111 protein-coding genes and 2 tRNA genes (2 of these 113 only partly in view) are annotated in these 114,300 nt (G+C 57.1%); 67 read left to right on the plus strand and 46 right to left on the minus strand.

The genetic code is table 11. From position 1 onward, the window contains the following. The 3 genes in view from hflK to L0664_RS03645 are tightly spaced (each overlapping or abutting the next) and all read left to right on the plus strand, a layout consistent with a single transcriptional unit that may run on beyond the window. On the plus strand, positions 1-560 hold the 3' portion of the coding sequence (hflK, locus tag L0664_RS03635; protein WP_235224261.1) for an FtsH protease activity modulator HflK. 649 nt of this gene lie to the left of the window's left edge; only the last 560 of its 1,209 coding nucleotides appear in the window; the start codon falls outside the window, past its left edge; the stop codon is at positions 558-560. Beyond that, the gene (hflC, locus tag L0664_RS03640) at positions 560-1,444 is read left to right on the plus strand and encodes a protease modulator HflC (protein WP_235224262.1); all 885 of its coding nucleotides are present in this window, start codon (positions 560-562) and stop codon (positions 1,442-1,444) included. Before hflK ends, hflC begins: the two co-directional genes overlap by 1 nt. Further along, positions 1,445-1,651: a DUF2065 domain-containing protein gene (locus L0664_RS03645; RefSeq protein WP_235224263.1), complete on the plus strand. Its 207-nt coding sequence runs from the start codon at positions 1,445-1,447 to the stop codon at positions 1,649-1,651. A 16-nt stretch (positions 1,652-1,667) separates the two neighbouring features. Here L0664_RS03645 and L0664_RS03650 read toward each other — a convergent pair whose 3' ends face one another. Continuing rightward, positions 1,668-2,348, minus strand: coding sequence for a Crp/Fnr family transcriptional regulator (locus L0664_RS03650; protein ID WP_235224264.1), 681 nt, complete (start codon positions 2,346-2,348; stop codon positions 1,668-1,670). Between the two features lie 241 nt (positions 2,349-2,589). Between L0664_RS03650 and L0664_RS03655 the strand changes: the two genes are divergently transcribed. Then, positions 2,590-4,041 (plus strand): Do family serine endopeptidase, encoded by a 1,452-nt coding sequence (locus tag L0664_RS03655; RefSeq protein WP_418888016.1) that lies wholly within the window; start codon positions 2,590-2,592, stop codon positions 4,039-4,041. A 138-nt stretch (positions 4,042-4,179) separates the two neighbouring features. After that, the gene (locus L0664_RS03660) at positions 4,180-4,731 is read left to right on the plus strand and encodes a pyridoxamine 5'-phosphate oxidase family protein (protein WP_235224265.1); all 552 of its coding nucleotides are present in this window, start codon (positions 4,180-4,182) and stop codon (positions 4,729-4,731) included. Here the strand turns inward: L0664_RS03660 and L0664_RS03665 are convergent. After that, positions 4,728-5,288 (minus strand): peptidoglycan-binding domain-containing protein, encoded by a 561-nt coding sequence (locus tag L0664_RS03665; RefSeq protein WP_235224266.1) that lies wholly within the window; start codon positions 5,286-5,288, stop codon positions 4,728-4,730. The genes L0664_RS03660 and L0664_RS03665 overlap by 4 nt on opposite strands. A 205-nt stretch (positions 5,289-5,493) precedes the next feature. Between L0664_RS03665 and L0664_RS03670 the strand changes: the two genes are divergently transcribed. Together L0664_RS03670 and L0664_RS03675 are read left to right on the plus strand one after the other, a co-directional pair. Beyond that, positions 5,494-5,817, plus strand: a complete 324-nt coding sequence (locus L0664_RS03670; protein ID WP_235224267.1) for a 2Fe-2S iron-sulfur cluster-binding protein — start codon at positions 5,494-5,496, stop codon at positions 5,815-5,817. Between the two features lie 19 nt (positions 5,818-5,836). Then, positions 5,837-6,559 (plus strand): FG-GAP repeat domain-containing protein, encoded by a 723-nt coding sequence (locus L0664_RS03675; protein WP_235224268.1) that lies wholly within the window; start codon positions 5,837-5,839, stop codon positions 6,557-6,559. A 37-nt stretch (positions 6,560-6,596) separates the two neighbouring features. Here L0664_RS03675 and L0664_RS03680 read toward each other — a convergent pair whose 3' ends face one another. Beyond that, positions 6,597-7,373, minus strand: coding sequence for an adenosylcobinamide-GDP ribazoletransferase (locus L0664_RS03680; RefSeq protein ID WP_235224269.1), 777 nt, complete (start codon positions 7,371-7,373; stop codon positions 6,597-6,599). 75 nt (positions 7,374-7,448) lie between these two features. Between L0664_RS03680 and cobT (L0664_RS03685) the strand changes: the two genes are divergently transcribed. Then, positions 7,449-8,459, plus strand: a complete 1,011-nt coding sequence (gene cobT / locus L0664_RS03685) for a nicotinate-nucleotide--dimethylbenzimidazole phosphoribosyltransferase (RefSeq protein ID WP_235224270.1) — start codon at positions 7,449-7,451, stop codon at positions 8,457-8,459. Positions 8,460-8,461: 2 nt separating this feature from the next. Here cobT (L0664_RS03685) and L0664_RS03690 read toward each other — a convergent pair whose 3' ends face one another. Further along, positions 8,462-10,372: a cation:proton antiporter domain-containing protein gene (locus tag L0664_RS03690; protein WP_235224271.1), complete on the minus strand. Its 1,911-nt coding sequence runs from the start codon at positions 10,370-10,372 to the stop codon at positions 8,462-8,464. Positions 10,373-10,411: 39 nt separating this feature from the next. Continuing rightward, a complete protein-coding gene (locus L0664_RS03695) occupies positions 10,412-13,540 on the minus strand; it encodes a hypothetical protein (RefSeq protein WP_235224272.1) in 3,129 nt (1,042 codons plus the stop codon). A gap of 207 nt (positions 13,541-13,747) precedes the next feature. Here L0664_RS03695 and L0664_RS03700 point away from each other — a divergent pair, with 207 nt between their 5' ends. Continuing rightward, on the plus strand, positions 13,748-14,464 hold the full coding sequence (locus L0664_RS03700; RefSeq protein ID WP_235224273.1) for an SIMPL domain-containing protein: 717 nt from the start codon (positions 13,748-13,750) through the stop codon (positions 14,462-14,464). Positions 14,465-14,521: 57 nt separating this feature from the next. Here the strand turns inward: L0664_RS03700 and L0664_RS03705 are convergent, their stop codons facing one another. Continuing rightward, on the minus strand, positions 14,522-15,814 hold the full coding sequence (locus L0664_RS03705; RefSeq protein WP_235224274.1) for an O-acetylhomoserine aminocarboxypropyltransferase/cysteine synthase family protein: 1,293 nt from the start codon (positions 15,812-15,814) through the stop codon (positions 14,522-14,524). A gap of 445 nt (positions 15,815-16,259) precedes the next feature. Further along, positions 16,260-17,288: a hypothetical protein gene (locus L0664_RS03710; RefSeq protein WP_235224275.1), complete on the minus strand. Its 1,029-nt coding sequence runs from the start codon at positions 17,286-17,288 to the stop codon at positions 16,260-16,262. A gap of 85 nt (positions 17,289-17,373) precedes the next feature. Here L0664_RS03710 and L0664_RS03715 point away from each other — a divergent pair, with 85 nt between their 5' ends. After that, entirely contained in the window at positions 17,374-17,907 is a 534-nt protein-coding gene (locus L0664_RS03715) for a hypothetical protein (RefSeq protein ID WP_235224276.1), read from the plus strand. A gap of 406 nt (positions 17,908-18,313) precedes the next feature. Here the strand turns inward: L0664_RS03715 and L0664_RS03720 are convergent. Beyond that, positions 18,314-18,397, minus strand: a tRNA-Tyr gene (locus tag L0664_RS03720). Positions 18,398-18,529: 132 nt separating this feature from the next. Here L0664_RS03720 and rlmB point away from each other — a divergent pair. The 4 genes from rlmB to L0664_RS03740 all read left to right on the plus strand — a co-directional run bounded on the left by rlmB (position 18,530) and on the right by L0664_RS03740 (position 20,826). Further along, positions 18,530-19,306 carry a 23S rRNA (guanosine(2251)-2'-O)-methyltransferase RlmB gene (rlmB, locus tag L0664_RS03725; RefSeq protein WP_235224277.1) on the plus strand — a complete coding sequence of 259 codons (777 nt, stop codon included), beginning with the start codon at positions 18,530-18,532 and terminating at the stop codon, positions 19,304-19,306. 12 nt (positions 19,307-19,318) lie between these two features. After that, positions 19,319-19,630, plus strand: a complete 312-nt coding sequence (locus L0664_RS18665; RefSeq protein WP_235224278.1) for a hypothetical protein — start codon at positions 19,319-19,321, stop codon at positions 19,628-19,630. A 105-nt stretch (positions 19,631-19,735) separates the two neighbouring features. Continuing rightward, complete coding sequence (locus L0664_RS03735) at positions 19,736-20,191, plus strand: YHS domain-containing (seleno)protein (protein ID WP_235224279.1); 456 nt, start codon at positions 19,736-19,738, stop codon at positions 20,189-20,191. Positions 20,192-20,361: 170 nt separating this feature from the next. Then, positions 20,362-20,826, plus strand: coding sequence for a CoA-binding protein (locus L0664_RS03740; RefSeq protein WP_235224280.1), 465 nt, complete (start codon positions 20,362-20,364; stop codon positions 20,824-20,826). A gap of 9 nt (positions 20,827-20,835) precedes the next feature. Here the strand turns inward: L0664_RS03740 and L0664_RS03745 are convergent, their stop codons facing one another. Genes L0664_RS03745 through hisA form a run of 4 tightly spaced genes read right to left on the minus strand, consistent with a single transcriptional unit; the run spans position 20,836 to position 22,935 of the window. Continuing rightward, positions 20,836-21,132 carry a Dabb family protein gene (locus L0664_RS03745; RefSeq protein ID WP_235224281.1) on the minus strand — a complete coding sequence of 99 codons (297 nt, stop codon included), beginning with the start codon at positions 21,130-21,132 and terminating at the stop codon, positions 20,836-20,838. Continuing rightward, on the minus strand, positions 21,129-21,431 hold the full coding sequence (locus L0664_RS03750; protein WP_235224282.1) for a phosphoribosyl-ATP diphosphatase: 303 nt from the start codon (positions 21,429-21,431) through the stop codon (positions 21,129-21,131). The genes L0664_RS03745 and L0664_RS03750 overlap by 4 nt, the downstream gene beginning before the upstream one ends. 1 nt (position 21,432) lies before the next feature. After that, positions 21,433-22,191: an imidazole glycerol phosphate synthase subunit HisF gene (hisF, locus tag L0664_RS03755; protein ID WP_235224283.1), complete on the minus strand. Its 759-nt coding sequence runs from the start codon at positions 22,189-22,191 to the stop codon at positions 21,433-21,435. A 27-nt stretch (positions 22,192-22,218) separates the two neighbouring features. Continuing rightward, positions 22,219-22,935, minus strand: coding sequence for a 1-(5-phosphoribosyl)-5-[(5-phosphoribosylamino)methylideneamino]imidazole-4-carboxamide isomerase (gene hisA, locus L0664_RS03760; protein WP_235224284.1), 717 nt, complete (start codon positions 22,933-22,935; stop codon positions 22,219-22,221). 135 nt (positions 22,936-23,070) lie between these two features. On the opposite strand from hisA, the gene L0664_RS03765 reads away from it, so the two are divergent. Then, a complete protein-coding gene (locus L0664_RS03765; RefSeq protein WP_235224285.1) occupies positions 23,071-23,457 on the plus strand; it encodes a DUF2147 domain-containing protein in 387 nt (128 codons plus the stop codon). 81 nt (positions 23,458-23,538) lie between these two features. Here the strand turns inward: L0664_RS03765 and hisH are convergent, their stop codons facing one another. From hisH to L0664_RS03780, 3 genes are all read right to left on the minus strand, one after another. Next, complete coding sequence (gene hisH / locus L0664_RS03770; protein ID WP_235224286.1) at positions 23,539-24,177, minus strand: imidazole glycerol phosphate synthase subunit HisH; 639 nt, start codon at positions 24,175-24,177, stop codon at positions 23,539-23,541. Continuing rightward, positions 24,174-24,761, minus strand: coding sequence for an imidazoleglycerol-phosphate dehydratase HisB (gene hisB / locus L0664_RS03775; RefSeq protein WP_235224287.1), 588 nt, complete (start codon positions 24,759-24,761; stop codon positions 24,174-24,176). The genes hisH and hisB overlap by 4 nt, the downstream gene beginning before the upstream one ends. Before the next feature lie 107 nt (positions 24,762-24,868). Then, positions 24,869-25,435 (minus strand): hypothetical protein, encoded by a 567-nt coding sequence (locus L0664_RS03780; protein ID WP_235224288.1) that lies wholly within the window; start codon positions 25,433-25,435, stop codon positions 24,869-24,871. 125 nt (positions 25,436-25,560) lie between these two features. Here L0664_RS03780 and L0664_RS03785 point away from each other — a divergent pair, with 125 nt between their 5' ends. After that, positions 25,561-26,148, plus strand: coding sequence for a GNAT family N-acetyltransferase (locus L0664_RS03785; protein WP_235224289.1), 588 nt, complete (start codon positions 25,561-25,563; stop codon positions 26,146-26,148). Here the strand turns inward: L0664_RS03785 and L0664_RS03790 are convergent. The 8 genes from L0664_RS03790 to L0664_RS03825 form a co-directional block, all read right to left on the minus strand. After that, entirely contained in the window at positions 26,145-26,465 is a 321-nt protein-coding gene (locus L0664_RS03790; protein WP_235224290.1) for a DUF1801 domain-containing protein, read from the minus strand. The genes L0664_RS03785 and L0664_RS03790 overlap by 4 nt on opposite strands. A gap of 103 nt (positions 26,466-26,568) precedes the next feature. After that, positions 26,569-26,643 (minus strand) — tRNA-Gly (locus L0664_RS03795). Positions 26,644-26,728: 85 nt separating this feature from the next. Beyond that, the gene (locus L0664_RS03800) at positions 26,729-27,115 is read right to left on the minus strand and encodes an MAPEG family protein (protein ID WP_235224291.1); all 387 of its coding nucleotides are present in this window, start codon (positions 27,113-27,115) and stop codon (positions 26,729-26,731) included. Next, positions 27,112-27,930, minus strand: coding sequence for a phosphodiesterase (locus L0664_RS03805; protein WP_235224292.1), 819 nt, complete (start codon positions 27,928-27,930; stop codon positions 27,112-27,114). Before L0664_RS03805 ends, L0664_RS03800 begins: the two co-directional genes overlap by 4 nt. Before the next feature lie 4 nt (positions 27,931-27,934). Continuing rightward, positions 27,935-28,465, minus strand: a complete 531-nt coding sequence (locus L0664_RS03810; RefSeq protein ID WP_235224293.1) for a DUF2314 domain-containing protein — start codon at positions 28,463-28,465, stop codon at positions 27,935-27,937. A 61-nt stretch (positions 28,466-28,526) separates the two neighbouring features. Then, on the minus strand, positions 28,527-28,913 hold the full coding sequence (locus L0664_RS03815) for a VOC family protein (protein ID WP_235224294.1): 387 nt from the start codon (positions 28,911-28,913) through the stop codon (positions 28,527-28,529). Continuing rightward, positions 28,910-29,977 carry a zinc-binding dehydrogenase gene (locus L0664_RS03820; RefSeq protein WP_235224295.1) on the minus strand — a complete coding sequence of 356 codons (1,068 nt, stop codon included), beginning with the start codon at positions 29,975-29,977 and terminating at the stop codon, positions 28,910-28,912. Before L0664_RS03820 ends, L0664_RS03815 begins: the two co-directional genes overlap by 4 nt. A gap of 84 nt (positions 29,978-30,061) precedes the next feature. Next, a complete protein-coding gene (locus L0664_RS03825; RefSeq protein WP_235224296.1) occupies positions 30,062-33,505 on the minus strand; it encodes a pyruvate carboxylase in 3,444 nt (1,147 codons plus the stop codon). 276 nt (positions 33,506-33,781) lie between these two features. Between L0664_RS03825 and L0664_RS03830 the strand changes: the two genes are divergently transcribed. Continuing rightward, complete coding sequence (locus L0664_RS03830; RefSeq protein ID WP_235224297.1) at positions 33,782-36,181, plus strand: ATP-dependent helicase; 2,400 nt, start codon at positions 33,782-33,784, stop codon at positions 36,179-36,181. A 12-nt stretch (positions 36,182-36,193) separates the two neighbouring features. Here the strand turns inward: L0664_RS03830 and L0664_RS03835 are convergent, their stop codons facing one another. Both L0664_RS03835 and L0664_RS03840 read right to left on the minus strand, forming a co-directional pair. Then, positions 36,194-36,580, minus strand: a complete 387-nt coding sequence (locus L0664_RS03835) for a hypothetical protein (RefSeq protein WP_235224298.1) — start codon at positions 36,578-36,580, stop codon at positions 36,194-36,196. 42 nt (positions 36,581-36,622) lie between these two features. After that, a complete protein-coding gene (locus tag L0664_RS03840; RefSeq protein ID WP_235224299.1) occupies positions 36,623-37,255 on the minus strand; it encodes a LysE family translocator in 633 nt (210 codons plus the stop codon). Positions 37,256-37,328: 73 nt separating this feature from the next. On the opposite strand from L0664_RS03840, the gene L0664_RS03845 reads away from it, so the two are divergent. Continuing rightward, positions 37,329-37,781 (plus strand): Lrp/AsnC family transcriptional regulator, encoded by a 453-nt coding sequence (locus L0664_RS03845; RefSeq protein WP_235224300.1) that lies wholly within the window; start codon positions 37,329-37,331, stop codon positions 37,779-37,781. On the opposite strand, the gene L0664_RS03850 is transcribed toward L0664_RS03845, so the two are convergent. Both L0664_RS03850 and L0664_RS03855 read right to left on the minus strand, forming a co-directional pair. Then, complete coding sequence (locus tag L0664_RS03850; protein ID WP_235224301.1) at positions 37,778-39,010, minus strand: MFS transporter; 1,233 nt, start codon at positions 39,008-39,010, stop codon at positions 37,778-37,780. The genes L0664_RS03845 and L0664_RS03850 overlap by 4 nt on opposite strands. Positions 39,011-39,320: 310 nt before the next feature. Next, a complete protein-coding gene (locus tag L0664_RS03855) occupies positions 39,321-39,536 on the minus strand; it encodes a DUF1127 domain-containing protein (protein WP_235224302.1) in 216 nt (71 codons plus the stop codon). A 279-nt stretch (positions 39,537-39,815) separates the two neighbouring features. On the opposite strand from L0664_RS03855, the gene L0664_RS03860 reads away from it, so the two are divergent. The 9 genes from L0664_RS03860 (at position 39,816) to mraY (ending at position 49,696) form a co-directional block, all read left to right on the plus strand. After that, a complete protein-coding gene (locus L0664_RS03860; RefSeq protein ID WP_235224303.1) occupies positions 39,816-40,913 on the plus strand; it encodes an Mrp/NBP35 family ATP-binding protein in 1,098 nt (365 codons plus the stop codon). Further along, positions 40,910-41,395 carry a GNAT family N-acetyltransferase gene (locus L0664_RS03865; protein ID WP_235224304.1) on the plus strand — a complete coding sequence of 162 codons (486 nt, stop codon included), beginning with the start codon at positions 40,910-40,912 and terminating at the stop codon, positions 41,393-41,395. The genes L0664_RS03860 and L0664_RS03865 overlap by 4 nt, the downstream gene beginning before the upstream one ends. Before the next feature lie 656 nt (positions 41,396-42,051). Continuing rightward, positions 42,052-42,501 carry a division/cell wall cluster transcriptional repressor MraZ gene (locus L0664_RS03870; protein ID WP_235224305.1) on the plus strand — a complete coding sequence of 150 codons (450 nt, stop codon included), beginning with the start codon at positions 42,052-42,054 and terminating at the stop codon, positions 42,499-42,501. A gap of 1 nt (position 42,502) precedes the next feature. Continuing rightward, positions 42,503-43,480 carry a 16S rRNA (cytosine(1402)-N(4))-methyltransferase RsmH gene (rsmH, locus tag L0664_RS03875; protein ID WP_235224306.1) on the plus strand — a complete coding sequence of 326 codons (978 nt, stop codon included), beginning with the start codon at positions 42,503-42,505 and terminating at the stop codon, positions 43,478-43,480. Continuing rightward, complete coding sequence (ftsL, locus tag L0664_RS03880) at positions 43,480-43,833, plus strand: cell division protein FtsL (RefSeq protein WP_235224307.1); 354 nt, start codon at positions 43,480-43,482, stop codon at positions 43,831-43,833. Before rsmH ends, ftsL begins: the two co-directional genes overlap by 1 nt. Beyond that, entirely contained in the window at positions 43,830-45,611 is a 1,782-nt protein-coding gene (locus L0664_RS03885; protein ID WP_235224308.1) for a peptidoglycan D,D-transpeptidase FtsI family protein, read from the plus strand. The genes ftsL and L0664_RS03885 overlap by 4 nt, the downstream gene beginning before the upstream one ends. A 29-nt stretch (positions 45,612-45,640) precedes the next feature. After that, complete coding sequence (locus L0664_RS03890; protein WP_235224309.1) at positions 45,641-47,134, plus strand: UDP-N-acetylmuramoyl-L-alanyl-D-glutamate--2,6-diaminopimelate ligase; 1,494 nt, start codon at positions 45,641-45,643, stop codon at positions 47,132-47,134. 1 nt (position 47,135) lies between these two features. Next, positions 47,136-48,560: a UDP-N-acetylmuramoyl-tripeptide--D-alanyl-D-alanine ligase gene (locus L0664_RS03895; RefSeq protein WP_235224310.1), complete on the plus strand. Its 1,425-nt coding sequence runs from the start codon at positions 47,136-47,138 to the stop codon at positions 48,558-48,560. Positions 48,561-48,613: 53 nt separating this feature from the next. Further along, positions 48,614-49,696, plus strand: coding sequence for a phospho-N-acetylmuramoyl-pentapeptide-transferase (mraY, locus tag L0664_RS03900; protein WP_235224311.1), 1,083 nt, complete (start codon positions 48,614-48,616; stop codon positions 49,694-49,696). Positions 49,697-49,713: 17 nt separating this feature from the next. On the opposite strand, the gene L0664_RS03905 is transcribed toward mraY, so the two are convergent. Continuing rightward, positions 49,714-50,412, minus strand: a complete 699-nt coding sequence (locus L0664_RS03905) for a hypothetical protein (RefSeq protein ID WP_235224312.1) — start codon at positions 50,410-50,412, stop codon at positions 49,714-49,716. 234 nt (positions 50,413-50,646) lie between these two features. Here L0664_RS03905 and murD point away from each other — a divergent pair, with 234 nt between their 5' ends. Next, positions 50,647-52,041, plus strand: a complete 1,395-nt coding sequence (gene murD / locus L0664_RS03910) for a UDP-N-acetylmuramoyl-L-alanine--D-glutamate ligase (RefSeq protein WP_235224313.1) — start codon at positions 50,647-50,649, stop codon at positions 52,039-52,041. 143 nt (positions 52,042-52,184) lie between these two features. On the opposite strand, the gene L0664_RS03915 is transcribed toward murD, so the two are convergent. Further along, positions 52,185-52,580 (minus strand): MerR family transcriptional regulator, encoded by a 396-nt coding sequence (locus L0664_RS03915; RefSeq protein WP_235224314.1) that lies wholly within the window; start codon positions 52,578-52,580, stop codon positions 52,185-52,187. Positions 52,581-52,663: 83 nt separating this feature from the next. Between L0664_RS03915 and L0664_RS03920 the strand changes: the two genes are divergently transcribed. Both L0664_RS03920 and L0664_RS03925 read left to right on the plus strand, forming a co-directional pair. Next, positions 52,664-53,320, plus strand: coding sequence for a CHRD domain-containing protein (locus tag L0664_RS03920; protein ID WP_235224315.1), 657 nt, complete (start codon positions 52,664-52,666; stop codon positions 53,318-53,320). Positions 53,321-53,469: 149 nt separating this feature from the next. After that, on the plus strand, positions 53,470-53,769 hold the full coding sequence (locus L0664_RS03925) for a hypothetical protein (RefSeq protein ID WP_235224316.1): 300 nt from the start codon (positions 53,470-53,472) through the stop codon (positions 53,767-53,769). 374 nt (positions 53,770-54,143) lie between these two features. Here the strand turns inward: L0664_RS03925 and L0664_RS03930 are convergent, their stop codons facing one another. Then, complete coding sequence (locus tag L0664_RS03930; protein WP_235224317.1) at positions 54,144-54,824, minus strand: GntR family transcriptional regulator; 681 nt, start codon at positions 54,822-54,824, stop codon at positions 54,144-54,146. A 251-nt stretch (positions 54,825-55,075) separates the two neighbouring features. Here L0664_RS03930 and L0664_RS03935 point away from each other — a divergent pair, with 251 nt between their 5' ends. The 4 genes from L0664_RS03935 to L0664_RS03950 all read left to right on the plus strand — a co-directional run bounded on the left by L0664_RS03935 (position 55,076) and on the right by L0664_RS03950 (position 58,784). Continuing rightward, positions 55,076-56,068, plus strand: coding sequence for a TRAP transporter substrate-binding protein (locus tag L0664_RS03935; RefSeq protein ID WP_235224318.1), 993 nt, complete (start codon positions 55,076-55,078; stop codon positions 56,066-56,068). Positions 56,069-56,162: 94 nt separating this feature from the next. Further along, positions 56,163-56,657, plus strand: a complete 495-nt coding sequence (locus L0664_RS03940; RefSeq protein WP_235224319.1) for a TRAP transporter small permease — start codon at positions 56,163-56,165, stop codon at positions 56,655-56,657. Beyond that, positions 56,654-57,964: a TRAP transporter large permease gene (locus L0664_RS03945; protein ID WP_235224320.1), complete on the plus strand. Its 1,311-nt coding sequence runs from the start codon at positions 56,654-56,656 to the stop codon at positions 57,962-57,964. Before L0664_RS03940 ends, L0664_RS03945 begins: the two co-directional genes overlap by 4 nt. 76 nt (positions 57,965-58,040) lie before the next feature. Further along, positions 58,041-58,784 carry an SDR family NAD(P)-dependent oxidoreductase gene (locus tag L0664_RS03950; protein ID WP_235224321.1) on the plus strand — a complete coding sequence of 248 codons (744 nt, stop codon included), beginning with the start codon at positions 58,041-58,043 and terminating at the stop codon, positions 58,782-58,784. 570 nt (positions 58,785-59,354) lie between these two features. On the opposite strand, the gene L0664_RS03955 is transcribed toward L0664_RS03950, so the two are convergent. Further along, a complete protein-coding gene (locus L0664_RS03955) occupies positions 59,355-60,584 on the minus strand; it encodes an MFS transporter (RefSeq protein WP_235224322.1) in 1,230 nt (409 codons plus the stop codon). Between the two features lie 92 nt (positions 60,585-60,676). Here L0664_RS03955 and L0664_RS03960 point away from each other — a divergent pair, with 92 nt between their 5' ends. Further along, a complete protein-coding gene (locus L0664_RS03960) occupies positions 60,677-61,546 on the plus strand; it encodes a LysR substrate-binding domain-containing protein (protein ID WP_235224323.1) in 870 nt (289 codons plus the stop codon). A gap of 195 nt (positions 61,547-61,741) precedes the next feature. Here L0664_RS03960 and L0664_RS03965 read toward each other — a convergent pair whose 3' ends face one another. Beyond that, positions 61,742-62,923: a BaiN/RdsA family NAD(P)/FAD-dependent oxidoreductase gene (locus L0664_RS03965; RefSeq protein ID WP_235224324.1), complete on the minus strand. Its 1,182-nt coding sequence runs from the start codon at positions 62,921-62,923 to the stop codon at positions 61,742-61,744. Positions 62,924-63,065: 142 nt separating this feature from the next. Here L0664_RS03965 and ftsW point away from each other — a divergent pair, with 142 nt between their 5' ends. The 14 genes from ftsW (at position 63,066) to recN (ending at position 77,424) form a co-directional block, all read left to right on the plus strand. Continuing rightward, positions 63,066-64,232 (plus strand): putative lipid II flippase FtsW, encoded by a 1,167-nt coding sequence (gene ftsW / locus L0664_RS03970; RefSeq protein ID WP_235224325.1) that lies wholly within the window; start codon positions 63,066-63,068, stop codon positions 64,230-64,232. Beyond that, the gene (gene murG / locus L0664_RS03975; protein ID WP_235224326.1) at positions 64,232-65,320 is read left to right on the plus strand and encodes an undecaprenyldiphospho-muramoylpentapeptide beta-N-acetylglucosaminyltransferase; all 1,089 of its coding nucleotides are present in this window, start codon (positions 64,232-64,234) and stop codon (positions 65,318-65,320) included. Before ftsW ends, murG begins: the two co-directional genes overlap by 1 nt. A 50-nt stretch (positions 65,321-65,370) precedes the next feature. Continuing rightward, entirely contained in the window at positions 65,371-66,768 is a 1,398-nt protein-coding gene (gene murC / locus L0664_RS03980; protein WP_235224327.1) for a UDP-N-acetylmuramate--L-alanine ligase, read from the plus strand. After that, complete coding sequence (locus tag L0664_RS03985) at positions 66,765-66,992, plus strand: hypothetical protein (RefSeq protein WP_235224328.1); 228 nt, start codon at positions 66,765-66,767, stop codon at positions 66,990-66,992. The genes murC and L0664_RS03985 overlap by 4 nt, the downstream gene beginning before the upstream one ends. 130 nt (positions 66,993-67,122) lie before the next feature. Continuing rightward, on the plus strand, positions 67,123-67,377 hold the full coding sequence (locus L0664_RS03990; protein WP_235224329.1) for a DUF2484 family protein: 255 nt from the start codon (positions 67,123-67,125) through the stop codon (positions 67,375-67,377). Continuing rightward, a complete protein-coding gene (locus L0664_RS03995; protein ID WP_235224330.1) occupies positions 67,374-67,625 on the plus strand; it encodes a DUF2484 family protein in 252 nt (83 codons plus the stop codon). The genes L0664_RS03990 and L0664_RS03995 overlap by 4 nt, the downstream gene beginning before the upstream one ends. A gap of 91 nt (positions 67,626-67,716) precedes the next feature. Then, positions 67,717-68,652 carry a UDP-N-acetylmuramate dehydrogenase gene (gene murB, locus L0664_RS04000; RefSeq protein ID WP_235224331.1) on the plus strand — a complete coding sequence of 312 codons (936 nt, stop codon included), beginning with the start codon at positions 67,717-67,719 and terminating at the stop codon, positions 68,650-68,652. 135 nt (positions 68,653-68,787) lie between these two features. Continuing rightward, positions 68,788-69,663, plus strand: coding sequence for a D-alanine--D-alanine ligase (locus L0664_RS04005; RefSeq protein ID WP_235224892.1), 876 nt, complete (start codon positions 68,788-68,790; stop codon positions 69,661-69,663). Next, the gene (locus tag L0664_RS04010) at positions 69,651-70,529 is read left to right on the plus strand and encodes a cell division protein FtsQ/DivIB (protein ID WP_235224332.1); all 879 of its coding nucleotides are present in this window, start codon (positions 69,651-69,653) and stop codon (positions 70,527-70,529) included. The genes L0664_RS04005 and L0664_RS04010 overlap by 13 nt, the downstream gene beginning before the upstream one ends. A gap of 14 nt (positions 70,530-70,543) precedes the next feature. Further along, positions 70,544-71,878 (plus strand): cell division protein FtsA, encoded by a 1,335-nt coding sequence (gene ftsA, locus L0664_RS04015; protein WP_235224333.1) that lies wholly within the window; start codon positions 70,544-70,546, stop codon positions 71,876-71,878. A gap of 200 nt (positions 71,879-72,078) precedes the next feature. Further along, a complete protein-coding gene (gene ftsZ / locus L0664_RS04020) occupies positions 72,079-73,644 on the plus strand; it encodes a cell division protein FtsZ (RefSeq protein ID WP_235224334.1) in 1,566 nt (521 codons plus the stop codon). Between the two features lie 224 nt (positions 73,645-73,868). Beyond that, positions 73,869-74,789, plus strand: coding sequence for a UDP-3-O-acyl-N-acetylglucosamine deacetylase (lpxC, locus tag L0664_RS04025; RefSeq protein WP_235224335.1), 921 nt, complete (start codon positions 73,869-73,871; stop codon positions 74,787-74,789). 123 nt (positions 74,790-74,912) lie between these two features. Next, the gene (locus L0664_RS04030) at positions 74,913-75,767 is read left to right on the plus strand and encodes an outer membrane protein assembly factor BamD (protein WP_235224336.1); all 855 of its coding nucleotides are present in this window, start codon (positions 74,913-74,915) and stop codon (positions 75,765-75,767) included. Positions 75,768-75,774: 7 nt separating this feature from the next. Then, positions 75,775-77,424: a DNA repair protein RecN gene (gene recN / locus L0664_RS04035; RefSeq protein WP_235224337.1), complete on the plus strand. Its 1,650-nt coding sequence runs from the start codon at positions 75,775-75,777 to the stop codon at positions 77,422-77,424. Positions 77,425-77,566: 142 nt separating this feature from the next. Here the strand turns inward: recN and L0664_RS04040 are convergent, their stop codons facing one another. Next, positions 77,567-78,943 carry an FAD-binding oxidoreductase gene (locus L0664_RS04040; protein WP_235224338.1) on the minus strand — a complete coding sequence of 459 codons (1,377 nt, stop codon included), beginning with the start codon at positions 78,941-78,943 and terminating at the stop codon, positions 77,567-77,569. Positions 78,944-79,001: 58 nt separating this feature from the next. Between L0664_RS04040 and L0664_RS04045 the strand changes: the two genes are divergently transcribed. Continuing rightward, complete coding sequence (locus L0664_RS04045; RefSeq protein ID WP_235224339.1) at positions 79,002-80,690, plus strand: chloride channel protein; 1,689 nt, start codon at positions 79,002-79,004, stop codon at positions 80,688-80,690. Between the two features lie 23 nt (positions 80,691-80,713). Here the strand turns inward: L0664_RS04045 and L0664_RS04050 are convergent, their stop codons facing one another. The 4 genes from L0664_RS04050 to cobS form a co-directional block, all read right to left on the minus strand. After that, entirely contained in the window at positions 80,714-81,055 is a 342-nt protein-coding gene (locus tag L0664_RS04050; protein ID WP_235224340.1) for a DUF427 domain-containing protein, read from the minus strand. A gap of 96 nt (positions 81,056-81,151) precedes the next feature. Then, positions 81,152-82,969 (minus strand): aminopeptidase P family protein, encoded by a 1,818-nt coding sequence (locus L0664_RS04055; protein ID WP_235224341.1) that lies wholly within the window; start codon positions 82,967-82,969, stop codon positions 81,152-81,154. Positions 82,970-83,029: 60 nt separating this feature from the next. Further along, positions 83,030-84,904, minus strand: a complete 1,875-nt coding sequence (gene cobT, locus L0664_RS04060) for a cobaltochelatase subunit CobT (RefSeq protein ID WP_235224342.1) — start codon at positions 84,902-84,904, stop codon at positions 83,030-83,032. Between the two features lie 413 nt (positions 84,905-85,317). Next, on the minus strand, positions 85,318-86,307 hold the full coding sequence (gene cobS, locus L0664_RS04065; protein WP_235224343.1) for a cobaltochelatase subunit CobS: 990 nt from the start codon (positions 86,305-86,307) through the stop codon (positions 85,318-85,320). A gap of 158 nt (positions 86,308-86,465) precedes the next feature. Between cobS and L0664_RS04070 the strand changes: the two genes are divergently transcribed. From L0664_RS04070 to L0664_RS04090, 5 genes are all read left to right on the plus strand, one after another. After that, a complete protein-coding gene (locus L0664_RS04070; RefSeq protein ID WP_235224344.1) occupies positions 86,466-87,008 on the plus strand; it encodes a sigma-70 family RNA polymerase sigma factor in 543 nt (180 codons plus the stop codon). Next, positions 87,005-87,706: an anti-sigma factor gene (locus L0664_RS04075; protein WP_235224345.1), complete on the plus strand. Its 702-nt coding sequence runs from the start codon at positions 87,005-87,007 to the stop codon at positions 87,704-87,706. Before L0664_RS04070 ends, L0664_RS04075 begins: the two co-directional genes overlap by 4 nt. Positions 87,707-87,819: 113 nt before the next feature. Next, positions 87,820-88,296 (plus strand): peptide-methionine (R)-S-oxide reductase MsrB, encoded by a 477-nt coding sequence (gene msrB, locus L0664_RS04080; RefSeq protein WP_235224346.1) that lies wholly within the window; start codon positions 87,820-87,822, stop codon positions 88,294-88,296. A gap of 83 nt (positions 88,297-88,379) precedes the next feature. Further along, positions 88,380-88,805, plus strand: a complete 426-nt coding sequence (locus L0664_RS04085; protein WP_235224347.1) for a hypothetical protein — start codon at positions 88,380-88,382, stop codon at positions 88,803-88,805. A gap of 102 nt (positions 88,806-88,907) precedes the next feature. Next, positions 88,908-89,441, plus strand: coding sequence for a hypothetical protein (locus tag L0664_RS04090; protein WP_235224348.1), 534 nt, complete (start codon positions 88,908-88,910; stop codon positions 89,439-89,441). A gap of 1 nt (position 89,442) precedes the next feature. Here L0664_RS04090 and L0664_RS04095 read toward each other — a convergent pair whose 3' ends face one another. Continuing rightward, on the minus strand, positions 89,443-90,075 hold the full coding sequence (locus L0664_RS04095) for a DnaJ domain-containing protein (protein WP_235224349.1): 633 nt from the start codon (positions 90,073-90,075) through the stop codon (positions 89,443-89,445). Between the two features lie 74 nt (positions 90,076-90,149). On the opposite strand from L0664_RS04095, the gene L0664_RS04100 reads away from it, so the two are divergent. After that, entirely contained in the window at positions 90,150-90,404 is a 255-nt protein-coding gene (locus L0664_RS04100; RefSeq protein ID WP_235224350.1) for a BolA family protein, read from the plus strand. A gap of 3 nt (positions 90,405-90,407) precedes the next feature. On the opposite strand, the gene L0664_RS04105 is transcribed toward L0664_RS04100, so the two are convergent. Further along, positions 90,408-90,935 (minus strand): DUF4177 domain-containing protein, encoded by a 528-nt coding sequence (locus L0664_RS04105; RefSeq protein ID WP_235224351.1) that lies wholly within the window; start codon positions 90,933-90,935, stop codon positions 90,408-90,410. Between the two features lie 117 nt (positions 90,936-91,052). After that, positions 91,053-92,573, minus strand: coding sequence for an Asp-tRNA(Asn)/Glu-tRNA(Gln) amidotransferase subunit GatB (gene gatB / locus L0664_RS04110; protein ID WP_235224352.1), 1,521 nt, complete (start codon positions 92,571-92,573; stop codon positions 91,053-91,055). Between the two features lie 186 nt (positions 92,574-92,759). On the opposite strand from gatB, the gene L0664_RS04115 reads away from it, so the two are divergent. After that, positions 92,760-93,578 carry a transglycosylase SLT domain-containing protein gene (locus L0664_RS04115; RefSeq protein ID WP_235224353.1) on the plus strand — a complete coding sequence of 273 codons (819 nt, stop codon included), beginning with the start codon at positions 92,760-92,762 and terminating at the stop codon, positions 93,576-93,578. Here L0664_RS04115 and L0664_RS04120 read toward each other — a convergent pair. From L0664_RS04120 to pepN, 3 genes are read right to left on the minus strand one after another with little or no spacing between them, the layout of a single operon-like run. After that, positions 93,575-93,937 carry a hypothetical protein gene (locus L0664_RS04120; RefSeq protein WP_235224354.1) on the minus strand — a complete coding sequence of 121 codons (363 nt, stop codon included), beginning with the start codon at positions 93,935-93,937 and terminating at the stop codon, positions 93,575-93,577. The two genes, L0664_RS04115 and L0664_RS04120, sit on opposite strands and share 4 nt — an antisense overlap. A gap of 53 nt (positions 93,938-93,990) precedes the next feature. Next, entirely contained in the window at positions 93,991-94,455 is a 465-nt protein-coding gene (locus L0664_RS04125) for a hypothetical protein (protein ID WP_235224355.1), read from the minus strand. Positions 94,456-94,505: 50 nt separating this feature from the next. Then, positions 94,506-97,067: an aminopeptidase N gene (pepN, locus tag L0664_RS04130; protein ID WP_235224356.1), complete on the minus strand. Its 2,562-nt coding sequence runs from the start codon at positions 97,065-97,067 to the stop codon at positions 94,506-94,508. A gap of 83 nt (positions 97,068-97,150) precedes the next feature. Between pepN and L0664_RS04135 the strand changes: the two genes are divergently transcribed. From L0664_RS04135 to L0664_RS04155, 5 genes are all read left to right on the plus strand, one after another. Continuing rightward, positions 97,151-98,638: an FAD-binding domain-containing protein gene (locus tag L0664_RS04135; RefSeq protein ID WP_235224357.1), complete on the plus strand. Its 1,488-nt coding sequence runs from the start codon at positions 97,151-97,153 to the stop codon at positions 98,636-98,638. Position 98,639: 1 nt separating this feature from the next. Further along, positions 98,640-98,807: a DUF2256 domain-containing protein gene (locus tag L0664_RS04140; RefSeq protein WP_235224358.1), complete on the plus strand. Its 168-nt coding sequence runs from the start codon at positions 98,640-98,642 to the stop codon at positions 98,805-98,807. A gap of 105 nt (positions 98,808-98,912) precedes the next feature. Beyond that, positions 98,913-101,060, plus strand: a complete 2,148-nt coding sequence (locus L0664_RS04145; protein ID WP_235224359.1) for a malate synthase G — start codon at positions 98,913-98,915, stop codon at positions 101,058-101,060. 107 nt (positions 101,061-101,167) lie between these two features. Further along, positions 101,168-101,596: a GlcG/HbpS family heme-binding protein gene (locus L0664_RS04150; RefSeq protein ID WP_235224360.1), complete on the plus strand. Its 429-nt coding sequence runs from the start codon at positions 101,168-101,170 to the stop codon at positions 101,594-101,596. A gap of 88 nt (positions 101,597-101,684) precedes the next feature. Next, positions 101,685-102,458 (plus strand): gamma-glutamyl-gamma-aminobutyrate hydrolase family protein, encoded by a 774-nt coding sequence (locus L0664_RS04155; RefSeq protein WP_235224361.1) that lies wholly within the window; start codon positions 101,685-101,687, stop codon positions 102,456-102,458. On the opposite strand, the gene L0664_RS04160 is transcribed toward L0664_RS04155, so the two are convergent. Further along, the gene (locus tag L0664_RS04160) at positions 102,455-102,778 is read right to left on the minus strand and encodes a hypothetical protein (protein ID WP_235224362.1); all 324 of its coding nucleotides are present in this window, start codon (positions 102,776-102,778) and stop codon (positions 102,455-102,457) included. The genes L0664_RS04155 and L0664_RS04160 overlap by 4 nt on opposite strands. Positions 102,779-102,861: 83 nt before the next feature. After that, the gene (locus L0664_RS04165; RefSeq protein ID WP_235224363.1) at positions 102,862-108,714 is read right to left on the minus strand and encodes a Hint domain-containing protein; all 5,853 of its coding nucleotides are present in this window, start codon (positions 108,712-108,714) and stop codon (positions 102,862-102,864) included. Between the two features lie 170 nt (positions 108,715-108,884). Between L0664_RS04165 and L0664_RS04170 the strand changes: the two genes are divergently transcribed. The 4 genes from L0664_RS04170 to L0664_RS04185 all read left to right on the plus strand — a co-directional run bounded on the left by L0664_RS04170 (position 108,885) and on the right by L0664_RS04185 (position 113,096). Further along, positions 108,885-109,334, plus strand: a complete 450-nt coding sequence (locus L0664_RS04170; RefSeq protein ID WP_235224364.1) for a methyltransferase family protein — start codon at positions 108,885-108,887, stop codon at positions 109,332-109,334. Between the two features lie 120 nt (positions 109,335-109,454). Further along, positions 109,455-111,026 (plus strand): Re/Si-specific NAD(P)(+) transhydrogenase subunit alpha, encoded by a 1,572-nt coding sequence (locus L0664_RS04175; RefSeq protein WP_235224365.1) that lies wholly within the window; start codon positions 109,455-109,457, stop codon positions 111,024-111,026. Between the two features lie 13 nt (positions 111,027-111,039). After that, a complete protein-coding gene (locus L0664_RS04180) occupies positions 111,040-112,479 on the plus strand; it encodes an NAD(P)(+) transhydrogenase (Re/Si-specific) subunit beta (protein ID WP_235224366.1) in 1,440 nt (479 codons plus the stop codon). Between the two features lie 110 nt (positions 112,480-112,589). Continuing rightward, on the plus strand, positions 112,590-113,096 hold the full coding sequence (locus L0664_RS04185; protein WP_235224367.1) for an aggregation factor core protein MAFp3, isoform C: 507 nt from the start codon (positions 112,590-112,592) through the stop codon (positions 113,094-113,096). Here the strand turns inward: L0664_RS04185 and L0664_RS04190 are convergent. Then, positions 113,093-113,632, minus strand: coding sequence for a pseudouridine synthase (locus L0664_RS04190; protein WP_235224368.1), 540 nt, complete (start codon positions 113,630-113,632; stop codon positions 113,093-113,095). The genes L0664_RS04185 and L0664_RS04190 overlap by 4 nt on opposite strands. Before the next feature lie 370 nt (positions 113,633-114,002). Here L0664_RS04190 and L0664_RS04195 point away from each other — a divergent pair, with 370 nt between their 5' ends. Next, positions 114,003-114,300, plus strand: partial view of a DUF3422 family protein gene (locus L0664_RS04195; protein ID WP_235224893.1) — the start only. It continues 983 nt past the right edge of the window; only the first 298 of its 1,281 coding nucleotides appear in the window; its start codon is at positions 114,003-114,005; its stop codon lies beyond the right edge, outside the window.

Genomic DNA, 114,300 nt, shown 5'->3' on the forward strand with positions numbered 1-114,300 from the left:
CCCCGATCCTGAACCGGGACCGTGGTGCGATTGCGGATGGTGTGATGGATCAAGTCCAATCCACGTTGGACAGCTATGATGCGGGTGTGAATATCATTCGTGTGAACCTTCAGGCCGTGAACCCGCCAAGCCAGGTGATCGCGGTAGAAGACCTTGATGGCAACACAACGCAGACATCGCCGCTGGCAGCGTTCCGCGACGTGCAAGACGCCGAACAGGAACGGGATCGTTTGCAAAACCTCGCGGATGCTTATGCCAACCGCGTTCTGGCGCAAGCCCGTGGTGAAGCAGCGCGTTTGCTGGAAGAAGCCGAAGGATATCGTGCCCGCGTGGTGAACGAAGCCCAAGGTGAGGCGAGCCGTTTCTTGGCCGTTCTTGACGAATACCAAAAAGCACCGGAAGTGACGCGTCAGCGTTTGTATCTGGAAACCGTCGAGGCGGTTTTTGGATCAACCGACATCATCCTGCTGGATGACAACGGCCAGGGCGGGGGCGGCGTTGTGCCGTATCTGCCGCTTGACCAAGTGCGCCGACCTACGACTGATGGGGGATCAAACTGATGAACCGTTCCACTTATATCCTTCCGATTATCGTGATCGCGGTTGCGGCCGTCATGTCATCGATCTTCATCGTGGACGAACGCCAAAAGGCGCTTGTGCTGCAATTTGGCCAAATCGTTTCGGTTAAAGAAGACCCAGGTATCGGGTTCAAAATCCCGCTGGTTCAAGAGGTCGTGTTTTATGATGACCGTATCCTGAGCCGTGACGTTGACCCGCTTGAGGTCACGCCGCTGGATGATCGTCGTTTGATCGTTGACGCCTTTGCGCGTTACCGGATCACCAACGTCGAACGCTTCCGTCAGGCTGTTGGTACGGGCGGCGAAGACGCTGCGGCGCGTCGTCTGGATTCCATTCTGCGGGCAGAAATGCGCGAAGTTCTGGGTTCGGTTAGCTCCAACGATATCTTGTCCACGGACCGTGCGGCGCTGATGTTGCGTATTCGTAATGCGGCCATCGCTGAGGCAAATGCACTGGGGATCACAGTGATCGACGTGCGCCTGAAACGCACTGACCTTCCGGCGGAAAACCTGAATGCGACGTTCCAGCGTATGGTTGCAGAACGTGCCCGTGAAGCCGAAGACGAACGTGCCCGCGGTCGTGAAGCCGCACAGCGCATCGAAGCGCAGGCAGATCGTACGGTTGTTGAATTGGTGTCTGAAGCCAACCGCGAAGCCCGCGTTATTCAGGGTGAAGCGGACGCCGAACGCAACGGTATTTTTGCCGGCGCATATGGTCAGGATGCGGAATTCTTCCAGTTCTATCGCTCGCTTGAGGCGTATGGAATTGCGATCGGTCAAGGCAACGCACGTTTGGTGCTAAGCCCGGATCACGAGTTCTTTAACTACCTGCGCAACGAAAACGGCACCAGCACACCGGATCGCTAAATGGGTATCGCACTTCTTGCCCTCGGGCTGGTTTTGATTGTTGAGGGGCTGGTGTACGCACTGGCCCCTTCGCTTGTCGAAGACATGCTGTCCGCATTGCGCGCGCTGACGCTGGAACAACGCCGCCTGATCGGGTTGGGCGCACTGGCCTTGGGTGTCGCGCTTGTCTGGTTGGCCGCAGCGTTTGGTGCTGTGGGCGGAGTATAGACGCGGGTTTTGGTCACTAAGCCGGAACGACGGGGGATGCCGGATGGGCCACGGCATGGGTGACTTTTTGCGCCAGATCATGCCCCAGTATTGCGTCCATCGCCAATTTGAAACGCGGGTTGCGCGCTGAGGTGCGGCGCATGTCGTTCAAATCCCACCGCACGATTTCTGCACCGGCGAGAACAGTAGACGTCGCCGCACTTGGGCGATCCAGCAGATAGGCCACCTCACCAATGAACACACCGGCGGGCATCGTGAATTGCGCGCCTGTCTTTGTGACATTGATCGCGCCTTTGATGACATAAACAAGGTGGGTCACGGTGTCGCCTTCGTGGGTGACGACCGTGTCTTGATCCAGTGTTGTGCGGGTCGCGTGTTTCATCACTTGGCGAAAATCACCGGGGTTCACGATGTTAAAGCGGTCGTAGATATCTGCATGGGCACGGGGCAGGGCGATGCGAAAACGGCCCATGGTGAGGATAATCATGCCGATGAGGTTTGCTGTTGTCAGGCCGATTGTCGTGTAGATCGCACCGTACAGCGGTTCGGCGGCAGCGGTCGCGTAATAGGCGATATAAAAGGCGGACCCGATCAGCACGAACAGCCGCAACTGCATTTTGTTGATGATCAAATAGCCCAACGCGTAGCACCCCGACGCGAGAGAAACCAAAACGGCCGGTGTGAAAAAATCAAACATATGAAGCGCCCCAAATCGCTGAATTGATGCAGATTGGGCGGGAAACCTGTGATGTGGCAAGGAAATGTTGTCATTTACTGCATGAAGATGTGTTCACGCGTGGGTGACGACGCCGTGTTTGGCGTTGCGCTGGGCCGCATCAAGCCTACATTCAATACAAGCGGCGCATCTGCGCCAGTCATTGCGTAAGAGGAGATGCCACGTGAATTTGCCCCAGAAGTCCCGCGCACGTGCGGTAACCATGCAAGCCCCCCAGATCGATAGCCGTCAGAAATGGCTGGCTGCACTATTGATGGGTATGGCGATGGCCGTAGCGACGGTCGTGCCGGTGGATGCCCAAAATCGCCCTGCGACGTTTGCGGAATTGGCCGAACAGGTCAGCCCGTCGGTTGTGAACATCACCACAAGCACGGTGATTGCCGGGCGCACAGGTGATCAGGGCATCGTGCCCGAAGGATCGCCGTTCGAGGATTTCTTTAACAACGATCCCGGCGGGGAGCGCCGCTCAAGCGCGTTGGGGTCCGGTTTTGTGATTTCCGCGGACGGGTACATCGTCACGAACAACCACGTGATTGAGGGCGCCGACGAGATCGAGATCGAATTTTTCCCTGGCGATGGCCAACCAAGTGAGCTGTTGCCTGCTGAGTTGATTGGCACGGATCCGAACACCGATATCGCCGTGCTGAAGGTCGAATATGACGAGCCATTGCAGTTTGTTGAATTTGGCGACAGCGATGATGTGGGTGCACGTGTTGGCGATTGGGTCTTGGCGATGGGCAACCCGCTGGGGCAGGGGTTTTCCGTGTCCGCCGGTATCGTATCTGCGCGCAACCGATCCTTGCAGGGCACATATGACGACTACATCCAGACGGATGCGGCCATCAACCGTGGCAATTCGGGTGGACCGTTGTTCAACATGGAAGGTGATGTGATTGGCGTGAATACGGCCATTCTGTCGCCCAACGGCGGATCGATCGGCATCGGGTTCGCGATGAGTTCTGCAGTTGTGACGAATGTTGTCGACCAGTTGCAGGAATTTGGTGAAACACGCCGTGGCTGGCTTGGCGTACGCATTCAGGATGTCACGGTCGATATGATCGAAGCAATCGAAGGCCTTGCACAGGCGCGCGGTGCGATGGTGACGGATGTTCCTGCTGGCCCTGCCGAAGATGCGGGCATGCAAGCGGGCGACATTATCCTGACGTTTGACGGGATCGAGATCGAGAACACGCGCGAGCTGGTTCAGATTGTGGGCAACAGCCCTGTCGGCAAAGAAGTTCCAGTTGAAACCCTGCGCAACGGTGAGATGATTGATCTTACGGTTGTTCTGGGGCGTCGTGAAACGGCAGAATCTGCAGCCTTCCCCGACCCCGAAGCCCCTGAAGAAGGCACACCGGACACCACCAACATGCTGGGCATGACATTGTCCGAAATCTCGCCTGATATGGAAGAAAGCCTTGGTGTTGAGGCCGGATCCGGTCTGGTCGTGGTTGAGGTCGAGGATGGATCAGAGGCGGACACCAAAGGTTTGCTTGCGGGTGATCTGATCACCGAGGCTGGCCAGCAGAAGATCAGCGGGATCCAAGATTTCGAAGCTCGTGTAGAAGAAGCCCAAGAGGCAGGGCGCAAGTCGCTACTGCTGCTGGTACGCCGCGATGGTGCGCCACGGTTTGTGGCACTTGGGCTGGAATAATCTGGTTTAGATGACGAAGAAAGGCGTCCCAATCGGGGCGCCTTTTTTAATTTGGGGGCCGCTGCGTGCGCCTGAAAGATTGACACCGCAGGGGTGTTCATGGTTCGTTCTTGATCACAGCAACATGAGGACGATGTGATGGGAATTAAGACAGATAGGCTCAACCGTTCGTTTCGCGCATTTATCGAGGACCAGGCCGTGTTTTTTGTGGCGACTGCTGGCCCCGAAGGGCGCGTGAACATGTCGCCCAAGGGTATGGATTCCCTGCGCATCCTGTCGGATCAAAAGATTGTCTGGCTGAGTATGTCGGGCAGTGGCAACGAGACCGCCGCGCATATGCTGCAAGACCCGCGCATGACGTTGATGTTTTGTGCGTTCAAAGGGGACGCATTGATCTTGCGAACGTATGGTCAGGCCCGCGTTATTCATCCGCGCGACGCACAGTGGGACGAATATTATGGGTTGTTTGATGATTTCACGGGAGCACGAAATATATTTGTGCTTGATATTGATTTGGTGACCACGTCTTGCGGCAGCGGCGTGCCGGAAATGTCGGTTGTGCGCAGCCGTGGCGAAACGGAGATGGAGCCGTTTTTTGCGGACATGGGGCCTGAAAAGGTCAAGGCGTTTTGGAAAAAGAAAAACTCAACGAGCCTGGATGGACAACCTACCGGTATTTTTGACGATTAAAGCTCACCGCGCGGCAGGGCGACCAGACCCAGCGTGCGCGCAGTTTTGAGGGTGAGCTGGCCTGTGTGCACGTCGTCCTGATCTGTTTGGAAACGTTCGATTGCGGCACTGGTGCGTGGATCAAGGGTGCCGTTGATGGCCCCGCGGTAATAGCCGCGCGCGACCAAGGCGCGTTGCACGGACGCGATAAATTCGGGCGTTTGGACGGTTGCACAGGGCGTTTCGAATTCGACTTCGCGGCGTTCGCGCAGGATTTGTTGACGGGTTACCGTGCGAAACGCGGCGGGGCTTTGAACGCTGCCATCGCTGCGCACCACGGCTGGTTGCACCAGCACTTGTTCGGTCACGGTTTCGATGATCGCAGGTGTGGTTGCGCGGGCAAAGCAGGTGCCGTCGGCTGAATTCACGACCGCAGGTTCGGTGAGCGGGCCGATGGTTTGTGACGCTGAGATCGATTGGTCAGAGCGGGTCGCGTAGCTTTCCATGCACCCAGCCAAAAGCGCCAGCGCAAGGCCGGCGCCGACGTATCGTCTGGTGCGGGGTCTATGGGTCGTCATCTGCTCATCCTCGGGCTCTAGCGGCCCGTGTTTCGTGTAGTGATAGCCCAGCGGATGCGCGTCACAAACCCCGCAGCGCGGACTTGCGCGAAATCAGGAGCAAATGGTGTCGTATCCGCCACCTTTTGGGCGCAAAAAGGCTGGTAGGGCGCGGCGCGGCGTCCTATCTATTTGCCAACAGCATTTTAGGGAAAGGCCCAAGATCATGGCGAAAATTACATATATCGAGCACGGCGGCAAAGAGCACATCGTAGAGGTGGCCAACGGCCTGACGGTTATGGAAGGCGCGCGCGACAACGGCATTCCGGGTATCGAAGCGGATTGCGGCGGGGCCTGTGCCTGTTCCACCTGCCACGTTTATGTGGATGCGGCGTGGGTCGAAAAAATCCCCGCGAAGGATGCGATGGAAGAAGACATGCTTGATTTCGCCTATGAGCCTGATCCGGCGCGGTCCCGTTTGACGTGCCAGTTGAAGGTGACGGATGCGTTGGACGGGCTGGTCGTTCAGATGCCCGAGAAACAGATTTAACATGGCGCTGCGTCCCCGAATGCGTGCGTGGCGAGGATTGGTTCGCAGCGCTTGGCTGACGGCGTGTTTGGGGTTGGCAGGGGCGGCGGGTGCCGAAACGATCATCGGCGCGACGTTTCAGGGGCCGACGGATCGGTATGGCCATGCAATCCTTGGTGATGCGATCGAGTATTCCGAACTGGTGATTGAGACCGAAGACTGGGCCAACACCACGCGGTACCGCATAACCTTACCCTTCGATCACGTCTTTGAAGATGTGATGCCGCGATTGTGGGACATCACGGGCGACGGAAAGCCGGAAGTTGTGGTGATCGAAACGGATGTGTCGCTGGGTGGATCTTTGGCGGTCTATGACCAGACAGGATTGATTGCGCAGACGGACCATATCGGGCGATCAAACCGTTGGTTGGCTCCTGTTGGTGCCGCGGATTTCGATGAGGATGGCCGGATTGAGGTCGCTTTTGTGGATCGCCCGCATCTTGCGAAGGTGTTGCGGATTTTTGAATGGGATGGTGTGGCTCTTGTGCTGGACGGCGAGGTGGAGGGGCTGACGAACCACCGGATCGGTCAGGATTTCATTTCCGGCGGGCTGCGTGATTGTGGCGCCGGACCACAGATGGTGACGGCTGACCGTGATTGGTCGGATGTGATGGTGACGTCTTATGATGGTGGCTGGATCACGCGATCTGTGGGGCCGTTTTCGCCGGATTGGTTGGCGGCCGTATTACGCTGTGAGGCTTGATGCCTCCGGCGGGAATATTTTTGAAGCAAAGACGGGGTTAGATCAGGGTCGCCGTTAGAGTGAGCAGGATTGCGATTTCTGATACTTGTTGCGTGGCACCAAGGATGTCACCCGTTTGACCACCAATTTTTGCCTTGGCGATTAAGGCACAGGCGGTCGCGGTGAGCAGGGCGGCGGCAATAAGCCAGAGACCGCCAAGTTGGAACATGATCAAAGTCGCGATGATGGCCGTGCCTTCGGCGATGCGTGCAGGTGTCTTGCCCGGGCGTCCGACGCTGTGGCTTAGGCCGGTATCGCGTGCGTGGGGCAGGCGGGCCATGATCGGAACCATCACCGCACGGCTAAGCATGGCCGCAGCGATGACCGCGTGCCAAAGCAAATTGTGATCGATGGCGAGGGTGAGCGCATGCCAGCGCAGGCCGAGGCCGAGGGTCAGGGCGATAACACCGTAGGCCCCGATTGAGCTGTCTTTCATGATTGCGAGGCGGCGCGCCGTGTCCCAGCCGCCCCAGAGGCCATCGGCGGCGTCGGCCAACCCGTCTTCGTGCATAGCGCCAGTTATGATCACCAGTGTTGCAAGGACAAGACCAGCGGTCAGGGCGGGCGTGAGGCCAGCCCAGAGTGCAATTTGGCCGACCGCACAGGCGATCAACGCGAGGATCAGGCCCGCGAGCGGGTAGGCCCATGCGGCCTTGGCGCCCCGTGCAGTTGCGCGCTGCGTGTCCACACGCACAGGCAAGCGGCTGAGCAAGCCAAGGGCTGCGGGCACGTCAGAAAGCACCATCAGGGATGAATTGTCGCGGTTGTCTTTCATGGGCCGTTTCCTGTCTGGTCTTTCCCGCTGTCTTGGGTAGAGATTGCGCGAACCCTTTGCAATGAGGCCTATGACATGACTGCACCTTTCGCCACTCTAGACGAGTTTCGCCAAACACTTGAGGGCCAATCCGGGCCTGATATGGCATCCATTGCCGGAGCGAAGGAACGTAACGGCCAGCTGACAAAGCCGCCCGGTGCGTTGGGACGGCTAGAGGATCTGGCGATCTGGTATGCAGGGTGGCGTGACACTGACCGCCCCCAGATTACCGCACCGCAAGTTATTGTTTTTGCGGGAAACCACGGCGTTTGTGCGCAGGGCGTGTCAGCTTTTCCGCCCGAAGTGACCGTGCAAATGGTGGCAAATTTTGAACACGGCGGCGCGGCGATCAACCAGTTGGCCAAGGCGTTTGGCGCAAAAATGGATGTTCATGCGCTTGACCTCGAAATGCCGACACAGGATTTCACCGTCGCCCCCGCCATGAGCGAGGCCGAAGTTGTTTTGGCACTCAGCACGGGCTGGAACGCGGTTGATCCGGCCAGTGATGTGCTGGTTGTGGGCGAAATGGGCATCGGTAACACGACGTCTGCGGCGGCTGTTGCGGCGGCTGTTCTGGGCGGATCAGCGCAGGATTGGACCGGACGCGGGACAGGCGTTGATGACGATGGATTGGCGCGCAAAACCGATGTGGTTGCGCGTGGGTTGGCACGACACGACACGTCTGACCCGCTTGAAGCGCTGCGATGTTTGGGCGGGCGCGAATTGGCGGCGATGGCCGGCGCGATCGCGGCTGCGCGCACGCACCGTATCCCGGTGATTTTGGATGGTTTCATCTGTTCGGCCGCCGCTGCGACGCTTGAAAAGGCAGTGGAAGGTGCGCTTGACCATGCAGTTGCAGGACATCTGAGCGCTGAGGGCGCGCATGCGAAATTGCTGGATGCTTTGGGCAAGCAGCCGATTCTGTCGTTGGGTTTGCGTCTTGGCGAAGGGTCAGGTGGCGCGTTGGCGATTGGCGTGTTGCAGGCCGCCGTCGCGTGTCATTCGGGTATGGCGACGTTCGCAGAAGCAGGTGTTGCGGCGGGCTGACGTTAATCGCCGTTCGGTTTTTGCGCCGGACGGCCCCCCGCACGCACCGCTTTGCGTTCGGCCTCGTCCAGTGTTTCGGCCAGACGGGTTTCAAGGTCGCGGTTGGCGGCTTTTGCGCGTTCGACGTATGCCTTGTTGTCTTTGATCGGGATGTTTGGATCCCAAACCTCGGCGAGGTCGAGCTGGGTTGCGCGGTCGTGATGATAGAACGACATTTCTGCCTCTGACGCTTCGTATTCGCCGATCCCGAGGTTTTCGAGAACATAGCGCCCGGCCCGCAAAGAGCTGTCAAACAATTCGCGTACAATGTCATTCGCGCCCGCTGCATACAGTTCATAGACATGCACGCGGTCGCGCGCGCGGGCGACGATGTGGATGTCGGGGCGGCGTTTGCGGGCATATTCAACCAGTTTGACCGCTGACGCCTTATCATTGACGGCCACGACCAGAACGGCCGCATCATCTAGGCCCGCAGCGTGCAAGATATCGGGGCGTGTCGGATCACCAAAGAAGCCTTTGAAACCGAAAGTACGCATCAGTTGGACGGTTTTGAAATCGCTGTCCAGAACCACAGTGCTAAAGCCGCTGGATTGCACAAGGCGGTTCACGACCTGACCAAAGCGACCAATGCCCGCGATGATCACTTTGCCTTTTTCGTCAATTTCATCTTCTTGGTGATCCGCATTGTCCGAACCGATCCGGCGCGAAACCTGATCGTAGGTGATGAACAAAAGCGGTGTGATCATCATCGACAACGCCACAATCAGCAGCAATTCTGAGCTAAGCTGCGCACCGAGCACTGCGGTGTCTACGGAAAATGCGATAAGGACGAAGCCGAATTCGCCTGCTTGCGCAAGACCAAGGGTGAACAGCCAGCGCGCGCGGGTGTCCAGTTTGAACAGCAGCGCAAGGACATAAAGAACCGTGCCCTTGATCAGCATCATCGCAACCGTGAGGCCGACAATACGCGCAGGGTCGGATGCCAGAACCTCAAAGTTTATGCCGGCACCGACGGTAATGAAAAATAGCCCCAGCAGCAGGCTCTTGAAGGGTTGCAGGTCTGATTCCAGTTCGTGGCGAAATTCCGAGTTGGCGAGAACAACGCCCGCAAGGAATGTGCCAAGGGCTGCGGACAGGCCGACAAGGCCCATCAGGGCCGCAATAGACACAACGATAAGAAGGGCCAGCGCGGTGTACATTTCGCGCAGTTTTGCGTGGTGGATATAGCGAAACAGCGGCCGGGTGAGGAAGATGCCCACAAGGATCACGGATGCCACGGCGCCGATGGTCACCAATGTGACGCCCCATGCCGGAAGGCCCGCGACAAGGCTGACAGAATGATCGGCTGCGTCCGCCGCCGTATCCGTAGCGCGTATCATGGATCCGTCCGGTTGCACCGTCACAGGAGAGCGCAGGGCCAACAGCGGAATCAGCGCCAGCATCGGGATAACGGCGATGTCCTGTGTCAGCAGCACCGAGAACGTGTTGCGCCCGCCGCTGGTTTGCATCAGCCCTTTTTCTGACAGGGTTTGCAACACGATGGCCGTCGAAGACAGCGCGAAAATCCACCCGATCGCGAGCGCTGTTTGCCACGGCTGACCCAACATCATAAAGCCGCCCATTAAGGCCAAGGTCGTCAATGATATTTGCAGTCCGCCAAGGCCCAACAGGCGATGGCGCATGCCCCAAAGGGCGCGTGGTTCCAGTTCAAGGCCAATGAGAAACAGCATAATCACGACGCCGAGTTCGGCGATATGTTGCAGTTCTGTCGCCTCCGCGCCGAGCAGCGGGCCGATTGCGACGCCCGCCAGCAGATATCCAAGCACCGACCCAAAGCCCAACCTTGCAGCAAGCGGAACCGCGATCACGGCAGCGCCAAGCAAAAGCGTCGCGAGGAGGAGGATTTCTTGCATGGTCTTTAGATCGGCATCTGTGCGCGGGAACGCAAGGGTTTATCCTGCCACTTGCAAGGTAACGGCGCGGCCCCGTTTTGTATAGCTCAGTGCGCCAGCGCTGATTGCGGTGACACGGCCACCATCAAGGCGATCCCCGACCGTTACACGCACATAGCGCCCGTTGCCAAGCCGCACGAGCGCGCGGCGGTCACTGCTGCCGCCATAAATTCCAATAAGGTTCACATCGCGCAGGTTCATCGCGTTTTCCAAAGTCGCGTTCTGGGCGACGGCCCCGCCTGTTGGTCCGGAGGGCGCGACTGTGCGCGGCGCAACCGAGGCCACTTGGGCTGCGGCGCGTTCCTGAGCTTGGTTTGCACGTGCGACGATGCGGTCCATATTACGCGGGCGCGGGTCTGGGCGGCTGCTTGTTGGGACGGCCAAAGCCGTGGGATTGACGATCGGGTTGGGTCGGCTGGCGGCGGCTTGTACGGCGGCGGCGATCGCGGGCGAGATTTGCAACCCGTTTTGGGTGGCGGCGGGTGCGGCGGCCTCTAACAGGGCGGGTTCGGGATCAGGTGTCGGGGCAGGCACAGGTGCAAGGCCCGCCGGACGGGTGCGCGGACGAAATGCCGAGGCTTGCGATACCGTCAGCGCGCCGAGAACCGGCGTATTCGCAACGGCGGCTGCCGCTCGGATCACGGTGGCCGGGCGTGCCAACGGGCGGCGGGTGTCGGCCGTGGGTGCAACCGCACTTTCTACGGCAAGGGCGGCGGCCACATCTGCGGTCAAACTGTCGAGTGCTGCATCATTTTGCGGCGCGATGGTGCCCGGACGCGCGGGCGGCAGAACCGGCGGTGCGCCTGCGATCACGTTGAGCCCCTCTACGATGTCCTCGGGCGCGGGGGCTGGCACTGTTGGTGTTTCGATCACAGCAATCGGTGTCGCGACGGGGGCTGCGGTTCCGGGGCGGATCGGCGGCAGAACGGGCGGCGATCCCGCAAGCACCAAAAGGCCGTCCGTGGCCAACAATGGTGCATCCCCCGCTGCAAGCGCTGCGGCCTGCGGTTCGGGGGCCGGGGCCTGTGTGCCCGTGCGAATTGGCGGTTCAATTGCGGGGCGGCCCGCGATGACAATGACGCCTTCGGGGGCATCTACAACGGGGGCCGCTTCCTCAGGCGTGAGGGCGGCAAGCTGGTCTTGCGGGGTGATTTCTGGCGCGACGGTGCCCGGACGGGTTGGCGGGTTAAGCGGCGGCGCGCCCGCAATCACCAAGATACCATCGGGGGTGACGTTGCCCTGTTCGGTTGCCACCACAAGCCCGTCAGAGCCGAAATTAAAGGTCGTGTCAGGGGCGGGGGGATCGATCGGGGTCGCGATCAACGCGTCGCCTGAAATGCTGCTGACAGAGGAAAGCGGGCTGGATGGAACGCGGGGAACAGTGCTGGCTGGTGTGCCGAGCGCCAACGTATCAAGGGATGTTGTGCGCGGAGTTTGTGGAATGCGGGGGGCCCTTTGCCACACTCCGGTGGCGGCATAGATGCGCGTTGCTTCTTCGGGGGAAAGGACTTGTCCACCGGGCGGCGCGGTCGGCGTGGCCAAGGCATCTGGTGCACTGGCCACTTGCGGTTCTGCGGGTACGGCGGCGGCCACCTCCGGCACCGTGGCGGGGTCTGTTGCTGCGATTTGTGTGTCTGCCGATCCAAAGCCGAACCAGCTTGCGATACCTTCTTCGGACAAGGCGGCGAAGGCAGCAATGGCAAGGAGGAACAGCAGCAGGATGGCGGTCAGGATCAGGCCGAGGAACCGTGGCTTGCCGCCGATAACGGGTTTCGGCTTTGGCTGTTTGCGCGCGCCGAAAACGGTCTTGCGCGCAGGTTCGGCGGGCTTTGCCGCCTCTTTCGCCTTGGCTTCGGCGCGGGCCATGCGGCGGCTGGCGAACATGCCCCCCACCGCGCCACCAACGGCGGATGCGGCACCCATGGCCGTGGCGGCTGCACCGCTGCGCGGTTCGGATGCGTCTTTGTCGTCCGCGTTTTTTGCGTCAGGCGCGTCGGGTTCAACTGTCAGTGATGCGGCTGACACGGCGGCGTCGGGCGACAAGGCTGTTGATGCCTCGCCCGTGACTGGCACGGCGACATCTGCATCCGGTGCGTCCGTCGTGATCGGCGCCGTTGCGACATTGTCAGCGTCACGGCTTGGTGCCGCGAGAGGCGGAACGCTGGTTTCGCCAGCGTCCGTTGGCACCGCGAGGGCCGGGGGCGCTGCGCGGCTGAACGTCGGTTCAGCGCGGGTCGGGGCATCTGGCGTTTCCGGCTTTTCAGCAGGGCGGCCTTCGTTGCGATCTGCCCGCAAACGGGATGCGAACATCGGGGCTGGTGTATCTTCTTCGATCGTGGCCGCGTCGTCGGCGTCTTGCGGCGGGGCGTCATCGTGAACGGGCTCTGTCGGGGTGTCATCGATGTCCGGAGCAGGCGGTTCTTGTGGTTCGACCTCTGCGGCAGTCTGTGCTGCTTCGGGGTCAGGTTCAGCCACTGGCGCAGGGATCGGATCAGGGATGAATTCGGGTTCCGGGTTTGCGTCCGGCTCCGGTGTTGGTTCGGCTTCAACCTGCGGCTGGGACTCCGGTTCTACGGGTGTGGCGGTTTGCACAGCATCCGCGACGACTGGCTCAGGCTCAGGCTCAGGCTCGGCGATTGGGGCAGGGTCGGGTAGGGTGACGTCCGCCTCTCCGATTACAACGACAGGTTCTGCGTCTCGCTCTGCTGTATGGCCGTTTGTGGCGCCAAAAAATGCCTCTCCCACGTATGTAAACGGTTCGGGCACTGCGGCAAAGCTGATCGGGTTAAAGCCGTGTTCTGTCGCGAATTGCTGCGCCTCGTCCAGGGTTTCGCGCGCAACGGCTGCAACATACGTCCGCCCGCCACCTTTGGCGAAATCATAGGTGAGTTCATCAACCGCATAGGGCGTTGCGCCGTGCAACGCATCGCGCACCTGTTCGTCCTCTGCGCGGGTCGTATCCAGCGCGAGGTATTTGATTTGATCGTTCGGGATCAACAGCTTGGTCGCGATGCCGCCGGGTTCAAGGGATTCAGCCGCACCGCGCAGGCGTGCCAATGATCCGGTCACATCCGCGTCGTCCAACGCGACCTGTCCGACCAAATGCCACCCACCAGATGTTCGGTGCATGAGGCGTAGTCCGTCAAAGGACAAAGACAGGGCAAAATTCGATTTCATTCGCGTGACTTAGCATTCTGTATCGGGGCTGAAAACTCCCCTTTTTCATGGCTTCAAACGCTACAGCAACCTTTCGCCCACGCCAAGCGCGACTTTTCCCAAGGATTGCAGCGCGGCGCACGTCAGATAGGATGAAACCATAGTATCAGGAGCTTTCTTATGCGTTCACTTATTGCCCTAACCCTTATTACCGGCACGCTGGCCTTTGCCGCACTGTCATCCCCCGCAGCCGCCCAGGACCGCACCATTTCGGTGACAGGACGTGGTGAAATCATGGTCGAACCGGATATGGCAACGGTGGTCATTGGTGTGCAGGCAGAAGCGGAAGACACCGCACAAGCCTTGGATCAAGCGAGCGCGGCAACCGCGGCGATTTTGGCGACGCTGGACATTGAAGACATCCCGGCGGACGATATCCGCAGCGGCGCGATCCGCCTGCAACCGCGTTACAGCCAAAGCGTTTTGTCCTCAGGGCAGCAAATTATCGGGTACCGTGCGGTCAATTCTATTGAGGTTAATGTGACAGACCTTGATCGATTGGGCGGGCTACTGTCCGCGATGGTCGGGGACGGGGCGAACCGTCTGGACCGCGTGAATTTCGGCTTGCAAGACCCGTCTGCCGCCACGGATGAGGCCCGCCGCCGTGCTGTTGCCGAAGGTGCACGGTTGGCCGCCCTTTACGCGGATGCAGCTGGCGTAGCTGTTGGTGATTTGATGACATTGTCTGAAGGCGGTGGGGGTGGCTACCGCGCGCTAGAAGCGGAACCTGTGATGCTGGAAATGGCGGCGTCGTCCCCGCAATACGATGTGCCGGTTGCCCCCGGAAATATAGTGATCAACGCGTCCGTCAGTATGGTTTACGCGATTGTTGACTAACGGTCGATACGAAAAAGGGCCCCGCACCAGCGAGGCCCTTTGACAGATTTCAATGGTTTAGGCTGTCGCTTTGGCCAGTGCCTGATCAAGGTCCGCGATCAGATCATCCGCGTCTTCCAGCCCGATTGAAACGCGCACAACGCCGGGGCCCGCGCCTGCGGCCTCTTGTTGCTCAGCCGTCAGTTGGCGGTGCGTGGTCGACGCGGAATGGATGATCAGGCTGCGCGTATCACCCAAGTTCGCCACGTGGCTAAAGATCTCCAAGCTGTCGACAAGTTTGATACAGGCGTCGTAGCCGCCCTTTACCGCAAAGGTGAACAGCGCAGATGCGCCACGTGGGCAAACCGTTTTGACACGATCAAAATACGGCGAGGATTCCAGACCTGCGTAGGTTACGTAATCCACACGGTCGTCGCCCTCTAGCCAGTTGGCCAGCTTTGTGGCGTTTTCAACATGGCGATCCATGCGCAAAGACAGGGTTTCGATGCCCATCAATGTGTAGTGCGCCGCCTGCGGGTTCATTGTCATGCCAAGGTCGCGCAGACCAATGGCGATGCCGTGGAACGTATAGGCAAGCGGGCCGAACGTTTCGGCGAATTTCATGCCGTGGTAGGCAGGTTCAGGCTGGGACAGGGATGGAAATTTGTCAGACGCAGCCCAATCGAATTTACCGGAATCAACCACACAGCCACCCGTGACCGATCCATTGCCCGTCAGATATTTTGTGGTGGAATGAACAACCAAGGTCGCGCCGTGTTCGATGGGGCGGCACAGGTAAGGCGTCGCTGTGGTGTTGTCGATGATCAGCGGAACACCAGCGGCGTCGGCGATATCAGCAATTGCGCGCACGTCCATGATGTAGCCGCCGGGGTTGGCAATCGCTTCGCCAAAAATCGCACGGGTGTTGTCATCAATTGCTGCCTTAACAGCAGCAGTGTCGTCCATATCAACAAACTTGGCTTCCCAACCAAAACGTTTGATGGTCTGGCTGAACTGCGTGATCGTCCCGCCATAAAGGCGCGAGGACACGACAACATTCATACCCGGCTGCATGATCGGGAACAGCGCCATGATCTGGGCCGCATGACCGGATGAGCAACACACCGCACCTGCGCCGCCCTCAAGTGTGGCAATCCGTTCTTGCAAAACAGCGACAGTCGGATTTGTCAGGCGCGAATAAATATACCCGACCTCTTGCAGATTAAACAAAGCCGCGGCGTGATCTGCATCACGAAACACATAGGCTGTCGTTTGATAAATCGGCGTGTTGCGCGCGCCGGTTGCTGGATCAGGGCGGGCGCCTGCATGGATTTGCAAGGTGTCAAAGCCGTAGGATGGCGTGTCGGTCATGGTCTTCTCCGTGGGTTAAGTTGGGCTCAGGTTAAAGAGTTCGGCGGCGGACCTCAATGAGCGTCGCGCGTCGGCAATTGTGGCGCGGTTATTTGGCCAAAATCACCCAGCCCAAAGAAATCTGTTTGGTGCGGGCTTGTTCGGTAAGGTGTCGTTAACCAAGTCATGTCATTGGCTGTTCTGCGGTACAGGCAGGAATGCCGATGGCCGTAAGCGAAGACGAGTGATCTTTTTTGGCTCCGGTGCGTCCTGACGGGGCGTGCCGGATGTCCCTCATCGTGTCTTTGCTTTGGAAATATTCTCGGGGGGCCGTGAGGCGGGGGCAGACAGCCCCTTCAGTCCGTCCCGCCAATTTCGATCTTGTCCGGTTTGATCTCGGATTTTCACTAGAAAATCCGCCGCCGCCCGCCGCAGGCGCCAATCGAAGATTGATGTTCAATCGACGTCAACGCATCCAGAACCCTTCTTTCTTGATCCGGTTTCGCAGCTGGCGTTCACGCGGCGGCAGGTCGTCTTGATCAAACATAGCGCGCACTTTTTCGCCGCGCCCTTGATAGATCATCCGCTTGAACGGGTCATATTGCTTTAGCCATTTTTTCACTTTGTTGGGGTTGGTGACGTCCTCCAACACTTTGACAACATGGTCATTTTCGCGTGCATAGAGCAGTGGCAGCAGGCGGTAATGGCATGTCAGATCACCATCAAGCCCCGCCAAATCATCACCGGGGCGCCCGCCGCCAAAGCTGTGGATCACCAATGGCAATGCCACTTGGTCAAGCCACGGATCAAGCGACTGCAACACAAGTTCCTCGGGGCGATTGTCGCGGATGTCCAAGGCCCAATCGCGCCAGCGCTGCCCGAAAGCGGGGGCATCAAACCCGGTGACCCAGCCCGCGTTGAAATACAAATAGCGCGCCCAGTATTCGTCCGGTTGATCCAGATCCAATGTGCTGTCGAATTCTAATCCATACCGATCATAAAGCGATTTCCACGTTGCGGAATATCCGGGCCAATACAATTCTTCCTCGGGCCATGTGCCCGTGCGCCGCATAGACGCTGAGGGGCGGGTAAAATCTGTCGCCAGTGTTCCAAGATCGCCCAAGATCAATGTGTCGCTGTCCAAGAACAGAAAATTTCGCCCCTGCGGCATGGCGCAAAGCGCTTCGATTTTGTTGCCATGGGGGTAGGTCACCCCGAAGGCTGTATTTTCGAATGGCAAGATCACCGCGCCGAGCTCTTCGAGCGCGCCTTTGATATCGCCGGGCATGCTGGGGTCTTTGGGCCAAAGCGGTCCTGCTTGGGGTTCTGCCACATACAGCGTGCCTGCAAAGGTTGGGGCATTGGCGCGCAAGGACGCGGCCAACAACAAACATTCATACTGCAAGCGCCCATGTTGGCCGACGACGACGATGTCGAAATCAGATGACAGGGTCGGCGCGGACTGGGCCGCGCGCGGTGTGGATTTATTTGCCATTTTGCTTGCCTGCTTGTCTTTTGTCGCCACTATAGGGGCGCTGCGGGCCGGACGCAAAGGCCTGTTTGCTGAATAGGAGAGCGAAATGATTGATTTATTTTTGCCGTTGATTATTGGCATTGGCCTCGGGATTGAACCACCGCAGACGCAGGTCATTGCGGTTGAACCTGCCGGAGTTGTTGAGGAAATCACACCGCTGTCCGAAGGGTCGGGCGATGATCTGACTGCCGCGCGCGCGCCTGAGCCACAGATTGCGACAGGCAAATTCACGACCGCCCTGGAAGTTCGCCCGATCTTGGGCATGACCAAAAGCAATTGGGTCGGTGTGCGTGAATTTGACGGGCGGGATTTGGTGTATTTCAGCCATCTGATGGCGTGGCGCTGCGGGCTTTGGGATATCCGTTACGGGATCAATGGTGCGCCCGCTGACATTGTGGTGCCGATGGAACCCTGCAACGACGCATTCGCCCAACCCAATGTCATGGTCGATGTTGAAAATTTTCTGCCTTACGTGATCTATCCGCTGGGCAGTGTTGAAAGCATCTATATCGAGATCGTGTTCGATGATGGCGGCATGGATTTCGCACAGTTTCAGCGCAACGAAGTGCGTATTCCCTAAAGGCTGAGCCAAATCGGTCAGTTTTGGCTGTTGCCAGGCGGGCATCTAAATTCTGTGCGCAATTGTGCGATATAGGCTGTGTGGCTGTCTTAGGTCTCAAAGGCGTCGTGCCACGCGCATATCGTTCGTGTGATGGTCTAGAGAGCAAAGCCCGTACAGACCCCTGATACCAAGGTTTGCGAACGCTTCCAAAAACATCACAGGATCTTGCCCATCTTTGTTGAACTCCTGCCGACCACTGCATGACTAAATTTCATGTTATGGCTACGACGCGCCATTGGCCGAGAACCTTGCAACGCCATCCGCGCCAGTAAACAAAGGCGATCTGGGCATGGCCCTTGCGATTGGCTTATAGAGTGGCTAGCCTCAAAATTACACTAATAAATCAGATATTTATAGGGAAAAGTGGTGGGCGACCCTGGAATCGAACCAGGCGTGCGTCTCCGCGAGGGAGTTACAGTCCCCTGCCACACCTTGCGGCCTGTCGCCCACTGGCGGCGTCAATAGCTTTGGCGTGTTGGGGCGTCAACCTCAATTGCGCGCAATTTCGGTGCTAAATTACAGTCAGGCTTGCGGTTTTTGCCGATCCCCCGCATGAGGGGGGCAGGATTAGGATTTTACTATGAAAAAGCCACAATGGGTCGTTGATAAAGAACGCGATAAACGGGCGGCGGCGAACCATACGGTTTGGCTGTTTGGCCTGCATGCGGTGCGCGATGCGTTGCTGAACCCTGCACGTGAAAAATTGCGGCTGGTCGTTACGCGCAATGCCCTTGATCGTCTGGGGGATGCCGTGGCCCATGGGCCAGAGCCTGAAATGTGCGAACCCCGCAAGTTTGCAGCCCCCATTGATCCGCAATCAGTTCATCAGGGGGCGGCCTTAGAAGTGAAGCCGCTGGATTGGGGTAATGTTGTGGATCGCTGCATGGGCGACGGTGTCACCCCGCCGCGTGTTCTTTTGCTGGATCGTGTGACGGATCCGCACAATGTTGGCGCGATTTTACGATCCGCGGAGGTGTTTGGTGCACAGGCCGTCGTGGCGATGTCACGCCATGCAGCACCCGAAACTGGTGCGTTGGCTAAGACCGCAAGTGGCGCGTTGGAACGTCAGCCTTATCTGCGGGTGCGCAATCTGGCGGATGCGATCGTTGAATTACAGGGCATGGGATACCTTGTTCTCGGTCTGGACGGTGAGGCCGAAGGCACGATCGAACAGGCGGTTGACGGCAAGCGGGATCGCGCGATTGCGTTGGTGTTGGGGGCTGAGGGGCCGGGTTTGCGTGAAAAAACCAAAGAAACCTGTGATGCCTTGGTGAAAATCGACTTTGCGGGTGAATTTGGGTCACTCAACGTCTCAAATGCTGCGGCGGTCGCCCTATATGCAAGTAGAGCGACCTAAACCGGAGAGATCATGCCAGCCCAGAAAATCGCCACGTGTTGTTATTGTGGCACCCGCGCTGCGTTGGTGTTGCGTGGAAAAGATCGCCACGAGTTGAGCTGTTCAAGCTGCGGCGCGCCTTTGCATGACCTCAAAATGTTACCAAAAGCAGCCTCGCGGGGGACTGCGCCTGCGGCGACACCCACCCGCCCGAGGCCCAAACCAACGCACCCAAAACAACCCCATCCCAAGGCCCGAAAGGTCAAAAAACGCAATAAACGCAAGGGGATATGGCGCAAGATCGTTGAAGAGGTCTGGGACGAAATCGAAGACATTTTCGATTGAAACATTTGCGCACGCTTCGTCACGGTTGGGCGAGGTGGGTGTTTTTGAAAGGTGAGATGGTCCAAGTAGGGTGCAACACGAAATTGATTGTTGGAGACCCAAACTATGCTGACCCGCCGCCTGATTTTGACCGCCGCCATCGCGGCCCCTGCCGCTGCATTGTTAAACCGCCCCGCCATGGCCGCAGAGCCTGAGGTGTTTTCTGTTGATGATATTGCCATTCGCGGCACCGATCCCGTGGCATATTTCACGCAAGGTGCGCCAATGGCCGGCAGCCCAGAGCATGCGTTGATGTGGCAGGGTACAACCTGGCATTTCGCGTCAGCCGAAAACATGGAACTGTTTATGGCCAACCCCGAAGCCTACGCGCCGCAATATGGTGGTTACTGTGCCTTTGCGATGTCCAAGGGCTATGTTGCAACCTCGGTCCCTGAGGCTTGGACGGTGCATGAAGATAAGCTGTATCTGAACTATTCCGTCAATGTGCGTCAGGTTTGGCTTGAGGATGTGCCCGGCAACATTGTCTTGGCGGATGGCAACTGGCCGACTGCGCTGGGTTGATCACGATTGCCTGATCAGGCCTTAAATGGCGGGACTTCGTTCATAGATATTTGAGGCAGACGGGGGTTGGAACTCCTTCGTTTGTTCTCACTGTCCCTCGTTCCGTACCTTGCGCCCGCATTTCAGTGCGGGCGCTTTTTTGTAGAGATTTCGTGGGCTAGGGTAGTGAAATGTATAGTGATTCACTGATCAAGGATGTGTTGAAGCGGGCCCGCGTTGTCGCCGTCGTGGGTGTGTCGGCCAACCCGGTACGACCGAGCTATTTTGTGGCGCGTTACCTTGGGCTTAAGGGGTTTCGTGTTGTTCCAGTGAATCCCGGATTGGCGGGGCAGACCCTGTTTGGTGAAACTGTATACGCCTCGTTGGCTGACATCCCGTTTGATGTTGATATGGTTGATATTTTCCGCCGCTCTGAAGCGGTGCCTGCGATTGTGGATGATGCTTTGGCCCGCTGGCCGGATTTGCAAACCGTCTGGATGCAGATCGGAGTGGAGCACCAACAGGCTGCGTCCGTCGCTGAGGCGCGCGGTGTGACGGTGATCCAGAACCGATGCCCGAAGATCGAATATCAACGTTTGTTTGGCGAATTGCGGATGGGCGGGTTCAACACGGGCGTGCTGTCGTCCAAGTTGTAAAATGACAATTTAGGCGTCATCGAGCCGCAGGTCTGCGGCAACGCGAATGTCACGCAGTGGGCGCACGCGGCGGATGGATTCCGCATAGAGCGGATGTGCCTTGTAGGCGGCTAATGCGGCCTCATCCTGGATATCGGCCATCACAACAAAATCAGGATGCGGCCCTGGAATTTCATCAAGATTGAGGTTGCGATGGACGGCAAAACGCACAGCGTGGGGATTGTCTTTTAGAACCCAAAGACCCGCTTCGATATCGTCCAGATAGGTTGGATCAATAGCGGAAAAAAACGCGATATGGCGGATCATCTGTTCGCTTTCTCGCTCAACCCCGACTGGGTTGTTCTGCTGTCCAATTCTGCTTCGATATCCGCCAAGGTCACACCGTGCGCTGCGCACATGACCAGCAGGTGATACATCACATCCGCGGCTTCCGATGTTAGGCGGGATTTATCGCCTTTTGTGGCTTCGATTATTGCTTCGACGGCTTCTTCGCCAAATTTTTCAGCTGCTTTGTCAGGGGACGCCAACAGCTTGGCTGTCCAGCTTTGTTCTGGATCACCACCGACCCGGTTTGCAATTGTTTGGGCAAGATTTTTTATCGACATTTCAAATCCTTACAGGAACGCCTGCCGCCTGCATGTGCGCCTTGGCTTGCGGGATTGTATAGGTTCCGAAGTGAAAGATCGATGCGGCAAGAACAGCAGATGCGCCGCCTTTTGTCACACCTTCAACAAGGTGATCGAGGGTGCCAACACCCCCAGACGCAATAACCGGGATCGACACCGCGTCCGTAACGGCGCGCGTCAGGGCCAGATTGAAACCTGACTTGGTGCCATCGTTGTCCATCGCCGTGAGCAGGATTTCACCCGCACCTTTCGCCTGCGCGGTCAGGGCGAATTCCACAGCATCAATGCCGGTCGCACGGCGTCCTCCGTGGGTGAAGATTTCCCAACGACCAGGGGCCACCGTTTTTGCGTCAATTGCGCAAACAATACACTGTGATCCAAAGCGCAGTGCGGCCTCTGTCAGAACATCAGGGTCTGCCACCGCTGCGGAGTTGAAAGAGACTTTGTCCGCGCCCGCCAAAAGCAGATTTCGCACGTCGACATGGGTGCGAACCCCGCCGCCGATGGTCAGCGGCATAAAGCAGGCCTCGGCGGTGCGGGTGGCCAGATCATACATGGTGCCGCGGTTTTCCTCGGTCGCCATAATGTCGAGAAAACACAACTCGTCTGCGCCCATATCGTTGTAGCGAATGGCGGATTCCACGGGGTCGCCGGCATCGACGATATCGACAAAATTGACACCTTTGACGACGCGGCCATTGGCGACGTCCAAACAGGGGATGATGCGTGTTTTTAACATGGCGCAGGTTTACCCCGACCCGCGCGCCTAGGCCAGTGCCTTGAGGGCTGCACCCAGATCAATCGCCCCATCATACAGCGCACGCCCCGAAATGGCGCCGGAAATGACGCCAGTTGCCTTTAGCGCTACGAGGTCGCCCATGGATGACACGCCACCAGATGCGATGACGGGGATGTTCACAGCACGGGCAAGCGCCTCGGTTGCTTCGATATTGGGACCCTTCATCGCACCGTCGCGCAGAATGTCTGTGTAAATGATCGCCGCAATGCCGGCGTCTTCAAACGATTTGGCGAGGTCGGTAACCTGAATTTCGGTTTCCGTCGCCCAGCCTTTGGTGGCCACAAACCCATTGCGCGCATCAAGCCCCACGGCGACCTTGCCTGGAAATTCCCGGGCCGCTTCGCGCACCAGATCGGGGTTTTCGACGGCGACGGTACCAAGGATCACGCGGGCCAAACCACGATCAATCCAGCGTTCGATTGTCTTCATGTCGCGGATACCACCGCCAAGCTGCGCTGGGACAGGGCAGGCCTTGAGGATCGCCTCGACGGGGGCGGCGTTTACGGGTTCGCCCGCGAACGCGCCGTTCAGATCAACAAGGTGCAACCATTCACAGCCCGCAGCCACGAATTCTTTGGCCTGTGCCGCCGGATCGTCATTGAACACGGTAGATTGGTCCATATCCCCATGCACAAGGCGCACGGCCTGGCCGTCTTTGAGGTCAATAGCGGGGTAAAGGATCATTGCGGCACCTGTTTTCTGCGATGCCCGCGTATAGCCATGGCAGGCGGTCAGATGCAACGCGACCCCACGTTACGCTTGCGTGGAATCGCCAATCACCGCCATGATTTGTCCAATCTCAGGGAGGAGACTACTTAAATGAATAAAATTCTTCTTACATTGGCCGCGACGGTCGGCTTTGCGGGCGCAGCGTTTGCGGACCCTCTTGAAGGCAACTGGCGCACGCCAACAGACGACAACGGGAATTCCGGCATTGTGCAGGTTGCCCCATGCGGCGCGGCGCTGTGTGGCACGTTGATCCAAGCCTTCGACGGAAGCGGTGCACAGATGGCATCCCCGAACATCGGCCGTCAGATCATTTTTGACACGACGCCGAATGGCGGCGGCGAATATCGTGGTCAGGTGTGGTCGCCCGATCGCGACAAGACCTACAATTCCCGTCTTCAGCTTAACGGCAACACATTGTCCGTATCGGGCTGCGTTTTGGGTATTTGCCGTGATGGCGGGACGTGGACACGCAATTAATGTGTCACATTAAGATTGCTTCATAGTGATTTGATATAAAAGAAAAAGCCGCTCAAGGGATTTACCCTAGAGCGGCTTTTTCTATGGTGCCCATCGCAAGAAGTTAGCGATCATGCGCAAACCTGCATCTTGGCTTTTCTCGGGGTGAAATTGCGTTCCGATGATTGTGTCACGCCCGACGATTGCGGTTATGTCACCCGCGTAATCACAATGCGCGAGGCGTTGGGACGGATCACCCATTTTCATCTGCCATGAATGAACGAAATAAGCGTGATCGCCGGTTTTCAATCCGTCTAGAACGGGGTGCGGGGTGTCGATCACCAAATCATTCCAGCCCATATGGGGCACCGGCAGCGTCGCATCGTTTGGTGTGATCTTTTGGATTTCACCGTCGATCCAGCCGAAGCCGGGGGTTTCTTCGTATTCGAACCCGCGCAGACCCATCATTTGCATGCCCACACAGATACCCATGAAGGGCACAGCGCGGCGTTCAACACTTTCGCGGATCGCATCTGCCAGCCCTGAAATACCGTGGAGTTCGGCGTGGCAATGGGGGAACGCCCCGTCACCGGGCAACACGATACGGTCGGCGCGGGCCACGACATCGGGGTCACCGGTCACGATCACGTCGCCTGCGTCTACCTCGGCCGCCATGCGTTCAAACGCCTTTTGCGCCGAGTGCAGATTGCCGCTGTCATAGTCGATCAGAACAGTGGTCAAAGGGCACCTTTGGTCGATGGAATCGCGTCTGCCTTGCGCGGGTCCGTTTCGACGGCGACACGCAGCGCGCGGGCCACGGATTTGAACGCGGCCTCGGCGATGTGGTGGCTGTTGAACCCGTGCAGGGTGTCGATGTGCAGCGTGATGCCGCCGTGCGTTGACAAGGCCTGAAAGAACTCGCGCACCAATTCGGTGTCAAACGTACCGATTTTGGCCGTCGGAAGGTTGAGATTGCAAATCAGATAGGGGCGCGCGGACAGATCGAGCGCGCAACGTACCTGCGCGTCGTCCATCGCGAGGTGGCAATCGCCATACCTGTTGATACCGCGCTTGTCGCCCAGCGCGTCTACCAAGGCCTGACCCAGCGCGATCCCCACGTCCTCGACGGTGTGGTGATCATCAATGTGCAGATCGCCCGTGGCACGGATTGTCATATCAATCAGGCTATGGCGGGCCAGTTGATCCAGCATGTGATCAAAGAAACCGACGCCCGTCTTGTTGTCATAGACCCCTGTTCCATCGAGGTTTATTTCGACCGAGATATCAGTCTCGGCGGTTTTTCGGGTGATGGTGCTGGTGCGCATGGCTGTTCCTTTCGGGGTCGCGTCTTGGGCGGCTTATAGGGGGCCATCTGCGGCGCGCCAAGCGGTACAAGACGAAATTAACCAGCCCATGCGTGGGCGCAACAGGGTTAAACAGCCCGCAACATGTGTGGCGTGCCGTTTGAAATGTCCTGCGCGCGCTCTGACCAAACGAGCGCGCGGGCGTCGTCCTGCTGGGTGAGCAATTTCGCGAGGACTTTGAACGGGGTCGGCGAATGCGGGGTATGATCTGCCCATTCAAGCGCGGCTTCGACGGCGGCATCATAGCGGTTGATCATCAGGTTGGCGCGCATCCGCAATCCGAAGAACCGCGCGCGGTGATGGGCGTTTTGCGGGCGTGATTTTATAGCCAAGAGAGCCGCACAAGGGTTGTTTTGCATAAGGCGCAGCTGAGCGCAAAGAATGCCACAGGGATCGTTTGCAATCCGCAGCGCCTGTTCTGCAATGTCATAACGTCCGGTGCTTGTGGCGCAGTCGACCAAAAGGGCGGCGATGTCGGGATCGGCGCATAAATGCAGGTTGTCGATCAATAGATCAAACCCCTCGGTGGGCCGTGCACGCAAATGGTTTGCGGCGTCTTTGATTGCGGCACGCTCAGCGGCGTCTTTGGCGTTGGACATTTCGCAATCAATCGCTTTGGATGCAGTACGGGGCATGGGATCGTCCTGTTTCAACAAACTGTTTCTTAACCAAGAACAGATCGTTTCTAGGTGTCAGGTTTGTGGCGCGTTCAAGGTTATTGGCGGGTTAAAGCAGGCGCAAAATATGATGGGATATCAGCGTGAAGTCTGAATTTTGGGATGTGCCGCAGGGCCAGATTGCCGCAATTGTTACGCATTTACAGATGTTTGAACGGCCCGCACCTCGTGAAATTCCCGAAGTCGATGCTGAGTTGATGGCCCATCGAAAACCCGATCTTGAATGGTATCGCGACCTGTTCATGCGGGTCGGCGGGCAAGATTGGATGTGGTTTTCGCGCCTTGGCATGGCAGATGACGAATTGCGCGCGATTTTGCATGACGCTGCTGTTCAGATTTTTTCAGTGCGTGTGAACGGGCGTGATGTGGGTGTGCTTGAACTGGATTTTCGCACCGCCGGTGAATGCGAATTGGGGTATTTTGGGCTGACGCCAGCCATGGTTGGCACCGGGGCAGGGCGGTGGCTGATGGAACATGCGCTTGACCGCGCGTGGGCCGAACCGATTACGCGTTTTCATGTTCATACCTGCACTCTCGATAGCCCGCAGGCTTTGCCGTTTTATGTGCGCAGCGGGTTCACGGCCTATGCGCGACAGGTCGAAATTGCAGATGATCCTCGTAAGATCGGGGTGTTGCCTGCGGACAGCGCGCCGCAACTGCCAATTCTTTAGGCCCCGAACGCCTGCGCCAGAAAACCTGCGACGTCTTTATCATCCACATCGCCAAGTCCGTGCAATTTGACATGGCGCCGCGCTTTGCCTTTGCCGTCCAGCACACCGTTCGGGTCACTGAAATCCGCGCCGTTTGAAAATTCGACCGACACATGCGCCTTGGATGCAAAGACCCCGCCCACAAAGCTGCCCGGTGCATCAGGGTCCATCATGAAGACCGTACCACCGTATTTTTCGCCTAAGTGCACGTCTTCGCGCACGGACCTCGCAATGCTGATGACCGCGTCAATCAATTCAGATTTTACTGTCTCGTCCATGGGGTTGCTTTCAATAGGGGAGGTCGCCCAAAGCTAGGCCCAGAAAAGCAAAAAGGCCACCCGAGGGTGACCTGTGCTTCCTGCGGGGTATGCAGGATCGAATTGGAGCGGGCGAGGCGATTCGAACGCCCGACCCTAACCTTGGCAAGGTTATGCTCTACCCCTGAGCTACGCCCGCATCCTATTCGTGTGGGCTGATTACAAAGTCGCGGCGCGCCCCGCAAGAGGAAAGTCATCAATCAACTGACTTTTTCTGACGCCTGCTAGACCGGCCCCATCACAAGATAGACCAAGGCACCGATTGAGACCAAATAGGATGCGAACGTCAGGGCCATCCCACCCACGCGCAGGTTCATTTTGGGCGGAGACGCGGAAAACCCATACCCGTGCGCCAGGCGCCCCGCCAAAAGAAGACCACCGATCACATGCAAAATTATCGCACCGGGTCCATGAAGTTCGACCATGATCATCAAAACCAATGCAAACGGCGTGTATTCTGTAAAATTGGCATGGGCCCGCATGCGTTTCATGAGGCTTTTGTCACCGTGATCCCCAAGGCCAAGCTGGTTGGCCCGCCGATAGGTGATGACCCGCACGCTGAGGATGATGAACAAAACCGCAAGCGGGATCGCGTAGATGGATGTGATCATGAGGGCTCCGTTTCAGGCAGCGCGTCGTTTCCCGCAATGCTTGGCAGGTTAAGCCCGATGTCTTCGCTGTGCACCGTGACGGTATTCGGGCCGAGCAATAATAACCCGTAGGCCGCGGGTTCCGCGATCGACAGCGTGCTGTCGGGGGCCTCAAGGTCAAGGGGGGCTTGATGGCAGGTGCTTTTGAAGATGGCGTAAGGAATGCCGTTGGCCTGACCCGAGATTGTGCGATGCACATGCCCGCAAAACAGATGTGCACCCTTGTTTTCCAAAAGCGCCAGCAAGTCTGACCCGTTGCGAAGGCCAATTGCATCCATGCCAGGTAGGCCGATGTCACAGGGTGGGTGGTGCGCAAATACAAGTGGCATGCGCCCGTTTGTGCTGTTCAGGGCGGCCTGTAGCCACGCCAATCTGTCCGTGCACAGAACCCCGGAATGATGTGGGTCCGCGTTTTCGTCTAATGTGTCGAGCGTGATGATCCGGTGATCTGGCAAATCAACAATATGTTGCACATGGCCTTGCGGTGTTTTTGGGGCATCGGGGAATTCTGCGTAAAACGGCGCGCGCGCGTCATGGTTGCCCATCATGAAAATCACGGGAATTGTGCAGCTGGCCAGAATGTTGCGCAAGGCGCTGTATTCTTCCGGTTTGCCCGAATGGGTCAAATCACCCATTAAAATCAGTGCCTCCGCATCCGGATGATCCCCGAGCGCTTGTTCGAGGGCCAGGCCCAGCCGCGCCGCAGGGTCCAGCCCGATGATTGTCTTGCCCCGTGTGCGCAGGTGCAAATCAGTCAACAGAAGGATTTTCTGCATATCCTTAGTTCCAATCTGACGGTACAGGGTCGGGCGACAACATCGCGTTCAATGCGGCCGCAGTGTCCGCGTCCAACTGGGGCACAATCACGCGGGTTGTGTAATTGCCCCACATCGTCCCGTCCGGTTCTGTCAGCGACCAATCGCGTACCATATCCGTGGTGAATTCGACGCGGTCCCCTGCATTCAGATCGCCCATGTAATTGGGTTGATTGGCCAGAAACCCTGCCATGTTCACGCCACCGTCCCAGTTGAACCCGCTGACCCAGATGATTTCAAACGCATCCGTGCCGATTTCAAAGGCGACTTTGACGCTTGTTTGGCCGATGGCATTGCCCGCATCGTCAGTTTGGTTTTCCAGAAACGCAGGCAGCGTGGTGAGAGCGGCATCCATTGCGGCGTTCATTTGCGCATCATCACTGGCGAATGCTTCGACAGGATCGCCATTGGCCGCGTCAGATGACACAGGGTCGGTTCCGTTATTGTAGAACCACAAACCCGCCAAAATGACGACGCCGATCATCAACTTTTTCATCACAAAATCCTTTCACATGTTGGGGCCAATATGGGCAAGGGATCGCCCTTGGTGCAAGGTTTCAGTCGGTAAATTCGATGAGGTCCCAACGGTTGCCAAATGGGTCACGGAACACCGCCACGATGCCGTAGGGTTCGTGGCGCGGGGATTCTTCAAAGATGATTCCTGCGTTCAGGTATGCGGCATGGTCGCGTGCAAAGTCGTCGGTTTCCAGAATAAGCCAAACACGTCCGCCTCCTTGGTTGCCGATGGCTGCGATCTGATCGGGTGTTGTGGCCTTGGCAATCAGGAATGCGGTTTCGGCCCCTTTGGGCGCGACTTTGATCCATCGTTTGTGTCCTTGATCCGTGTCTTCCAGCAGATCAAACCCCAATTGCCCGACAAAGAACGCAAGGCCCATATCGTAGTCGGGCACAAGAATCGAAAGGGTCGACAGGCGCATCGTCATTGCGGCACGGTGAGGGTGATCTTGCCGACATGGTTCTTGGCGTTGAACGCGTCTTGTGCCGCATGGATATCGCGCAAGTCATAATTGGCGGCAATTGCGGGGCGCAGTTTACCTGCCTGAACATACCCGATCAGATCTTCGAAGACGTTTTTGGGCTGATAGGTGCTGCCCAGCAGCGTTAGATCATTGAGGTAAAGCGTGCGCAGGTCCAGTTCAACCATGGGTCCGGCAATCGCACCCGCGGTGACGTAGCGCCCGCCGCGCTTTAGCGCCTCAAGAAGGGCAGGCCATGCAGGACCGCCCACAAGATCGATCACGACGTCAAAGTGATGTTTGCCAAGCACCGCATCACGCCCCAGCGTCTGCGCCGCCCCAAGGGCTTTGACGGCGTCTGCTTTGCCCGGTTGTGTCATGGCGAACACTTCGGCGCCGCGCATGGCGGCCAATTGCACGGCCGCCGCACCAACACCGCCTGATGCACCTGTGATCAAGACGCTATCATTGGTGACGTTCGCGCGTTGCAACATGCCCTCTGCGGTGGAAAAGGCACACGGAATGCTGGCCCATTCGGTGTCTGACAGCGTGTCGTCAACGACAAAAGCCTCTGCATCAAAGGTTTTGGTGTATTGCGCAAAGCCGCCCCAGTGTTCGGACCCGAAGGTGTCGGTGATAAAGGGCTGGTTGCCCGATCCGGTTGATTGCATGGCGCGCACGATAACCCGTTGCCCGATCCGCGCGGGGTTCACGTTTGCCCCAACGGCGACAATATACCCGCAGCAATCGGCACCTTGTACCAAGGGAAACTTGAGAGGGGTTCCGGCCCAACCGCCGTCTTCGGCATCTGTCGTTGTGACGGCGTCGGTCGCACCTGTCACAGACTTTGAATACCAACCGATCCGCGTGTTGATGTCGGTATTGTTTACGGCCGCCGCGGCGACTTTGATCACGACCTCGTCCGCACTAGCGACCGGCACAGGCAGATCATCGCGCCAGACGAGCATGTCTGGCCCGCCGTGGCCCAAGGTCGCAACGCCGGACATGAGTTTAGGTAGTGTACTGGTCATGAAAATCCCCTATCGGGGATCACCCTGCGGGGCGGGGGGCCGCCGTGCAAGCACGGCGGCGACAAAATTCTTGCGAATTTTGACTTACTCCAGTTCAACCAGAAGATCTTTGGCGTCGATCTGACCGCCAGCGGTAACGTGCACAGCCTTGATCACCGCATCGCGTTCGGCGTGAATGCCGGTTTCCATCTTCATCGCTTCAATGGTGAGCAGCAGATCGCCTTCTTTGACCTCTTTGCCGACGACAGCCGCAACGGACGCCACAACGCCGGGCATGGGGGCGCCAATGTGGTTGTCGTTTCCGGCCTCTGCTTTGGGGCGCTGGATCGTGCTGGCCTTGATCAGGCGGTTTGCCACGCGGATTGTGCGGGGCTGGCCGTTGAGTTCAAAGAACACCTTGGCCTCGCCTTCCTCGTTGGTTTCGGCCACAGCCTGCATGCGGATTTCGAGCGTTTTGCCGGGGTCGATTTCGGCGGTGATTTCCTCGCCCGGTTCCATGCCGTAAAAGAACGTCCGCGTGGGCAGGGTGCGCACCGGGCCGTAGGTTTCGTGGCGATCAGCGTAATCAAGGTAAACCTTTGGATACATCAGATAGCCGTTAAGGTCTTCGCCATCAAATGCACGCCCGTCGAGCTTTTCAGACAGCTCTGCGCGTACTTTGTCCAGATCAATCGCCTTAAGCGATTTGCCTGGACGGTTGAGGTTGGGTTTTTCGCCCTTCAACGCCTTTTTGACGATGGTGTCAGGGAACCCGCCGGGAGGCTGGCCAAGGTTGCCGCGCATCATATCGATCACTGAATCGGGGAAGCTGACGTCAGTATCAGGGTCTTCGACCTGCGCACGGGTCAGGCCCTGCGACACCATCATCAGGGCCATGTCACCCACCACTTTGGAGGACGGCGTGACCTTAACAATATCACCAAACATCTGGTTCACATCCGCATAGGTCTGCGCGACCTCGTGCCAGCGTTCTTCTAGGCCAAGCGAACGTGCCTGCGCCTTGAGGTTGGTGAACTGGCCACCGGGCATTTCGTGCAGGTAAACCTCGGACGCGGGGGCCTGAAGACCGGATTCGAACGCTGCGTAGTGTGCGCGCACAGTTTCCCAATAGTTGGAAATCTCGCGGATCGCGGACACATCGAGCTTTGTATCGCGATCAGAGTGCTTTAACGCTTCGACAATGGACCCCAGTGTCGGCTGGGATGTGTTGCCTGACAGCGCGTCCATGGCCGCATCGACCACGTCGACGCCTGCATCGGACGCCGCCAGAACTGTGGCAATCGCGGCACCGGACGTGTCGTGCGTGTGGAAGTGGATCGGCAGGCCGACTTCTTCTTTCAGCGCCTTCACCAACTGCGTCGCGGCGGCTGGTTTCAGCAATCCGGCCATGTCTTTCAGGCCCAGCACATGCGCGCCTGCCTTTTCCAACTCTTTCGCCATTTCAACGTAGTATTTGACGTTGTACTTAGCGCGGGCGGGGTCGTTGATGTCACCGGTATAGCAGATCGTACCTTCGCAGACCTTTTCGGCCTTGATCACGGCGTCCATCGCCACGCGCATGTTTTCGACCCAGTTGAGGCTGTCGAACACGCGGAAAACGTCAACGCCAGACGTGGCCGCCTGACGCACAAATTCCTGCACCACGTTGTCGGGGTAATTCGTGTAGCCGACACCATTGGAGGCGCGCAACAGCATTTGCGTCATGATATTTGGCATCTTGGCGCGGATGTCGCGCAGGCGCTGCCACGGACATTCCTGCAAGAACCGATAGGCCACATCAAACGTCGCACCGCCCCAGCATTCCACGGAAAACAGCGACGACATGTTCGCCGCATAGGTCGGGGCCACACGGATCATATCGATCGAGCGCATGCGGGTGGCCAGCAACGACTGGTGCCCATCACGCATGGTCGTGTCGGTAATCAGCAGTTGTTTTTGATCACGCATCCAATCGGCCACGGCGTCGGGGCCGAACTGGTCGAGGATCTGGCGTGTGCCGGGAATGTTGTCCTTCGTGCGCGGGATCGGTGCCTTAGGTGGCAAAGCCTCGGCGCCCGGTTTTGCGCGCCCTTGGGTTTCGGGATGACCGTTGACGGTAATATCCGCGATATAGGTCAGGATTTTTGTCGCGCGGTCGCGGCGGGCCTTGAAATCAAACAGCTCTGGTGTCGTGTCGATGAACTGCGTGTGGTATTCGTTGTTCAGGAACGTCGGGTGCTTGAGCAGGTTTTCCACAAATGCGATGTTGGTGGACACACCGCGAATACGAAATTCGCGCAAAGCCCGGTCCATGCGGCTGATTGCAGCCTCGGGCGTTGGGGCCCATGCGGTGACTTTGGTCAGCAGACTGTCGTAGTAGCGCGTGATGACAGCGCCAGAATAGGCTGTGCCGCCGTCCAGTCGGATACCCATGCCTGTCGCGCTGCGATAGGTGCCGATACGGCCATAATCGGGGATGAAATTGTTGGTCGGGTCTTCTGTGGTCACGCGGCATTGCAGGGCGTGCCCGTCGAGTTTGACGTCATATTGCGACGCGCAGCCTGTGGCCTCGACCAGCGATTTGCCCTCAGCGATCTTGATCTGCGCCTGAACGATGTCGATACCGGTGACTTCTTCGGTGACGGTGTGTTCGACCTGCACGCGGGGATTCACTTCGATGAAGTAGAACTCGCCCGAGTTCATATCCATCAGGAATTCGACCGTGCCCGCACATTCATAATTCACGTGCTGGCAGATTTTCTTGCCCAGATTGCAAAGCATTTCGCGCTGAGTGCCGGACAGATACGGGGCGGGGGCGCGTTCAACGACTTTTTGGTTGCGGCGCTGCACGGAACAATCGCGTTCCCAAAGGTGGTAAATTTCGCCGCTGGAGTCGCCCAAGATCTGCACTTCGACGTGACGTGCACGGGTGATCATCTTTTCCAGGTAGCCTTCGGAATTGCCGAACGCGGCCTCTGCTTCGCGGCGTCCTTCGAGGATTTTCTCTTCAAGTTCGTCTTCGGATGCAATCGGGCGCATGCCGCGACCACCGCCACCCCAAGACGCCTTGAGCATCAATGGGTAGCCGACCTCGGCCGCCTGATTCTTGATCTTGGCCATGTCGTCACCAAGAACTTCGGTGGCGGGGATAACCGGAACGCCCGCATCAATCGCAACGTGACGTGCCGATGCCTTATCACCGAGCGCGCGCATGGTTTCAGCCCGTGGGCCGATGAATTTGATGCCCGCGGCGGTACATGCGTCGACGAAATCGGGGTTTTCGGACAACAGGCCGTAACCGGGGTGGATCGCGTCAGCCCCACATTCTGTCGCGACGCGGATCATTTCTTCGATGCTAAGGTAGGCGGCGACAGGGCCCAGACCCTCACCGATGCGGTAGGCTTCATCAGCTTTGAAACGGTGCAGGCCGAGTTTGTCTTCTTCGGCGAAAACGGCAACGGTTTTTTTTCCCATTTCGTTGGCGGCGCGCATGATGCGAATGGCGATTTCACCTCGGTTGGCGATGAGGATTTTTTTGAAGTCGGCCATAAGCGTTGGGTCCTTTATTTTGCAGTTGCAGCATTTATGAGCAAAAATTTGTAAGTGTAAACTCGTAGAACTGGGTAATTGACGCCTGCACATTCGCGCCTGCGGCGGGCGGGGCGCGGTTTTCTGCGAAAACCGCAAGAAAGAAGGGGGCTTTGCCCCCATGTCGAGCAGGCTCGACTTTCCCCCAGAATATTTATGAAGCAAAGACAGGGGTGATGCGAACGGATGGGGAACATGGGGTTTTCTTAACGGCAAACTGGCGCTAGGTTATCGCCCATGAGCAGTTATTCAGATGAAGATGCCTTTGAGGCCGCAAGCGCACCGCGCCAATCCTTGTCCCAACGGGCCATGGCAGCGCCAGTCGTGGACTATCTTGAGGGGCTGAACCCGGCACAACGCGAGGCGGTTGGACGCCTTGATGGGCCGGTTCTTATGCTGGCAGGGGCGGGGACGGGCAAGACCAAGGCGCTGACCTGCCGTATTGCGCATTTGTTGGCAACGCAGCGTGCGCGCCCGGATGAAATTCTGGCGGTGACGTTTACCAATAAGGCCGCCCGCGAAATGAAGACGCGGATTGGCGCGCTCACCAATGGTTTGTCCGAGGGGATGCGCTGGCTTGGCACGTTCCACGCGATCTGTGTGAAGCAGTTGCGCCGTCACGCGGAATTGGTCGGGTTGAAGTCGAGTTTCACTATTCTGGATACGGATGATCAGCTGCGATTGTTGAAGCAACTGGTGCGCGCCGCCGAGATTGACGAAAAACGCTGGCCGCCGCGCATGTTGGCTGGAATAATTGATGGCTGGAAGAACAAGGCGTGGACACCTGCGCAGGTGCCCGTGGCCGAAAGCAGTGCGTTTGATGGCAAGGGCGTTGATCTTTATGCGGCCTATCAGCGCCGTCTGATCGAGCTGAATGCCTGTGATTTTGGTGATTTATTGCTGCATATGGTGACGATTTTCCAGACCCACGAAGATGTGCTGGCCAACTATCAACGCTGGTTCAAATACATTCTGGTGGACGAATATCAGGACACGAACGTCGCGCAATATCTGTGGCTGCGGCTGTTGGCCCAAGGGCACAAGAACATCTGTTGTGTGGGCGATGATGACCAGTCGATCTATGGCTGGCGCGGGGCCGAAGTTGGCAACATCTTGCGGTTTGAAAAGGATTTTCCGGGCGCGCATGTGGTGCGGCTTGAACAGAATTACCGATCAACGGGCCATATCCTCGGGGTGGCGGCTGGCGTGATTGACGCCAACAAGAACCGCCTTGGTAAGACATTGTTTACGGAAGGCGAAGATGGCGAACAGGTCCGACTGATCGGCCATTGGGATGGCAACGATGAGGCCCGCTGGATCGGCGAAGAAATCGAGGCGATGCAGCGGGGCACACGCGGGCTCGATGCGATCCCGCTCAATGATATGGCGATTCTGGTGCGTGCGTCCCATCAAATGCGCGCGTTCGAAGACCGGTTTTTGACCATCGGACTGCCGTATCGCGTTATTGGCGGGCCGCGGTTTTATGAGCGGCTCGAAATTCGCGATGCGATGGCTTATTTCCGCCTTGCCGTGTCCCAAGATGATGATCTGGCGTTCGAGCGTATCGTCAATACGCCAAAACGCGGACTTGGTGACAAAGCGGTGCAGACGATCCAGACAACAGCACGCGCAAATGGTGTGAACCTTGTTGAAGGCGCGCGGATGTGTGTTGAAACAGGGTTAATCAAGGGTAAAGGCGCGACTGCCCTGCGTGAGTTGGTGCAGGGGTTGGATCGCTGGAACCAACAGCTGCGCGATGAGTCGGATACGCATATCGAACTGGCCGAAATGATCCTCGATGAGAGCGGTTATACAGGCCATTGGCAGAACACCAAAACGCCAGAAGCACCGGGCCGGCTTGAGAACCTCAAGGAACTCGTCAACGCGCTCGAGAATTTTGAGAACCTGCAAGGGTTCCTCGAACATGTCAGTCTGATCATGGACAATGCCAAGGACGAGATTGGCGATATGGTTACGATCATGACGCTGCACGGGGCCAAGGGCCTTGAATTTCCGGCGGTTTTTTTGCCCGGCTGGGAAGACGGGATTTTTCCGTCCCAGCGCAGTATGGATGAAAGCGGGCTTAAGGGCCTCGAGGAAGAACGCCGCCTTGCCTATGTCGGGATTACGCGTGCCGAACGGCATTGCCTGATTTCGTTCGTGACCAACAGGCAGGTGTTCGGGCGGTGGCAAAACCAGATGCCCAGCCGTTTTATTGATGAATTACCCGAAGAACATGTTGAGGTGTTGACGCCCCCCGGCCTGTACGGTGGCAATTTTGGTGCAGCGGGTATGGCGGCGCAGGCCAATCCGGCCAGCGATGGGATGGCGTCTGATTTGCATGATCGCGTGGCAAGTGCCGATGTTTACAACTCGCCCGGGTGGCGCCGTCTGCAAAGCCGCAGTCAGCAACGCCCTGTGTCCCAACCGTCCGAGGCGCGCAACATCACGATCGACATGACGGCATCGTCGTCTTTCACGGTCGGGGATCGCGTTTTTCACCAGAAATTCGGCTACGGCGAAGTGATGGAGATTGAGGGCGACAAGCTGGTGATCGAATTCGACAAAGCTGGCGAAAAGAAGGTCGTGGCAAAGTTCATTGTGGGGGCCGCGCAGGCCAATGATGTGCCGTTCTAAACTGCGTTTTCGCTAGCCCAGCAATCCCGCGACGGCCAACCCTGACACCACCGCGAAAAATGCCCATTGTGGCATGAAAAACGGGTTTTGCCGTTTCCAAACAACGAGAGCGATTGACCACGCCATGAACAGAACCGCGATGATCGTCCACATCCAGGCAAGGCCTGTTTGCGTCTGATCGACGGAAGCCCAGATCAGCCCGATTGCCATGGCAAACAACGTGATCGTCACAAGATGCCAGCAGTAATAATTGACGTATTTGGGCGTGTTGGGGATGTCTTTTGCCCGCAGTAGTGGGCCCGCGACTTCGGGCCCGCCGACGAATGTGTGGATCAGCGCCGTGAGTGCTGCGGCGCTACCTGCCGCAAAAAGCCACGTGTTCTGGATGGTATCAAACATGAACTCACCGTGCGCCTCGCTGTGCGTGCCTTCAATCGCGCATCATGTCGCAGAGGTGAACAAGTCTGGAAACAGAACGGGGATCAATGTTGCCACCAGCAGGACGGCCATCGTGATGTTAAAAGCCCGCAGACGCATGGGGGACGTTAAAAAGCGGCGCATTTGTTGGCCCAACACGGCCCAGATTGTCACGCTTGGGAAGTTCACCAACACGAAGGCCAAGGCAACCACGCAAACAGCAAACAGGCCGCGCGCGCCGTCGTCGTCCTTGGCGAAATTGGTGATTGCGTAGATGCCCATGGACCAGGCTTTCGGGTTGACCCACTGGAACGCAGCGGCCTGCAAGAATGTCATGGGGGTGCCGCCCGTATCCGGTGCGTCTGCCAGCTTGGGCGCTGCCGTTGCGATCTTCCAGGCCAGCCAGATCAAATAAATCACCGACACGACCTTCAGGATCAAATCAGTGATGGGAAAGGCGTCAAAGATCTGCATCAAACCCATGCCGACCAACACGATCATCAAACCAAAGCCGATGCCGATCCCGAACATATGCGGCACGGTGCGCAGCAAACCAAAATTGGCACCGGATGCCAGCAGCATCATGTTGTTTGGGCCCGGCGTTGCGGAGCTGACGAAGGCAAAGACCACCAAGGGCCAAAGTAGATCATAATTCATAAACGCAAAAATATGCGAAAATGGGCGCAATGAAATTGCCAAATGTGTTCAATATCATATATTTGCACAATCTATGATAGATACTGACCCAATCAACGCGCGGATATTGCGTGAATTACGCAGTGACGGACGCATCAGCAACCTTGCGTTGGCCGACAAGGTTGGGCTGTCCCCCTCCGCCTGCCTGCGCCGTGTGCAAGACATGGAACGGCGCGGGGTCATCAAAGGCTACCGCGCCCGCCTTGACCCTGCGCTGACGGGGCAGGGGTATGTCGTTTACGTGGCCGTTGGGCTTTCGGAACATTCCAAAGCCGCGCAAGAAGGGTTCGAGGCCGCGATGAACCATATCGACGAGGTGACAGAGTGCCACAATATTGCTGGCGCATTCGAATATCTGCTGCGGGTCGAAACTGCGGATTTGGCCAGTTACAAGCTGTTTCATACCGACCGTCTGGGTACGGTGCCGCATGTGCGATCCATCACCAGCTATATGGTGATGGGCAGCCCGAAAGACCTGCGCGCCTAAAGGCGAAGTTTGGCCAAACCGTAGACGAACAGGATGGCGGTGCCGACCGTGCCGATGATAAACGGTAGGCGCAACGCCGCTTCGCGCCCGACGCCCGGTTCGAACCACGCCACCAAAATACCTGCGGCCAAGGCCCCGACGGGCATCATGCCCCAGCCGAAGAAACGGTAGATCGAATTGACCCGCCCAAGCAGATCATCGGGGATCAGGCGTTGGCGGTAGGACACGGTGATCACATTCCAGAGCATCCCCGACACCATTTCCAAAAACAACGCGGCGGCCACGACGTATGGATTGGACGTCATTGCGATCATCACAAACGGGGCAATCATCAAGGCCTGCGCGATGTGAATACACCGCTGTTGGCCAAGCCGTGCGACAACCCTCGGCCCGATCATGCCACCAGCAACGCCGCCCGCGGCACCCGCCGTGAGCAGGACACCATGTTGGACGGCGCTTAGCCCTAAAATGTCCTGACTGAACAGGATCAACACCGTCAACGTCATCGTAAACAGCGCATTGATCAGCCCCAGCATCACGGCAAGGCGCAACACAACGGGATGGGCGCGCATCCATGCCCAGCCTTCGCGGACTTCAACCATGATATGGCGGCGCGTGGGGGCAGCACGTTTGGGCAAGGCGATCATCCAGACCAACCACGCGGCCAATCCGAAAGAAACGGCATCGACGACAAACGGCGCAGGTACGGCCCATGCGATCAACACCCCCGCAAGCGGCGGACCGACGAAAGACCCCATGATTTGCTCAATGCTCCACATCTGGCCATTGGCTGTTTCCAGATCAGACTTTGACACGATTGATGGCAGCACCGTTTGCGCCGCGTTGTCGCGCAGCACTTCGGCGGTGCCCAGCAACAGGGCAATCCCGCTTAGCGCCAGAATATAGTGCAGGGCCTCCCCCGCGAGCGGCAGGGTCGGTGCCTGCAAAATCAGACCAATCACCCCGAAGGTCAAAATCAGTCTGAACATGTCGGCGCGTACCATCAGCGTGCGCCGATCATAGCGATCCGTGATGACCCCGGCGGGTATTGAAAACAAGAACCATGGAAGCCTTCCGGCAAAAGCGACCAGTGCAATCAGAAACGGATCGCGGGTGATCAATGTCGCGAGCCACGGAAATGCCAGCGCTGAAATGCCATCGCCCAAATTGGAAATCGCGCTGGCCGAAAACAAAAAGCGATAAGATCGATTGGTTGCAAGTAAAGCCATACCCGCATGAGAACGCCAGCAGGCCAGAAGTACAAGGGGCAAACAAAAACCCCGAAACTGTGGGAGGACAGTTTCGGGGTCATTTGTACGGACCATTGCTCGGGGAGGAGACAAGCGGCCCGTATATGAGCGCTTTTTGGGAGGAAAAAGCGGCTCGGTCGTTGGTTGGGATCAAGTGCGGCGGTGTCAGGGAGGAGGAGAGACACCGCCGCGTCTTGATCACAGCGCCACACCCAGGGAGGAGGAGAGGGCTGACGCTATCACGGGTCTATCCAGGGAGGAGGAGAGGACGACCCGATGTCGTAAACTTTTATGCGCCGTAGGCGGACTCGTATGCGATGTCCTTGAGGGCGTGTGGGTTCAAGCCGATGTCGGCCAGTTCGCGTGATGTCAGGCCTTCCAGTTCAGCCAATGTGCGGCGGTACGTTTTGTACTGCTCAATGCCTTTGGCGAATGCAGCGCGGTATTCAGCGATGCGCGGTACGATGGAAAAACCGACGGAGCGGAAATCAGATGTATGTGCCATGTCTTTGGCCTTTTCTTAGTTGCGACCCATTCTGGGGTCTTGGGTTGCGACGCCGTATTGCGTCTTCGTGAATAGATTTAGTCATATGCTGCGGCTGCACAATCCCCGAGATGATCAATGCTGCTATGCAGAATGTGCATGGTTAATGTCTTGAAAATGCTTAAGTTAGCGCCACAACTACGTTTGACGCGGGGTTACATTCGTATTCGCCCAAAAGATCAGTGCTGTTGTCTTATCTTTAGGCGGTTTATGAACGGGCAGAAATCAGAGGACACAGACATGGCAATCACGAATGAGACGATTTTAGCCGCACTTGGCACGATTGGATTGCCCGATGGTGGTGATTTGGTGTCGCGCGACATGATCCGCGCATTGCAAGTGCAAGGCGACAGCGTGCGTTTTGTCATCGAAGCCCCTGATGCGGCGACGGCCAGCCGGATGGAACCAATCCGACAAGCTGCTGAAATGATCGTGAGCAAGATGGACGGTGTTTCTTCGGCCTCGGTCGTTTTGACCGCCCCTACGGCGGGCGGACCCTCCAAACAGCCACAACCCCCGGCTGATAAGACGCCACCGAACCTGACCATTGGCCGCCACCCGACACCGCAAGCAGGCCCCGAAGGTGTGCCGGGCGTGGCGCGCATTATCGCGATTGGGTCGGGTAAGGGCGGTGTGGGGAAATCCACCGTGTCCAGCAACCTGGCCGTTGCCTTGGCCAAGCAGGGCCGCCGTGTGGGCCTATTGGATGCCGATATTTACGGGCCAAGCCAGCCGCGCATGATGGGCGTGAACAAACGCCCCGGAAGCCCTGACGGTAAAACCATTATTCCCCTTCAAGCCCACGGCGTGACGATGATGTCTATCGGCCTGATGGTTGATCCCAACAAAGCGGTTGTCTGGCGTGGCCCCATGTTGATGGGGGCGCTGCAACAGATGCTGACGCAGGTCGAATGGGGCGAACTTGATGTGCTGCTTGTCGATCTGCCGCCGGGGACGGGCGATGTGCAACTGACGCTGTGCCAAAAAACCCACCTAACGGGCGCAATTGTTGTATCGACCCCGCAGGATGTGGCCTTGATCGATGCGCGCAAGGCGCTTGATATGTTCAACACGCTGAAAACGCCTGTGCTGGGCCTGATCGAAAACATGTCTACCTATATTTGTCCTGAATGCGGGCATGAAGCCCACCTGTTCGGTCACGGCGGCGTTGAGGCGGAGGCAAAAGACATCGGAGCGCCGTTCCTTGGCTCTCTCCCCCTTGATCTGGACACGCGACTTGCCGGGGATGCGGGCACGCCAATCGCGGCTGGCGAAAGCCCGATGGCGCAAAGCTATGCCACGCTGGCCAAACGTATGATTGATGGCGGCATGGCGTGACACTTCGCTTGGCGACACAAGGTGACTGGCCTGCGATCTGGACGATTCTTGAACCGGTGTTTCGGGCAGGGGAAACCTACGCCGTTGATCGTGACATTTCAGAACAGGCCGCCAAAGCTGTCTGGATGGATGCGCCGGTGGACACGTTTATCTATGTCGGTGACGCGGATGAGGTCCTTGGGACCTATTATATAAAGACGAATTATTCTGGCGGGGCCGCGCATGTGTGCAATTGCGGTTACGTGACCAGTATTGCGGCGCGGGGCAGGGGCATCGCACGTGCAATGTGCACCGATTCTTTGGAACATGCGGCACATCTTGGGTATCGTGCGATGCAATTCAATCTTGTGCTGGTGTCCAATGTCGGTGCCGTTGCCTTGTGGCAAAAGCTGGGTTTCAAGATTGAAGGCACCTTGCCCGCAGCATTCAATCATCCTCAGCAGGGCTTTGTTGATGCCCATGTGATGTGGAAGACGCTGTAACCCACGCGTTCCGGGAAATTATGGCACGATAGCGGATTTTTCGAATCTTTTGCCTCAAATCGCGGTTTGATTCGGTTGGTTTTCGCGCTGTTAGCCGCAATTTCCTTTGGTTCCTTCCGTGATTGGTGGCTGCCGGTGGGAAAATCTGGAACTTTCTTTGAATTTTCCTGCTATCTACATCTTGTAGTAAAATCGGCGTAAAATCGCCAAAATTCCCCATATCTGCTATTTTCGACACAAGCCCTAGTGTTCGAAGGTGTCGGAAAACACCATCTTGTGCCATGAATTCCCAAAAAGTACTTGGCGGACCATGATTTCCCATGCATAAACATCAGCAAGAAGACGGGCAGACAATACGGGGCACCAAACGACCCCACCGACACTAAGAAAACTTAGGTCAGGTTTCATACAGGCACCCCAATTCTTGAACGAAGAGATCCGGCGCGCGAGCGAGCAGACATCCCCCCAGGTGGCGCGCGCAGCTGGACTAACCCGGAAACGGGACGGAGATGGCGGATTGGTCAGTGGCAGCAGACTAATCCGCCTCTTTTCGTTAAAAACCAAAGATTTTTCGGGGGACGATTAAAAGGGGCTACGGGACAGTGGGTCTGAGTTTCAGAGGCGAATTCAACCAGAAGGTTGACGGTAAGGGACGCATGTCGATCCCTGCTGATTTTCGCGTTGTGCTTGGCGATGGTGATCCGCGGTGTCCTGAGAATCCGCTTCCGCGTATGGTCGTTTTGCACGGTCCCCACCTCAAGAATTGTCTCCATGCCTATACGATTGAGGCCATGGAAGAGATCGAAGAGGGCATCAAAGCCCTGCCGCGCGGATCTGATGCGCGAAAGCGCGCGTCGCGCATGATCCTCGGTAAGTCATGGGACACCGAGGTCGACAAAGACGGGCGTATCGTATTGCCCCAGCGCCTGCGCCAACAGATTGGCCTGACAGGTGAGGCCACAATGGCAGCGATGGGCGATTTTTTCGAGATTTGGAACGCAGAGACCTACGCCGAAGTGGAGGCCGCAGAGGCCGCCGCGATGGAAGAAGAATTTGACGGTGATTTTGATCCGTTGTCCCTGATTTACCCACCAGGCAGCGATTAAGATGGAGATTGCTGCCGCACCTCCCCCTCATGTTCCCGTGCTGATCGGGCCGCTGATTGCGGCCTGCTCACCTGTTCAGGGCACGTGGCTGGATGGCACGTTTGGTGCCGGCGGTTACACATCGCGCCTACTGGATGCTGGCGCGGACAAGGTCATCGGCGTCGATCGTGATCCTTCGGTATTCAAAATGGCACAATGGGCGGCAGAAAATCCCGCAATTGAGCTTGTAGAAAATACATTTTCCAACCTTGACGCGGTTGCGTATGATTTAGACGGGATCGTTCTTGATCTCGGTGTGTCGTCCATGCAGCTCGATCAGGCTGAGCGTGGATTTAGTTTTATGAGGGACGGTCCGCTGGATATGCGGATGGGACAGGAGGGGCAAAGTGCAGCTGACATTGTCAATGAAGCAAACGAAACCGATCTTGCTGACATTTTATTTACGTATGGGGAAGAACGTGCGTCGCGTCGCATCGCCCGTAAAATCGTCGCCGAACGTGAGCGTGATCCAATCACCACAACTCTCCGCCTTGCCAAGATAATCGAGGGGTGTTTGCCGCGCTCCAAGCCGGGGCAAAGCCATCCCGCGACACGGTCGTTTCAGGCGATCCGGATTGCGGTGAACGATGAATATGGACAGCTTGCCGAGGGGCTAGAGGCCGCGGAACGTGCGTTGAAACCCGGCGGGTTCCTGGCCGTTGTGACGTTTCATTCCGTCGAAGACCGCATGGTAAAGCGGTTTTTGCAGCAACGTGGCGGCGGGATGGGCAATGCCAACCGCTATTCCCCTGTGCTGGACACGGAACAGCCCGCGTTCAAGATCATGACGAAAAAGGCCGTCGGCCCTGACGAAGAAGAGCTTGCGATGAACCCCCGTTCGCGGTCCGCGAAATTGCGCGTGGCACAACGTACGGATGCCCCCGCCGGCGCTGTTGATCGCTCAAAGCTTGGTATGCCACAATTGAGAGACCACCGTTAATGCGTTCAATTCTTTACATAATGTCCGGTTTGATGGTCATGGGGCTTGCCTATTGGGCCTACAATGAAAACTACACGACGCAGGCATCTTTGAAAGAGGTCCGCGATTTGCACCGCCAGATTGGCGCGGCCCATGAACGCCTGAATGTGCTTGAGGCTGAGTGGGCCTATTTGAACCGTCCGGACCGCCTGCGCGATCTGGCTGAACTGAATTTTGATCGTTTGGGTTTGCTACCGCTGATGCCCGATGCTTTCGGGCGCATTGAGCAGGTCGCGTATCCGTCGCAGATCGTTTTCGACATTTCGAACTCGGTTGAGGTTTCGTCTGACAACGCACCGGAGGCAAGCCAATGATCCGCACCCCGCTTCGCCCTCTTGCCCGTATTCTGAAAGCCCGTGAACAGGGGCAGAACCCCGACGCGATTGAAGCTGAAAATATCCGCCTGCGTCACGAGGATGATCGTGACCGCGCGCGCCTGCGTGCCGAAGGGCGTCTGCTGGTCATGGGCATCGCGTTTTTTGCAGCCTTCATGGTTGTGGGGTTGCGCATGGGATCACTGGCAGGATCCGTGCCCGAAGAACCGACAGCGCAAGCATCAGGTTCGCCCATCATCGGGCAACGCGCTGATATTGTTGATCGAAACGGCCGTGTTCTGGCAACGAACCTTGATACTCACAGCCTTTATGCGCAGATTCCAGACATGGTTGATCCGGCAAAATCAGCCCGCGAATTGGCCGCGATTTTTCCGGAACTGGAAGAAGACGAACTGCTTGAGGATTTCACCGGTTCGCGCCGCTTCCTTTGGATTCGCCGTGAAATTTCGCCAGAACAGATGCAAGCCGTCCATGACATTGGCGATCCCGGCCTGTTGTTTGGCCCCCGCGAAATGCGCCTTTATCCCAACGGGTCCGTCGCCGCACATATTCTTGGCGGGGCCACCTATGGCCGCGAAGGCGTGAATTCTGCCGAAGTGATCGGCGTTGCCGGCGTTGAAAAATTCTTTGACGATTTCCTGCGCGATCCTGCGAACGAAGGCGCACCGCTGGAACTGTCTATCGACCTGACCGTGCAGGCCGCATCTGAACGGGTTTTGCAAGGCGGTATGATGTTGATGTCGGCCAAAGGTGCGTCATCCGTTTTGATGGATGTGCACACAGGCGAGATCATAAGCATGGTTTCGCTGCCCGATTTTGACCCCAACGATCGGCCTCGCGTGCTGACCGAAGGCGATCAATCCGACAGCCCGCTGTTCAACCGCGCGGTGCAGGGCGTTTACGAACTCGGGTCGGTGTTCAAGATTTTTACTGTGGCGCAGGGGATCGAACTTGGTTTGATCAACGCCAATACCATGGTTGATACTCAGGGGCCGCTGCAATGGGGTCGTTTCCGTATCCGCGATTTTCATGATTATGGCGCGACACTCAGCGCGACAGACGTCATCGTGAAGTCCTCTAACATCGGAACGGCGCGCATTGCGCTGATGATTGGGGCGGCGCGCCAGCGTGAATTCCTCGGCTCGCTCGGGTTTTTGGAACACACGCCCGTTGAAATGGTCGAAGCCCCGACAGGTGACCCGCTTTTGCCGTCCAATTGGTCGGAAATTTCAACGATGACAATATCTTACGGGCATGGATTGTCGTCTTCGCCGGTTCATCTGGCAGCGGCGTATTCCAGTCTTTTGAACGGGGGATATCGCGTTGAACCGACACTTGAACGCCAGACCGGCCCGCAACACGGTGACCGCGTGGTATCTGAAACTGTGTCCGCGACGGCGCGCGATATGCTGCGCGCTGTCGTTGATCGCGGCACAGCATCGTTCGGTGATGTCGAAGGCTACGCAGTTGGTGGCAAAACAGGCACTGCCGACAAACCACGCCCCACGGGTGGCTATTATGACGACCGCACCATCGCGACGTTCGCGTCTGTATTTCCGGCCAATGATCCGCGTTATGTGTTGATCGTAACCTTGGATGAACCATCGGTTGAAGCCCTTGGCGAGCAGCGCCGCACGGCCGGTTGGACAGCCGTTCCTGTTGCCGCAGAAATGATCCGGCGTGTCGCGCCGTTGCTTGGTATGCGACCGGACGTTGAAACCCTCACGCCAACGGGTGTAACACTAACCTCAAATTGAGGCGAAGCCTTGAATTAAAGGGGTCGGACATGAGCAGCCAATCAGACCAGAAATCATCCTCCCTCTCGGCCCTCGGGCTGCGCGCACAAGGCGGGCGTGAGGCGATTGTCACGGGCCTGACGGTTGATAGCCGCGACGTCAAAGATGGCACGTTGTTTTTCGCACTGCCCGGATCGTCGGTTCATGGCGGTGAGTTCATTCAATATGCTTTGCGCATGGGCGCATCTGCGATCCTGACGGACGCCAAAGGCGCGGAAATTGCCGCCAAAGAACTGGCTGATAGTGACGCCGCGTTGATCATCAACGACGACCCGCGCGGGGCCTTGGCACAAACTGCGTCGCTTTGGTTTGGCGCGCATCCAAGTACTGTGATCGCAGTGACCGGAACCAACGGCAAAACATCTGTGTCCACCTTCGCACGCCAGATCTGGATTGAGATGGAATTGGCGGCCGTCAACCTTGGCACCACGGGCGTTGAAGGCGTCTGGACCTATCCGCTGAAACACACAACGCCCGAACCCATCACGCTGCACCGCACTTTGGCGCAAGCCAAAGCCGAAGGCGTGACACATGTCGCGATGGAGGCATCGAGCCATGGGCTGGATCAGCGCCGTCTTGATGGCGTCGTCTTGTCTGCGGCGGGTTTTAGCAATTTCACGCAAGACCACCTCGATTATCACCATACGTTTGAGGCCTATTTTGACGCCAAGATGGGCCTGTTCACGCGGCTTTTGCCCGATGATGGTGTGGCGGTGATCAATATCGATGATCCCAAAGGGCCAGAGGTCGTGACGATCGCCGAAAGTCGCGGCCTTGAGGTGATTACGGTTGGGCGATCTGACGACGCGCGCCTGCGTCTGACAGGGCAGCGGTTTGATAGCACGGGGCAAGAAATCCTGTTTGACTGGCAACGCGGCAGCCACAAAGCGCGGCTTAATCTGATTGGTGGTTTTCAGGCGGATAATGTGTTGCTGGCCGCAGGCCTGGTGATTGCGTCGGGCGGTGATCCCGAAGAAGCGTTTGACACATTGCCCTATTTGACAACTGTGCGGGGTCGTATGCAGCACGCGGCGACCCGCAGAAATGGTGGATCCGTGTTTGTCGATTATGCCCACACGCCGGATGCGGTGGCCACAGCGCTTAGGGCGATGCGCCCGCATGTGATGGGTAAACTGATCGCGATTGTTGGCGCGGGCGGGGATCGTGATGCCACCAAACGTCCGCTTATGGGGCAGGCGGCGGCGGAAAACGCCGACGTAGTGTTTGTAACCGACGATAATCCAAGGTCCGAAGACCCCGCAACAATCCGCGCCGCCGTCATGGCGGGCTGCCCCGACGCGATTGAAGTCGGTGATCGTGCAGAGGCTATCCTGCGCGGTGTCGATGCGCTCGGCCCCGGTGATGCCTTGTTGATCGCGGGCAAAGGGCACGAATCCGGCCAGATCGTTGGAGATGACGTGTTGCCCTTTGATGATGTTGAACAAGCCAGCGTTGCTGTTGGTGCCTTGGACGGAGACCTTTGAGATGAGCCTTTGGACCAGCAAAGACGCTACAGCAGCAACGGGCGGCGAAACGACAGCAAAATGGGCCGCAACAGGGGTGTCCATCGACACGCGCACCATTCAAGCTGGGGATTTGTTTGTCGCCCTGAAGGCAGACCGTGACGGGCATGATTTTGTTGCAATGGCGCTGGAAAAGGGCGCTGCGGCGGCCTTGGTGACGCATTGCCCAGACGGCGTAGCGCAGGACGCGCCATTGCTGATTGTACCGGATGTCTTGGCCGCGCTTGAGGCGCTGGGGCAGGCGGCACGTGCCCGAACCAAAGCACGGGTCCTCGCGATCACAGGGTCTGTCGGAAAAACGTCGGCAAAAGAAATGGCGCGCACGGTTTTGGGCCGTCAGAGAAAAACACACGCCGCCGAAGCCAGTTACAACAACCATTGGGGCGTGCCCCTGACCCTCGCGCGGATGCCGGCCGACACGGACTTTGCCGTGATCGAAATTGGAATGTCCAACCCAGGTGAAATTGCGCCGCTGTCCCGCATGGCCAAACCCCACGTCGCGATGATCACCACAGTCGCCGCTGCCCACCTTGAGGCATTTGATGACATCAGCGGTATCGCGCGCGAAAAGGCGTCGATTGTTGATGGTCTGACATCTGGCGGTGTTGCGGTGCTGAACGCAGACACCGAAACCAGCGCCGTGTTGCAGAATTATGCCTCCAAACGAGAGGCCAAGCAGGTCTTGTTTGGTCAGATGTCACGCACGTGGCGTTTGAACCACGTCGCGTTGAGCGAAGGCCAGACCTTGGTTCAGGCCGAAACTCCGGCAGGTCCGCTGTTGTTCAAACTGTCAACTGCCGGGCGTCATTTCGCGATGAACGGGCTTGGTATTTTGGCCGCCTGTGACGCACTTGGGGCAGATCCTGTGCAGGCCGCGATTGACCTTGGGCACTGGGCCCCGCCTGCGGGACGCGGAACCCATGAACTGATCACAACGGACCCCGCAAACGAAGGCGAAAGCCTTGTGCTGCTTGATGATGCGTTCAACGCCAACCCCACGTCTTTGACTGCGGCGTTGGAGGTTCTGGCGTCTTATTCGCCGCGTGACAATGTTGGGCGGGTGGTGAAGGGACGGCGGATCGCCATCCTTGGGGATATGCTGGAACTCGGCCCTGATGAGACGGCAATGCATGCCGATATCGCCAAAGACCCGTCCATTGCATCACTGCATTTGATCCATTGTGCGGGCCCGCGCATGCGCCATCTTTATGACGCGCTGCCCGAAGACCAACGGGGTATCTGGGCGCAAACGGCTGCTGAATTGGCCGTTGGGCCAGCGGCGCTGGTGGATGCCGGCGACGTGGTTTTGGTAAAAGGGTCCAAGGGATCAAAAGTCAGCCTTGTCGTTGACGCCATCCGCAAACTGGGGCATCCCGATACCGTCTAGACGCTCCATGGAGGGTGGCATGATATGGTGTTTCTGACAAAAGGTTATCGCATATGTTGTATTGGCTCACGGCTTTGTCTGACGGCGGCGATGTCTTCAACCTGTTTCGCTACATCACATTCCGCGCAGGCGGCGCGTTCCTGACGGCGCTCATTTTCGGGTTTGTCTTTGGTCCATCGTTGATCCGCGTGCTGCGTAAACGCCAAGGCAAAGGCCAGCCGATCCGCGATGACGGCCCTGAAAGCCACCTTGCCAAGGCGGGTACGCCAACCATGGGTGGTTTGTTGATTGTCGGTGCTTTGCTGACCTCAACCTTGCTGTGGGCGCGTCTTGATAACCCGTTTATCTGGATGGTCTTGTTCGTGACGATGTCCTTTGCGCTGATCGGCTTTGCCGACGATTATGCCAAGGTGTCCAAGCAGACGACAGCCGGTGTGTCGGGTAAGCTGCGCCTGTTGCTCGGCTTTGCCATTGCGGGCGTTGCGGCGTACTGGGCTGCGCAATATCACCCTGTTGAGCTGTCTAACAAACTGGCTTTGCCAGTTTTCAAGGACGTTCTGATCAACCTCGGCGTGCTGTTCATTCCGTTCGCGATGATCGTGATCGTGGGGGCTGCGAATGCCGTGAACATGACGGATGGCTTGGACGGTCTTGCAATTATGCCCGTGATGATTGCCGCAGGTGCTTTTGCCATTATCGCATATTTTGTCGGCCGCACGGATTTTACGACCGAACTTGGCCTGCATTACGTGCCCGGTACAGGGGAACTGGCGATCTTTGCCGCGGGCGTTATTGGCGGTGGTCTCGGCTTTTTGTGGTACAACGCGCCGCCGGCCGCCGTGTTCATGGGCGACACCGGATCGCTGGCTTTGGGCGGTGCTCTCGGTGCGATTGCCGTTGCTACGAAACACGAGATTGTACTGGCAATCGTCGGTGGCTTGTTCGTGGTTGAGGCGTTGTCAGTGATTATCCAAGTGCTATATTTCAAACGCACCGGAAAGCGTGTTTTCCTGATGGCGCCGATTCATCACCACTATGAGAAAAAGGGCTGGGCAGAACCTCAGATCGTGATCCGGTTTTGGATCATCTCCCTTATTCTTGCGGTGATCGGTTTGGCGACGCTCAAGGTCCGCTGACCCGGCGCGCCAGTCAACTACAACATGCTAAAGGTCGAACGCGTGGACTCTACGTCTTCGGCCAGCCGCGCAGCAGCACCGATGTGCCAGTCCAGACCGGTTTGACCACGCGATGCCGCCGCCTTGAGGTTACGCGAGGCTTGGCGTGCATCCCGCGCACTTAGCGTCAAAGCCTCGGCAAGGTCGGCACGTTCGCCCGCAATGCGCAAAACAGATATGTCATGTTCGGATTGATCAATCTCACCGCGGACAAGTTGCATTGTCAGGGTGTTCAGCTCGGCCTCTTGGCGGGCGATAAATTGCGGCAGGTCGGTCTGGATGTTGTCGAACTGATTGGTGGCCAATTCAAGGTCGCGCACGACGGCATTGGGGGACACGAGTTCAACACGGCGTTCAACATTTCGTTGACCCACGCGATTGCCGATCACAGCACCGCCCGCACCACCAACAACCGCACCCGTCAGACAATTGCGTGCATTGCTGGCCGACAGCACCGTCAGGCCACACCCCAACGCGGCACCAATCATGGCGCCATTCACCGTCGACGTTTGCACCAATTGTTTGGATGCGTCGTTCAGGGCTGCGACCTGGTCAATGACGGGCCCTTCGTTCACAGGGTCATTGTAAAAATACAATGCACCGCTATCCACGCGGGATGTTTCAATCGGCGGAACGCCGCCCGTAGAACAAGCAGACAACAATACTGTTGCGATCATCGGAAGGGCGAAGCTGTACGTCTGGGCCATAGTCTGTGCTACCTGCTGTATTCAAATTCAACAGTGTGGGATGTGGCGATAAACTGTGTCCTATTTGAGGCTAATGCGCGGTGTTTATAGCGTTTCCCATCACCAGAGGTAAAAAGTTCGATGATCCGTTTGATTGCGGTGTCCTGACTTGCGCCGCAGTGCGCTGCGCGCCACTCTGCACATCAATTCAAAGGGGCGAGCGTTATGATTCCAGTAAAGGGTTTTGAGGGCAAAACGGTTGCCGTGCTTGGCCTTGGTCGGTCCGGTCTGGCGACGGTTACTGCGCTGCAGGCTGGTGGTGCGGATGTGCTGGTATGGGACGATTCACCCAACGCCGACGAAAAGGCCAATGACATCGGCGCAACACTGCGGGATCTGACAAAGCAGGGCGCGTTTACAGATGTGGCATCACTGATCACATCGCCCGGCATCGCGCATCTTTACCCCGAACCCCACCCCGCAATTGCCCGCGCAATGGCCGAAGGCTGCCCTGTGGACAATGACATCGGGCTTTTTTTTCAATCCTTTGCGACGCAGGAATGGGATAATTTCTCAACCATGCCCAAAGTGATTGCCGTGACAGGGTCAAACGGTAAGTCCACGACTTCTGCGTTGATCCATCATATCCTTGAGGAGGCGGGCCGCCCCACACAATTGGCAGGCAACATCGGCCGCGGCGTGCTGGACATCGAAGAAGCCCACGACGGAGAAGTCGTGGTGCTGGAACTCAGCAGTTACCAAACTGACCTTGCCCGCGCATTGACGCCGGATGTGGCCGTGTTCACAAACCTGTCGCCGGATCATCTGGATCGCCATGCAGGCCACGGCGGATATTTCGCCGCCAAACGCCGCCTGTTTGCTGAAGGCGGACCAGATCGGGCCGTCATCGGTGTGGACGAATTTGAAGGGCAGTACATCGCCAATCAAATGTCTGGCGGGCCTGGTGATGACAGGGTCATTCGGGTGTCGTCTGGCCAAAAGCTCAGCGGGGCGGGATGGAACGTCTTTGCGCGCAAAGGGTTCCTCAGCGAAACACGCAAAGGTCGGCAGGTGGGATCGATTGATCTGCGCCAGATTGCCGGGCTGCCCGGCGCGCACAATCATCAAAACGCATGCGCGGCCTATGCGGCTTGTCGTGCGCTGGGCATCGGCCCGCGCGTCATTGAACAAGCGCTGCACAGCTTCAAAGGACTGCCGCACCGCAGCCAGCTGATCGCTGAAAAGAACGGCGTGCGTTTCGTGAATGACAGTAAGGCGACGAACGTGGATTCAGCGGCCAAAGCGCTCGCGGCGTTCGACAAAGTCCGCTGGATTTGTGGTGGCTTGGAAAAAGAAGGCGGGCTTGATGCATTGCTGCCCGCGCCAACGGTCGTCAAAGCCTACGTCATCGGGCGCGAGGCGGGCGTCTTTGCCATGAAGCTGAAGGGACTGGACGTGGAGGTTTGTGGCGACATGGCCACGGCCGTCGCCAAGGCCGCGGCAGATGCGCAATCGGGTGAAACCGTGTTGCTGGCCCCTGCCGCCGCATCGTTTGATCAATACGACAGCTTTGAGAAACGCGGAGAGGATTTCGTGATGCAGGTCAGCGCGCTGGAATGAAGCGATAGGTGGCATTTATCTGGCTGTAGCGTCTGCTAAGCGGGACAAAGAAGACTTATGCTGCGACTACGTCAATATCCGCTAAGTAAAATTTTCGAAGATGCATATTTTGTGACCAAAACAGATTGCTCACGCCGCAATGTTCACTGCAGCCACAACCCCATATCTTTCAATACGGCGTCTGCGAATTCTTTATCTGGCGTGACAGCGAACGCGGCGAGCAGATCGCGCGCAACTTTTAATTCCTCAATCTTGAGGTCCACCTCCGACACTTTTTCAGAAATGATCTGGGCACGCTCCTCGCGCGAGACCGTATCGGAAAACAGCCGGTCCAATGACTCGGTGAGTTCCCTCAGCTTAAAACCCAATCGCTTAGCGAGGGAGATGAGAGAGAGCCGTTCCAGCGTTGTATCGTCATAAATGCGGTAGGTTCGGCTTCCAGCAGCAACGGGGCTAGAGTGGATGAGGCCAAGGGCCTCATAATGACGCAAGCCATCCTTTGAGAGGCCGGATCGTTTTGCCAGTTCGCCAATCATCATAGCGCGACCTCATATTAGTGCTTGACTGTAGGGTATACCCAATAGGCTAAAGCTTATCCGAACACAACGAATCGGAGAGTAATATGCGCGTTTTTCTTTTACCTTTTCTTCTTGCAGCAGGTGTCGCCACCGCCCAAGAGGTGCCGCCAGTAAGCGGGATCCCCCTTGATCCAAGTACGGGCGCACAAATAGGACCGATCTTTGAAACATGGATGTCGCCGCACCAAGAGGGTGGTGAAGAACAGGATACACCGCGTTTGGTTCCCGACGCCTTCAAATCCACCACACCCTCTGTTGATCGAAACGAACGTCCATCACGCGGCCACGCGACCTTGGCTTTCTCGCGCGATCTCAGCACCGCCTATGCGCATATCGCGATCGAAGGCGTCAATCCGGAAGACATCGTGATGTTCCACATACATTGCGGTCGCCCGGGCCAGTTAGGGCCCATCATTGTTGATTTCGGCCTCGAAAATGATCTGACTGAATTGTTCGCGGATGGCGAAGCATCGTTGGAAATCACCAATGAAGACATTGTTGCGGCCTCAGAACATGGCCACGGCGTTGTCGCAGCTTTTGTCGCAGGATGCCCCATCACGTTGGCAGTCCCCACCGACAAAGTCGTGACCGTCGCTGGCCTCGCACACATCGCCTATGAGCGGGAATTGTACTTCAACCTTCATACGTCGGGTCAAACATACTTCGGAGATATTCGAGGGCAGTTGTATCCGGTTGAATGACCCGCACGTAGAGAACGATCTGCGCCACCATTAACCAGTCGGCACTGACTTGGGATCGCTGAATGCGGCTTGTCCTAGCACACAAAAACTCACTCAAAATAAGGAAGGAAGATTTCCTGACTTTGGCCGCACCGCAGAGATCTGGCAAAATGGCCTCGAACCTGTCGTTCGCTGCGGTTGCGAAGGTTTTGATCGTTCGAAAATCCGCAATGCGGAACGAAGCCGACCTTATCGTCGGTGTGGCAAATGGCGGCTTTTCTTATGCTGAAATCGTAGCAATTCGCATCAGGGTGGAAATCAGACGTTTGCCACGTGTGCGAAAGATCATCACGCCCTTAGCGCCAGCTGACATTCAATTGATTGCCTACATGGGTTGCGCGCGCGGGGTGGAAAGCTGCCGTGCGAATGCGGTGCAAGACTTGGTCGAACGGACATTTTGCCGCGGTTAATCGAATTCATTCCGCGCCGTCTTGCAGATAAATGCCGACACAATCATAGCCAAACCGGATGCGCGCATCTGAAACAATCCCGGTTGTATAGAGTCGGGCGATGCCCGTACTGAAAACAAACCCTAAAAAGCACAGAGCGATCCGTCGTTGCCTAACACGATCGCGGATCATCAACGACCAGATCAACCCCATTGCCGGAAAACTCCTTGGTTCGCGGCCAATTTCAGTGCGGGGTCACACAATTCGACAGGGCAGGTGTCAAATATCAGTGGGCCGCGACTGGTTTATGCGCAGATTCCAAACCACGCGATGTAAAGGTGCGAGAGGGCGGTCAACGTGACCAGAGCTAAAAACAGCAGGCTCTTACAAGAGCCTTATTCGTCAAAGTATGCTTGATGCGTGGTGTAGATGGCCGCGATTGTCGGGGTCAGCCGATCAAGATGGCGACGCAGAACGGCAACTGCGGCCTCTTCGTTTTGTCCAAACAAGGCCTCGAGAAGGAGTTCATGATCTTTGTACAGGACCCCCATGGCGTCCTTGTTGGTAAGGGCCAGCATACAAAGACGGTCAACTTGCGCTTTGTTTTCTGCAATGATCGCAAAGGCGAAAGACTGCTTTGCGCAGGCGCAAAGAAGCCTGTGAAATTCGTAATCAAGATCGTGAAATTGACCAGCGTCTTCGGCAGCGATGGCATCTGCTTGTTTGCGAAGGTTGGTTTTAAGCGCCCCGTCTAACGTTTTGTCGCGGTCCCGCGCTGCGGCGCGCACGATCTCAAGCTCGATGGCGGCCCGCACAAAACGCGCATTCGCAATGAGTTTGCGCGAAAATGGGCGGACGACCGTTGCGCGTTGTGGCCGTATCAACAAAAGGTTGAGATTGGCCAGTCTCATAAACGCCTCGCGGACCGGTTGGCGCGAATAGCCGAATGTCTTGGCGATTTCGGTTTCAGAAATCTTGGTCCCGGGAAGCAGGTCCAACCGTATGATCTGGTCAAAGAGTTTATCAAAAATAACATCACTGCCCGTGGTACGTTCCAGAGTTCCCAATTCCGCCATTTTTCAGATTCCAATTTCTGTTTGGGTCGCAGATTTGCAGACGTAGACATGTAATGACATTTTAATCTTGGATACTAGATGGCAATATACAGTTGTTTTCATTGATTTTTAAGATTCAAGAGCGCAGGGGGCGAGTTTGCTGTTGACTAGTATCCAAGTTTACGTGTTGAGTTGCCGCCATGTGCTGAGGCGGTGTTTGACCGCGTGAAGCCAATCAAAATGACGATTTGAACCTGATCTGGGAGGATAGAATGTTCAATTATTCAATTAAAACCATGGCCGCGACGGCTGTTTTGCTGGGCACCGTGTCAACAGCGTTTGCGGATGGACATGCAGTCACATTGCGCGGCGCAAGCATGTTTGACGAGGACCACTCGTTCACCAAAACACTGCGCGAGTTTGAACGCCTTGTGGCTGAAAACTACGACGGCGATGTCGCATTTGATCTGCGCCTGAACGGTGAGCTTGGTGTTGAATCCGACTACGTGACATACCTGAACCAAGGTGTGGCTGTGGATTATACGATCCTTGCGCCGTCCAACATGGCTGTGTTTTCCGAAAGCATCCCGCTGATGGACATGCCGTTCTTGTTCCGTGATCTGGATCACTGGAATGCGGTTCTGGCATCTGATGCCTTTGCCCCCCTTGAGGATGATCTGCGCGAAGCGGCAGGCATTGTGATTGTTGGCTACCATGGTGGCGGTGTGCGCAACCTTGTGTCCGCCGAACCGATCACAAGTATGGAAGAACTGGCCGATCACCGCATGCGTGTCATGGGTGCGCCAATTCAGGCCCTGACGTTTGATGCCGTGGGTGCTGCACCTGCTGCAATCGCATACAACGAAGTTTACAATGCGATCCAAACGGGCGTGATCGCCGGCTTTGAAAACGAAGCGGCATCTATCCAGAATCTCAAGTTCTACGAAGTTGCGCCGCATATTTCACTGACACAGCACACGATCACGGTTCGCCCGATCGTTATGTCTGCTGCGATTTATGATGAACTGCCCGCAGATCTTCAGGCTGCGATCATGACAGCTGGCGCAGAAGCCGGTGCCTTTGGTCGTGCCCTCGAAAGCGGTGCAGACGGTGAAATCTTGCAGGAAATGTCCGACGCTGGCCAGATCGTGATCCACGAATTCGCGGGCCGTGATCAGATGCTTGAGATGGTGCAGCCGGTTCAGGATGCGTATGCCGCAGAACTTGGCGCGACAGAGCTTCTTGAAAGCGTTCGCGGAATGTAATCTCCCAGTTGGCGGGCGGGGCGCGTGATGTGCTTCGCCCGTTGACACAATGTCTGGCGCGGTTTCGCGCGTTAACTGCGATTTAGGGCTGCTCATGCTAGGAAAATACCTTGATCAATTCTGCGTGGGCTTGCGCATACTGCTTGGCGTGTTGATGGGCGCATTGGCGGTGCCCGTCGCGATGCAGGTGCTGTCCCGTTATACTGGCATTATCCCCACATTCCTTTGGACCGAAGAACTGGCAACGTTCCTGTTTATCTGGATCGTTATGATCGGGTCTGTCGTTGCTGTTTGGGATGGCACGCATTTTGACGTGCGCATCACCCGCGATTTCAAATCCCCGTTCTTGGTGCTGGTGCAAAACGGCATCGTGCACCTTGCCATCATGATCTTTGGCGCTTTGTTTTTGTACTACGGTATTGAATACGCTGAATTTGGCGGCAAACAGCGATCCGTGATGATGCGCGCCAATCTGATGATCACCCACATTTCGGTGCCAATCGCGGGAGGGCTTTGGCTGTTGTTGTCTGGCTACCGCTTGTCACAAGACATATCGAAATACCTTGGCCGTAAGGGCGCACTCACATGATCCTTGATACAGCCACCGCTGGCACCATGCTTATCGTTGCGTTTATGGTGCTTATCTTTATCCGCATTCCTGTGGCATTTGCCCTTGGTCTTGCGACGATTCCTGTCGTTCTGCTTGAATTGCGCCTAACGCCGTTCATCGTTCTGGACCGGATGTTTCAATCTTATAATTCGTTCATTCTGCTGGCCGTGCCGTTCTTTCTTTTGGCCGCCAACCTGATGAATTCGGGCAAGGTCACGGATCGGTTGATCGAACTGGCGCGCGTGCTGACAGGCTGGATGCCCGGCGGGCTTGGCCATGTGAACGTCGCCGTGTCCATGTTGTTTGCAGGGATTTCCGGATCGTCCACAGCGGACGCGGCGGGCATCGGCAAAATCCTGATTCCCGCGATGGAAAAAGAAGGCTACGACACCCGCTTTGCCGTCGCCATCACCGCCTGTTCGTCTGTTATGGGCGTGATTATTCCACCATCAATCCTGATGATCGTTTGGGGCGGCGTGATGCAGGTGTCGGTCGGCGCACTGTTCTTGGGCGGCGCCATTCCCGGCGTGATGATCGGTTTTGCCCTGATGGCCACGGTTTACGGGTTCGCCAAGGTGCGCAACTACCCCGTCACGGCAAGCCCCAACTGGAGTGAATTTTGGGCCGCCTGGAAAGGCGCAGCGCTTGCGCTTTTGACACCCGTGTTCGTGATTGGTGGCATCGTCGGCGGCCTTGTGACCCCGACCGAAAGCGCGATTATAGCCGCCGGGTATGCCCTGATCCTTGGTATGTTTGTCTACAAAACAGTGACGCCTAAGGATCTTAGCCACATCTTGTATGACACAGCCCGTTTCGCCGCCATTTCACTGTTTGCCATTGGCACGGCATCGGCATTCGGTTGGCTTTTGTCATTTTACAACGTCCCGCGCCTGATCGTCAGCATCCTGACCGCGTGGGAATTCGGGCCCTTTGGAACCGCCCTTATCATCGCGGCGCTGTTTTTGATCTTTGGATTGTTCATCGATGCGATCCCGACAATCATCATCCTTGGCACCGTTCTGATGCCAGTGGCGCAAGCGGGCGGCGTTGATCCGATTGCATTTGCCATCATCGGCATCGTGTCACTGGCGTTCGGGTTGGTCACCCCGCCTTATGGATTGTGCCTGTTGATATCTGCCGCGATTGGCGGGCTCAACGTGGTGCAAGTGCTGCGCGAAGTCGTCATCATTCTGGCGCCTATGTTGGTCATCCTGATCGTGCTGGCCGCATTCCCTGAAATTATTCTCTGGCTTCCCAAACTGCTGATGCCGGGGGCATTCCAATAAATTCGGCGCATTTCATGGCGTCCAATCATATGACAACAACCGCGAAACATGGATTTTGCAGACAGGAAGGATCGATATGAAACTTGCAGGTAAAACGGCCATTGTGACGGGTGGGGGGCGCGATATCGGTCGCGCTGTTGCGATCAAACTTGCGTCTGAGGGTGCGAATGTCGCGATCAACTATTTCTCAAGCTCGACAGGGGCGGACGTTGCCGTTGCCGAGATCGAAGCCATGGGCGGCAAAGCGATTGCCGTGCAGGGTGATTTGAACAATCAGGCCGATGTGGATGCGTTGATTGCCAAAACAATGGACGCGTTTGGCAGCATTGATGTGCTGGTGAACAACGCAGGTGGATTGATAGCACGCAAGAAAATTGCCGAGATGGAGCTTGAGCATTGGAATGCTGTCATGACCCTGAATTTGACAAGCACGTTCATGATGACCAAGGCCTGTCTGGCCCATATGAAATCCGGCGCGATCGTGAACCTCGCCAGTCAGGCGGGGCGCGATGGTGGTGGCCCGGGTGCGGTGGCTTATGCGACGTCCAAAGGTGCGGTGATGACGATGACACGCGGCTTGGCCAAAGAACTGGGGCCGGACATTCGCGTCAATGCGCTTTGCCCGGGTATGATCGACACTGATTTCCACAACGTGCACACCCCAGATGCGGGTCGGCGCGGGTTCGAAGCAAACGCGCCGTTGAAACGCCAGGGGCATGTCGATGACGCAGCCAATCTGGTGCTGTTCCTTGCATGCGGCGACAGTGCATTTATCACTGGCACCAATGTTGATCTCAACGGTGGGATGCTTTTCTCGTAGCGGCAAAGGACGTGTCGGTGTCCGAATGTTCAATCGTTTCAACAGCCGCGGATGTGACGGGGCAGGTACCATCAGATAACTCTGATTTGATGGTTGTCGGGTTTCGGTTTGAAGCCGCGGGCGTTTCTGATCGAAGAACAATCCCGCAGAGAAATCGGCCCCCCCCGACTTTGAGGGCGCGATGCGCTCCGATCATGGCCATGTATTGCTCGGTGATCAGACGCCGCCTGCTTAATGGGGGATACCACCGCGTTGGTCGTATGCGTGGTTTGGCAGAACGTCGCTGTGCGACGACATTGTTGTCGTGAAACCAAACAATGTTCGTGGTCGCAAAGAATGCCTCTGATGGCGGGGCACACGCAGCATCGCGATGAACCGTTGCACGCCGGCTTTCTGCGCAATTTCGCGGGCATTTGGCTGATCCCGAAAGCAGACATTGGCGGCTGCACAGCTAAACGGAAAGGCGGGTGTTCAGCGGGCGTTTGTTGCGGTTGCGATGATTTTGATCGTTCGAAGGTCAGCTAAGCGGACAAAGGAGCCATTCGCGGCGGCTGCGCCAACGATCGCTTTTCACAAGGGCAACATTTTGCTAGCTGGCTGTGGTTTTAGGAACAACGCCAGCAGACCTGCTCCGACAGCCAGCCAGATTGAGCCTGTCCAAACGAGATCGTAGTTTCCGGTCGCGGTGAAGATATATCCTCCGACAAATGCGCCCATTGCCCCACCCAATGCGTGACCCGCAGAGATCAGCCCCATAGCAAGCCCCATCATCTTGATCCCGACATGGCTTGCTACCAAGCTGGCTGTCACGGGCACGGTGGAATAGTCCACGGCTCCAAAGAGAACGGCGAACAAAAACAACATCTCGATAGAGGTCCCAGGAAGACTGCCGAGCAGGATAAAGGTTAGCGCCCGCAACATGTAGATCGCTGTCAAAAGCATCGGACGGTTCACCCGGTCCGTCAGCCATCCCGCACCAATCATCCCCATCAGGTTGACGAGTGAGAGCAAGCCGTAAGCTGTGGCACTGGGGACAGGTGGAAACCCGCAAAATGAGGCGAACGGCAGAAGGTGTGTCTCAATCACTCCGGTTGTGGTGAACCCACAGATCAGAAAGCTCCAAAACAGCAAGTGAAACGCAGGTTGGCGTACGATCACAGTAAAGTCCTGCACCATGCTTGACGGCGCTTCATCGGGTTCAACCATGTTTTCTGACGGTACATCTGCCCGCATGCTCATACGAATGCAGGGGATCAAGGCCAAGCTTGCCAATGACAGCGCCCCAAAACTCCAGCGCCAACTTGCAAAGGCCAGCAACGCCGCGATCATTGGCACGATCAGGAACTGACCACCCGTCGCGCCGGATGTGCCGATACCTGTTGCAAGACCTTGATTGGCGGAAAAACTACGGGTCACGGCAGTTGCAACCACGTGCGTGGCAACAATGCCAAAGCCGACGGCGCAAAACCCCGCAAAACCCACGACAAACATAAGCTTGGTGTTCATCAACGCCACGATTGCGCAGCCGATCCCCAGCAAACCCATGCCAAGGTTGAGTGTGAACTGTGAACCGCGCCGATCTACCAGACGTCCAGCGAACGGTGCAACAATTGCCATGACGACAAGAGCAGTAGCGCCCACGCCTGATATGTAACTGCTGGACCAACCAAACTCTGTTTGCCAATCAGGCATGATTAGCCCAAGGGCGGCCCGGCTGGAAAACGCAAGCGACAGGGCCAGAAACCCAAAGACAACGACGGTCCAGTTTTGGCGGTATGGTGGGGTGATGGCGTCTGACATTTGCGTCTCCTTGTCTGACGGACGTGCCATGATCAGGACAAAATGCCTAACGAGAAACTGGTAAGATAACTTTAGCTGAGCTAATGTGATTTATGGTGCTTCGTATACAAGACCTTTATACATTCCATGTCGTTGCACGTACTGGCGCGATGCAGGACGCTGCACATGAATTGGGCGTCACCCCGGGTGCGATCAGTCAGCGCATACGGGCCGTCGAGGAACGTCACGGATTGCGGCTGTTCACCCGCAGCAAAAACGGGATCGCCCTGACACCGGCGGGCCTTGCCTTACAATCTGATGTTGGAAAGGCATTTTCGACAATCGAAACCGCCAACGAAACGCACTTGATTGGGCAAAACAGCACTGTTCGCGTAAGCACCTCTGCGACATTCGCCCATTCGATGCTGGTGTCGAGCTTGGGTCGGTTCGCGGATGCGCATCCGAATATCAGCGTAACGGTCGAGACAGAAGACCGTCTTGTCGATCTGAAATCAGAGCCGATTGATCTGGCGATCCGGCATGGGCTTGGCCAGTATTCAGGGCTGACATCAGAATGGCTGTGTTCACCAGAGTTGGTGCTTGTTGCCAGTCCTTCATTGCTTGAAAAGCATGGGCTTTTGAACACGCCTGCCGACAGTCTGCACTATAAGTTGCTGCCCGATTGTACGGGTCAAGACTGGTCGATCTGGTTTGAGGCACATGGCGTCGATGCGAAAGACGCCAAATACGGAATGCAATATGGCAATGATTTTTTGACGGTCAAAGCGGCCATCGAGGGTCAGGGATTGGCTTTACTCAAGGATGTGTTCGTGAATGAGGGCATTGCTGCGGGCCAGTTGATCCGAGCGATCGACACGGCATGGCCAACAAAGTTTGCTTATTACGCGGTAGCGCTGGACGAAGTACGGGAAAAACCTTCCGTTTCCAAATTGGTTATGTGGCTCAAAAAAGACTTGGGTTGATCGAAAAATCGCGCAACTGATATTCCGTTTATGCACATGTTCAATCCACATCAATTGACGCGCTAAGGACCCCATTCGAAACGAAGCTGTTGTCGAAGGTTTATGAGCGCTCTTGTGATAGCGGGCATTCGTGCAACTCGCAGCGTCAAGCACTTTGGGCTCAAAGCAGACCTTGGCAAAGTCCCGCAGGTCCTGTCAGCCCGATGCAATCGCGGTTCCAGCGGCATAGCCCGATGACCACGCCCATTGAAAATTGTACCCGCCCAACCAGCCGGTGACGTCTACGGCTTCGCCGATGAAATACAGACCGCTTTGGCCCTTGGCCTCCATCGTTTTTGACGACAGATCGTTGGTGTCTACGCCACCTAATGTGACCTCGGCGGTGCGATAGCCTTCGGTGCCGGATGGTTTCAGGGTCCAGTTGCGCAATGCGTGGGTCACTTCGGTGATGCGCGCGTCCGAAAGATCGGCCATGTTTCCTGACAGCTCAACCTCGGTCGCTAGAAATTCGATCAGGCGGGCAGGGATGTGGTTGGACAGAATGGTTGTCAGTGCCTTGCGCGCGTCCGTGTCACGGTGGGATTTGAGCGCGGCGTCGATATCAAAGTCCGGGGCAATTGTGATGCTCACATCTTCGCCCTCGCGCCAGTAGCTCGAAGATTGAAGTACCGCAGGGCCGGATAGTCCGCGGTGGGTGAACAACAAAGCCTCATCAAAGCTGGTGCCATCGGTGGTTGTCATGCGGGCAGGGACGGCGGTGCCCGCAAGGGGTTTGAATTTATCATCTGAAAAGGTGAACGGCACCAGTGCCGCGCGCGTATCCGTCATCGCCAACCCGAATTGGCGCGCGATGTCATAGGCCAGCCCCGTCGCGCCCATCTTGGGGATCGATTTGCCGCCAGTTGCGACCACAAGATGATCAGCCGTGACGATCTGGGCCTGTCCGTTGCGTTTCAGGGCAACATGGAAGTGTGTGCCATCATGGCGGATATTGCCGATTTCGGTCTTCAGCCACAGCTGCGCGCCAACCGCATCCATTTCGGCCAGCAACATTGCGATGATGTCTTTCGCGCTAGTGTCGCAAAACAACTGCCCCAGCGTTTTTTCGTGCCACGCGATGCCGTGGCGATCCACAAGATCAATGAAATCCCACTGGGTGTAGCGCGCCAATGCCGATTTCGCGAAATGCGGGTTCTGGCTGATGAAATTGGCGGCCGTCGTGCCAGTGTTGGTGAAATTACAGCGCCCGCCGCCTGAAATGCGGATTTTTTCACCCGCAGATTTTGCGTGATCAATGACCAGCGTATCGCCACCCGAATGGGCCGCGCAGTGTAAGCCAGCGGCGCCCGCGCCAAGGATCAATGTGTTCACATGCATAACCCGAGGGGTGCCCCGAAACGCGCGGCCTTGCAAGGGGCCAGATGTCGCGTGTCATTTCACTGGAATCATGAAGAAATTGCCGCTACACTGCAGGTCAGACCCGGAAAACGGGCGGTTTAGAGGCAGTAAGGCATATCCCATGACGGAAATGGTCTATGGAGCGATCCCTGTACAATCGGGCGATCCGGTTCTCCCACGCTGGTGGCGGACGGTGGATAAATGGACGTTGTCCTGCATCCTCGCGCTGTTCGGTATTGGTTTGTTGCTTGGGCTGGCCGCGTCGCCGCCCCTTGCCGCCAAGAACGGGTTTGAACCCTTTCACTATGTCCAACGGCAGGCGTTTTTCGGATCTTTGGCGATCTGTGTTTTGTTCGTGACGTCGATGATGTCGCCGACCTTGGTGCGCCGATTGGCTGTGTTGGGGTTCATAGCTGCGTTTATTGCGCTGGCGGGGTTGCCCATTTTTGGCACTGACTTCGGCAAAGGTGCAACGCGCTGGTATTCGCTAGGCTTTGCTTCTGTTCAGCCGTCTGAATTTCTAAAGCCCGGATTTATTGTTGTAGCCGCGTGGTTTATGGCGGCGTCCCATGAAATCGGTGGCCCACCCGGCAAGACATATTCGCTGGTTCTAACCGTGGTCATCGTTCTGATGCTTGCGATGCAGCCCGATTTTGGTCAGGCCGCATTGATCCTGTTTGGTTGGGGTGTGATGTATTTTGTGGCTGGCGCGCCGATCCTTTTGTTGGTTGGGCTTGCGGGTATCGTCGTGTTTGGCGGGACCATTGCATATTCCAATTCCGAACACTTTGCGCGCCGCATTGACGGGTTTTTGAACCCCGACGTCGATCCCACGACGCAGCTTGGTTATGCCACCAATGCCATCCGCGAGGGCGGATTTTTCGGCGTCGGCGTCGGCGAAGGGCAGGTGAAATGGTCCCTGCCTGACGCGCATACCGATTTCATTATTGCTGTCGCGGCGGAGGAATACGGGTTGATCTGTGTCCTTGCGATCATCGGTTTGTACGCGACAATTGTTGTTCGGTCCCTGATGCGTCTGATGAAAGAACGCGATCCGTTCATTCGCCTCGCAGGGTGTGGACTGGCGTGCATTGTCGGCGTTCAGGCCATGATCAACATGGGCGTTGCTGTGCGTTTGTTGCCTGCAAAGGGCATGACGTTGCCGTTCGTGTCTTACGGCGGGTCTTCGGTTATTGCATCAGGTATTGCGGTTGGCATGTTGCTGGCGTTCACGCGCACACGGCCCCAAGGGCAAATTGGTGACATATTGCTGCGGCGGGGACGGTAATGGCTGATCCACTTTTAATTATCGCAGCAGGCGGAACAGGGGGGCACATGTTCCCCGCGCAAGCGCTGGCCGAGGCGATGCTGGCGCGTGGCTGGCGGGTCAAGCTGTCCACAGACGCACGCGGTGCACGCTACACAGGCGGCTTTCCGCACGCCGTTGAAATCGAACAAGTCGGATCAGCGACCTTCGCGCGCGGCGGGATCGTGTCCAAACTGACTGTGCCGTTCAAGATTGCGGGCGGTGTGGTGTCGGCGGTGTTCAAAATGTTGCGGGATAAACCGCAGGTCGTTGTGGGCTTTGGCGGCTATCCGGCCATACCTGCGATGTCGGCCGCATGGTTGTTGCGCAAGCCACGCATGATCCACGAACAAAACGGCGTTCTTGGCCGTGTGAACCAGATTTTTTCCAAGCGCGTTGACACGGTGGCTTGCGGCACATGGCCGACCGAGCTTCCGGCTGGGATAGACGGCAAACCTGTCGGCAACCCCGTGCGCAGTTCCATCCTTGAACGTGCGGGGGCGGGATATATTGCGCCCGGCGACTACCCCATGTCGATTTTGGTGATGGGTGGCAGCCAAGGCGCGCGCATTCTCAGTGATGTGGTGCCCCCTGCGATTTCTGCGCTTCCCTCAGAAATTCGCCGCAACATTCGCGTCAGCCACCAAGCCCGCGAGGAAGACCTTGAACGCGTCGCGCAGTATTACGCGGACGAAGGCATTCCCGCCGATGTGCAGACGTTCTTTAACGATGTCCCGACGCGCATGTCTGAATGCCAACTGGTCATCACCCGCGCCGGGGCGAGCACGATTGCCGACCTCAGCGTGATTGGCCGCCCGTCCATTCTAGTGCCTTTGGCCATGGCGGTGCGCGATGAACAAACGGCAAACGCCAAACAACTGGTTGAGGCGGGCGCCGCAAACATGGTGCCGGAATCCCATTTGCATGTGGAAAGCCTGTCAGAGCAGATCGCAACCGTTTTGGGCGATCCCAACGGCGCGACCCAAATGGCGCGGGCCGCACTTGGTTGTGGCAAACCTGACGCCACGCAAACCCTTGTAGAACTAACGCTAGACTTGGCGAAACCTTAACCCCTTAAGCCCAGCCGCTATGGTGAACAGCAATGGACGGAAGCAGATCGATGAACGCAGCAACCAAACTCCCCCTCGACGTTGGCCCTATCCATTTCGTGGGAATTGGCGGCATTGGTATGTCCGGCATTGCTGAGGTTTTGTTGAGCCATGGGTATGTGGTGCAGGGGTCTGATCTGCGCGAAACACCGATCACCAAGCGCCTTAAACAGCTGGGCGCGTTTGTGTTCGAAGGCCAGCGCGCAGAAAATATCGCTGACGCAGAGGTCGTAGTGATTTCGAGCGCGATCAAACCGGGCAACCCTGAACTGGACGAGGCCCGCAAACTGGGCCTGCCCATCGTGCGGCGCGCTGAAATGCTGGCCGAATTGATGCGGCTGAAATCCAATATTGCGGTTGCGGGCACCCACGGTAAGACGACGACAACGACCATGGTCGCGGCGTTGTTGGAAGAGGGCGCGTTTAACCCCACAGTCGTCAACGGCGGCATCATTCATGCCTATGGATCCAACGCGCGGGTTGGCGATGGCGAATGGATGGTGGTCGAGGCGGACGAAAGCGACGGCACCTTCAACCGTCTTCCCGCCACGATCGCGATTGTCACCAATATTGACCCCGAACACATGGAACACTGGGGCACCGAGGAAAACCTGCATCGCGGGTTTTATGATTTTGTGTCCAACATTCCGTTTTACGGATTGGCTGTGTGCTGCACCGACGATTCCGATGTTCAGGCCTTGGTGGGTAAAATCACTGATCGCCGTGTCGTGACCTATGGCTTCAACGCGCAGGCCGATGTGCGGGCAACCAATCTGACCTACAAAAAAGGCGTCGCGCATTTCGATATCGCGCTTCAGGCCGAAGATATGGTGATCGAGGATTGCGCGCTGCCGATGCCCGGCGATCACAACGTGTCAAACGCATTGTCCGCTGTGGCCGTGGCCCGCCATCTGGGCATGAAGCGCGAAGAAATCCGCGCAGCATTGGCCGCATTCAAAGGGGTGGGGCGCCGCTTTACCCGTGTCGGTGAAATTGATGGTGTGACAATCATTGATGACTACGGCCACCACCCGACCGAAATTTCAGCCGTGTTGAAAGCCGCTCGTCAATCCAGCGAAGGACGTATCATCGCGGTGCATCAACCCCACCGCTATACACGCCTGCATCACCATTTCGATGATTTTTGCGCGTGTTTCAACGACGCAGATGTCGCCGCGATCACCGAAGTATTTGCTGCGGGCGAAGACGTGATTGAAGGCGCAACCCGCGATGATCTTGTCGCAGGCATGATCCGCGCCGGCCACCGCCACGCGCGCGCCATCACGGATGAGGCTGATCTGGTGCGTTTGATCAAAGAACAGGCAAAGCCCGGCGATATGGTCGTTTGTTTGGGGGCCGGATCGATTTCAGGCTGGGCGAACGCGCTGCCGGAAATGCTCAAGGCGTGACGTACGAATGGGTCATCCTTGGCGCAATTGTGATCGTGTCGGTTTTGCCGATGATCAGATGGCTGCGGCGTCTTCTTTGGGCGTTCAGCCTCGCGTTTGTTGGAATGTTGTTAATCCACATGCAGCATAACCCGGGCGAAGCGACGCTGGCGCTGGGTGCGATGGGGGGCGGTTTGATGTTTGCGCGCCCGATCCGGCGCATGGTTCTTGGGGGACTGATGTGATGGCGCATAAATCTACTGTGCAAATCCGACAGGGCGCGGCGCTCGCGCCGCCGTCCATTGGGCTTGAACCTATGTCGCCACAACGCACGGTTCCCCAAAATAATTATGACACAAAGACGGGGGTGACGGCGTGAGCTGGTCTGTGATTACAGCCGCGATTTGGGTGTTTGCGGCGACAGGCACAGCGCTGTTGCCCATGCGTTACCAATATGTTCCGGGCATTACACTGCTGATCCTCGCGCCGTTGCTGATCTTATGGCTCGGGTCTGATTTCGGATGGGGGTGGGGCGTGGCCGCCTTGGCTGCATTTGTTTCGATGTTCCGAAACCCGCTGAAGTATTTCTACGCGCGCGCCCGTGGTCATCAACCGGAGGTTCCGAAATGATTCCAATCGGATTGGGATGTGCATGGCTGATTGCTGCCAACGTTCTGGCGCTGCTTCCAAGTCGCGACAACCATTGGGCGCGTGCCTACGGATTGATTGCGTTGGGTGTGCCGTTGTTGGGCTATATTACCTACGTGAACGGGCCGCTTTTGGGGATGGTGTTCCTGATTGCGGGGGCGAGCATTTTGCGCTGGCCTGTCATCTATCTGGGCCGTTGGATGCGCCGCGTGGTCGGACGTACAGGATAGGCCACTGGTCTTGGGTGCGTCGACGACCGTACTGGGCACACAAGACGCGCAGGAACTTGGCATCGCTGGTATGTCGCGTTAGGAGGGCCCCATGATGTTGACTGATTTTCCCGACGTACGCGGCGTCTTGACGCCCAACCGTGATTTGTCTGACTTGACGTGGCTGCGCGTCGGCGGACCTGCTGATATGCTGTTTCAGCCCGCCGATGCGGATGATTTGAGCACGTTTTTGGCCGCATTGCCTGCGGATGTGCCGGTGTTTGCCATGGGGGTCGGGTCTAACCTGATCGTGCGTGATGGCGGCGTGCGCGGCGTTGTGATCCGTCTTGGGCGTGGGTTCAACAGCATTGAAATTGACGGGGATACCGTCACCGCAGGGGCGGCCGCGTTGGATATGCATGTGGCGCGCAAGGCGGCGGCGCAGGGGCTGAACCTGACGTTTTTGCGCACGATTCCCGGGTCTATCGGTGGGGCGGTTCGCATGAATGCTGGGTGCTACGGCGATTATATGGCGGATGTCTTGCAAGACGTGCGCGTGATCTTGCGCGACGGGACGGTACGAACGGTGCCCGCCACGGACCTTGATCTTCAATATCGGTCCTCAACCCTGCCGGAGGGGGCGGTGATTGTATCGGCCACATTGGCGGCGCCGGGCGAGGATGCGCAGGTGCTTGAAGATCGCATGGCCGCGCAGCTTGCCAAACGCGACGAAACCCAGCCCACCAAGGATCGCACCGCAGGCAGCACGTTTCGCAATCCGGCGGGGTTTTCCAGCACGGGCAAAGCCGACGATCGCCATGATTTGAAGGCCTGGAAGGTCATCGATGATGCTGGAATGCGCGGTGCGAAGCGTGGCGGCGCGGTCATGAACACCATGCATTCCAATTTCCTGACCAACGCAGGCGGTGCCACAGCGGCGGATTTAGAGGGATTGGGCGAAGACGTGCGGAAAAAGGTTTACGAAACCAGTGGTCTAACGCTAGAATGGGAAATTATGAGGGTTGGCGAACCGACCCCGACAGATTGATCCCCTTCAACGGATCACAGCCCCACAGGCAGGGGCGCACAATGAAGACGGTAAAAATAGTCAAAGACAGGCCAACAAGGCTTGCGAAAAGGCGGATAAGTGTCGAGCAGGACACCCAAAACCATAGCCGTCCTGATGGGCGGACCTTCTGCTGAACGCGAGGTTTCCCTCAGTTCAGGCAAGGAATGCGCGAACGCTTTGCGGGTCGCGGGCTTTGACGTGGTTGAGGTTGACGCGGGCACTGACCTGCCCGCACGCCTGAAAGAAATCCAACCGGACGTTGTATTTAACGGATTGCACGGGCGTTGGTGCGAAGATGGTGTTGTGCAGGGTCTGCTTGAATGGCTGCGTATTCCCTATACCCATTCCGGTGTTCTGTCGTCTGCCATGGCGATGGACAAACAGAAAACCAAAGACGTCTACCGCGCCCATGGTTTGCCATTTGTGGACAGTGTGTTAGCCACCAAATCCCAGATTGAGGCCGCCCACGTCATGGTGCCACCCTATGTGGTCAAACCGTTCAACGAAGGGTCCAGCGTTGGCATTTATCTTGTGATGAAGGGCGACACTCCGCCAAAGATTTCCGATGACATGCCTGATCTGATGATGGTCGAAACCTATGCACCGGGTCGGGAACTGACGACTGCGGTGATGGGCGACAAACCCCTGACGGTGACGGATATCATCACCGACGGCTGGTATGACTACGCCGCGAAATACCAAGAAGGCGGATCGCGCCACGTGATCCCTGCGGACATTCCGCAAGACATTTTCCACGCATGCATGGACTACGCCGTGCGCGCCCACGCGGCACTTGGATGCCGCGGCATGAGCCGCACAGATTACCGCTGGGATGAAAGCCGCGGCATCGACGGGCTCATCCTGCTTGAGACAAACACACAACCGGGGATGACGCCCACGTCGCTTGCCCCCGAACAGGCCGCCCATTGCGGCATCGATTTCCCCGCGTTGATGACGTGGATGGTGGAGGACGCGTCATGCGATCGCTAAAAGCAACACGCCCGCCCCAACCAAAGCGCGATCCCGCGCCGTCAAGATGGGGCTATCGATACCAACGTCTCATGCTGACGCCGGGGTTCCGCCGGATGCTGCGGGTTGGTGTTCCTGTCTTGGTCATCGGTGGTTTGATTGCAGGGTGGGGCGCACGTGAGGCGAACCGCCAGATGGTTGCGGATGCCTATGCAGACATGAAATCCCAAATCCAGCAGCGCGATGAATTCATGGTCAAAGTGATGGCTGTGGATGGCGCGGATGATACATTGGCCGCCGACATTCGCACGGTGCTGCCAATTGAATTTCCGCTATCCAGTTTTGACCTTGATCTCGAAGACATGCGCCAGACGGTTGCGGCGTTGCCGGCTGTAGCAGATGCGCGGTTGCGCGTGCGCCCCGGTGGGATTTTGCAAGTCAATGTCACCCAGCGCGTTCCTGTCGCAATGTTTCGCGCACCCACAGGGCTAAAGCTGATCGATGCGGACGGTGTGCTGATCCAGAACATAATCGCGCGCGCCGACCGGTCTGATTTGCCACTGATCACCGGCGATGGTGCCCGCGAAGCCTTGGCCGAGGGGCTTGAAATTTACCGCGTCGCGGGCCCGCTTGCGCCACGTATGCGCGGCGTGGTGCGCATGGGTGAACGTCGTTGGGATGTGATCCTTGATAGCGGCCAGCGCGTGCTGTTGCCCAATACCGATCCCGTGCCCGCGTTCGAACGCGTCGTCGCCATGAACCAGGCCCAGGACCTTTTGGAACGTGATGTGGCTGTCGTTGACATGCGTCATCCGGCCCGCCCGACCATCCGATTGAACGAACAAGCCGTCACAAACCTGCGCGAAATTAACGCTGCCTCAGAATAAGAACAGGTGATTTTATGAGAGATCTATACCAGTCCCAACGCGCAATGCGTAACATGCGCCAAGCGGCGATGCAGCGCGGCGTTGTGGCCATTCTGGATGTGGGGTCGTCAAAAATTGCGTGCCTCGTGTTGCGCTTTGACGGGCCGGAACAGTTTGGGGACAGCGATGGTGTCGGATCCATGGCAGGGCAATCCAGTTTTCGCGTGATTGGCGCCGCAACAACCCGTTCGCGCGGTGTTCGCTTTGGCGAAGTTGACGCCATGGCCGAAACAGAGCGCGCCATTCGCACGGCCGTGCAGGCCGCACAAAAGATGGCAAACGTGCGAGTGGATCATGTGATTGCATGTCTTTCTGGCGGGCGTCCACGATCCTACGGACTGGACGGTCAGGTTGATGTGATGGGTCAAACGGTGTCCGAGGGCGATATCGGCCGTGTTCTGGCGGAATGCGAAGTGCCCGATATTGGCGAAGGCCGCGAAGTCTTGCATGCGCAACCGATCAATTTCGCGCTGGATCACCGCTCTGGTTTGGCCGATCCGCGTGGGCAGATCGGATCGAAACTGACCACAGATATGCACCTGATGACCGTCGAAGACAGCGTGATTGAAAACCTGCTGTACTGCATCAAACGCTGCGATCTTGAATTGGCGGGCATTGCGTCTTCGGCCTACGCCGCTGGCATTTCGTCGCTGGTTGAGGACGAACAAGAACTGGGTGCGGCCTGTATCGACATGGGTGGCGGGTCCACTGGCATCTCGATCTTCATGCGCAAACACATGATTTATTCCGACTGTGTCCGCATGGGCGGGGATCACGTGACATCCGATATTTCGATGGGCTTGCAGGTTGCCCCCGCGATGGCCGAACGGATCAAGACATTCTACGGCGGCGTCCTTGCCACCGGCATGGATGATCGCGAAATGATCGAAGTCGGGGCGGACACAGGCGATTGGGAGCGCGACCGCCGCACCGTGAGCCGCGCTGAATTGATCGGGATTATGCGCCCACGTGTTGAGGAAATCCTTGAAGAAGTGCGCGTGCGTCTTGATGCAGCCGGGTTCGAGCATCTGCCCAGCCAGCAAATCGTGCTGACAGGCGGTGGCAGCCAGATTCCGGGCCTTGATGGATTGGCAAGCAAAATCCTCGGCCAGCAGGTGCGCCTCGGGCGGCCTTTGCGTGTTCAGGGGCTTCCACAGGCTGCCACAGGTTCGGCGTTTTCGGCTGCGGTGGGGCTCAGTCTGTTTGCAGCACACCCGCAAGACGAATGGTGGGATTTCGATATTCCCGCCGAGAAATACCCGGCCCGATCGTTCAAACGGGCGGTTCGTTGGTTCAGGGAGAACTGGTGACACGGTCGGTCCTTACCGACCCGTACGCAATATTTCGCCGATACCCCCATATACGGCGGAAAACGACGCAGAGAGGGCCACATTTTGCGGTTTTTTGGCACTTTAAGCGTGACCCATGGGGCCGAGACCGTTAAGGTCCTGTAAAGATTCTGACAAGAACGCTCGGTGGGACGGGCCTAACAAAGACAGGCGGACAGCACATGACATTGAACCTCTCCATGCCCGGGCAGGAAGAACTGAAGCCACGCATCACCGTATTCGGTGTTGGCGGCGCAGGCGGTAACGCCGTGAACAACATGATCGAGCAAGAGCTGGAAGGTGTTGAATTCGTTGTTGCAAACACGGACGCGCAAGCGCTTCAACAGTCCCGCTCAGATGCGAAAATCCAGATGGGTGTTAAAGTCACCGAAGGTTTGGGTGCTGGTGCGCGGGCCACAGTGGGCGCCGCCGCAGCCGAAGAATCAATCGAACAAATCGTCGATCACCTTGCTGGCGCACATATGTGCTTCATCACGGCTGGCATGGGCGGCGGCACCGGTACTGGTGCGGCCCCGATCATCGCACAAGCGGCCCGTGAACTTGGCGTTTTGACTGTCGGCGTTGTAACCAAGCCGTTCCAGTTTGAAGGCGGCAAGCGCATGAAGCAGGCCGATGACGGCATCGAAGCGCTTCAGAAGGTCGTCGACACACTGATCATTATTCCAAACCAGAACCTGTTCCGTTTGGCGAATGAAAACACAACCTTCACCGAAGCCTTCAGCCTTGCAGACGACGTTCTGTATCAAGGCGTTAAGGGCGTGACAGACCTTATGGTTCGTCCCGGTTTGATCAACCTCGACTTTGCTGACGTTCGCGCCGTCATGGACGAAATGGGCAAAGCCATGATGGGCACAGGCGAGGCCGAAGGCCAGGATCGTGCTGTTCAGGCGGCAGAAAAAGCCATCGCAAACCCATTGCTGGACGAAATCAGCTTGGAAGGCGCACGCGGCGTTCTGATCAACATCACAGGTGGCTACGACCTGACGTTGTTCGAACTCGACGAAGCGGCCAACAAAATCCGCGAAAAGGTCGACCCGGAAGCAAACATCATCGTCGGTTCCACGCTGGACACTGGCATGGAAGGCAAAATGCGCGTGTCTGTTGTGGCCACAGGTATTGATGCGGTTGCTAAGACCAATGATATGCCAGTTCCGCGCCGCCCAATGGCAGCGCCACTGACACAGCAAGTTGCAGCTGAAATTCAGCAAGAAGCGCCAGCACCTGCACCCGCAGAAGTTGCCGCTGTTGCAGAAGTCGAAGCCGCACCGGAGCCATCTTTGTTTGACGGCGCACGTGCCGCAGAACCGACATTCGACGCACCAGCCGCTGCTGCTGCCGCCGAATCCGATCTGCCACCAGCGGCGTATCAGCCACGCGCCGAGCCCGAGATTGAAGCGCCAACAGATGCATTTGTTGCACCCCAGCGCCCAGCCGTTGGAACGCCAAGCCAAGAGACGCTTGACCGTTTGCGCACCGCAGCATCGCGCAGTGCGGCCCCTGCAGCACCCGCCGCTGAGCCGATGGAAAGCGAAGAAGCCGCCAAGCCGCGCATGGGCGGATTGAATTCCCTTATCAGCCGCATGACAGGTCAGCCGGACGGCCAAGCCAAAGAACGCCCGCAGCCACCTGTTGCGACTCTGCGTGAAGAGGCAGCACCCGCGTCCGAGGCAGATGCAGACCAAGAGCGGATCGAAATCCCCGCTTTCTTGCGCCGCCAAGCCAACTAATTTCACGCTGAAATTGGTCTGACGTAGGGTCACAATTTATGGGAAGGGGCTGCTTTAGGGCAGCCCTTTTTCGTTTAATAACATGATCTTGCCGCACTGCAGCGAAGGGACTGGCAGTTTTGCGCCCGTTTATGACAGACATGTTTCAGACCGTTGCAAACTGTGTGTTGAGGGTTTGCCCTGCACCTCTTAGGTCTTTCTCAACGAATTTGAGGAACTGACCAGTGCAAACGACTCTCGACACCACTGTAGCATTTGAAGGCAAGGGCTTGCACCTTGGCGAAGATGTGTCTGTCGTTGTGCGTCCGGCACCTGCCGACACGGGCATCGTGTTTCGCCGCATGGATGTTGCTGCTGCCGTTGCTGATGTGCCTGCGTTATGGCACCGCGTTATTGTGTCCCCGTTGAACACCCGGATCGAAAACGCGGCCGGAACCTCGGTGTCTACGATTGAACATATTATGGCGGCGCTCGCAGGGTGTGGTCTGCACAACGCACTGATCGAAGTGACGGGGCCGGAAGTTCCAATCCTTGACGGGTCGGCGGCCCAATTTGTCGAAGGTTTCCTGCGCGCAGGTATTCGCCGTTTGTCCACGCCCTTGCGCGTGATCGAAGTGCGCAAGCCCGTGTCGGTGACAGTTGGCGGCGCGACTGCGCGTCTTGATCCTGCAAACACATTGCACATCCGCTTCGAGATTGATTTTGAAGATCGTGCAATCGGTCGTCAGCAAAAGACATTAAACATGTCCAACGGCGCGTTCGTGCGTGAACTTTGCAACAGCCGTACATTCTGCCGCAGCTCTGACGTGGATGCGATGCGCGCCCAGGGCCTCGCCCTTGGTGGAACGCTGGAAAATGCAGTTGTTGTTGACGGTGCAGAAATCCTGAGCCCCGGTGGTTTGCGCCATAAAGACGAGGCCGTGCGCCATAAGATGTTGGACGCATTGGGTGATTTGTACACAGCCGGCGCGCCGATCCTTGGCCGTTACACCGGTTCCAAGGCAGGGCACGCTGTGACCAACGCACTGCTTTGCGCGCTGTTCGAAGACCCTGATGCATGGGGTTGGCGCGATGTTGACAGCGATATCGCGGCGCGCCTTCCCGGTGTGGGTCTGCGCTGGTCTGACCTGCCCGTAGCAGCCTAAACAATTCCGTTCCATCAATCGTGAACCGAACTGTGCAAAAGGCGTTTTGCACCCTAAATTTCTGTGCTAGACCAATGTTAATCGAATAGTTTTCGGACAATAAACGTGAGCGGGAGCGCCTAAATGTCGGGCCGCAGCAGGATTACAAAACTTAAGGCCGGTCTGGCCACAAGTGCCGTGGCGCTTGTGCTTTTGTCGGGGTGTAATACCTTTGACAGCAGGGCCGCCGGGGCGTTGGACGCCTATTCAGCACAAGAAATCTTTGAGCGTGGGGAATATGAGCTCGAAACAGGTCAAGCCGATGATGCGGCTTTCTATTTCGGCGAAATCGAACGGCTGTACCCCTATTCCGAATGGGCCAAACGCGCGCTGATCATGCAGGCGTTTTCCTATCATCGCGATCAGGACTACCCCAATTCCCGCGCCGCTGCGCAGCGCTATATTGATTTCTACCCCGTCGATGAAGATGCGGCTTATGCCCAGTATTTGCTCGCCTTGTCCTATTATGACCAGATAGACGAAGTGGGCCGCGACCAGGGTCTGACATTCCAAGCGCTTCAAGCGTTGCGGGTGGTGATTGAACGCTATCCTGATAGTGAATACGCGCGGTCTTCCGTGCTGAAATTTGACCTCGCCTTTGATCACCTGGCGGCGAAGGAAATGGAAATCGGGCGCTATTACCTCAAGCGCGATCATTTTGCGGCGTCGATTAATCGCTTTCGCATCGTGGTTGAGGATTTCCAAACCACATCGCACACCCCCGAAGCCCTGCATCGTTTGGTTGAGGCGTACTTGTCCCTTGGCTTGATTGAAGAGGCACAGACTGCGGGTGCGATCCTTGGGTATAACTACCAATCGACGGAATGGTACGAAGACAGCTTTGCTTTGCTGACGGGGCAGGGGCTTGAGCCGCGATCCCTCGGTGATAACTGGTTGTCAGCCATTTACCGCCAGATGGTACGCGGCGAATGGCTCTAGGCTAGGCATGCTTCGCAGCCTTGATATCCGAGACATGTTGATCATCGACCGGCTGGAACTCGGGTTCCAACCGGGCCTAAACGTGCTGACAGGTGAAACCGGCGCGGGTAAGTCTATCTTGTTGGATTCACTTGGTTTTGTTTTGGGCTGGCGCGGGCGTGCTGAATTGGTCCGGCAAGGCGCTGATCAGGGTGAGGTGATTGCAGAGTTTGATTTGGCCGAAGATCACGGCGCGTGGGACGTGCTGCGTGAAGCCGGATTCACCTATGATGACGCGCTCATTTTGCGCCGCATCAACAGCCGCGACGGGCGTAAAACCGCATGGATCAATGATCGCCGTGTCAGTGGTGAAATCCTGCGTGCGGTGTCTGAAACCCTTGTTGAACTTCATGGGCAACATGATGATCGCGGACTGCTGAACCCGAATGGGCACCGCGTTCTGGTCGATGATTTTGGCGGGCTGTCTGCAAAGCAAAGCAAAGTGCGCAGCGCATGGAAAGATCTGAGCGCGGCCAAGAAAGCATTGAAAATCGCGATTGCGCGCGTCGCCGAACTGCAAGCCGAAGAAGAATTTCTGCGTCATTCTGTGGCGGAGCTGGATGCGCTATCGCCCACCGCTGGTGAAGATGCCGAATTGGATAAATCACGTCGCAAAATGCAAGCGTCCGAGAAGATAGGCGAAGATATTTCCAAGGCCTATCAGGCACTTGGCCTCAACGGTGCCGAAGGAAATCTAAGCGATGCTGCGCGGTGGCTGTCTGACGCCGCGGACCAGGCAGAGGGCACGCTGGACGCGCCTTTGGCCGCCCTCGATCGTGCCATGGCGGAGCTGAGTGATGCACAAGCCGGGGTCGAAGCCTGCGTTGATACGCTGGCGTTTAACCCCCACGAGCTTGAACATGTCGAAGAACGCCTGTTCGCCATTCGCGGTCTTGCGCGCAAACACAATATCCTCGCGGATGAACTGGGCCCGTTTGCCGATGGTTTGCGCGAACGCCTTGGCGCACTGGATCGTGGCGCGTCTGATTTGGCAGATTTGAATGCGGATCTCGCGCTTGCGCAAAAAACATATGATGAAGTGGCGGGCGCGCTCAGCGATGCGCGGCGTGCGGCGGCTGGTAAGCTGGATAAGGCGATGGCCAAAGAACTTGCGCCCCTAAAGATGGAACGCGCTGTATTTCAAACAGAAATTACACTGGCAGAGGCTGGACCCGAAGGTATCGATACGGTTGCTTTCACCGTTGCGACAAATCCTGGTGCGCCGGCTGGGCCCATTGGCAAAATTGCGTCGGGGGGTGAACTCAGCCGCTTTTTGCTTGCGCTTAAGGTCTGCCTTACGGGAACGGATTCGGGGCTCACCCTGATATTTGATGAGATTGACCGCGGCGTCGGCGGTGCGACAGCTGATGCGGTGGGGCGGCGTTTGTCGCAGCTTGCCCGCGGTGGGCAGGTCTTGGTGGTGACACATAGCCCGCAAGTCGCGGCCCTTGGTGACCATCATTGGCGTGTTGAAAAACGCCAAACCAAAGATGCCACACTGTCGACTGTGATCGGTTTGTCGGATGTTGACCGCATTGATGAGATTGCGAGGATGATCAGCGGGGACCGGATCACCGATGAAGCCCGCGCGGCAGCCAAAACACTGTTAACTGCCTAGTCGAGTTAAGATTGGGTATGTGCAAATTCGGACATCCAAAGACGTTCCAGATCATGATTTTTGTTGGAAAAAGACAAGGCTAGTCCAGGAATATTCAACGCTCGATACCTGTCGCTGCGCTAGAACGCTGATACCGTCTGGCTTATCCGTTCACCTGTACCACCTTGCCGGGATTCAGGATGTTGTGCGGATCAAGGGCGCGTTTGATTTGCCCCATCACGTCCCACCCTGCGCCGTGTTCAGATGACATATACCCGAGTTTCCCCATTCCCACACCATGTTCGCCAGTGATCGTGCCACCCATGGATAGGGCGCGCTGCGCCATGCGTTCGGACAATTCTTTGGCGATACGTTTTTCGTCGGCACTGTTCGGGTCGATCAACAGGATCGCGTGAAAGTTGCCGTCCCCCACATGGCCTAGGATCGGGGCCGGAAGGCCCGATGCCTCAATATCATCTTGGGTATCACGCACCGCCTGCGCGAGGTTCGAGATCGGCACGCAAACATCCGTCACAATCGCGCTCGACCCCGGGCGTGATGCAAGGATGGCCCAATAGGCGTGATGACGCATCTGCCAAAGGCGCGTGCGGTCTTCGGCGTTGGTCGCCCAATCAAACGCGGACCCGCCACTGTCATGTGCGATTTCGCCGAACCGTTCTGCCTGTTCCGCAACGCCGGTTTGCGATCCATGAAATTCCACCATCAGATGCGGGGTTTCGGGAAAGTCGGCCTTTGAATGGGCATTCACGGCCGCAACAGACGCCGCATCAAGAAATTCGATCCGCGCCATGGGAATGCCCATCGCGATCGTGCTTGTCACAGCTTCGACCGCCGCATCGATTGTGTCGAACGCACAGGTGGCGGCGGCGATGCCTTCTGGTTGGCCTTGCAGTTTCAAGGTCAGTTCGGTGATCAGCCCCAATGTGCCTTCGGACCCGACCAAGAGCGCCGTGAGGTCATAGCCCGCGCTGGATTTGCGCGCACCGGTTCCTGTGCGCACGATCCGCCCGTCCGCCATCACAACTTCAAGCCCGATGACGTTGTCGCGCATGGTGCCGTACCGTACCGCAGTTGTGCCACTTGCCCGCGTCGATGCCATGCCGCCAATGGATGCATTGGCCCCCGGATCCACGGGAAAGAACAGGCCAGTGGCGCGCAATTCTTGATTCAACGCTTCGCGGGTGATGCCCGGACCGACGCGAACGGTCATGTCTTCGTCGTTGATCTTAACGACGTTCGCCATGTCGCGAAAATCCATGGCGATGCCACCTTGAATGGCCAATGTGTGCCCTTCCAATGACGTGCCCGCACCGTACCCGATGATAGGGCAGCGGTGCTGGGAACAGATTTTTACGATGTCGCTGACGTCTTGGGCAGAACGCGGATATACCACGCCGTCTGGTGGGATTACGTCAAAGTGGGTTTCTGACTGGCCGTGGGCCAACAAATCGGACTTGGACACAGACAAACGATCGCCTAACAGTGGTGTGAGTGCGCGTAGCGCGGCGTCGATTGACATGATCAAGGCTCCGTTGAATTGATGCTAGGTTAGGGCAGACGCGCGGTAGGGGAAAGACATGGCGGAGCCGCAAAAATCGCTGATCGGGAAAGGGGTTGATGACGCCCTTTGTGCCTGTCGCGATACGTGGGCGGTGATCCGCAATCGTGGCCCGTCCCAAGTGCAGTTCTGGTTTATTGCCCTGATCGTCGGCATCATGGCCAGTTTTGCCGCCATTGGCTTTCGCTTCGGAATTGAGACGTTTCAGGCGTGGCTGTACCAGACAGAAGATATCGCCCATTTGCGATCAGACGCCGCGCGGCTGGATTGGTGGTGGATTCTTCTTATCCCGATGGCAGGTGGTTTGGTTGTTGGATTGATTTTGCATCGCTTTACCGATGACGGGCGTGTGCGCTCTGTCGCTGACGTCATCGAAGGTGCGGCCCTTTATGATGGTCGGGTTGAACGGCGCAAAGGCGCGGCATCGGCATTGGCGTCGTTCATTACGCTTTCGACAGGCGGATCCACAGGGCGAGAGGGGCCAGTCGTGCACCTCGCCTCGATCATTTCAACATGGGTGTGCCGTTTGATGCGCGCCGATGGGATTACGGGGCGCGATTTGTTGGGCTGCGCGGTGGCTGCCGCGGTCTCTGCCAGCTTTAACGCGCCGATTGCCGGGGCTTTGTTCGCGCTTGAGGTCGTGTTGCGCCATTTTGCCGTGCACGCCTTTGCCCCGATTGTCATCGCGTCCGTGGCGGGCACCGTGATCAACCGCCTTGTCTACGGCGATGTGACCGAGTTTTTGATTCCGAACCAGAATGTGCTCGCGTTTTATGTGGAACTGCCAGCGTTCCTGATCCTTGGATTGGTGTGTGGTTTGGTCGCTGTCGTCTTAATGCGCGCGATCTTTTGGGCGGATGACATCGGCACAAAAATTCAGGGCCGCATCGGATTGCCGCGTTACCTGCGGCCCATGGTGGCGGGAACGCTGCTGGGCGCTTTGGCGATCTATTACCCCCATATCATTGGTGTTGGCTATGAAACCACGTCGGATGCGTTGACGGGCCGTCTGCTTATGCATGAAGCGGTGGTGTTCGTCTTTATCAAGATCATCGCGGTTGCCATCACCATGGCCGGGCGCATGGGCGGCGGCGTGTTTTCACCGTCTCTTATGGTCGGGGCGCTGACGGGATTGGCATTTGGCATCGTCGCCACGGGCATCTTTCCCGATGTGTCGGGGGAGGGCACGCTATACGCCTTGGCAGGCATGGGTGCTGTCACCGCCGCAGTCCTTGGCGCGCCGATTTCGACAACTCTGATTGTGTTCGAACTTACGGGGGACTGGCAGACAGGTATTGCGGTGATGGTGTCTGTATCGCTGTCCTCTGCGCTGGCGTCACGCCTAGTGGATCGCAGCTTTTTCCTGACGCAACTTGAACGGCGCGATGTGCATCTGGCCGCCGGACCGCAGGCCTATTTGTTGGGCACCTTCAAAGTGGCAAGCGTCATGCGCGGTGTGGATCACCCCCGCGCCGCGGATGCGGAGGCCTGTGCAGCCCTGATCCTTGAGGGCACATATGTGTTTGAGGACAAGACCTTAGACCAAGCCATGCCAATCCTTGAAGCCACAGGATCAAACTTCATTCCTGTCGTCGCGCCCGCGATGGGCGATGGCCCACCGGAATTGCGCGGCGCGCTGTTCCAGATTGATGCATTGCGCGCATTCAATCGCGCATTGGCCGCAACCGCTGCTGAGGAACACAGCTAATCACCCGCATATACGGCCCACGATTAAAGTTGTTCAACCGCGACTTTGGATGTGTAGAACGCCATATATTCGGAGATCTGTGCGACACTGTCCTTCGGGTCTTCATAAGACCACGCCGCATCGGCAAAAGTACCGCTTTTGGCTTCCAGATTGTAGTGGGTCGCGACGCCCTTGTGCGGACAGGTTGATTGCGTTTCGGACGTGTCAAAGAACGCCATTGATATATCACCGCGTGGGAAATAGATCACCGCCGGATAATCACCTTCGCTGAGTTCAAGCGCATTGCTGCTTTCGCCCAAAACGGCACCTGCCGCGCGCACGACCCATGTACCGGATGCCGGCCGAATTTTGATATGATCTGACATTATTTTCTTTCCCCCAAAGGCGATTTTCCAGTGATCCCCATGATCAAGGAACAGTCCAAACACTGGTTTGACACAGTGAATTATACGATTGGATGACTAGAGTGGTGCACAGGCTTTGGTAAGCCAATCGAGTGCAGCGCCATCCACAAGCGGACCGATTTTTTCCAGCGTATCAGAGTGGTAGCGATCAATCCATGCACGTTCGCTGCCTGACAGCAGCGTCACATCAATTAGCTGACGATCAAAAGGAACAAACGTTAGCGTCTCAAAATCCATCATCGGTCGGTCGTCCCCCCCCGCCACGGTGTCCGCGTCTTTGACGGTGATCAGGTTTTCAATGCGGATACCAAAGGCACCTTCGCGGTAATACCCGGGTTCGTTTGACAGGATCATGCCCACCTCAAGCGGCGTTGCAGCCTTGCGCGAAATACCCTGAGGGCCCTCGTGGACTGATAAATAAGACCCGACGCCGTGACCCGTTCCGTGATCATAATCCTGACCCGCCAACCACAACGGATAGCGCGCCAAAGCATCTAAATCAGATCCACGCACGCCGGATGGAAACCGCACACGGCTAATGGCGGTCATCCCTTGCAGCACGCGAGTATAGCAGGATTTTTCATCCTTACCGACATCACCGACGGCAATCGTGCGGGTGATATCCGTGGTCCCGTCAAGGTATTGCCCCCCCGAATCCACCAGCAACAATTCACCCAGTTTTACAGGCCGGTTCGTGTCCTCGTTCACGCGATAATGGACGATGGCCCCGTTTGGCCCCGCACCGCTGATGGTTTCAAACGAAATATCGTGCAAGGCATTGGTGTCGCGCCGGAACCTTTCAAGTTGTGTGACCACATCAATTTCGCACAGCCCGCCTGTCGGCGCTTCAACGTCCAGCCACGCCAAAAACCGCACCATGGCCGCGCCGTCCCGCAAATGGGCCGCGCGGCTGCCTTCAATCTCAACCGAATTCTTGCGGGCTTTGGGGAGGATGCAGGGGTCCTCGGCCTCGGCAATCGTAAATGTCGGATCTTGTGCCGCGCGGGTTTCAAGCATGGACAAGACCGCCCGCGGTGTCGTGGCGGGATCAATTTGTAACGCGCTGTCGGCCATCCTGGAAAGAAGCACATCAAGGTCATCAAAGCTGTGCACATCAACCTGATCCCCGAAATGGGCACGCACCTGATCATCAATTGGTGCGTCGGTCAAAAGCTGTACGCGCCCCGTGTCATCCAGAATGGCAAAGGCATGCACGACCGGATTGCGCGGAATATCTGTGCCGCGAATATTCAACAGCCAACAGATTGAATCTGGCAGGGCAATGAACGCACGATTTATCCCGTTCTTTTTCAAATCAGCGCCAAGTCGGCTGCACTTGTCCAAAAATCTTTCGCCTGCCACCGTGTCGGGATGCACACGGATTGGGTTTTTCGGCGGGGCAGGACGATCCTCCCAGATTATGTCCACCAGATTTTCAATCGGCCGCAATTCTATGAGCGACCCTTCAAGCGATTTGGTCAGTTCCCGAATTTGCGCCACCGTGTGGAGCCACGGATCATAACCGACAACGCTGCGTTCGGATAGGTGGTCCCGCACCCAATCGCCCAGCTGGACCTCTGGCCAGTGAACCGGCGTGAACACCTCGGCAATTTGGCTTTGGACCTGCACACGGTAACGCCCGTCGATAAATACGCCTGCAATGTCGGGTAGAATACAGGCGAACCCGGCTGAACCAGTGAACCCCGTCAGCCATGCCAATCGATCATCGCTTGGGGCGACATATTCCCCCTGAAACCGATCTGCACGTGGCACGATAAAACCATCAACAGCGCCCCTTTGCATTTCTACACGCAATGCGGCTAATCGTGCTGGCCCCGTTTCCGGTGATGACGTCACTTCAAAGGTTTGAAACATGCGCGTCCTCGTTTCTTTGGTTCTTAAATATCCGCTCTTAGGGGGCCGCAGTGACTAATATCAGCCAGCTTTGCGCATCCCCAAAACCCGCGCCCGTTTGCGTGGATCGGAATCAAACAGCGATGCCAATTGCTCCGTCATGGCACCGGCCAATTGTTCCACATCCGTAATCGTCACGGCCTTGTCGTAATAGCGCGTCACGTCGTGGCCGATACCAATGGCGATCAATTCAACGGCTTTGCGTTTTTCGACCATGGCGATCACGTCGCGCAAGTGCTTTTCAAGATAGTTGGCGGGATTCACCGACAACGTGGAATCGTCCACAGGCGCGCCATCTGAGATTACCATCAGAACTTTACGCGCTTCGGGGCGGGCGGCCATGCGGCGGTGCGCCCATTCCAGCGCCTCGCCGTCGATATTTTCCTTGAGAAGGCCTTCTTTCATCATCAGCCCAAGGTTGTCGCGGCTGCGGCGCCACGGCGCGTCGGCGCGTTTGTAAATGATGTGGCGTAGATCATTCAGGCGGCCTGGCTGTTGCGGGCGGCCCTCGGCCAACCAGCCTTCGCGCGACAGCCCACCTTTCCAGGCTTTCGTCGTAAAGCCCAGAATTTCAACCTTCACGGAACAGCGTTCCAAGGTGCGGGCCAGCACGTCAGCACAGATCGCGGCAATCGAAATCGGGCGTCCGCGCATAGAACCGGAGTTGTCCAGCAGCAGCGTCACGCAGGTGTCGCGAAATTCGGTGTCTTGCTCTACCTTGAAACTCAGCGGGGTTGTCGGGTTTGCGACAACGCGCGCCAAGCGGCCTGCATCCAAAATACCTTCTTCCTGATCAAACGACCAAGACCGGTTTTGTTGCGCCTGAAGGCGGCGCTGCAATTTGTTCGCCAGTCGCGACACAGCGCCTTTAAGTGGTTCAAGCTGCTGATCCAGATAGGCGCGCAGGCGTTCAAGTTCGGCCGGTTCGGCCAAATCTTCGGCGCCAATTTCTTCGTCATGGTCTGTTGTATAAACGATGTAATTCGGGTCCGCGTCTGAAACAGGCTGGGGGGCGGGGGGCTCCATCGGGGCCTCACCCTCGGGCATGTCGGCTTCTTCGGCCATCTCGGATTCCGCGGAATCGTCCATGCTGACCTGTGCTTCGGCGGCGTCTTGCTGTTCCTCTTGGGACTGCTCGGGCGTGCCTTCGGTTTCGTCCTCATCGCCGTCGTCTTGGCCCGTGGATTCCGGTTCGTTCTCTTCCTCGTCGCCCGCGTTCGCCTCTTCGTCCTGATCGCCCATGTCGTCAGGATCGTCGCCCAACTGGTCGCCGTAGCCCATATCCTGAATGATCTGGCGGGCGAATTTGGCGAACGCCGCTTGATCCTCAAGCGTGTCTTGCAGGTTTTCGAGCGTGCCGCCGCAATTGTCCTCAATAAACCCGCGCCACAGATCCATCACGTTCGCCGCCCCGCGCGGCATATCGCGCCCGGTGGCAAGGTGACGGATCAGGTATCCAGCAGCGGTGGCCAGCGGGGCCTCACTCGCTTCGCGAACTTGATCATAGCCCTTGCGGATCGCCTCATTGCCGATCTTGGCGTCGATATTGCCCGCGGTTCCCGGCATATGGCGCGCGCCCACAGCCTCAACCCGCGCGTTTTCCATAGCGGTATAAAGGTCCTGCGCCATTTGGCCTTGCGGCATATATTTAGCGGACACTTTGGCATCGTGATACTTGTGACGCAGCGCAAAGGCATCGGCCGTGCCGCGTGCGATCAATACTTCTTCGCGGGTCATGCGGCGTGACACCTGCGGCAGGCGCACCGTTTCCGCAGTCGCACCGGGGGGGTCCACGGTGAACGTCACCGACAATTCAGGATCATCCGCCATGACCTTCGTGGCCTCGGCTAGAGCCTTTTTGAACGGATCAGCAGGGTTGTCGGTTGGTTTGTTCATTTCTGGTGGTCCAAGATGTTCATCTCATTTCCATTTCGAACCCAAGTTCAATAGCTCGGTCTGGGCTAACCATCCATGTCTCGGGATTATCGGCACGTGGGTGCAATTTGCAAGTGATTGGGTTGCTGCATAGCATACTCGCTAGCGGCACAATAAAAGCGAAGAAAAACACGCAAATCAATAAAATTGCTCCGCCCCACGACCAAACCCCTTTCGGCCATTCATCGTTCGCGCTGAAGTACAAATTCCACCATTTGAGTAAGAAAAATAGGAAGGCAGCGCAAACCCAAGACAAAAGAAACGCTGGGAACCCTGTCGTGAAAATCGTTCCAGATTTGCCGCTTATCGTAATCCAAACGCCATCAAAAAAAAATTCCAATTAGCTTACCAATCTAAAATGCGTCGGGACTTAACTATCCCAAGCTCAAGCTCGCTGCACTTTCCGGCAGTTCCTCATCAAAACACCGCTGGTAGAACTCGGCCACGGTTTGGCGTTCAAGCTCGTCACATTTATTGAGGAAACTCAGGCGGAAGGCGTAGCCGACGTCTTGGAAAATTCGCGCGTTTTCGGCCCATGCGATGACGGTGCGCGGGGACATGACGGTCGACAGATCGCCGTTCATGAACGCGGTGCGGGTCAGGTCGGCGACGGTCACCATCTGGCTGACGGTCTTGCGACCATGTTCTGTGTTAAACGTCGGCGCCTTGGACAACACGATCTGCGTTTCCGCGTCATGGCTCAGGTAGTTCAACGTCGCAACCAAGGACCAGCGGTCCATCTGCGCTTGGTTGATCTGCTGGGTGCCGTGATACAGGCCCGTCGTGTCGCCAAGACCAACAGTGTTGGCCGTCGCGAACAGGCGGAAATTCGGGTTCGGTTCGATGATCGTGTTCTGATCCATCAATGTCAGCTTACCGTCGGTTTCCAGTACGCGCTGGATCACGAACATCACGTCGGCACGGCCAGCGTCGTATTCATCAAACACGATGGCGACAGGGTTGCGCAGGGCCCACGGAAGGATACCCTCGTGGAATTCTGTCACCTGTACACCGTCACGCAGTTTGATGGCGTCTTTACCGATCAGATCGATCCGGGAGATGTGAGAATCAAGGTTCACACGCACGGTCGGCCAGTTCAGACGCGCACCGACCTGTTCGATGTGCGTTGATTTACCTGTGCCGTGATAGCCTTGCACCATCACGCGGCGGTTGTAGCCAAAACCAGCCAAAATCGCCATCGTTGTGTCAGGATCGAACTTATAGGTCGGGTCGATTTCAGGCACACGATCGGACGTACCCGGTGCGAACCCTTTGACCTTCATGTCAGTGTCGATGCCAAACACGTCGCGGACCGAAATCTCTTCGGTTGGTTTCATCATCGGGTCAAGATTTCCGTCGGCCATATGCGTGGGTGCCTTTGCGTTGATTTTTCAAGTTACAAGCTGTGCTTTGGATGCAATATAACGCGGGCCTTCGCAAGGGGAAGCCGGGGCCTTGGCGATGCTTGTGTTCAATCGGTGGAATGGTCATTGTTACATGCAGGCGAGGGGCAATTCCGGTAATGACGACACGCGAAGACATCGAAGACATGATCCAGCGGGTGGCGCTGCATGATCGCGCTGCGTTCGAAGCCCTTTATTCTGCGACTTCTGCGAAACTTTTTGGGATTATCCTGCGTGTCTTAAAAGACCGCGCCGCATCAGAGGATGTCTTGCAGGAGGTTTATTTGCGGTTGTGGCAGGGCGGCGCTGAAACATTTTCAAGCGGCAAGGCCAGCCCGATCAGTTGGCTTGCGACGATTGCGCGCAACCGTGCGATTGACAGATTGCGCCGCATCAAACCGAGCCGCCAGCTAGACGACGTGCCGGAGATGGTTGAACCCGGACCGGGACCAGAGGCATCGGCGGTGGCCAGTTCTGAACGGGCGCGCATTGATGCCTGTCTGGACGAACTGAACCCCAATAGGGCCGCTGCCGTGCGCGGTGCCTATCTGGATGGTGACACATATGCCGATCTTGCGGGGCGTTTCGATGTGCCGCTGAACACCATGAGAACCTGGCTGCGCCGCAGCCTGATGAGCCTGAAAGACTGCATGACCCGATGAGCGATGACATGGACATTCCAGAGGACGACTTTTCGCGCGACGATATGCTCGCCGCGGAGTTGAGCCTTGGGCTGTTGTCGGGTGAAGATTTGGTTCAGGCCGAACGCCGCGCGCGGATTGACCGTGTCTTTGGTGATTTGGTCGAAGATTGGGACATGCGATTTGCCCAGATGAGCGATGATATTGCCCCAGTGACGCCGCCAAAGGGCCTTTTGCGCAAAATTACCAATGAAGCCTATCCCGACAGTCCCAAACGTCTGTGGCAACAGCTGGGTATTTTGCCCGCGTTTCTGGGGGCGGGGGCCGCTGCCCTTGTTTTGTTTGCCACGCTTCAGATCGGCATTCTGATGCAAGCCAATGCACCCACCTTTGAGGCACAGATCGCAGCAGAAGACGAAAGCATCATCGTCGCCGCAGCCTTTGTTGAGGATAGCGGTGTCTTGTCGGTTGAATGGCGCGTTGGGGACCGCGTTGAAGGGCGCGACGTCGAACTTTGGCTGATCGCCGACGGGAATGCACCTGTATCGCTGGGCGTGTTGAACAAAGGCACCAAATTCACCGAATTTGCGATTTCGCAGGACATGCGCCGATTGCTTGCAGGGGGCGTGATGGCTGTGTCCGATGAACCACTGGGCGGATCGCCAACAGGTGCGCCGACGGGAACGATCCTTGCGGTGGGTCAGATAACAGCTGGTTAAGCGGCCTCACGACAGGTCGCAGTTTGGTCACAACTGCGTGCATCCTGTGAATATGCGTCCCGTTTGGGCGGCGCCGTCCCTATACAGTGTCAAAGACTTTTCAGGAGACTATGATGAACCGCCGCATTTTTTCACTGTCAGCACTCGCCGCACCATTCGCGGCCGCGTTTGGCACATCCAGCGTAACCGCCGCCGAAGGCCCGTTTGAGGTCACGCGCACGGAGGCAGAATGGCGCGCCATGCTGACCAACACGCAGTTTCGTGTGATGCGCCAAGAAGGCACAGAAAGGGCAGGGTCGTCGCCATTGGATAAGAATTATGCAGACGGTATCTATCACTGTCGTGGCTGCGATCAGGCGCTTTATTCCTCAGACGCGAAATATGACAGCCGCACGGGTTGGCCATCGTTCTTTGATGTGCTCCCCGATGCGATTGAAACAAAGGCCGATAACCGATTGTTCATGGCGCGCACAGAATGCCACTGTGATCGCTGCGGCAGCCACCTCGGGCATATTTTTAGCGATGGTCCTGCGCCCACTGGCCAGCGCCATTGCCTGAACGGCGTGTCTTTGGTGTTCCGCCCCGCCTAAGCAAACCCTGCACAACTGCTGTGCGGGGAAACGTGGCATGCAAGATATCCCTTCCTTCAAATAACGAGGGAAGACAGGGTCTTATGCAGGATTACACACGAAACGATGTTGCCACCGCGATCTCGCTTGTTGGGACATTGACCGCGATTGCACTAGCGCTGTCGCTGGGTCCGAAAGAACTAAGTGATTTTGGGCTAAACGGGTTTTGGCTGGTGTTTATAAGTGAGCCAAGTGCTTGGATTGCTGGCAAATTATGCGGTTCGATGTTTGGTCACCAAGGTCTTGGTGGATGGGTCTTGGCCGCGATTGGCGCGCTTTTGTCGACCGTCGCTGGTGCAATGATCGCGGGCACATTCGTTTTTCCGGGTTTGGGCACGATGTTTGCACCGCTGATCCTGTTCGCTGTCGGAGTTGAGGAGCCTATGATCTGGATTACCTGGCTTATCTGTATGACAGGGCTTCAGATTATCCTTTTGAAATCAGTAGATAATGCAGTTGACGCCGATTAACTGTTCCTGCGTGCGAAACAGTCCATTTCGTCATTGTGCATCCGATGCCATATGCTTGCCCCAAATGGTCGCCATACGGTCCGTCTAAACTTCGGAGGCTGTATGCGCCAACCCTTGCGCAAATTCAGGAAACTAACAGAAGGCGAACGTGCACGCGCGTTGGCCTTTATTCTGGTCGGTATTTGTAGTGCCGGACTGGGGTATCTGGCTGTCCTGCATCTTGATCGCGGCGCTTTGTTCGCCGGGTTAAGCTGGTATCAAACCTGGATTGTAGTTGCATCCGGCCTTGGCGGTCTTGTGTCGCTGTTCTTGGCGGGTGATCGCATGGGACAATCGGGTGCAGTTGGTGCGCTGCGGGGTGCCGCAGGCGCGATCTGGGTCACGTTTATCGGGGCATTGATTGGTGGCACACTTGCCCTGCCGTTTTATGGCACGATGTTTGGGCCGTTCATCGTCACGGTCACCCTGTTTGGCGCGCCTTTGCTTGCAATGTTGTGGGCGTTTAACCTGTTTGGCGTGCACATGCTGTTGGGCATCTATCAACGCGAACGAGATTCGATTTTCACCCCGTCACGCATGACATTGCCTGATCACCCCGAATCCCTGCGCCCCCGTTTTCAAGGGCGCATGGGCTAATTCATGTGCGGAAATGGCGGCTGGATTTGATCTGATCCCACGCCCAAACGACCTCGCCCAATTGTTCTTCTTGGGATCGGTCCCCACCATTCATGTCGGGGTGCAAAACCTTGATGAGTTTCTTGTAGGCTTTGCGTATTTCCGCCTTGGACCAGTGATCCTTGGCCTCCAGAATATCGATGGCTTTGCGTTCCGTCGCAGGCAACTTACGGGTTGATCCGGTGATTGATTTGCCTGGGTTCTGTGTCGCGTTCTGGCCCAGCACCTGATGCGGATCATCTACGCCAAGACGGGCCCACGCGCGTTGTTCGTCCGACTTTTTGAAGGCTGTTGTTTCACGTTCCCACACGCGATCCTTGGACTGCTGGGCGTTGATTTCGGCCTCGGTCGTGCCGTCAAAGAAATTCCAGCCCAGATTGTATTCGCGCACGTGGTCTTTGCAGAACCAGTAAAAGTCATCCAACACATCGGGATTCTTGGGCGCACGGTATTTGCCGGCTTCCTGACAACCGGGTTTTTCGCACACACGGTTTGATGTTTCGGATTCGCCCGACATGCCACGACGACCGCGCGGATTCTTCTTCTTGCTGGCCGAAACCGACATATTAAAACCGAATGGATCATCTTTGGTCATGGCATTACCTTTCCTGCGCGGACGATAGAGCATAGACCTTCCGTCGAGAGATTGAAGGGGCAGGAGACAAAATAATGAGCTTGGAAGACGAAATTCGCGCATCCTTAGAAGCGACATTTGCGCCCACCACCTTGGTGGTGATCAACGAAAGCCATTTACACGCAGGTCACGCCGGTGATGACGGGTCTGGCGAAAGCCATTGGCGCGTAGAAATCAGCGCCCCCTCGCTAGAAGGAAAGTCACGCATGGCCAAACATCGTGCGGTTCACAGCGCCCTTGGTACAGGCATCATAGGCCGAATCCACGCGCTGACCTTGCAGATCACCTGAACGCTATTCGGCAGGGATGTTGTTATCTGTGTCGCCCGTGTCCTTGCCGGCTTTGTTGGCGGCACGGTTGTTCCACGGAAACGCAAACGGCGCCTTGAGGGTGGCTGACACGCGGTCTTGTGCAGCAACCTGTTCGGGGTCTTGCGGTGACTCGGCCACGGCCCCCTCAGTCGATGCAGCGATGTCTTCGACGGGCGCGTCTTCTACCTGTGGTTCTTCGATAGGTTCCGGTTCATCCAAAACCTCTGACTGGTCTTCGATCAATGCGGCGACTTCGGCGGTATCTTCGACGGGCGCATTCAAGACGCGGCGAAAGACCAGCATGTTTTGAAAGGACGTGGATTTGCCCGTCAGGCCTTGGCGTTCTTCGACGGGCAGGGTGTCTGTGCGCTGGTATTCCCAGCCCTCAGCGCCGAGGTCATTCATCACTGTTTGCAGTGCATTGGCAAAGCGTGCGGGCGTCCCTTTGACGCCTTTTGCCTTAAGCCCGCGGATGGGTGCTGGCACCACTTTGTATTCAAAACCTGTCATAATAACCCTCATCTGCCCTATAGCTTTCTATCAAGAAAGCCCCGCAACGCAAAGACATCATTGGATTTTTCAGGTTTGCACCAGTGGTAGTAGGGGCGGTGCGCGCCGCCCCAATATTTACTTCAATTTCTGGCTTACCAGCTTATTAACCGCCGCAGGATTTGCTTTGCCACCCGTCGCCTTCATCACCTGACCCACGAACCAGCCCGCAAGTTTTGGGTTCTCTTTGGCTTTGGCAACCTGATCGGGGTTGGCGGCAATGATCTCGTCCACAGCCGCCTCAATGGCGCCAGTGTCTGTAACTTGCTCCATGCCTTCGGTCTTCACGATTTCTGTCGGATCGCGGTCCTGCGTGTAGGCGATTTCAAACACGTCCTTGGCGATCTTGCCGCTGATCTTGTCTGATTTGATAAGCGCGACGATCTGCGCCAATCGGGCAGCAGAAATCGGGCTATCGGTAATGTCCTTGTCGTCCTTCTTAAGACGGCCGAACAGTTCATTGATGACCCAATTCGCCGCGAGCTTGCCGTCGCCGCCCTCGGCCACAGCCTCGAAAAATGCGGCGTTGGCAACGTCTGCTGTCAGCACTGACGCGTCATAGTCAGACAGTCCGAAATCTGAAACGAACCGCGCCTTTTTGGCGTCCGGCAACTCGGGAAGGGACGCGGCAATGTCGTCGACCCACGCCTGTTCGATTTCCAATGGCAGCAGATCAGGATCAGGGAAATAGCGGTAATCATGCGCTTCTTCTTTGGACCGCATAGACCGTGTTTCGTCTTTGTCGGGGTCATACAGGCGTGTTTCCTGAACGATCTCACCGCCGTCTTCGATGATGGCGATCTGGCGGCGGGCCTCATGGTCGATTGCCGCCTGAATGAACCGCATAGAGTTCATGTTCTTAATTTCGCAACGCGTGCCGAGAACACCGAAATCGCCAGTTTCCTGAAACTTCTCGTAGTCACCGGGGCGGCAGACAGACACGTTCACATCCGCACGCAGGTTGCCGTTTTGCATGTTGCCGTCGCAGGTGCCCAAGTACCGCATGATCTGGCGCAACTTACCCACATAGGCGGCGGCTTCTTCCGGGCCGCGAATGTCGGGAAAGCTGACGATTTCCATCAGCGCGACGCCTGTGCGGTTCAAATCCACGAACGACATCGTCGGGTCCATGTCATGGATGGATTTACCGGCGTCCTGTTCAAGGTGGATGCGTTCAATGCGCACATTGCGCGCTGTGCCTTCAAACGGGCCGGGGCCCATTTCAACCAGCACTTCGCCGGTGCCCACGATCGGGTGGTACAGTTGTGAAATCTGGTAGCCTTGGGGCAGATCAGGGTAAAAATAGTTCTTGCGGTCAAACGCGGACATCAAATTGATTTCCGCCTTCAGGCCAAGGCCAGTTTTCACCGCAAAGGCGACGCATTCTTCGTTGATGACGGGCAACATGCCGGGCATGCCCGCGTCCACAAAGGCGACGTTGCTGTTGGGTTCGGCACCAAATTCAGTCGATGCACCGGAAAACAGTTTGGCTTTGGTGGCGACCTGCGCGTGGACTTCAAGCCCGATCACAAGCTCCCAATCGCCGGTCACACCGGAAATCGTTTTCACTTTTGGGCTGTCATAGGAAAGGTCCAGCATGTCGTACTCCGCTATCGTGTTCGTGGCCTGAATAGACCTGCGCGCGCGGGGCTTCAAGCACGTGCATTGGGGTTGGTGCACCTTGGGGCGCAATATCTTGTGGGGCTGGGTGAAAAACCGCCCGTAACGCGCCGGAAATGCGCGATTTTCTTGCCGAATCTGATTGCCCGCGCCATGGTCGTGCTCATGTTTGCTATTCGGGCTCTCCTGGGGGGGATCCTTGCTATTGCATTGGGCAGTGCCGTTCTGGCGCAAGGCCCGACGACGCAGACCCGTCCCCTCAGCCGCATTGATGCGGAAACCATACGTGCCGAGGCGGCGCGCATGGCACTTGCGGCTGCGCGCCCGACCGTGCGGCCAGTTCACATGGTGCGCTATCCGGTGGTGCTGTCGCAAAACCCGACGATGCGCCCCGTGATGCGCACGAATTACATCCCTGATACCCGCTGGGATTTCCAACGCGGATCCGACAGTTGGACCCGTGCGGCACTGGCGGCCTTGCGCGCCCACGGCAGCGACATGCAGGATACCGTGCCGCGTGACATCGCCAATTGGTGCCCGGCATACGAAGAAAACCCGCCGCATTTGCGCCGCGCGTTCTGGGTCGGCATGATGAGCGCGCTGGCCAAGCACGAAAGCACCTATCGCCCGACTGCCGTGGGCGGTGGCAATCTGTGGTTCGGACTTTTGCAAATTTATCCTGACACTGCGCGCAGATACGGGTGTCGCGCCACCACCGGCGAGGCGCTGAAAGACCCCGAAGATAATCTGAGTTGTGCCGTTCGTATCATGAATGTGACGGTGCCGCGCGACAACGCCATTGCGGTGCGCGACAGCCGCTGGCGTGGTGTGGCCGCTGACTGGGGCCCGATGACGAACCGAGCCAAAATCGCTGAAATGTCGGCTTGGACGCGGCGGCAGGACTATTGCGTCGCCCGCAATTCGATCCGCCCGCAGGCCCGCCCAACAGTTCAGGCAACGCTATCGACGATGAACGACGGCTAGATCGGCGAAAAGGGGTGGCGCTGTGACGCGATGCCTGCATCTTTCAGCGCGGCCTCAAATGCATCAACGGGCGGTGCAATATCGGGGGGCAGGCGCGTTGTCGCCCCGCCAACATGAACCAGCGTCGCCTTGAACGTCCCGTCAAACCGGCGGTTTAAGCGGACATGATCAACATCCGTGCGATCCCCCTGACCCAGCGTAGAGGACCAGACAATCCGGTTCGGCCAGACTTCAATCGTGTTGCGCGGATCGCGAATAATATCCCACAGGGCAGGCAGGGTGAAAGCCGCAAGAAACAGCGCGATCCAGGTCGCCATGTCCAACCCCGCCCAAAGCGCGAACAACCCGGCCCAGATCATCAAAACGGCAATAATGGTTGCAGGTCGCCGTCCGCGCCTTTCGAACCTGTAGATCATCGAACGCGCATGGCCCGGGTGATATCGTCAAGGGCGTCGCGCTGCCGTGCGCTCAGGTTGTCTTTTACGGCTCCCTTAAGAACGGCCAAAAGGGGTTCCATCTGCTCGGCACCGCCCAGTTTATAAAGTTTGCGCGACAGCCGGGCGATGGCAGGTTCTGCGCCGCCACATTCTGACATGAACCAGCGCCCCAGCACTTCCATTTCTTCGGCCTCGGCGGTGGGAAGGTCATCAAGTTCAATGAATGCCGTCGCGATGGACGCCACTGCAAGGCGCGAGTCTTCGATGCTTTCGACGGGGTGCACGTTCATCTTGCGACTGAACCCGAACCGACGCGCGGCCAGTCGCACATCGTTCGCCATATCACCCACATCACCGATCATATGACGGGCGTTGCGCGCGCGCTGGGCCCAGAAATAGGCGGCACCAATAATGCCAAGACGTGCGATGAGAACGGGCATTGATGAATTCCTTAACATAAACGCCATCAAATTAGCGCCCGATCCATCAATCAGGAAGCAGGATTCCCCAACATCCGGCCAACCATTTCCGCGGTGTCACGTGAAAGACCCGAAGTCGCTGCAATATTTTCAAGAACTTCACGCATCTGCGTCTGGCGCGTGACGCCGTAGCGCCGCCATGTTTCGAATGCGGTTGTCATGCGGGCCGTGGTCTGCGGGTTGATTGCATCCAGCTTGATCAACCATGTCCCGAGAAGACGATAGGCATCGCCGGACGGGTCGTGAAAGCCCGCTGCATTCCCCGCAAGTGCGCCAAATACAGCGCGAAACCGGTTCGGGTTTTTCATGTCGAAATCAGGTTCTTGCGTTAGGGCCTGCGCAACCATTGCGGCCTTTTCGGGTGGGGCCATTGCCACGGCAAGCCCGAACCATTTGTCCATCACAAGGCGATCGTTGCGCCATTGATCGCGGAAGGCTTCGCTTTGCGCGTCCCCTTTGCCGATCATCAGCAAGGCCGACAATCCGGCCAGTTGCATCGTCATGTTGTCGGCCTCGGCATATGTCTTGGCAGCCGCCGCGCCGCCATCAATACGGGTCAGTAACATCAATGCCGCACGTCCAAGGCTGCGTTTTCCGGCAGATTTGGCATCCGGTGAATACGGTCCCGAAACGATCATGTCGGCCATGATGCGCGGTAATATATCCTGAACGTGCTGCGCCATCGCGACCTTGAGCGCCTCACAGGCGCGGTGGATCGCGAGGGGATCGGGCGTAACTGCGTCGTCATGCAAGGCCTGCGCCATATCGTCCTCCGACGGGAGCGATATCGCCAATGCACGAAACGCAGGATCAAGACTGTCATCGCGCAAAATCGCCGCAACCCCATCAAGGTAGGCGATATCTGGCGCTGCGTCCTTCGTTATCATTTTTGTAAGAACATCCCGCGCCAATGCACGCCCAGCATCCCATTTGTTAAAAGGGTCGGTGTCATGGGCCATCAAAAACGCGCGTTCTGCGTTTGTCTGTTCGCGTTGCAAAATCACCGGCGCAGAAAAGTCGCGCAGGATCGACGGGATCGGTTTTTCCGTTAAGCCGTCAAAACGAAAGCTCTGGTAGGTTTCGGTCATTTCAAGAACCACCGTCGGCTGCACTTCTTCGCCGTTTTGGGACAACAAACCTACCGCGATTGGGATCACTTGGGGGGCTTTTTCATCCTGTCCGGGTGTGGCCGGCGTGGTTTGGGTGAAATGCAGCGTGTAGGTTCCGTCCGCGTAATCATCGCTGATCGTCAGCCGCGGGGTGCCTGCCTGCGCATACCAGCGTTTGAATCGGGTCAGATCGCGCCCCGTCGTGTCCTCGAACACTTGTAACCAGTCCTCGATGGTCGCAGCGTCGCCATCGTGACGTTCAAAATAAAGATCGCATGCTTTGTAATAGGCTTCATCCCCGACCAACCGCTTAAGCATCCCGATCACCTCAGCGCCTTTTTCATAGACGGTGATCGTGTAGAAGTTATTGATCTCAATAAAGCTTTCGGGGCGCACGGGGTGGGCTAGCGGGCCGTTGTCTTCGCGAAATTGGCGCGAACGCATGGTAATCGCGTCTTCGATCCGCTTGACGGCATGGCTGCCCTGATCGCCGGTGTATTGCTGGTCGCGAAACACCGTCAGACCCTCTTTGAGACACAGCTGGAACCAGTCGCGGCACGTGATGCGATTGCCTGTCCAATTGTGGAAATATTCATGGGCGATAATCGCCTCGATCCTCTCAAAATTCGCATCTGTGCTGGTCTCGGGGGATGCCAGAACGCAGGAGGAGTTAAAGACATTTAGCCCCTTGTTTTCCATTGCCCCCATGTTGAAATCGTCCACGGCCACGATGTTGAAAATATCGAGGTCATATTCGCGCCCGTAGACGTCTTCGTCCCATTTCATGGATCGCTTGAGCGCCTCCATCCCGAAGGCGCATTTTCCTTCATCCGCACCGGGACGCACATAAATGTTAAGCGCGACATCTTTGCCCGACATGGTCGTAAATGATCCCGGATGGGCGGCCAGATCGCCTGCAACCAGTGCAAAAAGATAGGCGGGTTTGGGCCACGGGTCGTGCCATTCGGCCCAGCCGTCGCCGCTGTTGACCGGATTACCGTTTGACAACAACACGGGCAAATCGCCCTCGATCCGTACGGTGAAGACCGACATAACATCGGGTCGGTCGGGGTAGAATGTGATCTTGCGAAAACCTTCGGCCTCGCACTGGGTGCAATACATGCCGTTTGATGTGTAAAGCCCTTCGAGTGCGGTGTTCGTAGCAGGTGAAATTTCGACCTCGGCCTCCCAAACGAACGGCGCATCTGGAACGGCGCAGGTCAGGCCTGCGTCGGTCACATCTGGCGTCACGTCCACACCATCAATCTTGGCCCAGATCAGTTTAACGTCTTGCCCGTGAAGGAAAAATTCACCGGGAAAGGCGGCGTTCGGGCTGAATGCGATTTTGCTGATGACCCGCGTGGCTTTGGGCGCCAGCCGGAATGTCAGATGCACGCTGTCCACGGTGTAGGCGAAAGGTCGATAATCGCTCAGGTGGATTGTTTGGGGGCTTGCGTCTTTCATGGGGGGGCTCCGATCTAGGGTTGGTGGAAACCTATGGCGGCGGGGGCTGGCGAACAAGGGTGCGCGGGCTATCTGAAAGCACGATGTATATTGTCTGGTTCAAACGCGATCTGCGGGTGCAAGATCACGCAGCGCTTGCCGCTGTGCCTGCGGGCGCGCGTGTTTTGCCATTGTACATCGTTGAACCTGAATATTGGAAACTGCCGGACACCAGCGGGCGGCAATGGGCGTTTATTCGCGATTGTCTGGAAACCTTGGGCAAAGATTTACAGGCTTCGGGGGCGCCGCTGGTGATTAGATCGGGCGATGCTGTTGAGGTGTTAGAACGCCTGCGCGCAACCCACGGGGTGACACATCTTCTCGCGCATGAAGAAACGGGCAATGCATGGACCTTTGCGCGCGATAAACGTGTGATTGCCTGGGCGCGCGGGCAGGGTGTCCAGTTTGATGAATTTACCGGTTCAGGCGTGGTGCGTCGATTGAAATCACGCAATGGTTGGGCAAAGGCGCGCGATGCCCATGTGTTTGGCACTGTGATCGATCCACCGCGCACGCTGAACGGCGTGGCCGCGCTATCTGATCCAATCCCCGCTGGCCCGCCCGATCATTGCCCTGATCGCCAGTCCGGTGGACGTGCGCAGGCCTTGTCGTTGCTGGGTGGGTTTTTAACGCAGCGGGGGCGTGACTATCGCCGCGCAATGTCCTCGCCCCTTGATGGGGAATGGGCCTGTTCGCGATTGTCGCCGCATTTCGCCGCTGGCACGATCACCATCCGAGAAGCGGCGCAGGCGACGGCGGCGCGGCAACGCGAAACCTTTGATCCGGTTTGGGCAAAGTCATTGAAATCATTTCAATCCCGTCTCGCGTGGCGCGATCATTTCATGCAAAAACTGGAAGACCAGCCCGGCATAGAAACCCGATGCCTGCACTCTGCGTATGAAGGGATGCGCGGGGATAATGTGGCCTTGCGCGCGCCGTGGGAAAAGGGCGAAACAGGTTTGCCGTTCGTGGATGCCTGCATGCGCAGCCTCATCGCGACGGGGTGGTTGAACTTTCGAATGCGATCGATGTTGCAGGCGGTCGCGTCCTATCATCTGTGGCTGGATTGGCGCGCAAGCGGGCCACATCTGGCGCGGATGTTCACGGATTATGAACCGGGCATCCATTGGTCACAGGTGCAGATGCAATCGGGTACGACAGGCATGAACACGGTGCGGATCTACAACCCGATCAAGCAGGGGTTTGATCAGGATCCGCAGGGTATTTTCACCCGCCGCTGGGTGCCGGAGCTGGCCAATGTTCCCGACCAATACGTGCAAGAACCATGGCTTTGGGAGGGTGCACAAAGTCTGTCATATCCACCCCCGATTGTGGATGCCAAGGCGGCGGCAGGACAGGCGCGTGCGCGCATTTGGGATGTACGCAAAGGCGATAGGTTTCGCGCAGAGGCCGCTGTGGTGATAGATAAACACGCATCGCGCAAAGATCGGCAGGGCCGGTTTGTGAATGATCGCAGCCGCGCCAAGACAGCAAAACGGAAAGACCAAAACCAGTTGAGCTTTGATTTATAACATGCCGAGAAACATCAAGAAATCCAATCTTCCTGAAAAGATATGCGCAACCTGTGGTCGCCCGTTCACATGGCGCAAAAAATGGGAAAAGGTCTGGGATGAGGTGCGGTATTGTTCGGATCGATGCCGCCGCGAACGCCCGCGTGGCCCATCATCGCCCAAGATTTGAAAGTGTCGCACGATACAGATTGCTGTGCCTTTGTTGCCTATCGGAAACTTCTGCCCTAAATCCTGTTCAAACGCCGTACGCAACGGCATGCAAAAGGGACGTTTCATGACAAACCGTGTTGATCGCGCTGGCCTCCAAGTGGCCGCTGAACTGGCTGAATTTATCGAAAACACGGCATTGCCGGGCACAGGCGTCGCCGCGGATGCGTTTTGGGACGGCTTTAGTGCGCTGGTCCATGATTTCGGCCCCAAAAATCGCGATCTGCTGGAAAAACGCGAAGCAATCCAAAGCCAGATTGATGACTGGCACACGACACGCGCTGGGCAAGCCCATGATGAAGTCGCCTACGACGCATTTTTGCGCGACATCGGATATATTGTACCCCACGGCGAGGATTTCACCATCGATACTGCCAGCGTGGATCCCGAAATCGCAAGCGTGGCGGGGCCTCAATTGGTGGTTCCAATCACAAATGCCCGCTTTGCGCTGAATGCTGCGAACGCCCGCTGGGGCAGCTTGTATGATGCGTTTTATGGCACGGATGCCATGGGGCGCGCACCGCATGGCAAGGGGTATGATCGCGGCCACGGCAGCCGTGTTGTGGCCCGCACACGTGTTTTTCTTGATGATGCCTTCCCGATCGCTGGCGCATCGCATGGCGACGTGAGCACCTATGCGGTCGATGACGGGCAACTGATGGTTGATGGCAAGCCGCTGATGTCACCGGGTCAGTTCGCAGGCTACACCGGGGACGCCAGCGCACCGGATACGATTTTGTTGAAAAACAATGGGCTACACGTCGAATTGGTCTTTGATGCAGACAGTGTGATCGGATCGAATGACCGTGCCCGTCTTGCGGATGTCCGTCTTGAAAGCGCGTTGTCGGCCATCATGGATTGCGAAGATTCCGTTGCCTGTGTTGATGCCGAAGACAAGGTTTTGGCCTATTCCAACTGGCTTGGCCTGATGCGCGGCGATCTTGAGGCCGTGCTGGAAAAAGGCGGAAAGACCATCACGCGCAAACTGCACGATGATCGCACTTACACGGCACCAGACGGCAGCGATTTGACGCTGAAGGGACGCGCGTTGCTGTGGATTCGCAATGTCGGCCACCTGATGACAAACCCCGCCATTCTGGATCGCGACGGGAATGAAGCGTTCGAAGGGTTGATGGATTCCATGATCACCACCCTGATCGCAAAACACGACCTTGCACGCGACAGCGGCAATTCGGTGCACGGATCGGTCTACATCGTTAAACCAAAAATGCACGGACCCGAAGAAGTCGCCTTTACCAACGACATTTTTGCCCATGTGGAAAACACGCTTGGGCTGCCCGCGAACACGATCAAGGTCGGGATCATGGATGAGGAACGCCGCACGTCGGCCAACCTCAAGGGATGTATCCGCGCTGCCAAATCGCGTGTGGCCTTTATCAACACCGGTTTTCTGGATCGCACGGGCGATGAAATCCACACCAGCATGGAAGCAGGGCCGTTCAGCCGCAAAGATTTCATCAAACGGAAGGGCTGGATCACGGCCTATGAAAACCAGAACGTCGATATCGGTCTTGAATGCGGGCTGTCTGGCAAGGCCCAAATCGGTAAGGGCATGTGGGCCATGCCCGACGCCATGGCTGCGATGATTGAACAGAAAATCGAACACCCCCGCGCGGGCGCCAATTGTGCGTGGGTGCCATCCCCGACAGCCGCAACACTACATGCGCTGCATTATCATAAGGTGGATGTGTTTGCGGTTCAGGACATGCTCAAGAAGGGGGGGCATCGCAGCAGCCTTCAATCACTTCTGGATATTCCTGTGGCGCGGTTCCGGGGTTGGACGGATGCGCAAATCCAGCGCGAAGTTGAAAACAACGCACAAGGTATTCTGGGGTACGTGGTGCGCTGGATCGACAGCGGCGTGGGCTGTTCCAAGGTGCCAGACATGAATAATGTCGGCCTGATGGAAGATCGCGCGACCTGCCGCATTTCAGCACAACATATCGCCAACTGGTTGCACCACGACGTTGTGGATGAGGCCACGGTACTTGAGGCGCTGCGCAAGATGGCTGTGGTGGTTGATGGTCAGAACGCGGGCGACGACAGCTACCGCCCCATGGCGCCTGATTTTGACGGCATCGCCTTTCAAGCCGCGAGCGATCTGGTGTTTCGTGGTCGCGAACAACCGTCCGGTTATACAGAGCCGGTCCTGCATCGCCGCCGTTTGGAGTTGAAGGCCCAACGTAACGCCTAAAGGGTGCGGATTGGCAACGCTGGCCCCATATTGCGTGTAAGCCCCGGCGGGCGTGACAAGAACAAGCCTCAGATGATCTGAGCGACACACATAAAAAGGACAACAACATGGCCGAGATTTCGATGAACAAAGCGCGGACAATTATCCGCAAGGCATTTGCAAAAGGCCGCGAGCTTGACCTGAAGCCTTTAGCGGTCATCGTATTGGACGCCGGCGGCCATGTGAAAGCGTTTGAAAAAGAAGACGGTGCTGCGCCGGGCCGCTACGCGATCGCCCATGGTAAGGCCTATGGGTCGGTGATGCTTGGCATGGCGGGCACGGCCCAAATGGCACGCGCCGAACAGCAGGCCTATTTTATCGCCGCAGCAAATGCGGCCTATGACGGCCAGCTTATTCCGGTTCCGGGCGGTGTTCTGGTGCGCGACAAACGCGGTGCGATCATCGGGGCTGTGGGTGTGACGGGTGATACATCTGAAAATGATGCACTTTGTGCTGTTGCGGGCATCGAAGCGGCCAATTTGTTGGCAGAAATTTAACTCTGTGCGTTGAAGCAGGACCTCGTGTTCGCACGAAAGCTTTGCGTGCGCGTGTTTGCTTGCTAAATACCTGTCAAAGGGAGTCACTATGCGCAAACCTGTGATTGGAATTATCGGTAACCTGTATCTCATCAATGATGAGTACCCGGTTCACGCGGTCGGTGAGATGAATTCGGTGGCCGTTGCCGAAGTCTGCGGTGCACTGCCATTGATCGTGCCCACCGATCCCGCGATTGTCGATATCGATGACTTGATGGATGTGTGCGACGGATTCTTGTTCACCGGAGGCCGTCCAAACGTGCATCCCAGCGAATACGGCCATGACGAAACAGAGGCGCATGGCACATTTGATCTTGGCCGTGACGGTATTGCACTGCCACTGATCCGCAGATGTGTGGAACGTGGCCAGCCGATCCTTGGCATTTGTCGCGGATTTCAAGAAGTTGCGGTCGCCATGGGGTGCACGCTTCACCCCGAAATTCGCGATCTGGACGGGCGTGATAACCACCGTATGCCGCCAGACGGAACAATCGAAGAAAAGTTCGCGATGCGCCACATTGTGACGTTGACCGAAGGCGGGCCGTTTCATCGCCTTTGGGGTGATACCAAAGTGCTGACCAATTCATTGCACGGGCAGGGGATCATGGACACATGTGATCGCATCGTCATTGATGGCCACGCCCCTGACGGCACCCCGGAAGCCATCTATATCAAAGATGCCACCGGATTTACATTGTCTGTCCAATGGCATCCTGAATGGAATGCGGGGATTGATCCGGTGTCAAAACCGTTGTTCGAAGCATTCGGGGACGCGGCGCGGGCGTGGGCCATGCGCGCTGCACCAGTCCGCAAAAGCGCCTAAAACCCGATCTGGGCTGCGGCACTTCGAACGGTGTCATTTCCATTCGCACTGCAATAGCGCGCCAGATTTGACGTGACAGTCGCCTGATCCGGCACACCTGCGATCCGGCCTGACAGGGCAGCGGCACGGGCGCGCCCCATTGCCCAGTCTGACGCCGCTGCAAGGGCGTTGGAATTTGACAGTAGCGCACATTGCATCGTGCCCGGGTCCATCGGAATTGGCACCGCGACATCTGCGGCCGCTGGCACGGCTTGTTGCGGCGCGGCCATCTCGCATGCGGGTAGGGCCATCAACGGCAGGATCAGGAAAAGCGCACGCATATGAAATCTCCGATGCAAAATAGGAAAGGGCCAGTGCTGTCTCGAACACTGGCCCACCCCACATTTGTAATCAAGAACGGATGTTAAAGCCGGATCAGCTGCGCCTCGTGTGCTTTCAGGCAGCGGCGTGCCGTATTGCCGTAACACTTCGGATCAGACCGCAATTCAGGGAAGATCGCGAACAATTCTTCGCGGGCCTGATTGCCAACAGCGGTGAAACCAACATCGCCGGGGTGGAAGCTTTCGGTGGCGGCGCCTTCGGCGTAGATCACCTCGTGTTGGTCAAACAGCATGTGGACATAGGTGACCATTTCGGCTTCGTCTTGGGTCACGTCCATCCCATCGATCAAATGCTTGGCAGAAACCAGAACTTCGGTTTCACCAAACAGCAATTCGGCGCGATAACCTTGGAACAGAACGCGGTGCTGTGGCGAAACGATCAAATCGCGATCTTGTCCGGCAAGCACGTTCTGGCGAATACGCACAGGCGCAAAGCGATCAATCGCAGGCACCGTGCGCCCTTCGATCCAACGAATTGGTTGCAACCCGTGATCGCGGGTGACCACCAGATCGCCGACCTCAAGATCGTCAATCGCAATCAGCCCTTTGGGCGTGGCAATGCGTGTACCGGGCGTAAAGCAGATGATGTTTTCGATCTCTGAGAAGTTCAGGATCGTACCATCGTCCAGCGTCACAGAGCCAGAGAAGCTGCCAGTGCCATCATCAACAAAGGTGTCTTTGACCGCCTGCGTCAGATTGGCGAGGCCACCCAATTGCAACGTATCTCCACCCGTAAGCGGCCCCGTGCCATCCGGATCAGGCGTTTCATCGCCAGACCCGCCGTCGATGGTGATTGTGCCGTTTGTCGGTTCGCCCAGATCTTCGAGGACGAACAGATCGTCGCCACTGCCGCCTGTAACATCATCGCCTTCAGCAAAGGTGATCGTGTCATCGCCGGTTCCACCGCTGATCGTGTCAGCGCCAGCCCCGCCCGAAAGCGTATCATTATCCGCGCCGCCAAAGATGTCGTCATCGCCGGACCCACCCGCAATGCTATCATCACCCTCATTGCCAAGGATCGTGACACCGCCAGTGTCCGCACCCGCGTTGACGGTATCGTCTTCGCTTGTGCCATCCAGCGTTTCGATCTCAGAAAACGTGCCTTCGCCGGTTGTGCCGTCAAAGTCATATGTGCCAGCTTCATCACCGGTGTAGGTGACGGTAACGCCTTGGCCCGACCCGTCTTCGTCGAGTTCGAGAACGTCGTTGTCGCCGGTATCTTCACCACCAACGACGATGTCCGTGCCGTCATTGTCGCCAATCTGGATGATATCGCTGCCGTCTTCACCGTTCAGCGTGTCATTTCCGGTGCCACCAAACAGGGTGTCGTCATCATTACCCGCCCAGATTTCGTCATTGCCGCCGCCACCAAAGAAGGTGTCGTTGCCGCCGCCGTTAGGGGCACCCATTTCGTCATCAACGACATCGTCGCCATCCGATCCAGTGTAGGTATCCGCGCCCTCAAGCGTGTTCACATAGGTGTACCCGTCATCCAGCGTCGCATCGACGGTGTCGGCTTGGTCTGTCGTGACCAGGAATTCGATCTCGGAGAACGTAATAACGTCGCCCGTGACCGTATCCGTGACAGTACCCGCGCCGGGGCCCGTGAAGACCACGTTGACCGGGTTGCTTAGCCCGCTGAGGTCAAGCGTGTCGTAGTTGTCACCGCCTTGGCCACCGATGATGGTGTCATTTCCAAACCCGTCTTGAACCAAGAACGTGTCACGATCATCACCACCATCCAGCGTGTCATCGCCTTCACCGCTGGTAAATGTGTCATCGCCTGCTTCGCCAGACATATTGGTGCCTGTTGATGCATTGGTGGCGTCAAAGCTGTCGTCGCCTTGTGTGCCGACGATATTTTCAATCTCGGAGAACGTGACGGTTTGCCCGCGAATGTCTACGACACCTGCCTCATCACCGGTGAACGACACATCAATTGTGTCGGCCGCGTCGGTTTCATCCGCAAAGCTAAGCGTATCGTCATCGTCGCCGCCCTCACCACCTTCGACGATTTTGTCAAAGCCCGAACCGCGCGATGTGAATGTGTCCGCATCGTCACCGCCGTAGGCCTCGTCCTGGCCGTTGCCGATAAAGATCGTATCATCACCCGTACCGCCAAACAGCGTGTCAGAACCGCTGGACAATGTGCCCGACGCACCGCCGATGATATCATCGCCCGCGCCGCCATAGACCGTATCGCTGCCGCCATCGTCATATAGGGTGTCGTTGCCGCCTTCGCCGAACAAAGTATCAGCACCTGTGCCACCCGAAACCGTATCGTCGTCAGCACCGGCATAGATTTCGTCAGCGCCAGCACCAGCTTCTATGCTGTCATTACCAGCACCTGCTTCGATCAAATCATCATTGCCGCTGTCACCGGGCAAAATGGCATCGTTGGCATCAACAAGATCACCGTCCGTGTCGCCAGTGTAGCTGGCGTCGATCAGATCATCACCCGCGGTTCCGCTGACGGTACCGTCGTTGGTCATGACCACATTTTCGATATTGGTGAACACCAAGTCCGGGCCGCTGGCGAATTCGACGACACCGTTTTCAGGGTTGCCGACATCATAAATGATGTTGATCGCGCCTTCGACATAGAGCGTGTCGTTGTCTACCCCATCTTCGGAGCCGTCGACCACATCACCCGGCCCGCCATAGATCGCGTCTTGATCCGCACCACCGATGATCGTGTCAGATCCCGTGCCGCCTGTGATCGTGTCCTGACCGGACCCGCCATACAACGTGTCATCATCCGCGCCGCCGTCGATGATATCATCGCCGCCGTTGCCATAGATGACGTCATCACCCGCGCCACCCGAAAGGCTATCATCCGCGCCGCCGTCAACGGTTGTGGTGATGCCACCGGTAATGTCTTGTCCGCTAAAGCCGTAGTTCGCTGTGTTTTCGACAACACCAACGGTCATGTTCAGCTCGCTCAGATTGTCGAACCCAACGCCGAACCACGCTGTTTCATCCGAAGCGTTGTTGGTCGTTGTGCCCGTCCCCGAAACAGTGCCACCACTGACAGACGGTGTGATGCTTGAACTCGGCGATACCGTATAATCAGTGACATCACCGTCCGAAAAACTAACGTATTCTTCGCCAGCGCCGGCGTTGTCATCAATGTCTGTTACGGTGGCTTCGCCGCTGATGGTGATGGGCAGGCCCGTCGCCTGATCAAAGAACTCGAGCTTGAACTGGACTTCTGCACCCGCGTTGGACGCATCGCCATTTCCGTTAACGCGCAAAGGTGCGCCTGCTTGGCTTTCGGTCAGATCAACAGTGACATCAGGATCGCTGATCGACACGACAGTCACTTTGACAGACACAATGGTGCCGTCGGGCAGGGTGGCCGCGTCGTTGAATACAACGCTGTCGCCCGCTTGTGCGTCACCTGGCGTCCCAGTTTCAGACCCGGACGCGACGTTGGCAACATCCAGATATAACTGGCCCGCCTCCCCCGCGAGCGTCGCACTGCTTGGCGCTGTCGCGTCACCCGCAATGATGTCGTCGCCGTCACCGCCTTCGATTGTGTCCTCACCGCCGAGGCCACTGATGATGTCGTTGTCTGCACCACCATCGAAACTGTCGGACGCGGCCGAACCGGATAGGACGTCTTCGCCGTCGCCGCCGTCTATGGTATTGCCGCTAGTGGCGGCTGCACCGTCAAAGCTGTCGTCCTGATCGGTCAAATTGATCTGTTCAATCTCGGAAAACGAACCTGACGCGCCGTCCACGGCAGAGGAATATGTGCCGGATTCATCGCCCGTCATCACGACGTCCACACCATCCGGGCCATTGCTGTCTGTGAAGGTCAACGTGTCTGTATCACCAACGTTTTCGCCGCCCTCAATCGTGTCGGCGCCGTCCGTGCTGCCGACAAAGAACGTGTCATCGCCGGTGCCGCCAAACAGCGTATCATCGCCCGCGCCACCTGTGATGGTGTCATTGTCATCGCCGCCATAGACTTCGTCGTTACCCGCACCCGCAAGGATCACATCGTCGTTTTCATATCCGAAGATCAGATCGTCATCGCCGGTATCGCCCGCCAAGATTGCATCGTTGTTGTCGACAAAATCACCATCGGGATCATCTGCATACGTGCCGTCAATTATATCTGCGCCGGATGTGCCGCTGACTGTACCGTCGAGCATGGGGATGCCGATGGCGTTCAGATAGAACGGGTTATCCGCATCCGTCGGGCTCATACCATCCAGTGTGATGCTTTCACCGTTGGGGAAATTCAGAACAGCATTGCCGGACCCGTCATCTGTGACGGTCACATCATTGGTGTTCACCGGGACTGTGCCGTTTGTCAGATTTGAAACCTCTAGCGTGTCGATGCCCGTAAAGGTGCCATCGCCGTTCGCCGTTGGTGCGTCAAAGTTGGTGATGATGTCATCGCCGAACCCATCTTGCAGAATGATAACATCCGCATCGCCGTCAGACACTCCGGGGCTGTCTTCGCCCAGATTGACCTGATCATTGCCAGCCCCTGTATTGAAAACGTCTTCGCCCTGACCACCGTCGATGGTGTCATCGCCGCTGCCGGTTGTGATGGTGTCATTACCTGTAAACGTGTCAACAAGAACGCCGCTGTTGTCTGCACCCAGATTGAAAGTGTCATCGCCTTCGTTGCTGATGAACCCTTCGATTTCAGAATAGGATCCATCACCGACAGTATCGTTAAAGGCATATGTCCCTGTCTCGTCGCCCGTCGCGGTGACGGTAACGCCCTGATCCGACTCAAAGTTTGAGAAGTTGATGATGTCGACGTCGGATCCGTCACCGTCTTCGCCACCTTCAATGACGTCGCTTTCGTGGTCGTCGGTGATCTGGAATTCATCCGAACCCGTGCCGCCAAACAACGTGTCGTCGCCGGATGCACCAATCAGTACATCGTTGTCAGCACCGCCGAAAATGGTGTCGGAGTCATTGCCGGAATTGATTGTGTCATTGCCGCTGCCGCCATAGATCGTGTCGCTGCCGTCCTCGGTGAACCAATCGCCGAACGTGTCGTTGCCTTCTTCAAGGAACACGGTGTCATTGCCCGTTCCGCCGGATACGCTGTCAGTACCCGTACCCGCATAAACGCTGTCATCACCCGCACCTGCAAGAACGGTGTCATTACCGCCATATGCTTCGATCAGATCGCCATCGGTGCCATAACCCGCAAGGATTTCGTCGCCCGCATCAACTTTGTCGCCGTCAGGGTCCAAAATGTACGTGTCATCGATAACGTCATTGCCGGCAGATCCTTCAACGGTTCCATCCAGATCAATCGCGTCAAAGTGTACATCGGTTACCCAAAGGGCTTGGCCGCCTGTACCGTTGTTGTCGTAATCAATTTCGAGGTAGGACACCGGGCCCGCGATCTCGACAAGGATGGATCCGGTTTGCGTTGCCGCCGATCCGTTGGCCACATTTGAGGTCAGGGAGGCGTTCGTGCCCGTCGTCGTTGATCCGTTCCATGTCAGGGAAACATCGATCAGGCCGCCGTTCGCGTCATAGGCACGTACGGTGATAACATCGATCCAGGAACTGGTATCAAAGTCATTGATGCGAAAAGCGACGTTTTCAACTTCCGAGCTGAAGCCGGACCCGCTTGCCGCGCTGAAATCGATTGTCGTTGTTGATGTCTGCTCATCGCCTGCCGTGCCGTCGTTACCGTCGCCGACCAATCGCAAGGAAGAACTCGTTGAGAACGTTTCGCCGGACTCGGTGTATTGCGAAGATGTGCTGTTTGAAAAGTCCGTCGCGCTGCCATCGTTGACAAAGGATACGCCGACATTGATGCCCCCGGTATCTTGGGTGAAGCCACCCGAAGTGATAGTTTCTTGGGACCAATTTAACGTCAATGGGGTCGGCATACTCGTAACTCCTGCTCTCGTTTCAGGGCCGTGTTTAGCCATTGAGAGAGGCGTTTTTGGGTTTGGTGTGTGGGCAAAGCAGGGTCAGTTTGTGGCAGAAAACTGGCGTAAATTTACAATTTGGAAACAATCGGCTGGAGCTTGTGAGGCTTTGGTGGCACCAACACACCATGAAATGGATCGACATCCCTCCCGTTTGGTTGATTGCCGCTTTGGGTGCTGCGTATTGGCTGGGGCTGGTCCAGCCATGGGGCCTTAGCCTTGTTCATCCGCTGGCCCAGTTCATTGCCGCCGTTTTGATTGGCGCAGGCCTTATTTTGATGGTGCTTGCGGTGATGGAAATGCGCCGCCAGAAGACTACTGTGATACCGCATCTGGACGCGAACAACCTGGTTCAAACCGGGATTTTCAAACGCACGCGAAACCCGATTTATCTTGGTGATGCGCTGCTTTTGGCGGGGTTCATCCTGCGTTGGGACGCACCTGTCGCGCTGCCCCTTGTGCCGGTGCTATTATGGGTGTTTGAGAAACGGTTTATCATCCCCGAAGAAGACCGTTTGCGCCGCAAATTCCGTCAGGAATTCCACCGCTACACCCAACAAACACGGCGTTGGATTTAACGCAACGTCCCCCAAAGCATGCGTTAGCGCTAGCATGGCCATGCAGGCCCGCCTTCCTCTTGTTAATCCTGACATCGGGCTATAACCCTTTCAATAACTGCGATTTAGAAGGGGACGGTCATGAAAATCGGCACGCCAAAGGAATTATTCGAGGGTGAGAACCGCGTTGCGATGACGCCGGCCTCAGCGCTTGAACTCCAGAAACTCGGCCATGAATGTGTGATCGAAACCAAGGCCGGTGCGGCTGCCGGGTTCAGCGACAAAGCCTATAAAGACGCAGGCGTTGAGGTTGTCAAAACCGCCGCTGCACTTTGGAAGGCCGCCGATATCGTCGCCAAAGTGCGCGTGCCCGATGACGGCGAAATGAAGCGTTTGTCCGAAGGCCAGACAGTGGTTTCCTTCTTTAGCCCCGTCGCCGACGAGGCCAAGATGGCCGCCGCCGCCAAGAAGGGCGCGACTGTTGTTGCCATGGAGATGATCCCGCGTATTTCGCGTGCCCAGAAAATGGACGCGCTGTCGTCCATGGCCAACATCGCAGGCTACCGCGCTGTTATTGAAGCAGGAAATAACTTTCCGCGCTTTTTCACGGGTCAGATCACGGCGGCGGGTAAGGTCCCGCCAGCTAAGGTTCTGGTTGTTGGCGCGGGTGTCGCTGGCCTCGCCGCGATCGGCACTTCCACATCACTGGGTGCAATCACATATGCCTTCGACGTGCGGCCAGAAGTGGCAGAGCAGGTTGAATCCATGGGCGCGGAATTCGTGTTCCTCGACTTTGAAGAAGATCAAAAGGACGGCGCGGAAACGGGCGGCTATGCGTCTGTGTCCTCCCCCGAATTTGCCGCTGCGCAATTGGCGAAATTTCGTGAAATCGCGCCGGACATGGACATCGTTATCACGACGGCCCTGATCCCGAACCGCGAAGCGCCCGAGCTTTGGACCGAGGACATGGTCAAATCCATGAAACCCGGTTCTGTGATTGTCGACCTCGCCGCTGAAAAGGGCGGCAATTGCAAGATGACCGTCAAGGACGAGAAAATCGTCACTGACAACGGCGTCACAATCATCGGCTACACCGATTTCCCGTCACGTATGGCGGCGCAGTCTTCAACATTGTACGCCACGAACATCCGCCATTTGATGACCGACCTGACGCCCGAAAAAGACGGTGTAATCAATCACAACATGGAAGACGACGTGATCCGGGGGGCGACCATCGCCCACGCCAAAGAGGTCACGTTCCCGCCGCCGCCTCCGAAAGTTCAGGCGATTGCGGCCAAGCCAAAGGCGGCCGTCGTTGAACTGACGCCGGAAGAAAAACGCGCGGCCGAAACAGCTGCTTTCAAGGCACAGACAAAATCACAAGTGACATTGATCGCGGTGGGTGCGGCCGTGCTGTTGGCCATCGGCCTTGTCGCGCCTGCGTCATTCATGCAGCACTTTATCGTGTTTGTGTTGTCGATCTTTATCGGTTTTCAGGTCATCTGGGGCGTCGCGCACAGCTTGCACACACCGCTTATGGCGGTGACGAACGCAATCTCTTCGATCATCATTCTTGGCGCGCTTATGCAGATCGGATCGGGGTCGTTCCTCGTTATTCTGCTTGCGGGCCTTGCGGTGTTTATGACCGGTATCAACATCTTCGGGGGTTTCCTCGTGACACGGCGGATGCTCGCCATGTTCCAGAAATCTTAAGGGAGCGAGCGACATGGAATTCGGTTTCACAACAGCAGCTTACGTCGTTGCAGCAGTTCTTTTCATTCTCTCACTGGGTGGTCTTTCAGGCCAAGAAAGCGCCAAACGCGCGGTCTGGTACGGCATCGTTGGTATGGCCTTGGCCGTGGCGGCAACGCTGGTCGGGCCGGGGTCTGGCTATTGGTTGCTTTCGATCTTGTTGATCGCGGGTGGTGGCGCCATCGGGTATCAATTGGCGACCAAAGTGCAGATGACCCAGATGCCCGAACTGGTTGCAGCGATGCACAGTCTTGTGGGTCTTGCGGCAGTGTTCGTCGGCTTTATCGCGCATTTCGAAATGGTGCGCGTTGCGGGTTTGATTGCAGAAAACGCCAACCTCGCTGAGCTTGGCACATTTGCATCGCTTATTGCTAAGAAGACCGGCGTTGAACTGGCGATCCTGCGGGTCGAATTGTTCCTAGGCATTTTCATTGGTGCGATCACGTTCACAGGTTCAATCATCGCTTATGGCAAGCTTGCGGGCAAAGTGGACTCGGCGGCGAAAAAGCTGCCCGGGGGGCACCTGCTGAACATCACAGCCGCAGCGATCTCTGCGGTTACACTGTTGATGTATTTCAATTCGGGCGCGTTCTTCCCGCTGTTCATCATGACGCTGGCGGCGCTGTTTATCGGCTACCATCTGATCATGGGGATTGGCGGCGCGGACATGCCCGTCGTTGTGTCCATGCTGAACAGCTATTCCGGTTGGGCCGCGGCGGCGATTGGTTTCTCTCTCGGGAACGACCTGTTGATCGTTGTCGGTGCGTTGGTTGGCTCCTCCGGTGCGATCCTGTCCTACATCATGTGTAAGGCGATGAACCGTTCGTTCGTGTCTGTTATCTTGGGCGGCTTTGGTGGCCCCGCGGGTGAACAGATGGCCGTCGAAGGGGAACAGATCGCCATCGATGTGGACGGCGTTGCAACCGCGCTGGAAGAAGCAGACAGCGTCATCATCATTCCGGGCTATGGTATGGCCGTGGCGCAAGCCCAGCAAAACGTGGCCGAACTGACCCGCCGTTTGCGCGCCAAAGGCAAGAACGTGCGCTTTGCCATCCACCCCGTTGCCGGGCGTCTGCCGGGCCATATGAACGTGCTGCTGGCCGAAGCCAAAGTGCCCTACGACATCGTCATGGAGATGGACGAGATCAACGATGATTTCCCCGAGACGGACGTGGCGATCGTGATCGGGTCTAACGATATCGTAAACCCCGCCGCACAGGACGATCCAAACAGCCCGATCGCGGGCATGCCGGTTCTGGAATGCTGGAAAGCCAAGCAGGTGTTCGTTTCCAAACGCGGGCAGGGCACGGGTTACTCGGGTATCGAAAACCCGCTGTTCTTCAAAGAAAATACGCGCATGTTTTACGGGGATGCCAAGGCATCGCTGGATGCGCTGCTGGGCAAGATCGACTAACGTTTGCCTTCAAGTGAAAGAAAAGGGGCCGCAGTGAACACTGTGGCCCTTTTTTTGTGGCTATTGCGCGGTAATGCCCCATCTTAACGTGTGACAAGAAGCAGGAGAACATGATGCGTGGGATTTTGATGGCCGGCCTTCTGGCAGCAACAGCGGGAACGGCACAGGCAGATATGCAGGTGACATTTCGCGATGGTGCACCCAAAGATACGTTCACGATAACAAACTTGGGCAGCTGCGCCACAGGCCCGATGGTCCTGACGATAGATTTGGCGCCAGCCCCGATTGGTTTGATCTTTGACGTTACTGATGCCGGTGGTGGCGTAGAGGTTTTTCAACCGTTTGAATTGGTGTCAGGCGCGGATTTTGTGCAAGGCGCCAGTGCTGTGCGCGACGGGGATCAGACATTGTCGCTGGACCTGGCCGCGATGGCACAAGGGGACGAGGTACGCTTTACCATCGATCTTGATGACACCGGCGGCGGGCGCGAAATCACGGTGAACGGGTCTGAAATGGCGGGGGCGATGGTCTTGGTCAATGGTGGCGACGCAATGGCCGAAGCTGCATTTGATGACACAGGTGCCGCCCGCGTGATTTTGGCCGCCTGCACAGCCTAGACGGCCCGCCACTGGCCATGACCGATATCGTCCAGTGTCCACGCGCCGACCGACCAGCGCACCAGCCGTAAGCACGGGAAGCCGATATGGGCGCACATACGGCGCACCTGGCGGTTGCGGCCTTCGTGGATCGTTACCTCAATCCATGTGTCGGGGATAGATTTTCGCACGCGGACGGGGGGATCGCGCAGCCACAAAGGGGGCGGTTCAATACGCTTTACCTGTGCGGGACGGGTCGGCCCGTCCTTAAGCGTTATAGTGGATCGTAACGGCGCAAGGTCCGCATCTGTCGGATCACCTTCAACCTGAACGAGGTAGGTTTTTGGTGTCTTGAACTTTGGGGAAGACAGGCGTGCCTGAAGTTTTCCGTCATCCGTCAGCACCAACAGCCCTTCGCTGTCACGGTCCAATCGTCCGGCCGCATACACGCCCTTGGGCAAATCGAAACCGGACAATGTGGGACGTTGGGTTGGCGATTTGGCGTCTGTGAACTGGCTCAGGACACCGAAAGGTTTGTTCAATAAAATTGTCGTCATGGGCGCTACCTAGCGCGTGGGTTGCGTGGTGGAAAGAGATCTTGCGATCTGCGCGTGCCGCGCGCGGGGGCAAAATTCTTCGAATTTTGCAGCCTCCGGCGGGAATATTTATAAACCAAAGAAGAGGAGGGGGATGCTGGGGGCGCCGATGGCATGCCCAGCGAAAGTGACTGTTTTAGTCTGTTGGTTTCAACAGCTTCTGGGCGATTATCGCCGTGCTTTCGGTGCAAATGATGCAATCGTTTCCCGCGTGTGGCAGGCGTTGTATACCGTTGTACGCGGCTAACCCTATGGTTTTTCGATGTTTTTCCTTTACTGCATCGCAGGATTGGCTAGCTATTGAAGCAACGGAATGCCCAAGGAAGCCCTGATGAGCCCGATCCAAGACCACCCGCTGCGTTACAGCCTTGCCAATGAACTCCATGCGCGCCCGTTCCCGACGCTCGATGCGCCGTGTCGCGCGGCATACCTTGCGATCAAGGCGGGGGAGAATGCGGTGGGGCGTGATCGCAGTGCGGATGTCGCGCACCTCAAGGCTTTGCTGGATCATTACGCCGCCCCGCACCCCGAGGAGGGCGCAACGCATTACTTCGGCCAAATCGGGCGTCATTTGTTGAAGTGGGAAAGCCACACGGAATTTGTGACCTATACGATCTTTGGCGAAGGAT

Source organism: Octadecabacter dasysiphoniae, from assembly GCF_021532615.1.
Taxonomy (GTDB): Bacteria; Pseudomonadota; Alphaproteobacteria; order Rhodobacterales; family Rhodobacteraceae; genus Octadecabacter; species Octadecabacter dasysiphoniae.

Bases quoted from the DNA above. Each gene is read 5' to 3' on its own strand.
- hflC (WP_235224262.1), top strand. From the start codon at position 560: ATGAACCGTTCCACTTATATCCTTCCGATTATCGTGATCGCGGTTGCG.
- L0664_RS03645 (WP_235224263.1), top strand. From the start codon at position 1,445: ATGGGTATCGCACTTCTTGCCCTCGGGCTGGTTTTGATTGTTGAGGGG.
- L0664_RS03650 (WP_235224264.1), bottom strand. From the start codon at position 2,348: ATGTTTGATTTTTTCACACCGGCCGTTTTGGTTTCTCTCGCGTCGGGG.
- L0664_RS03655 (WP_418888016.1), top strand. From the start codon at position 2,590: ATGCAAGCCCCCCAGATCGATAGCCGTCAGAAATGGCTGGCTGCACTA.
- L0664_RS03660 (WP_235224265.1), top strand. From the start codon at position 4,180: ATGGGAATTAAGACAGATAGGCTCAACCGTTCGTTTCGCGCATTTATC.
- L0664_RS03665 (WP_235224266.1), bottom strand. From the start codon at position 5,288: ATGACGACCCATAGACCCCGCACCAGACGATACGTCGGCGCCGGCCTT.
- L0664_RS03670 (WP_235224267.1), top strand. From the start codon at position 5,494: ATGGCGAAAATTACATATATCGAGCACGGCGGCAAAGAGCACATCGTA.
- L0664_RS03675 (WP_235224268.1), top strand. From the start codon at position 5,837: ATGCGTGCGTGGCGAGGATTGGTTCGCAGCGCTTGGCTGACGGCGTGT.
- L0664_RS03680 (WP_235224269.1), bottom strand. From the start codon at position 7,373: ATGAAAGACAACCGCGACAATTCATCCCTGATGGTGCTTTCTGACGTG.
- cobT (WP_235224270.1), top strand. From the start codon at position 7,449: ATGACTGCACCTTTCGCCACTCTAGACGAGTTTCGCCAAACACTTGAG.
- L0664_RS03690 (WP_235224271.1), bottom strand. From the start codon at position 10,372: ATGCAAGAAATCCTCCTCCTCGCGACGCTTTTGCTTGGCGCTGCCGTG.
- L0664_RS03695 (WP_235224272.1), bottom strand. From the start codon at position 13,540: ATGCACCGAACATCTGGTGGGTGGCATTTGGTCGGACAGGTCGCGTTG.
- L0664_RS03700 (WP_235224273.1), top strand. From the start codon at position 13,748: ATGCGTTCACTTATTGCCCTAACCCTTATTACCGGCACGCTGGCCTTT.
- L0664_RS03705 (WP_235224274.1), bottom strand. From the start codon at position 15,814: ATGACCGACACGCCATCCTACGGCTTTGACACCTTGCAAATCCATGCA.
- L0664_RS03710 (WP_235224275.1), bottom strand. From the start codon at position 17,288: ATGGCAAATAAATCCACACCGCGCGCGGCCCAGTCCGCGCCGACCCTG.
- L0664_RS03715 (WP_235224276.1), top strand. From the start codon at position 17,374: ATGATTGATTTATTTTTGCCGTTGATTATTGGCATTGGCCTCGGGATT.
- rlmB (WP_235224277.1), top strand. From the start codon at position 18,530: ATGAAAAAGCCACAATGGGTCGTTGATAAAGAACGCGATAAACGGGCG.
- L0664_RS18665 (WP_235224278.1), top strand. From the start codon at position 19,319: ATGCCAGCCCAGAAAATCGCCACGTGTTGTTATTGTGGCACCCGCGCT.
- L0664_RS03735 (WP_235224279.1), top strand. From the start codon at position 19,736: ATGCTGACCCGCCGCCTGATTTTGACCGCCGCCATCGCGGCCCCTGCC.
- L0664_RS03740 (WP_235224280.1), top strand. From the start codon at position 20,362: ATGTATAGTGATTCACTGATCAAGGATGTGTTGAAGCGGGCCCGCGTT.
- L0664_RS03745 (WP_235224281.1), bottom strand. From the start codon at position 21,132: ATGATCCGCCATATCGCGTTTTTTTCCGCTATTGATCCAACCTATCTG.
- L0664_RS03750 (WP_235224282.1), bottom strand. From the start codon at position 21,431: ATGTCGATAAAAAATCTTGCCCAAACAATTGCAAACCGGGTCGGTGGT.
- hisF (WP_235224283.1), bottom strand. From the start codon at position 22,191: ATGTTAAAAACACGCATCATCCCCTGTTTGGACGTCGCCAATGGCCGC.
- hisA (WP_235224284.1), bottom strand. From the start codon at position 22,935: ATGATCCTTTACCCCGCTATTGACCTCAAAGACGGCCAGGCCGTGCGC.
- L0664_RS03765 (WP_235224285.1), top strand. From the start codon at position 23,071: ATGAATAAAATTCTTCTTACATTGGCCGCGACGGTCGGCTTTGCGGGC.
- hisB (WP_235224287.1), bottom strand. From the start codon at position 24,761: ATGCGCACCAGCACCATCACCCGAAAAACCGCCGAGACTGATATCTCG.
- L0664_RS03780 (WP_235224288.1), bottom strand. From the start codon at position 25,435: ATGCCCCGTACTGCATCCAAAGCGATTGATTGCGAAATGTCCAACGCC.
- L0664_RS03790 (WP_235224290.1), bottom strand. From the start codon at position 26,465: ATGGACGAGACAGTAAAATCTGAATTGATTGACGCGGTCATCAGCATT.
- L0664_RS03800 (WP_235224291.1), bottom strand. From the start codon at position 27,115: ATGATCACATCCATCTACGCGATCCCGCTTGCGGTTTTGTTCATCATC.
- L0664_RS03805 (WP_235224292.1), bottom strand. From the start codon at position 27,930: ATGCAGAAAATCCTTCTGTTGACTGATTTGCACCTGCGCACACGGGGC.
- L0664_RS03810 (WP_235224293.1), bottom strand. From the start codon at position 28,465: ATGAAAAAGTTGATGATCGGCGTCGTCATTTTGGCGGGTTTGTGGTTC.
- L0664_RS03815 (WP_235224294.1), bottom strand. From the start codon at position 28,913: ATGACGATGCGCCTGTCGACCCTTTCGATTCTTGTGCCCGACTACGAT.
- L0664_RS03820 (WP_235224295.1), bottom strand. From the start codon at position 29,977: ATGACCAGTACACTACCTAAACTCATGTCCGGCGTTGCGACCTTGGGC.
- L0664_RS03825 (WP_235224296.1), bottom strand. From the start codon at position 33,505: ATGGCCGACTTCAAAAAAATCCTCATCGCCAACCGAGGTGAAATCGCC.
- L0664_RS03830 (WP_235224297.1), top strand. From the start codon at position 33,782: ATGAGCAGTTATTCAGATGAAGATGCCTTTGAGGCCGCAAGCGCACCG.
- L0664_RS03835 (WP_235224298.1), bottom strand. From the start codon at position 36,580: ATGTTTGATACCATCCAGAACACGTGGCTTTTTGCGGCAGGTAGCGCC.
- L0664_RS03840 (WP_235224299.1), bottom strand. From the start codon at position 37,255: ATGAATTATGATCTACTTTGGCCCTTGGTGGTCTTTGCCTTCGTCAGC.
- L0664_RS03845 (WP_235224300.1), top strand. From the start codon at position 37,329: ATGATAGATACTGACCCAATCAACGCGCGGATATTGCGTGAATTACGC.
- L0664_RS03850 (WP_235224301.1), bottom strand. From the start codon at position 39,010: ATGGCTTTACTTGCAACCAATCGATCTTATCGCTTTTTGTTTTCGGCC.
- L0664_RS03855 (WP_235224302.1), bottom strand. From the start codon at position 39,536: ATGGCACATACATCTGATTTCCGCTCCGTCGGTTTTTCCATCGTACCG.
- L0664_RS03860 (WP_235224303.1), top strand. From the start codon at position 39,816: ATGGCAATCACGAATGAGACGATTTTAGCCGCACTTGGCACGATTGGA.
- L0664_RS03870 (WP_235224305.1), top strand. From the start codon at position 42,052: ATGTCGATCCCTGCTGATTTTCGCGTTGTGCTTGGCGATGGTGATCCG.
- rsmH (WP_235224306.1), top strand. From the start codon at position 42,503: ATGGAGATTGCTGCCGCACCTCCCCCTCATGTTCCCGTGCTGATCGGG.
- ftsL (WP_235224307.1), top strand. From the start codon at position 43,480: ATGCGTTCAATTCTTTACATAATGTCCGGTTTGATGGTCATGGGGCTT.
- L0664_RS03885 (WP_235224308.1), top strand. From the start codon at position 43,830: ATGATCCGCACCCCGCTTCGCCCTCTTGCCCGTATTCTGAAAGCCCGT.
- L0664_RS03890 (WP_235224309.1), top strand. From the start codon at position 45,641: ATGAGCAGCCAATCAGACCAGAAATCATCCTCCCTCTCGGCCCTCGGG.
- L0664_RS03895 (WP_235224310.1), top strand. From the start codon at position 47,136: ATGAGCCTTTGGACCAGCAAAGACGCTACAGCAGCAACGGGCGGCGAA.
- mraY (WP_235224311.1), top strand. From the start codon at position 48,614: ATGTTGTATTGGCTCACGGCTTTGTCTGACGGCGGCGATGTCTTCAAC.
- L0664_RS03905 (WP_235224312.1), bottom strand. From the start codon at position 50,412: ATGATCGCAACAGTATTGTTGTCTGCTTGTTCTACGGGCGGCGTTCCG.
- murD (WP_235224313.1), top strand. From the start codon at position 50,647: ATGATTCCAGTAAAGGGTTTTGAGGGCAAAACGGTTGCCGTGCTTGGC.
- L0664_RS03915 (WP_235224314.1), bottom strand. From the start codon at position 52,580: ATGATGATTGGCGAACTGGCAAAACGATCCGGCCTCTCAAAGGATGGC.
- L0664_RS03920 (WP_235224315.1), top strand. From the start codon at position 52,664: ATGCGCGTTTTTCTTTTACCTTTTCTTCTTGCAGCAGGTGTCGCCACC.
- L0664_RS03925 (WP_235224316.1), top strand. From the start codon at position 53,470: ATGGCCTCGAACCTGTCGTTCGCTGCGGTTGCGAAGGTTTTGATCGTT.
- L0664_RS03930 (WP_235224317.1), bottom strand. From the start codon at position 54,824: ATGGCGGAATTGGGAACTCTGGAACGTACCACGGGCAGTGATGTTATT.
- L0664_RS03935 (WP_235224318.1), top strand. From the start codon at position 55,076: ATGTTCAATTATTCAATTAAAACCATGGCCGCGACGGCTGTTTTGCTG.
- L0664_RS03940 (WP_235224319.1), top strand. From the start codon at position 56,163: ATGCTAGGAAAATACCTTGATCAATTCTGCGTGGGCTTGCGCATACTG.
- L0664_RS03945 (WP_235224320.1), top strand. From the start codon at position 56,654: ATGATCCTTGATACAGCCACCGCTGGCACCATGCTTATCGTTGCGTTT.
- L0664_RS03950 (WP_235224321.1), top strand. From the start codon at position 58,041: ATGAAACTTGCAGGTAAAACGGCCATTGTGACGGGTGGGGGGCGCGAT.
- L0664_RS03955 (WP_235224322.1), bottom strand. From the start codon at position 60,584: ATGTCAGACGCCATCACCCCACCATACCGCCAAAACTGGACCGTCGTT.
- L0664_RS03960 (WP_235224323.1), top strand. From the start codon at position 60,677: ATGGTGCTTCGTATACAAGACCTTTATACATTCCATGTCGTTGCACGT.
- L0664_RS03965 (WP_235224324.1), bottom strand. From the start codon at position 62,923: ATGCATGTGAACACATTGATCCTTGGCGCGGGCGCCGCTGGCTTACAC.
- ftsW (WP_235224325.1), top strand. From the start codon at position 63,066: ATGACGGAAATGGTCTATGGAGCGATCCCTGTACAATCGGGCGATCCG.
- murG (WP_235224326.1), top strand. From the start codon at position 64,232: ATGGCTGATCCACTTTTAATTATCGCAGCAGGCGGAACAGGGGGGCAC.
- murC (WP_235224327.1), top strand. From the start codon at position 65,371: ATGAACGCAGCAACCAAACTCCCCCTCGACGTTGGCCCTATCCATTTC.
- L0664_RS03995 (WP_235224330.1), top strand. From the start codon at position 67,374: ATGATTCCAATCGGATTGGGATGTGCATGGCTGATTGCTGCCAACGTT.
- murB (WP_235224331.1), top strand. From the start codon at position 67,717: ATGATGTTGACTGATTTTCCCGACGTACGCGGCGTCTTGACGCCCAAC.
- L0664_RS04005 (WP_235224892.1), top strand. From the start codon at position 68,788: ATGGGCGGACCTTCTGCTGAACGCGAGGTTTCCCTCAGTTCAGGCAAG.
- L0664_RS04010 (WP_235224332.1), top strand. From the start codon at position 69,651: ATGCGATCGCTAAAAGCAACACGCCCGCCCCAACCAAAGCGCGATCCC.
- ftsA (WP_235224333.1), top strand. From the start codon at position 70,544: ATGAGAGATCTATACCAGTCCCAACGCGCAATGCGTAACATGCGCCAA.
- ftsZ (WP_235224334.1), top strand. From the start codon at position 72,079: ATGACATTGAACCTCTCCATGCCCGGGCAGGAAGAACTGAAGCCACGC.
- L0664_RS04030 (WP_235224336.1), top strand. From the start codon at position 74,913: ATGTCGGGCCGCAGCAGGATTACAAAACTTAAGGCCGGTCTGGCCACA.
- recN (WP_235224337.1), top strand. From the start codon at position 75,775: ATGCTTCGCAGCCTTGATATCCGAGACATGTTGATCATCGACCGGCTG.
- L0664_RS04040 (WP_235224338.1), bottom strand. From the start codon at position 78,943: ATGTCAATCGACGCCGCGCTACGCGCACTCACACCACTGTTAGGCGAT.
- L0664_RS04045 (WP_235224339.1), top strand. From the start codon at position 79,002: ATGGCGGAGCCGCAAAAATCGCTGATCGGGAAAGGGGTTGATGACGCC.
- L0664_RS04050 (WP_235224340.1), bottom strand. From the start codon at position 81,055: ATGTCAGATCATATCAAAATTCGGCCGGCATCCGGTACATGGGTCGTG.
- L0664_RS04055 (WP_235224341.1), bottom strand. From the start codon at position 82,969: ATGTTTCAAACCTTTGAAGTGACGTCATCACCGGAAACGGGGCCAGCA.
- cobT (WP_235224342.1), bottom strand. From the start codon at position 84,904: ATGAACAAACCAACCGACAACCCTGCTGATCCGTTCAAAAAGGCTCTA.
- cobS (WP_235224343.1), bottom strand. From the start codon at position 86,307: ATGGCCGACGGAAATCTTGACCCGATGATGAAACCAACCGAAGAGATT.
- L0664_RS04070 (WP_235224344.1), top strand. From the start codon at position 86,466: ATGACGACACGCGAAGACATCGAAGACATGATCCAGCGGGTGGCGCTG.
- L0664_RS04075 (WP_235224345.1), top strand. From the start codon at position 87,005: ATGAGCGATGACATGGACATTCCAGAGGACGACTTTTCGCGCGACGAT.
- msrB (WP_235224346.1), top strand. From the start codon at position 87,820: ATGAACCGCCGCATTTTTTCACTGTCAGCACTCGCCGCACCATTCGCG.
- L0664_RS04085 (WP_235224347.1), top strand. From the start codon at position 88,380: ATGCAGGATTACACACGAAACGATGTTGCCACCGCGATCTCGCTTGTT.
- L0664_RS04090 (WP_235224348.1), top strand. From the start codon at position 88,908: ATGCGCCAACCCTTGCGCAAATTCAGGAAACTAACAGAAGGCGAACGT.
- L0664_RS04095 (WP_235224349.1), bottom strand. From the start codon at position 90,075: ATGACCAAAGATGATCCATTCGGTTTTAATATGTCGGTTTCGGCCAGC.
- L0664_RS04100 (WP_235224350.1), top strand. From the start codon at position 90,150: ATGAGCTTGGAAGACGAAATTCGCGCATCCTTAGAAGCGACATTTGCG.
- L0664_RS04105 (WP_235224351.1), bottom strand. From the start codon at position 90,935: ATGACAGGTTTTGAATACAAAGTGGTGCCAGCACCCATCCGCGGGCTT.
- gatB (WP_235224352.1), bottom strand. From the start codon at position 92,573: ATGCTGGACCTTTCCTATGACAGCCCAAAAGTGAAAACGATTTCCGGT.
- L0664_RS04115 (WP_235224353.1), top strand. From the start codon at position 92,760: ATGTTTGCTATTCGGGCTCTCCTGGGGGGGATCCTTGCTATTGCATTG.
- L0664_RS04120 (WP_235224354.1), bottom strand. From the start codon at position 93,937: ATGATCTGGGCCGGGTTGTTCGCGCTTTGGGCGGGGTTGGACATGGCG.
- L0664_RS04125 (WP_235224355.1), bottom strand. From the start codon at position 94,455: ATGCCCGTTCTCATCGCACGTCTTGGCATTATTGGTGCCGCCTATTTC.
- pepN (WP_235224356.1), bottom strand. From the start codon at position 97,067: ATGAAAGACGCAAGCCCCCAAACAATCCACCTGAGCGATTATCGACCT.
- L0664_RS04135 (WP_235224357.1), top strand. From the start codon at position 97,151: ATGTATATTGTCTGGTTCAAACGCGATCTGCGGGTGCAAGATCACGCA.
- L0664_RS04140 (WP_235224358.1), top strand. From the start codon at position 98,640: ATGCCGAGAAACATCAAGAAATCCAATCTTCCTGAAAAGATATGCGCA.
- L0664_RS04145 (WP_235224359.1), top strand. From the start codon at position 98,913: ATGACAAACCGTGTTGATCGCGCTGGCCTCCAAGTGGCCGCTGAACTG.
- L0664_RS04150 (WP_235224360.1), top strand. From the start codon at position 101,168: ATGGCCGAGATTTCGATGAACAAAGCGCGGACAATTATCCGCAAGGCA.
- L0664_RS04155 (WP_235224361.1), top strand. From the start codon at position 101,685: ATGCGCAAACCTGTGATTGGAATTATCGGTAACCTGTATCTCATCAAT.
- L0664_RS04160 (WP_235224362.1), bottom strand. From the start codon at position 102,778: ATGCGTGCGCTTTTCCTGATCCTGCCGTTGATGGCCCTACCCGCATGC.
- L0664_RS04165 (WP_235224363.1), bottom strand. From the start codon at position 108,714: ATGCCGACCCCATTGACGTTAAATTGGTCCCAAGAAACTATCACTTCG.
- L0664_RS04170 (WP_235224364.1), top strand. From the start codon at position 108,885: ATGAAATGGATCGACATCCCTCCCGTTTGGTTGATTGCCGCTTTGGGT.
- L0664_RS04175 (WP_235224365.1), top strand. From the start codon at position 109,455: ATGAAAATCGGCACGCCAAAGGAATTATTCGAGGGTGAGAACCGCGTT.
- L0664_RS04180 (WP_235224366.1), top strand. From the start codon at position 111,040: ATGGAATTCGGTTTCACAACAGCAGCTTACGTCGTTGCAGCAGTTCTT.
- L0664_RS04185 (WP_235224367.1), top strand. From the start codon at position 112,590: ATGATGCGTGGGATTTTGATGGCCGGCCTTCTGGCAGCAACAGCGGGA.
- L0664_RS04190 (WP_235224368.1), bottom strand. From the start codon at position 113,632: ATGACGACAATTTTATTGAACAAACCTTTCGGTGTCCTGAGCCAGTTC.